The organism is Serratia silvae, assembly GCF_023282985.1.
Classification (GTDB): domain Bacteria; phylum Pseudomonadota; class Gammaproteobacteria; order Enterobacterales; family Enterobacteriaceae; genus Chania; species Chania silvae.
This window is the reverse complement of record NZ_JAGQDC010000004.1, coordinates 230,073-327,628: the sequence shown is the minus strand read 5'-3', so window position 1 is coordinate 327,628 and position 97,556 is coordinate 230,073. Positions and strand designations below refer to the sequence as shown.

At 54.3% G+C, this 97,556-nt stretch carries 83 protein-coding genes and 1 pseudogene (1 of these 84 only partly in view); 42 read left to right on the top strand and 42 right to left on the bottom strand.

Translation table 11 applies throughout. The annotated features are described in order from the left end of the window. Positions 1-795: 795 nt before the first annotated feature. The 6 genes from KAJ71_RS08035 to KAJ71_RS08010 are packed head-to-tail and all read right to left on the bottom strand — an operon-like array spanning position 796 to position 9,930. Positions 796-2,211: an alginate export family protein gene (locus tag KAJ71_RS08035; RefSeq protein ID WP_248945231.1), complete on the bottom strand. Its 1,416-nt coding sequence runs from the start codon at positions 2,209-2,211 to the stop codon at positions 796-798. A gap of 4 nt (positions 2,212-2,215) precedes the next feature. After that, the gene (locus KAJ71_RS08030) at positions 2,216-4,513 is read right to left on the bottom strand and encodes an aminoglycoside phosphotransferase family protein (protein ID WP_248945230.1); all 2,298 of its coding nucleotides are present in this window, start codon (positions 4,511-4,513) and stop codon (positions 2,216-2,218) included. A 27-nt stretch (positions 4,514-4,540) separates the two neighbouring features. Beyond that, entirely contained in the window at positions 4,541-6,343 is a 1,803-nt protein-coding gene (locus KAJ71_RS08025) for an ABC transporter ATP-binding protein (RefSeq protein ID WP_248945229.1), read from the bottom strand. Next, positions 6,340-7,485 (bottom strand): glycosyltransferase family 4 protein, encoded by a 1,146-nt coding sequence (locus KAJ71_RS08020; RefSeq protein ID WP_248945228.1) that lies wholly within the window; start codon positions 7,483-7,485, stop codon positions 6,340-6,342. The genes KAJ71_RS08025 and KAJ71_RS08020 overlap by 4 nt, the downstream gene beginning before the upstream one ends. Then, entirely contained in the window at positions 7,482-8,729 is a 1,248-nt protein-coding gene (locus KAJ71_RS08015; protein ID WP_248945227.1) for a glycosyltransferase family 4 protein, read from the bottom strand. Before KAJ71_RS08015 ends, KAJ71_RS08020 begins: the two co-directional genes overlap by 4 nt. Beyond that, positions 8,719-9,930, bottom strand: coding sequence for a glycosyltransferase family protein (locus KAJ71_RS08010; RefSeq protein WP_248945226.1), 1,212 nt, complete (start codon positions 9,928-9,930; stop codon positions 8,719-8,721). Before KAJ71_RS08010 ends, KAJ71_RS08015 begins: the two co-directional genes overlap by 11 nt. Before the next feature lie 602 nt (positions 9,931-10,532). Here KAJ71_RS08010 and pstS point away from each other — a divergent pair. The 9 genes from pstS (at position 10,533) to KAJ71_RS07965 (ending at position 18,372) form a co-directional block, all read left to right on the top strand. Further along, the gene (gene pstS, locus KAJ71_RS08005) at positions 10,533-11,573 is read left to right on the top strand and encodes a phosphate ABC transporter substrate-binding protein PstS (RefSeq protein ID WP_248945225.1); all 1,041 of its coding nucleotides are present in this window, start codon (positions 10,533-10,535) and stop codon (positions 11,571-11,573) included. 91 nt (positions 11,574-11,664) lie between these two features. Continuing rightward, positions 11,665-12,621 (top strand): phosphate ABC transporter permease PstC, encoded by a 957-nt coding sequence (gene pstC, locus KAJ71_RS08000; protein ID WP_024527373.1) that lies wholly within the window; start codon positions 11,665-11,667, stop codon positions 12,619-12,621. A gap of 1 nt (position 12,622) precedes the next feature. Continuing rightward, positions 12,623-13,513 carry a phosphate ABC transporter permease PstA gene (gene pstA, locus KAJ71_RS07995; protein WP_024484695.1) on the top strand — a complete coding sequence of 297 codons (891 nt, stop codon included), beginning with the start codon at positions 12,623-12,625 and terminating at the stop codon, positions 13,511-13,513. Positions 13,514-13,566: 53 nt separating this feature from the next. After that, complete coding sequence (pstB, locus tag KAJ71_RS07990; protein WP_375540725.1) at positions 13,567-14,337, top strand: phosphate ABC transporter ATP-binding protein PstB; 771 nt, start codon at positions 13,567-13,569, stop codon at positions 14,335-14,337. Between the two features lie 12 nt (positions 14,338-14,349). Beyond that, complete coding sequence (gene phoU, locus KAJ71_RS07985) at positions 14,350-15,081, top strand: phosphate signaling complex protein PhoU (RefSeq protein WP_024484696.1); 732 nt, start codon at positions 14,350-14,352, stop codon at positions 15,079-15,081. A 167-nt stretch (positions 15,082-15,248) separates the two neighbouring features. Continuing rightward, positions 15,249-16,079 (top strand): ABC transporter substrate-binding protein, encoded by an 831-nt coding sequence (locus KAJ71_RS07980; RefSeq protein WP_248945223.1) that lies wholly within the window; start codon positions 15,249-15,251, stop codon positions 16,077-16,079. A gap of 70 nt (positions 16,080-16,149) precedes the next feature. Then, a complete protein-coding gene (locus tag KAJ71_RS07975; protein WP_248945222.1) occupies positions 16,150-16,875 on the top strand; it encodes an amino acid ABC transporter permease in 726 nt (241 codons plus the stop codon). Between the two features lies 1 nt (position 16,876). Next, positions 16,877-17,617 carry an amino acid ABC transporter permease gene (locus tag KAJ71_RS07970; RefSeq protein ID WP_248945221.1) on the top strand — a complete coding sequence of 247 codons (741 nt, stop codon included), beginning with the start codon at positions 16,877-16,879 and terminating at the stop codon, positions 17,615-17,617. 194 nt (positions 17,618-17,811) lie between these two features. Next, entirely contained in the window at positions 17,812-18,372 is a 561-nt protein-coding gene (locus KAJ71_RS07965; RefSeq protein ID WP_248945220.1) for a YagU family protein, read from the top strand. Between the two features lie 46 nt (positions 18,373-18,418). On the opposite strand, the gene yieH is transcribed toward KAJ71_RS07965, so the two are convergent. Then, positions 18,419-19,084 carry a 6-phosphogluconate phosphatase gene (yieH, locus tag KAJ71_RS07960; RefSeq protein ID WP_248945219.1) on the bottom strand — a complete coding sequence of 222 codons (666 nt, stop codon included), beginning with the start codon at positions 19,082-19,084 and terminating at the stop codon, positions 18,419-18,421. Positions 19,085-19,296: 212 nt separating this feature from the next. Between yieH and KAJ71_RS07955 the strand changes: the two genes are divergently transcribed. Further along, positions 19,297-20,634 (top strand): NCS2 family permease, encoded by a 1,338-nt coding sequence (locus KAJ71_RS07955; protein WP_248945218.1) that lies wholly within the window; start codon positions 19,297-19,299, stop codon positions 20,632-20,634. A gap of 38 nt (positions 20,635-20,672) precedes the next feature. On the opposite strand, the gene KAJ71_RS07950 is transcribed toward KAJ71_RS07955, so the two are convergent. The 8 genes from KAJ71_RS07950 to rpmH all read right to left on the bottom strand — a co-directional run bounded on the left by KAJ71_RS07950 (position 20,673) and on the right by rpmH (position 27,378). Further along, entirely contained in the window at positions 20,673-21,725 is a 1,053-nt protein-coding gene (locus KAJ71_RS07950; protein ID WP_248945217.1) for an alpha/beta hydrolase, read from the bottom strand. Between the two features lie 92 nt (positions 21,726-21,817). Further along, positions 21,818-22,384, bottom strand: coding sequence for an NADPH-dependent FMN reductase (locus KAJ71_RS07945; protein ID WP_248945216.1), 567 nt, complete (start codon positions 22,382-22,384; stop codon positions 21,818-21,820). A 188-nt stretch (positions 22,385-22,572) separates the two neighbouring features. Continuing rightward, complete coding sequence (locus tag KAJ71_RS07940) at positions 22,573-23,292, bottom strand: 4'-phosphopantetheinyl transferase family protein (protein ID WP_248945215.1); 720 nt, start codon at positions 23,290-23,292, stop codon at positions 22,573-22,575. Positions 23,293-23,518: 226 nt separating this feature from the next. Continuing rightward, complete coding sequence (mnmE, locus tag KAJ71_RS07935) at positions 23,519-24,883, bottom strand: tRNA uridine-5-carboxymethylaminomethyl(34) synthesis GTPase MnmE (protein ID WP_248945214.1); 1,365 nt, start codon at positions 24,881-24,883, stop codon at positions 23,519-23,521. Positions 24,884-24,995: 112 nt separating this feature from the next. After that, positions 24,996-26,636, bottom strand: coding sequence for a membrane protein insertase YidC (gene yidC, locus KAJ71_RS07930; RefSeq protein WP_248945213.1), 1,641 nt, complete (start codon positions 26,634-26,636; stop codon positions 24,996-24,998). A 2-nt stretch (positions 26,637-26,638) separates the two neighbouring features. Continuing rightward, complete coding sequence (gene yidD, locus KAJ71_RS07925) at positions 26,639-26,896, bottom strand: membrane protein insertion efficiency factor YidD (RefSeq protein ID WP_248945212.1); 258 nt, start codon at positions 26,894-26,896, stop codon at positions 26,639-26,641. After that, a complete protein-coding gene (gene rnpA / locus KAJ71_RS07920) occupies positions 26,860-27,219 on the bottom strand; it encodes a ribonuclease P protein component (protein WP_248945211.1) in 360 nt (119 codons plus the stop codon). Before rnpA ends, yidD begins: the two co-directional genes overlap by 37 nt. An 18-nt stretch (positions 27,220-27,237) precedes the next feature. Then, positions 27,238-27,378: a 50S ribosomal protein L34 gene (rpmH, locus tag KAJ71_RS07915; protein WP_248945210.1), complete on the bottom strand. Its 141-nt coding sequence runs from the start codon at positions 27,376-27,378 to the stop codon at positions 27,238-27,240. Between the two features lie 684 nt (positions 27,379-28,062). Here rpmH and dnaA point away from each other — a divergent pair. The 5 genes from dnaA (at position 28,063) to yidA (ending at position 35,172) form a co-directional block, all read left to right on the top strand. Next, positions 28,063-29,457 (top strand): chromosomal replication initiator protein DnaA, encoded by a 1,395-nt coding sequence (gene dnaA, locus KAJ71_RS07910; RefSeq protein ID WP_021181394.1) that lies wholly within the window; start codon positions 28,063-28,065, stop codon positions 29,455-29,457. A gap of 5 nt (positions 29,458-29,462) precedes the next feature. Further along, positions 29,463-30,563, top strand: a complete 1,101-nt coding sequence (gene dnaN, locus KAJ71_RS07905; protein ID WP_248945209.1) for a DNA polymerase III subunit beta — start codon at positions 29,463-29,465, stop codon at positions 30,561-30,563. A 155-nt stretch (positions 30,564-30,718) separates the two neighbouring features. Continuing rightward, positions 30,719-31,804, top strand: coding sequence for a DNA replication/repair protein RecF (recF, locus tag KAJ71_RS07900; RefSeq protein WP_248945208.1), 1,086 nt, complete (start codon positions 30,719-30,721; stop codon positions 31,802-31,804). A gap of 18 nt (positions 31,805-31,822) precedes the next feature. After that, positions 31,823-34,237: a DNA topoisomerase (ATP-hydrolyzing) subunit B gene (gene gyrB, locus KAJ71_RS07895; RefSeq protein WP_248945207.1), complete on the top strand. Its 2,415-nt coding sequence runs from the start codon at positions 31,823-31,825 to the stop codon at positions 34,235-34,237. Between the two features lie 125 nt (positions 34,238-34,362). Then, on the top strand, positions 34,363-35,172 hold the full coding sequence (gene yidA / locus KAJ71_RS07890) for a sugar-phosphatase (protein ID WP_248945206.1): 810 nt from the start codon (positions 34,363-34,365) through the stop codon (positions 35,170-35,172). A 70-nt stretch (positions 35,173-35,242) separates the two neighbouring features. Here the strand turns inward: yidA and KAJ71_RS07885 are convergent, their stop codons facing one another. Further along, positions 35,243-36,205, bottom strand: coding sequence for a threonine/serine dehydratase (locus KAJ71_RS07885; protein ID WP_248945205.1), 963 nt, complete (start codon positions 36,203-36,205; stop codon positions 35,243-35,245). 186 nt (positions 36,206-36,391) lie between these two features. Between KAJ71_RS07885 and KAJ71_RS07880 the strand changes: the two genes are divergently transcribed. Beyond that, positions 36,392-37,672 (top strand): YidR family protein, encoded by a 1,281-nt coding sequence (locus tag KAJ71_RS07880; RefSeq protein ID WP_248945204.1) that lies wholly within the window; start codon positions 36,392-36,394, stop codon positions 37,670-37,672. Here KAJ71_RS07880 and KAJ71_RS07875 read toward each other — a convergent pair whose 3' ends face one another. Continuing rightward, positions 37,673-38,032, bottom strand: a complete 360-nt coding sequence (locus KAJ71_RS07875; protein ID WP_248945203.1) for a YceK/YidQ family lipoprotein — start codon at positions 38,030-38,032, stop codon at positions 37,673-37,675. A gap of 430 nt (positions 38,033-38,462) precedes the next feature. Between KAJ71_RS07875 and ibpA the strand changes: the two genes are divergently transcribed. The 3 genes from ibpA to KAJ71_RS07860 all read left to right on the top strand — a co-directional run bounded on the left by ibpA (position 38,463) and on the right by KAJ71_RS07860 (position 41,320). Next, positions 38,463-38,876 (top strand): small heat shock chaperone IbpA, encoded by a 414-nt coding sequence (ibpA, locus tag KAJ71_RS07870; RefSeq protein WP_248945202.1) that lies wholly within the window; start codon positions 38,463-38,465, stop codon positions 38,874-38,876. A gap of 189 nt (positions 38,877-39,065) precedes the next feature. Then, entirely contained in the window at positions 39,066-39,494 is a 429-nt protein-coding gene (ibpB, locus tag KAJ71_RS07865) for a small heat shock chaperone IbpB (RefSeq protein ID WP_248945201.1), read from the top strand. Between the two features lie 167 nt (positions 39,495-39,661). Next, entirely contained in the window at positions 39,662-41,320 is a 1,659-nt protein-coding gene (locus tag KAJ71_RS07860) for a putative transporter (protein ID WP_248945200.1), read from the top strand. 60 nt (positions 41,321-41,380) lie between these two features. On the opposite strand, the gene KAJ71_RS07855 is transcribed toward KAJ71_RS07860, so the two are convergent. Together KAJ71_RS07855 and KAJ71_RS07850 are read right to left on the bottom strand one after the other, a co-directional pair. Beyond that, positions 41,381-42,631, bottom strand: a complete 1,251-nt coding sequence (locus KAJ71_RS07855; protein ID WP_248945199.1) for a valine--pyruvate transaminase — start codon at positions 42,629-42,631, stop codon at positions 41,381-41,383. Positions 42,632-42,765: 134 nt separating this feature from the next. Further along, entirely contained in the window at positions 42,766-44,832 is a 2,067-nt protein-coding gene (locus KAJ71_RS07850; protein ID WP_248945198.1) for an alpha-amylase, read from the bottom strand. A gap of 188 nt (positions 44,833-45,020) precedes the next feature. Here KAJ71_RS07850 and KAJ71_RS07845 point away from each other — a divergent pair, with 188 nt between their 5' ends. From KAJ71_RS07845 to KAJ71_RS07835, 3 genes are read left to right on the top strand one after another with little or no spacing between them, the layout of a single operon-like run. Continuing rightward, entirely contained in the window at positions 45,021-45,269 is a 249-nt protein-coding gene (locus tag KAJ71_RS07845; protein ID WP_021181369.1) for a CopG family ribbon-helix-helix protein, read from the top strand. Continuing rightward, on the top strand, positions 45,259-45,546 hold the full coding sequence (locus KAJ71_RS07840; RefSeq protein WP_071784396.1) for a type II toxin-antitoxin system RelE/ParE family toxin: 288 nt from the start codon (positions 45,259-45,261) through the stop codon (positions 45,544-45,546). The genes KAJ71_RS07845 and KAJ71_RS07840 overlap by 11 nt, the downstream gene beginning before the upstream one ends. An 11-nt stretch (positions 45,547-45,557) precedes the next feature. Beyond that, positions 45,558-45,785 carry a hypothetical protein gene (locus KAJ71_RS07835; RefSeq protein WP_186529554.1) on the top strand — a complete coding sequence of 76 codons (228 nt, stop codon included), beginning with the start codon at positions 45,558-45,560 and terminating at the stop codon, positions 45,783-45,785. On the opposite strand, the gene ghrB is transcribed toward KAJ71_RS07835, so the two are convergent. The 4 genes from ghrB to KAJ71_RS07815 all read right to left on the bottom strand — a co-directional run bounded on the left by ghrB (position 45,760) and on the right by KAJ71_RS07815 (position 49,909). Continuing rightward, the gene (gene ghrB, locus KAJ71_RS07830; RefSeq protein WP_248945197.1) at positions 45,760-46,734 is read right to left on the bottom strand and encodes a glyoxylate/hydroxypyruvate reductase GhrB; all 975 of its coding nucleotides are present in this window, start codon (positions 46,732-46,734) and stop codon (positions 45,760-45,762) included. The two genes, KAJ71_RS07835 and ghrB, sit on opposite strands and share 26 nt — an antisense overlap. Before the next feature lie 81 nt (positions 46,735-46,815). After that, on the bottom strand, positions 46,816-48,084 hold the full coding sequence (locus KAJ71_RS07825; RefSeq protein ID WP_248945196.1) for an MFS transporter: 1,269 nt from the start codon (positions 48,082-48,084) through the stop codon (positions 46,816-46,818). Between the two features lie 122 nt (positions 48,085-48,206). After that, on the bottom strand, positions 48,207-49,154 hold the full coding sequence (locus KAJ71_RS07820; protein WP_248945195.1) for a sugar kinase: 948 nt from the start codon (positions 49,152-49,154) through the stop codon (positions 48,207-48,209). After that, positions 49,151-49,909, bottom strand: a complete 759-nt coding sequence (locus KAJ71_RS07815; protein ID WP_248945194.1) for a sugar phosphate isomerase/epimerase family protein — start codon at positions 49,907-49,909, stop codon at positions 49,151-49,153. The genes KAJ71_RS07820 and KAJ71_RS07815 overlap by 4 nt, the downstream gene beginning before the upstream one ends. Positions 49,910-50,166: 257 nt before the next feature. Between KAJ71_RS07815 and KAJ71_RS07810 the strand changes: the two are divergent. Beyond that, positions 50,167-50,292, top strand: a pseudogene (locus tag KAJ71_RS07810) (IS4/Tn5 family transposase DNA-binding protein); the annotation flags it as partial. A gap of 236 nt (positions 50,293-50,528) precedes the next feature. Here the strand turns inward: KAJ71_RS07810 and KAJ71_RS07805 are convergent. The 9 genes from KAJ71_RS07805 to KAJ71_RS07765 form a co-directional block, all read right to left on the bottom strand. Further along, a complete protein-coding gene (locus KAJ71_RS07805; RefSeq protein ID WP_248945193.1) occupies positions 50,529-50,786 on the bottom strand; it encodes a hypothetical protein in 258 nt (85 codons plus the stop codon). 171 nt (positions 50,787-50,957) lie between these two features. Next, positions 50,958-51,515, bottom strand: a complete 558-nt coding sequence (locus KAJ71_RS07800; protein WP_248945192.1) for a recombinase family protein — start codon at positions 51,513-51,515, stop codon at positions 50,958-50,960. Positions 51,516-51,802: 287 nt separating this feature from the next. Then, entirely contained in the window at positions 51,803-52,837 is a 1,035-nt protein-coding gene (locus tag KAJ71_RS07795; RefSeq protein WP_248945191.1) for a LacI family DNA-binding transcriptional regulator, read from the bottom strand. A 128-nt stretch (positions 52,838-52,965) separates the two neighbouring features. Continuing rightward, the gene (locus tag KAJ71_RS07790; protein ID WP_248945190.1) at positions 52,966-53,628 is read right to left on the bottom strand and encodes an OmpA family lipoprotein; all 663 of its coding nucleotides are present in this window, start codon (positions 53,626-53,628) and stop codon (positions 52,966-52,968) included. Positions 53,629-53,914: 286 nt separating this feature from the next. After that, positions 53,915-55,351, bottom strand: a complete 1,437-nt coding sequence (locus tag KAJ71_RS07785) for a 6-phospho-beta-glucosidase (RefSeq protein ID WP_248945189.1) — start codon at positions 55,349-55,351, stop codon at positions 53,915-53,917. A 26-nt stretch (positions 55,352-55,377) separates the two neighbouring features. After that, complete coding sequence (locus KAJ71_RS07780) at positions 55,378-56,886, bottom strand: PTS transporter subunit EIIC (RefSeq protein WP_248945188.1); 1,509 nt, start codon at positions 56,884-56,886, stop codon at positions 55,378-55,380. A gap of 177 nt (positions 56,887-57,063) precedes the next feature. Further along, positions 57,064-57,795, bottom strand: coding sequence for a MurR/RpiR family transcriptional regulator (locus KAJ71_RS07775; protein ID WP_248945187.1), 732 nt, complete (start codon positions 57,793-57,795; stop codon positions 57,064-57,066). A 76-nt stretch (positions 57,796-57,871) separates the two neighbouring features. Further along, entirely contained in the window at positions 57,872-58,318 is a 447-nt protein-coding gene (locus KAJ71_RS07770) for an N-acetyltransferase (RefSeq protein ID WP_248945186.1), read from the bottom strand. Continuing rightward, a complete protein-coding gene (locus tag KAJ71_RS07765) occupies positions 58,315-58,887 on the bottom strand; it encodes a DNA-3-methyladenine glycosylase I (protein WP_202728238.1) in 573 nt (190 codons plus the stop codon). Before KAJ71_RS07765 ends, KAJ71_RS07770 begins: the two co-directional genes overlap by 4 nt. Before the next feature lie 416 nt (positions 58,888-59,303). On the opposite strand from KAJ71_RS07765, the gene KAJ71_RS07760 reads away from it, so the two are divergent. Together KAJ71_RS07760 and KAJ71_RS07755 are read left to right on the top strand one after the other, a co-directional pair. Beyond that, positions 59,304-61,292 (top strand): autotransporter outer membrane beta-barrel domain-containing protein, encoded by a 1,989-nt coding sequence (locus KAJ71_RS07760; RefSeq protein ID WP_248945185.1) that lies wholly within the window; start codon positions 59,304-59,306, stop codon positions 61,290-61,292. 805 nt (positions 61,293-62,097) lie between these two features. Beyond that, the gene (locus KAJ71_RS07755; RefSeq protein ID WP_248945184.1) at positions 62,098-62,841 is read left to right on the top strand and encodes a helix-turn-helix transcriptional regulator; all 744 of its coding nucleotides are present in this window, start codon (positions 62,098-62,100) and stop codon (positions 62,839-62,841) included. On the opposite strand, the gene KAJ71_RS07750 is transcribed toward KAJ71_RS07755, so the two are convergent. Next, a complete protein-coding gene (locus KAJ71_RS07750; RefSeq protein WP_248945183.1) occupies positions 62,758-63,462 on the bottom strand; it encodes an acyl-homoserine-lactone synthase in 705 nt (234 codons plus the stop codon). The two genes, KAJ71_RS07755 and KAJ71_RS07750, sit on opposite strands and share 84 nt — an antisense overlap. A gap of 447 nt (positions 63,463-63,909) precedes the next feature. Here KAJ71_RS07750 and glyQ point away from each other — a divergent pair, with 447 nt between their 5' ends. The 3 genes from glyQ (at position 63,910) to KAJ71_RS07735 (ending at position 67,813) form a co-directional block, all read left to right on the top strand. Then, a complete protein-coding gene (glyQ, locus tag KAJ71_RS07745) occupies positions 63,910-64,818 on the top strand; it encodes a glycine--tRNA ligase subunit alpha (protein ID WP_024483285.1) in 909 nt (302 codons plus the stop codon). Positions 64,819-64,826: 8 nt separating this feature from the next. Continuing rightward, entirely contained in the window at positions 64,827-66,896 is a 2,070-nt protein-coding gene (gene glyS / locus KAJ71_RS07740; protein WP_248945182.1) for a glycine--tRNA ligase subunit beta, read from the top strand. A gap of 197 nt (positions 66,897-67,093) precedes the next feature. Continuing rightward, positions 67,094-67,813, top strand: coding sequence for a DUF3053 domain-containing protein (locus tag KAJ71_RS07735; protein ID WP_248945181.1), 720 nt, complete (start codon positions 67,094-67,096; stop codon positions 67,811-67,813). A gap of 145 nt (positions 67,814-67,958) precedes the next feature. On the opposite strand, the gene KAJ71_RS07730 is transcribed toward KAJ71_RS07735, so the two are convergent. Then, a complete protein-coding gene (locus KAJ71_RS07730; RefSeq protein ID WP_248945180.1) occupies positions 67,959-70,067 on the bottom strand; it encodes a two-partner secretion domain-containing protein in 2,109 nt (702 codons plus the stop codon). 1,112 nt (positions 70,068-71,179) lie between these two features. Between KAJ71_RS07730 and KAJ71_RS07725 the strand changes: the two genes are divergently transcribed. From KAJ71_RS07725 to KAJ71_RS07715, 3 genes are all read left to right on the top strand, one after another. After that, the gene (locus KAJ71_RS07725; RefSeq protein WP_024483280.1) at positions 71,180-73,096 is read left to right on the top strand and encodes a PTS mannitol transporter subunit IICBA; all 1,917 of its coding nucleotides are present in this window, start codon (positions 71,180-71,182) and stop codon (positions 73,094-73,096) included. Between the two features lie 62 nt (positions 73,097-73,158). Further along, entirely contained in the window at positions 73,159-74,307 is a 1,149-nt protein-coding gene (locus tag KAJ71_RS07720; RefSeq protein WP_248945179.1) for a mannitol-1-phosphate 5-dehydrogenase, read from the top strand. 164 nt (positions 74,308-74,471) lie between these two features. Beyond that, complete coding sequence (locus KAJ71_RS07715; RefSeq protein ID WP_248945178.1) at positions 74,472-75,029, top strand: MltR family transcriptional regulator; 558 nt, start codon at positions 74,472-74,474, stop codon at positions 75,027-75,029. Here the strand turns inward: KAJ71_RS07715 and KAJ71_RS07710 are convergent. Next, positions 75,026-75,634: a LysE family translocator gene (locus KAJ71_RS07710; protein ID WP_248945177.1), complete on the bottom strand. Its 609-nt coding sequence runs from the start codon at positions 75,632-75,634 to the stop codon at positions 75,026-75,028. The genes KAJ71_RS07715 and KAJ71_RS07710 overlap by 4 nt on opposite strands. Positions 75,635-75,770: 136 nt before the next feature. Here KAJ71_RS07710 and KAJ71_RS07705 point away from each other — a divergent pair, with 136 nt between their 5' ends. Continuing rightward, positions 75,771-77,240, top strand: a complete 1,470-nt coding sequence (locus KAJ71_RS07705; protein WP_248945176.1) for an aminotransferase-like domain-containing protein — start codon at positions 75,771-75,773, stop codon at positions 77,238-77,240. Positions 77,241-77,307: 67 nt separating this feature from the next. Continuing rightward, entirely contained in the window at positions 77,308-77,670 is a 363-nt protein-coding gene (locus tag KAJ71_RS07700) for a YibL family ribosome-associated protein (RefSeq protein ID WP_248945175.1), read from the top strand. Positions 77,671-77,722: 52 nt separating this feature from the next. On the opposite strand, the gene KAJ71_RS07695 is transcribed toward KAJ71_RS07700, so the two are convergent. The 5 genes from KAJ71_RS07695 to fdhD form a co-directional block, all read right to left on the bottom strand. Next, positions 77,723-78,505, bottom strand: coding sequence for a class I SAM-dependent methyltransferase (locus tag KAJ71_RS07695; RefSeq protein ID WP_248945174.1), 783 nt, complete (start codon positions 78,503-78,505; stop codon positions 77,723-77,725). 49 nt (positions 78,506-78,554) lie between these two features. Next, positions 78,555-79,226 (bottom strand): 6-hydroxyaminopurine reductase, encoded by a 672-nt coding sequence (gene yiiM / locus KAJ71_RS07690; RefSeq protein ID WP_248945173.1) that lies wholly within the window; start codon positions 79,224-79,226, stop codon positions 78,555-78,557. A gap of 100 nt (positions 79,227-79,326) precedes the next feature. Next, positions 79,327-81,249: a methyl-accepting chemotaxis protein gene (locus KAJ71_RS07685; RefSeq protein WP_248945172.1), complete on the bottom strand. Its 1,923-nt coding sequence runs from the start codon at positions 81,247-81,249 to the stop codon at positions 79,327-79,329. Positions 81,250-81,495: 246 nt separating this feature from the next. Further along, the gene (gene sodA, locus KAJ71_RS07680) at positions 81,496-82,119 is read right to left on the bottom strand and encodes a superoxide dismutase [Mn] (RefSeq protein WP_248945171.1); all 624 of its coding nucleotides are present in this window, start codon (positions 82,117-82,119) and stop codon (positions 81,496-81,498) included. A 128-nt stretch (positions 82,120-82,247) separates the two neighbouring features. After that, positions 82,248-83,066, bottom strand: a complete 819-nt coding sequence (fdhD, locus tag KAJ71_RS07675; RefSeq protein WP_311294427.1) for a formate dehydrogenase accessory sulfurtransferase FdhD — start codon at positions 83,064-83,066, stop codon at positions 82,248-82,250. A 181-nt stretch (positions 83,067-83,247) separates the two neighbouring features. Here fdhD and fdnG point away from each other — a divergent pair, with 181 nt between their 5' ends. From fdnG to exaC, 8 genes are all read left to right on the top strand, one after another. Beyond that, complete coding sequence (gene fdnG / locus KAJ71_RS07670; RefSeq protein WP_248945169.1) at positions 83,248-86,295, top strand: formate dehydrogenase-N subunit alpha; 3,048 nt, start codon at positions 83,248-83,250, stop codon at positions 86,293-86,295. A gap of 12 nt (positions 86,296-86,307) precedes the next feature. Next, complete coding sequence (gene fdxH / locus KAJ71_RS07665) at positions 86,308-87,219, top strand: formate dehydrogenase subunit beta (RefSeq protein WP_248945168.1); 912 nt, start codon at positions 86,308-86,310, stop codon at positions 87,217-87,219. Continuing rightward, complete coding sequence (gene fdoI / locus KAJ71_RS07660) at positions 87,216-87,854, top strand: formate dehydrogenase cytochrome b556 subunit (protein ID WP_248945167.1); 639 nt, start codon at positions 87,216-87,218, stop codon at positions 87,852-87,854. The genes fdxH and fdoI overlap by 4 nt, the downstream gene beginning before the upstream one ends. Then, positions 87,851-88,780, top strand: a complete 930-nt coding sequence (fdhE, locus tag KAJ71_RS07655; RefSeq protein ID WP_248945166.1) for a formate dehydrogenase accessory protein FdhE — start codon at positions 87,851-87,853, stop codon at positions 88,778-88,780. Before fdoI ends, fdhE begins: the two co-directional genes overlap by 4 nt. Positions 88,781-88,976: 196 nt before the next feature. Then, a complete protein-coding gene (locus tag KAJ71_RS07650; protein ID WP_248945165.1) occupies positions 88,977-89,627 on the top strand; it encodes a DcrB-related protein in 651 nt (216 codons plus the stop codon). A gap of 69 nt (positions 89,628-89,696) precedes the next feature. Beyond that, on the top strand, positions 89,697-91,088 hold the full coding sequence (gene selA, locus KAJ71_RS07645; RefSeq protein ID WP_248945164.1) for an L-seryl-tRNA(Sec) selenium transferase: 1,392 nt from the start codon (positions 89,697-89,699) through the stop codon (positions 91,086-91,088). Next, complete coding sequence (gene selB / locus KAJ71_RS07640) at positions 91,085-92,926, top strand: selenocysteine-specific translation elongation factor (RefSeq protein ID WP_248945163.1); 1,842 nt, start codon at positions 91,085-91,087, stop codon at positions 92,924-92,926. Before selA ends, selB begins: the two co-directional genes overlap by 4 nt. Before the next feature lie 219 nt (positions 92,927-93,145). Next, positions 93,146-94,684 carry an acetaldehyde dehydrogenase ExaC gene (gene exaC / locus KAJ71_RS07635; RefSeq protein ID WP_248945162.1) on the top strand — a complete coding sequence of 513 codons (1,539 nt, stop codon included), beginning with the start codon at positions 93,146-93,148 and terminating at the stop codon, positions 94,682-94,684. Between the two features lie 51 nt (positions 94,685-94,735). Here exaC and KAJ71_RS07630 read toward each other — a convergent pair whose 3' ends face one another. Then, a complete protein-coding gene (locus KAJ71_RS07630) occupies positions 94,736-95,968 on the bottom strand; it encodes an MFS transporter (RefSeq protein ID WP_248945161.1) in 1,233 nt (410 codons plus the stop codon). 355 nt (positions 95,969-96,323) lie between these two features. On the opposite strand from KAJ71_RS07630, the gene KAJ71_RS07625 reads away from it, so the two are divergent. Continuing rightward, positions 96,324-97,316, top strand: coding sequence for an acyltransferase (locus KAJ71_RS07625; protein ID WP_248945160.1), 993 nt, complete (start codon positions 96,324-96,326; stop codon positions 97,314-97,316). On the opposite strand, the gene KAJ71_RS07620 is transcribed toward KAJ71_RS07625, so the two are convergent. Beyond that, a protein-coding gene (locus KAJ71_RS07620) for a GlxA family transcriptional regulator (protein ID WP_248945159.1) crosses the window boundary here: on the bottom strand, positions 97,313-97,556 show its final stretch. Its footprint extends 674 nt past the window's final position; 244 of the gene's 918 nt are visible here — the last part of the coding sequence; its start codon lies off the right edge, out of view; the stop codon is at positions 97,313-97,315. The genes KAJ71_RS07625 and KAJ71_RS07620 overlap by 4 nt on opposite strands.

Here is a 97,556-nt window from a genome sequence, read left to right as displayed (position 1 = left end):
CTTCATGGGGATGTCCTCATGTGGCTTATGAAGACATTACTAACATCGGGGTGTACTAATCAACGGGGAGCAGGTCACATTGTATTAATAGCTATTAAACTCAAAAATCACAGTGGCGTACAAGGGCATTTTGTTTCTCTGTAACATAGATCGCATAATAAGCTCTCGGCGATTTCACGTTGTTACATCCTACTGTTACCCAAGTGGATATAGCCCAAGTTCAGCCTACTTGCTAACACCTACACATTGCGTTCATGTGGACAAGTGTCTAAAAAAAGACATTTGAGAGATGGCGAGTAATGCGTATCTTCAGCCCATCTAAAAGACCTGCTTGCCGGTTATCAACAGCAGCTGCAAGGTTATCTCGACCAACATGATATTGAGCTGCTGATCCCCACCAGTGAAGAGATCTTCCTCTCCCACGCGTTTGCTGCGTATATCGGGCCTACCAAGTGGCTGCTGCCCGAACGGCGGTTGCTATTTGAACTGCATCATAAGTACCAAAGCCTGATGAGTTGAACGATCAGCAGCCATTGGCAATCCCTGGATACCGACGCATTGCGGCAACAGGCATTACAGCGTTATTCCCAGCATACTTTGATGATCCGTTCGCCAGACCCTCGAGCTGTTGGCGCAGCTCTCCCAGCAAGGTTGGCTGCAACTGTACGGATTGTTCCACCAGCAGCAGATGGTGGGGGTGTTGGGAATGGTTAGTTGGAGCAGACGGTAACGGTGCCCATCGTCGACCTGCATCATTGGCCCTGCATCGTCGCCTGATCGCTTTTAGTCTCTGTTTCAGAATCTGAGTTCGGCTTCTAGCCCAATAGAATAGGCGTTCTCACTGCGAGGGCTGTGGGGGCTACTGGCAGAGGTAAAGCGTTTGGATGGAGAGAACATTCCGACGATAGCCTCAACCTTGGTGTTATCCGTTGGCTTCCACCCTAAAACCATATCGACTCCAGAACCCAGATAGCGGGTATTCTGGCGATCGTATTTGCTGGATAAATCAGTCTGGTTGTTGGCAAAATCGCTTAGTCGGGCCTGATGATAACGGTGGTAGACGACGTCCAGGGTTGCCTGCTGGGAGAGGTCCATTCCCAGGCTGGCGGTGAAGATATGGATATTTGTCAGGTCGGGATTTAATGTTTCACCGTATATCTTGAATTTGCTACCGCCACCTAAGGTGGCCTCATTGGAATGTAAACCCGTTTGCCGGTAGTCTTGGCTACCGAAGGCATAGCCTAGCGTCACTCGTGGTTTTAGCGCCCGATCTTCAAATCGATAGGTTCCCCCTAAATCGACTGCATAACCTCGTTTATCGCTATCTGATTGACGCTTTTCAGACATACCCAGCTCAAACCAGTGCTGCAGTCCCTTTTTGGCAGGGTTATGGGAGCGCAGGCCGATATTGAGCTGCCGATCGTGATTATCGCCATGGTATTGGGCGACCGTATAAGCCCCCACCTGCCACTTACTCGCTATTTTTTTGCGTAATATCAGGCTACCGATATTCACCGGCTCGAAACTGCGGGTTGAGCTATCGAGCAAATCTTTCTGCCAGTAGTTTACCCTGCCCCCCAGAGCCTCCAGATGCCAGTCACCCAGCTTGCTCTGTGCAACTACCCCATCCAGATTTTCATCAAACAGCCACTCGCGTTCATCACGGTATAGCCAACGCCCAAGACGTAGATGGGTATAAGGAATGATATCTTCGGTCAAACCCACGTAAGCCTGATTCAGCTCCAGCTTGGTCTGCCTTTCCGGCTGTGCCGCCGATTTTCGTTTGGTTTTTCGTTGCCATTCGATTTCCGCGCGGCCATAAATCGGGTTATTTTCCATCACCCCCACATTCATCCGCAGCGACGGCTCGTGGGCCAGTTCGTTTTCTCTTTTATCCCCGTGTCTTAATTTCTTGTTGCGCAGATTGAACACCTCCATCTTGGTCCGGAGATTGATGCTGATCACCTTCACGGGTTCGGGGCTTTGGGGTGGTCGTTTGGTGTCGTTATTGGAATCAATAATTTCAATATGATCGTTGCTATCCAGTTGGAGAAGACCCGGGATGTCCTGTTCTATAATGGCCGCCAGCAGAGCACTTTTTTCCTGATCTTTATAGAAAAGGCCAGGCACCTCATCCGCCAAGGAAAAAAGCGGTGTTAACAATAACCCCAGCCCCATCGAGTGGGTAAAACGATTGCAACGTATCAACATATCCCTATTCCTGTTTTAGTTCCTTAGCCAGGGCTTGTTCACACAGAGCGATCAACGTCGCTGTGGTATGGTGCCGCTCGGTAAACTGCGTGCTTAGAAAAATATGGCGGGTTAACGCCAAGGTGGTAAATGTCATAATGGATCGCGGAGCCACCTCCGGTGAATCAGTGAGAAAGGCGGTGGTAAACGCCTGCTCATGACTATCTAACGCGTGAATATCACCATACCGGCGTAACGCCAGTTCTCGCACATGTGCCAGATAGTTGCCTGCATCCAGAGCCGGGGAACTGGTGCAGCACAAATCAAAATCCAGCAGGGTAAGCCGTAGAGGGTGTTGGTTATTTATCAGGACCTGATCGGGGTAAAAATCGCGATGAACGCAGGAGGTTTTTTCCCTGTTTAACGGCAGGCTTGCATGTTCACAAGCACGCAGCAGGCGATCTAGGCGGATTTGCCAATGTGGATATAACGCCGCCACTTTGTGCAAGCCTTGCTGTAATACCGCCAGTTCGTCGGCGATACGCCACGTTTTTGCCGCTACGGCAAGTTGTAGCCCTCGATGCTGGTGTAATGCGGCTAATGCCTTACCTACCTGTGTTCCCAACTCGGCTAGCCGTGGCTCGCTGGGGATGAGCAGTTCGGTTAAAGCAACGGCATCGACCTTACGTTGCAGCCAGATATTCCACTCGGGCAGCAGGGCTAGTGGCTCGGGGACGGTGAAGGGGGCTGCGCCATGCCAACCCTGTCGCCAAAGGCGCTTTTGATAGTCAAAGGCGGCACGGTTTACCCCCTTTTTACTGTATTTCCCCAATACCTCATGCGGTTGGCGATGGTCTGGATCGGCGATCTGATAGTGGATAATGGCACGTCGGCCCGGCTTATGCCGTACTATCCTACAAGCCTGTAATCGGCTTTGTGGGGGCAGGTTCAATGCCGCGATCAGCGGTTGTGCCATGATTGATGGGGTACTGAGTTGCACCAGCAACTTTTCCGCTGGCAAAAAGACTGTCGAGGTGGGCTGGGCTAGCAGTTGTTGTACACGATCGAGTAATGCCTCGATCTGCTCAGGCCAATCCTCAGCCCGTGTACGAAATGGCTCAGTCGCCAGACACATTAGCGCCCAGGCGGCGTACCAGGCCAGAGCCTGCTTATCCACCGGGCTGGTACGGGTGACCGAATAACCGGACAAAAAAGCGTTCATCACGCTGTCAACCGAGGGGTATTGCAGGGTTTTATCAATGGCCTGGAGTTCCAGACGTGCCTGAAACGAGGCTAAATCCATCAGGGGAGCGCCGTAAGTACAACGATCCCAATCGATAATGTGCAGTGCGCCACCGTCGGCGGGTTTCACCACCTGATCGGCGGAAAAATCACCGTGGATCAGTACCGGCTCGATTCGGCAAGCCATCAGGTATTGAGCGATTTTGGTGGCCAATTCATGATAGCGTACGGCACCCGATGGGTGGATAACGGTAAGGATATTCAGCACGCGCCATAATGCCTGGATGTTCTCATTGCTGCCCGATGCCTTGGGAAGCGAAAACGGTGTGCAATGGACTTGAGCCAAGGCGCTACCGGCCGCCTCCATGGCGCTCAGAGAGAGCGTTCCGCTATGTTCTGGCCCCAGGCTCTCGCCTGCGATCCAACGCGTTGCCAGCATCCGCTGATTGCCGAGGCTGCCAAGCAGTGAGATATGACCTAAAGCTGCGCCTACCGCCGTTCCCTGTAGCATTCGCCCATACTCTTTTGCACAGGCGCAGCGCAGTATGGCAATGGGCTTATTCTGGCAGGAAAGTTGGATGATGGTACGGCGCTCTGGTTTATAGCGTAGAAAACGCCAGTCGATATGCTCCACCTCGTTGAAGGAGGGTAAAAGCTGGCGAAATAACGCCTGACGCGTCTCGTCATGTTTGAGTAAATGCAGAAAACGTAGGGTACGATCGTGTAACGGATGTTGCAGCAGGATGGCACTCGCGTGCAGAGCCAGTGGGGCATCTGGATCGCCAGCGGCGATCAGAGCCTGTCGTTTGGGATGTTGCCAGGACTGAATAAACCGCTCGGCGGTCAACGCTTTGGCAAAATAGGTTTTGCGTTGCTGTGAACCCAGCGTCACTGTCAGGCTTGCGGCACAGCTATTGCCGGGTTTATAGCGTAAATAGTCTAGCGTTACGAATTGGGCATCTTGCAAGGGGGGCAGACACCGTAGCGCTTGGAGCAGGGCGTCGTTATCCAGCAGCAACGCCAAACCGGGTAGCTGGGGATCCTGAGCTATGATGCGAAGTTCGGCTGCATGTTTTGTCATAGGGGTTACTTTGCCTCCTGGCTTGATTCAGACTGTCCGTTGTAACTGCCACAATTCCCAATAACGGCCCTGCTGGGCCAGCAGCTCGTCATGTGTGCCTTGCTCAACGACCGTTCCCTGATCCAGAAACAGGATGCGATCGGCTCTGCTGGCGAAAGACAGGTTGTGCGTGATGACCAGGCTGGTGCGGCCATGCATCAACCGTGACAGGGCCTCTATGACGGCATTTTCGTTTTTGCTGTCCAGCCCGACGCCAGGTTCATCCAGTATCAGGATTGAATTTTGTCTGATGGCAGCCCGGGCGATAGCAATGCGCTGGCGTTGCCCGCCAGACAGCGAGCTTCCTCTCTCGCTGATGACGGTGTCGTACCCCTGCGGTAGGGCCATGATAAAATCATGGGCATTGGCCAGGCGTGCGGCCGCGATAGTTTGTTCTTCTGTGACCTCACTATGGGCTGCCAGATTGATATTCTCGCGAACCGTGACGCCAAATAGCAGGTTATCTTGCGGAACATAGCTTATCCGCTGGCGAATGCTGCTGAGGGTATAATCGCGAATATCCCGGCCACCGATCTCGATGCACCCGGAGCCTGGATCGTACAAGCGTAGCAATAGGCTGATCAGGGTGGACTTACCCGCGCCAGAAGGCCCGGTTACCGCAACGCTTTGACCAGGGGGGATATAGAAGCTAGCCCCTTGCAGCGTCTGTGTAAACTCTGTCTCTGCTGTTGTTTGATAGCTGAAATGGATGTTGTCAAAACGGATATCCCCAGGCGCGGCGGCCAATTCGTTCGCATTGGGGCGTTCGATGATCGCTGGCTGGTGGTGCAGCAGATCGACAATACGCTCTCCTGCCGTGATCGCTTTTGATAAGCGCCCGGTGTACTTGGCGTATTCTCTTACCGGACGGAAGGTATTCTTCAGATAGGACAGGAAGATCAGCAGATCGCCCGGTGACATGCGGCCAGCCAGGACTTCCATGGCGCCGTTTAACAACACTAACCCGGTGGTGAACGCGATCAGGATATCTACCCGGCGTTCCAACCCGGCGGACAGGCGCTTGGTTTGCACGTTCTGTTGTAGGCTTTGTGCATCGTCGCCGCGAAAGCTTTTCATCGTCGCCGACTCCAGCGACAGGGCTTGCACCGTCGCGATGCCACCGAGGTATTCCGCTGCCTTGGCGGCCAAAGCCCCTTCCCGTTTACGTTGCCCACGGCTGACGTGGCTGATTTTCTGGCTGGCGCTGCGGGTCATCCATACCAGCAATAGCAACGGCAGCAGGGTGATCAGCGTCAGCTTCCAGTCAAGAAACAGCATAATGCCGAACATGCCTAGCAGGATCACGATGCTCGACAATAGCGGCATGAGTGCGGTAACGGTCACCTCGCGCAGCATGGCGATGTCGTTGATCAGGCGCATCGTCAAATCGCCGGTTCTGGCCTGATGATGAAACTTTAGGGGGAGGCGTAACAGGTGTGCAAACAGATCCAGGCGGATCTCGCTGAGCACTCGGCTACCTGCCAACGCCAGGCCAATGGTGCTGAAATAGCTGATGGCGGCCTTAAGGATGGCAATAACGAAGACGCCGCCTGCGCACAACCACAGCCCGGTCTGGATGCTCCAGTCACCATAAGTGGCCAACTTGCCGGACACGGGTCTGTCTGAGACTTCTGCCAAAATGAGATCGATGGCAAATGCCAACGGCCAAGGCTCCAGTAAACGTATACCGGATGCCAGCAACAGCGCCAGAAAGGCGCTTTGGATCAACCTTCGCTGTTTACGGATGTAGGGCAGGAAGAGGCGTAACATTTTTGCTTTGTGGCTATTCACTTCAACCCCGCCAAGCGCCAGATTAGCGCAGTGATGCTCTGCCAACTCTGGTTTTGTTCTACCTGTTGCCGCCCTGCATCCCCCAGCTGCTGGCAGAGCGGAACATCGTCCAACAGGTGCTCAATCGCAATGCACAGCGCCAGGGCATCATCCGGTGGAACCAGCAGCCCGGTTTTGCCTTCTGATACCACCTCAGGCAGATGTCCGACCCGGGTGGTGATCACCGGTAGTCTGGCGGCCATGTACTCATAGATTTTCAGCGGTGAGAAATAGAACCCGGCCAGCTGCGGATAGGGAGCGACGGCGATATCCATCGCTGCCAGTAACGTTGGCACGTTGAGGTGATCGACGGCACCGGTGAAGTGACAGAAAGAGAGTAACCCATACTGCGTCAATTGGGTGCGCAGTTGCAGATATTCGGGGCCGTCACCGACGATGGAAAGCCGGACAGGGCGGCCACGCTGGTGCAGGAGATGAAAGGCTTCAACCAGAGTCTGAACGCCATGCCAAGGCTTCAGTGAACCTACAAAACCAATCACCGCCGGATTATTCCGTACCGCTTTTCGCGCTGGGTATCTTGCCGGATCGACGCCGTTGGCCACCACATGGATCTTATTCCCTGACTCTGGGAAATTCTCCAGCCAGGTTTTTACCCCAGGGGATACAGCGATGATAGTGTCGGCGTTCGTGAGCACCTGGCGTAATGTTTGCTCGGCCTCCTGCTCCAGGGGGAGTTGCCGATATTTACGCTGTTCTTCGATCAATGGCGCATTCACTTCCAGAATACCGGTGATGCCCGCTTTACGGGCAAAGGTCATACCCGCATGGCTCCACAAAGAATAACGCTCATAGATCACATCGTAAGGCCCGGTAAGCGCCAACTGTTCGGTCACCCAGCTATTCGCTTCCAGTGCCTGGCGTGCACGCTCCTCCCTGTGGGTATTAGCTGACAAGGGCGGCAGTGGCTCAATGTTGATCTCTTGAAACTCAGCGGGTACCGGCCCGCCAAGGCGTTGGGCAAACAGCGTAATCGTCATCCCTTGAGCCAGCAGGGCGCGCAGGACTTCCTGAATATGTATCGATGCGCCCTTGTGGCCAAATACCGGAATGCCGGGATCGGCACAGAGATAAGCGACTTTCACGATTGGCCTCCTTGGGTAGCAGGTATGGGTCGAGCGCTGGCTCGAAAGATGGCGCGTAGCTGGGTGGTGTTTTTGTCGATGTCATAGTGCTGCTCAATACGCTTTCTGGCCCGTAGCGATAAAGCAAGACCGGTGGGGGCTTCATCGAGCAGGCGTAACATTGCTTTGGCGAGGGCATGAGGATCCTGAGGAGCGACGCAAAGCCCGGTTTCACCTTCTGTGACCAATTCTGGGATACCAGCGACCCGCGTTGAGATGACGGGGGTTCCCAGCGCCATGGCCTCCAGCAAGATGGTTGGCAAGCCATCCCGGTCACCCTCTTCACTCACAACACAGGGAGCCACTACCATCGCGGCATTTTGCATGGCGTAAATGATGCCGGGCTGAGGTAATGGACCCGCCAGAGTGACCTTGTGTGCTATCCCTGCTGTTTGAATCTGTGTCGCCAACGCATCTTGTAACGGGCCATAACCTACTATCGTTGCGCGAAATTCAATGCCGCGTGAATGTAGCAGGCTCAGTGCTTCAATCAGGATGTCGAAACCTTTCTTGGCGACTAGGCGGCCAACCGCCAAAATATGGCGGGTTTGGTTGGCGGGTGCCTGATAAGGGAATTTAGCCAGATCGATGCCGTTATAGACTCTGATTGCCTTATCGGCATCTCGGCCATATTGCTGTTTGAGGTAGGCCAGGTTGTAATCGGAAACAGTAATCGCTCGGGCACTATCGCGCAGCTTGCGGGCCATATCCGTGGTTTCCTCATACGGATAATAGATATCTTTGGCATGGGCGGTAAAGGTATAGCTGATCCCGCTTAGCCTGGCCGCCAGCCGTGCTACAGTGGTGGCGCGAGTGGCGAAATGGGCATGCAGACACTGGATACCTTGTGCACGCACCGCCAGGGCCAGCATGATGGCTTGGGCAAACTCGTGAATGTTGTGGTGCTGTGCCAGGAACAGGTTGTTGGCAAAGTCGGGCAGTTGCTGATGAGCCTGCTGCAATAGCGCCCAAAAGCTTTCGCAATTGCGCTGCTTGTCGTTGAGCCGTGTGACCGGCGCCCGTACTTCGGCAATATCGTGCTGGAAGTGTGGCTCGTCCACAGGGCCAAGCGCAAAAATAGCGACTTTTGCTCCAGCACGTTCATGCGCCAGGATCTCGTTCACCACGAAGGTTTCGGAAAACCGGGGGTAACGTTTGACGACGTAACCCACATAAATTGGCGGTGTCTGTGGGTCAGATTTCATGGAGCGTCTCCTGTCTGGTTTTTGCTACGGCGTTGCTGGATTGGAACAGCGCTTTAACTTTGTTGGTAAAGGTCTCCAGCCCATTAAAATTCAAAACATGACGTGGATTTTGTGGCGTACTTTGTTCTGTCAGCCAGTGGTTGAGGATCGGTAGACTTAGGTGGTCAGGATGTAGGCAAGACACCAGTTGCATCTCCGCCAACCGGCTAGCGCGTAGCCATTGTTCCTGGCGAGGGGTAACGCGGGGGACGATCAAGGCACGCTTGTGGAAGGATAAAATTTCTGTGGTGGTGTTATAGCCCCCCATGGCCACCAGGCATTCCGCCTGACGCAATAACTCCAAAGGTTCGGCCACAAACCGTACCACCAGCAGGTCATGACGTTTGGCGGCGATCCTTTGCAGCTCTTCCCGTTGCTCGACGGGCATCATTGAACCGGTAATCAACACTCCCATCATGCCGGTGGGAAAGGTGGCGTTGGCAAAGGTGGTGGCCAGCTCAAAACCATCCTGGCCTCCGCCCACCAGGCAAAGTGCATAGGGCTGCCGGATACCGGGCACGATTGCCTGGGGTTTGGCTTGCTGACGTGGGCGACGGGTGGCATCCAGGTAACCAAGAAATGAAATTTTCTGGCAGGTATCACCATCAAAGTGATAAGCCTGAGCTAAATTATAAAATGATTTATCGCCATATATCCAAATAGAGGAAAAGTAATTGCGAATAGTCTCAATGTTATTTAATTTTTCCCATTGTCGCCTTACGGTCGCAGGATCGTCAACAATATCACGTAAGCCTAGTACCAGATGGGTACCATTTTTTACCAGTGTCGGTAATACGCTGTCTAATTCAGACATTGCGCCCCTGGGAACGTTGTCGACAATAAAAATATCGGGTTTGAATGTTTTCATTGCCGCCTGGATAATGTCAGCTCGCAGAGATGTCAGGCGCTGGACATCCCTACCTAGGGAGCGGGGGTAATACTCGCCTTCAGCGGTTTTAAAATAGGTGGGCAAGGTGATAATGTCCGCTCCCTTGGGTAAGTGAAAGCTGCCGGACTCATGGACGCCGCTGATTAATAGCACCTCGGCTTCCGGCATGACGGACAGTAACTCACTGGCCAGCAACAGGTTCCTTCTGACATGCCCTAGCCCCATAGTGTCATGAGAATAAAAAACGATTTTTGGAACTTGATATTCACGCATTCAGCACTCCCTACTGTAAATCCCTTTATCCCTGAATAGGAATTGTCTCTTTTTAAATGAATGACTAATGACTATGGTTGTTAGTGAAAATTTACGTTGATAATGCATGGTGTGGTTATTTTAATAATCTAACCTACCGCTACGCCCATCTGCAATTATTTTATTTCTGTTGAGCTTTTGTTTATTGACTTTTGTTATTTTTTGAGGCGCTTTTGTTAGGGGCTTTGCTTGGGAATAAACTGATTATTGGTCGGTGTTGAGTTATTTACGGTAATGATTTAATGGGTTTTCTCTTATACTCATCAAGCGTCGTTAAGGTCGAAAAGAATAGCGGTGAGGCTGTTTTTTTATGGGGTTTCTGGGCTTTTTTCTAGGAACGATTGCGGTGTTTTCTGATAAGCGGTGATTATCCTATATGGATAAGCTAATTCTTCTTTATTTCTAGGAGTGATCCTCTTGTTGTTGTGTGAATGACTGTCATAAAAATGTCATATTTAGTACATTTTACTGTCACCAAACTGTCCTATTTTCCCTCCTGCAGCAATACTTACTCTGATGAAAACGACCCAAGGTCGATTTTGAATATCCCATTAGGAGGGATTATGAAACTGATGCGTACCACCGTCGCCAGTATTGTGGCAGCGACTTTCTCTTTGGCCTCTGTGTCCGCCTTCGCTGCTGCTAGCCTGACCGGTGCAGGTGCGACATTCCCCGCTCCGGTGTATGCCAAGTGGGCAGATTCTTATCAGAAAGAAACCGGCAACAAGGTTAACTATCAGGGGATCGGTTCCTCTGGTGGTGTGAAGCAAATCATCGCCAACACCGTTGATTTTGGTGCTTCTGATGCCCCGCTGTCCGATGAAAAACTGGCTGCGGACGGCCTGTTCCAGTTCCCTACCGTGATCGGTGGCGTGGTACTGGCGGTAAATATTCCGGGCATCAAATCCGGTGAGCTGACTCTGGATGGTCAAACCCTGGGGGATATCTACCTGGGCAACATCAAAAAATGGAATGACCCGGCGATCATTAAACTGAACCCAGGCGTTAAGCTGCCGGATCAGGCTATCGCCGTGGTACGTCGTGCTGATGGTTCTGGGACTTCTTTCGTGTTCACCAGCTATCTGGCCAAGGCTAACGCGCAGTGGAAAGAGAAAATTGGTGCGGGTTCAACCGTTAACTGGCCAACCGGCCTGGGTGGCAAAGGCAATGACGGCATCGCCGCGTTCGTTCAGCGTCTGCCTGGCTCCATCGGCTATGTCGAATACGCTTACGCCAAGCAGAACAACCTGGCCTACACTAAATTAGTGTCTGCCGATGGCAAACCGGTTAGCCCAACCGAAGAGAGCTTCAGCGCCGCAGCCAAAGGCGCGGATTGGAGCAAAACCTTCGCGCAGGACCTGACCAACCAGAAAGGCGACAACGTCTGGCCAATCACTTCTACCACCTTCATCCTGGTGCACAAAGAGCAGAAGAAGCCTGAGCAGGGCGCTGAAGTACTGAAGTTCTTTGACTGGGCTTACAAGGCCGGTGCCAAACAGGCCAGCGAACTGGATTACGCCGCCTTGCCTGCCGAAGTGGTTGAGCAAATCCGTGCTGCCTGGAAGACCAACGTCAAAGACAGCTCCGGTAAGGCCTTGTTCTAACAACGCAGGGGGTGCGGAAGACCGCGCCTCAACCTGATTGTCGGGGGCCTGGCGTGCCGGGCCCTCCAAGCTTTAAACAGAAGAGTAATCTATGGCTGAGTACAAGCCGACCATTAAAGCACCGGGTAAAAACGGTGACATCATCTTCAGCGCGCTGGTCAGACTGGCGGCGCTGATTACCCTATTGTTGCTGGGTGGCATCATTGTCTCGCTGATTATCGCCTCCTGGCCAAGCATGCAGAAGTTCGGTTTTGCCTTCCTGTGGACCAAAGAGTGGGATGCGCCAGCCGAACAGTTTGGTGCGCTGGTACCGATCTACGGCACGGTCGTCACCTCGGTGATTGCACTGATTATCGCCGTACCGGTCAGTTTTGGTATTGCCCTGTTCCTGACCGAGTTGGCCCCTAACTGGCTCAAGCGCCCATTGGGGATCGCGATAGAACTGTTAGCGGCGATCCCGAGCATCGTTTACGGCATGTGGGGTCTATTCGTGTTTGCCCCGCTGTTCGCCAAATATTTCCAAACCCCGGTGGGGGAAGTGTTGTCCGGTATCCCGATCGTTGGCGAGCTGTTCTCCGGCCCGGCATTTGGTATCGGTATTCTGGCTGCCGGGGTGATCCTGGCCATTATGATTATCCCTTACATTGCGGCGGTAATGCGTGATGTGTTCGAACAAACCCCGGTGATGATGAAAGAGTCGGCCTATGGCATCGGCTGCACCACTTGGGAAGTGATCTGGCGCATTGTGCTGCCGTTCACCAAAAACGGCGTGATCGGCGGTGTGATGCTCGGCCTGGGGCGTGCCCTGGGGGAAACCATGGCAGTAACCTTTATTATCGGTAACACCTACCAGCTCGACAGCTTCTCGCTGTATATGCCGGGCAACAGCATCACCTCGGCGCTGGCCAACGAATTCGCCGAAGCGGAATCCGGGCTGCATACCTCTGCATTGATGCAACTGGGCCTGATCCTGTTTGTGATCACCTTTATCGTCCTGGCGCTGTCGAAGTTGATGGTGATGCGTCTGGCCAAGCGTGAGGGTCGCTAACATGGCAACGATGGATATGCAAAACCCGGTAGCACTGGCGGAAAGCCGCCGCAAAATGCAGGCCTGGCGTCGGCAGAAAAACCGTCTGGCACTGTTCCTGTCGATGGCGACTATGGTCTTTGGCCTGTTCTGGCTGGTGTGGATCCTGTTCTCGACCATCACCAAGGGCATCGACGGCATGTCGCTGGCGCTGTTTACCGAAATGACGCCGCCGCCGAATACTGCGGGCGGTGGTCTGGCTAACGCCATCGCCGGTAGCGGCTTGCTGATCCTGTGGGCAACCATCTTCGGCACTCCGCTGGGCATCATGGCGGGTATTTATCTGGCGGAATATGGCCGTAAATCCTGGCTGGCGGAAGTGATCCGCTTTATCAACGATATTCTGTTATCCGCGCCATCGATCGTCGTGGGCCTGTTCGTGTACACCGTAGTGGTGGCGAAGATGGAGCACTTCTCCGGTTGGGCCGGAATTATTGCGCTGGCTCTGTTGCAGATCCCAATCGTGATCCGCACCACCGAGAACATGCTCAAGCTGGTACCGGACACGCTGCGTGAAGCGGCCTATGCGCTGGGGACACCGAAATGGCGCATGATTTCCGCCATTACGCTGAAAGCGTCGGTCTCCGGCATTATCACCGGCGTGCTGCTGGCGATTGCGCGTATCGCCGGGGAAACAGCCCCATTGCTGTTTACCTCGCTGTCGAATCAGTTCTGGAGCACCGACCTGATGCAGCCGATCGCCAACCTGCCGGTCACCATTTTCAAGTTTGCTATGAGCCCGTTTGCCGAGTGGCAACAACTGGCCTGGGCCGGGGTGCTGTTGATCACCCTGTGCGTACTGTTACTGAATATCCTGGCGCGTGTGATTTTCGCCAAGAAAAAGCATTCATAAAAATTTAAGTGCCGCTCAGGCGACACCGTGAAAAGAGAGAAGTCTTGATGAGTATGGTTGACTCCAGTTCCAGCAGCAAAATTCAGGTACGCGATCTGAACTTTTACTACGGCAAATTCCATGCGCTGAAAAACATCACGCTGGATATCGCCAAGAATAAGGTGACCGCGTTTATCGGCCCGTCTGGCTGTGGCAAATCGACGCTGCTGCGAACCTTCAACAAGATGTACCAGCTCTACCCGGAACAACGCGCCGAAGGCGATATCCTGCTGGATGGGCAAAACATCTTGACGGATAACCAGGACATCGCGCTGCTGCGTGCCAAGGTGGGCATGGTGTTCCAAAAGCCAACGCCGTTCCCGATGTCGATTTACGACAACATCGCCTTTGGCGTGCGCTTGTTCGAGAAGCTGTCCCGTGCGGATATGGACGAGCGTGTCCAGTGGGCGCTGACCAAGGCGGCACTGTGGAACGAGACCAAGGACAAGCTGCACCAAAGCGGTTACAGCCTGTCCGGCGGCCAGCAGCAACGCCTGTGCATTGCGCGCGGCATTGCCATTCGCCCGGAAGTGCTGTTGCTGGATGAGCCTTGTTCGGCGCTGGATCCGATTTCCACCGGCAAGATTGAAGAGCTGATCAGCGAGCTGAAGTCTGACTACACCGTGGTGATCGTGACCCACAATATGCAGCAGGCGGCGCGTTGTTCCGACTCCACCGCATTTATGTATCTGGGTGAGTTGATCGAGTTCAGCGATACTGACACTCTGTTTACCGCGCCACAGAAAAAGCAGACCGAAGACTACATTACTGGCCGCTATGGTTGATTAGGATGCATCATGGATAACCTGAATTTAAACAAACACATTTCCGGCCAGTTCAACGCTGAACTCGAGCACATCCGCACCCAAGTGCTGACCATGGGCGGGCTGGTGGAGCAACAGCTGACCGACGCCATTACCGCGATGCATAACCAGGATGGTGAACTGGCCAAGCGGGTGATTGAGGGAGATGCCAAGGTCAATATGATGGAAGTGGCGATCGATGAAGCCTGTGTGCGCATCATTGCCAAACGCCAGCCCACCGCCAGCGATCTGCGCCTGGTGATGGCGATCATCAAGACCATTTCCGAGCTGGAACGCATCGGCGACGTAGCGGACAAGATCTGTCGCACCGCACTGGAGAAATTTTCGCACCAGCATCAGCCGTTGCTGGTCAGCCTGGAGTCACTGGGCCGCCACACCGTGCAGATGCTGCACGACGTGCTGGATGCCTTTGCGCGTATGGATCTGGATGAAGCGATCCGGATTTACCGCGAAGACAAGAAGGTCGATCAAGAATATGAAGGCATTGTGCGCCAGTTGATGACCTACATGATGGAAGATACGCGCACCATTCCAAGCGTGCTGACGGCGCTGTTCTGTGCCCGCTCTATCGAGCGTATCGGTGATCGCTGCCAGAATATTTGCGAATTCATCTTCTACTTCGTCAAAGGCCAGGACTTCCGCCATATCGGTGGCGACGCGCTGGACAAGCTGTTGTCAGACGGTAAAGACGAGAAAAAAGCGTAATTCAACCAGTGATTTATCCAAGAAGGCGCTGAAAACGGCGCCTTTATGCCATTTAAAAACCATAAAGTTAAAAAGGTTATAACTATAGCGTTTAATATTATTTCCTGACCTAAGTGAGGCTTGCTAGCTTATCAGCCAGCGGGACATCAATCACTTGGGAGCCTTTCATGAAACAGCGCGTCTTAGCCTTATCTCTGTTAGCCAGCCTTGCCACTGGCGTGGCACATGCCGATAAACTTGATGATATTCAAAAAGCGGGCGTGGTGCGTATTGCGGTATTCGACAGCAACCCACCGTTTGGTTATGTCGATCCGCAAAGCAAAAAGCTGGTGGGTTATGATGTGGATGTGGCCGAAGCCATCGGTAAGGCGCTGGGCGTCAAGGTTGAACTGCGTGCTACCAACCCGGCTAACCGTATTCCTCTGCTGGTGTCCAAAAAGGTCGATCTGATCGCAGCCAACTTCACCTTCACCGACGAGCGTGCCAAAGAGGTGAATTTCAGCGTGCCCTATTTTGCTACCGGCCAGAAATTCATTGCTCATAAGGGCGTGCTGAAAACCCCTGAAGACATCAAGAAGCTGCGCATCGGTGCAGATAAAGGCACCGTGCAGGAAATCACCTTGCGTGAGCACTACCCAACGGCCAAAGTGATCTCTTACGACGATACTCCACTGGCGTTTGTCGCCCTGCGTAATGGCAACGTTCAGGCCATCACCCAGGACGATGCCAAGTTGGTTGGCCTGCTGGGCAACCTGCCGGCGGCGCAAAAAGCCGACTTTGAAATCTCTCCGTTCAGCATCACCAAAGAATATCAGGGCGTTGGCATCCCGAAAGGCGAAGATCGTCTGACGGCTACCGTTAACGATACCTTGATCAAACTGGAAAAAGACGGCGATGCGGTGAAGATTTACGATCGCTGGTTCGGCCCGGAAACCAAATCCGCCCAACCGCGTGGCGATTTCAAGATCGGCCCGTTGGATCAGCAACCTAAAGCCTAATCTCCCTGCTCCCTCTCCCCGGTTTTGTACCGTGGCGGAGAGGGTTGGGGTGAGGGGGGAAGTACCTCGTATGAATCTGCAACAACTCTCAGACTGGCTGTTGGCGCCGCAGTATCTGAGCTGGCTATGGAATGGCTTCTTGATGACCTTATGGCTGTCGGCCTGTGCCGGGCTGGCGGCAACGCTGCTGGGTTTTGGCCTGGCGGCGATGAGAGACAGCAGCCTGCGCCCCTTGAGCTGGCTGGCGGTGGCCTACAGCGCACTATTTCGCAATACTCCTCTGCTGGTGCAACTGTTCTTCTGGTATTTCGCCGCCGGGCAAATCCTGCCCTCCTTCGCCATGCAATGGCTGAATACCCCCCATCAGTTAGGTTTGCTCGAGTGGCCCTCGTTTGAATTCCTGGCAGGGTTCTTCGGCCTGACACTTTATTCCACCGCGTTTATTGCCGAAGAGATCCGTTCCGGCATCCGTGGCGTCGCCAGTGGGCAAAAGCATGCAGCCTACGCGCTAGGGCTGACCGGCTGGCAATCGATGCGCTATGTGGTGTTGCCGCAGGCGTTGAAAATCGCTTTCCCGCCGTTGCTGGGGCAGTACATGAACGTGATTAAAAACTCATCGCTGACCATGGCGATTGGCCTTGCTGAGCTGTCTTACGCTTCACGTCAGGTGGAAACCGAAACTCTGCGAACCTTCCAGGCGTTTGGCGTGGCGACGGTGCTGTATATCGCCATTATTGCCCTGTTGGAAGGTTGGGGCATGTGGCGTCAACAGCGCAAACCGCTGGGGGGACACTAAGATGGACTTTACCGTTATCCAGGAAAACCTGGGTTACCTGCTGTGGGGCACCTTCCCGGATGGGCCTTTGGGCGGTGCTGCGTTGACGTTAGCGATCAGCCTGATGGCCGGGCTGGCGTCGGCGATCCTGGGGACGCTGCTGGGTGTCGCATTGACGATGTCACGCGGTGTGTTGGCTGGGTTATTGGCGATGGTGCTGGGGTTCTTCCGCGCTATTCCGGTGATCATGCTGATTTTCTGGACTTACTTCCTGCTGCCGATAGTGTTTGGCGTTGATATCCCGGAAATTACCACCGTGGTATGTGCGCTGGCGCTGATCGCTTCGGCCTATCTGGCCCATGCGGTAAAAGCGGGCATCGTAGCAATCGGTGCCGGGCAGTGGCAAGCGGGGCTATCGCTCGGTTTAAACCGCTGGCAGGTGTTGCGGATGATCGTCTTGCCGCAGGCGCTGCGCATGATGGTGCCTTCGTTTATCAATCAGTGGATCTCGCTGATTAAAGACACTTCTCTGGCGTACATTGTCGGCGTGGGGGAGTTGACCTTCCTGGCTACGCAGGTTAATAACCGCAGCATGGTTTACCCGATGGAGGTGTTCCTGTTTGTGGCGCTGGTCTATTTTATTTTCTGCCTGACGTTGGACCTGCTGGCGAACGGACTGAACAAACGCCTTAGCCCGCAGACCAAAGCGCTAAAACGCAGCTGGTGCTGGTGGCGTAATCGGCCACCGTTACCGGCTAGTTAATCAGGCTACAGTAGTTATACCCTGGCTAATTAACATGGTCGGGGGTGCTTGACGTATTATAAGGATTAATAATTTTTATCGTTTTACGTTAAATTTATGATTAGGATCAATGCATTGCGCTTTTGTCATGCAGCTCGAATTATTTAGAGTATAAACAAGAGTGATTTATATATTTCCATTGGATGGTTATCATTATGAAAATTAGTGCGTTATTTATAAAAACGGATCCAAGTCGGCGGCGCTATGGCGTTGCCTTGTTTGTTGGCATTATTGGCGGGATCCTCTCTGCTTTTGTCAAGTGGGGGGCTGAGGTTCCGCTACCGCCAAGAACCCTCAGTGATGGTCGGGCTGAATTTAACCCGCCCTATCTTTTTTTAAGAGATTATCTTGGGATAGATCCAACCGGTACGGTATATACCTTTTCTGAGCATATTATTAATCCGGTTATGGTTACGCACGTCATATTTTCGTTGGTCTTTGCTATCGGTTACTGCTTGGTTGCCGAAGTTTTTCCAAAGATCAAACTTTGGCAGGGGGTGTTGGCGGGCATCATTGCCACCGTTGCCGTGCATGGCATTAGTTTCCCTCTGCTTGGTTTGACTCCCCCGCTTTCAATGCTGCCCTTTGATGAGTACCTTTCAGAAATTTTGGGGCATATATTTTGGTTTTGGGTGATTGAGATAGTACGCCGGGACTTGCGTAACAGAATTACCCATGAGCCTGATGCCGAAGTTCCGCTGGGATCCTATCGTTAATGGATATAGTTCAGCGGGGTGTTTTCCCGCTGAATATTAACGTGGTTTAACGGGTAAGCTGCCAACCCCGCTGTTGCCACAGCGCAGGCAGCTGTGCCAGATCGTCAAACGTCGTCACCAACGGGTGATCGATCGGTTTATTATGAGGATCGGCACAGAAGTAGAACACGGGAATGCCTGCCGCGATCCCTGCCTGTGCACCGGCAACAGAATCATCCACCAAAATACAGCGCTCTACGGGCACCTGCATCTGTTGGGCGGCATGGAATACGATGGCCGGATCGGGTTTCCAGCGTTGAATATCGTAGCCGCTGAACAACCGGTCATCAAAATAGGACAACATGTCGGTTAACCCTAAAGAATGTTGCATTTTGCTCACCGGGCCGTTAGAAACGGTGCACATAGGGGCATTTATCTGCGCCAGCAGCTCGCGCGCACCGGTAATCGGCTGGAGCTCGGCATCAAACAGACGGGCCACTTCCTGGCGAAAAATCGGCTCCAGATCGCTGGCGGGTAAATTTACCCCTTGCTCGGCGTTAACCCGCTCAATGATCTCGTAGAGCTTGATCCCTTTGTACTTTTTAAATGCCTCTTCCAGCGCCAGCTCGACGCCGTAGTGGGCAAACATATGTACATAGGCTTTGCTGCACAGCACTTCGCTGTCTACCAGCGTGCCATCGCAATCAAATAAAACACATTCAACCTGATTCATTGGGGTAAGCGCCCTCGGTTAAGTCATGACTGCTGTTACTTTAACCGGATCGCCGCAGATTGTCCCTCTTTGGCGAGCAATCTCAATAAATACAAGTTGTTGGCAGTTTTAGCCGTAAAGATGGCGAAAAAAACCTGTGAGCGAGGTCAAAATCCGGGCTTTTTGTTATAGGATAGCCAGCGACAGTCCTAATCCCTCTTCGGAATTCTATAATGAGCAAACAAGATCTCAGCCTTGATGCCAATCAGGGCTTGCTTGAGCGCGTGTTTAAACTCAAGCAGCATGGCACCACGGTACGTACGGAAACGATTGCTGGCATCACCACCTTTTTAACCATGGTGTATATCGTGTTTGTTAACCCGCAGATCCTGGGCGCGGCGGGCATGGACACTCAGGCGGTGTTTGTCACCACCTGCCTGATCGCCGCTTTTGGCAGTATCCTGATGGGTTTGCTGGCTAACCTGCCGGTGGCGTTGGCTCCGGCGATGGGCCTCAACGCGTTCTTCGCGTTTGTGGTGGTCGGTGCGATGGGTATTTCATGGCAGGTCGGCATGGGCGCTATTTTCTGGGGCGCAATCGGTTTCCTGCTGCTGACTATTTTCCGCATCCGCTACTGGATGATTGCCAATATCCCGCTGAGCCTGCGCGTGGGCATCACCAGCGGTATCGGCTTGTTTATCGCCATGATGGGGTTGAAAAATGCCGGTATCGTGGTCGCTAACCCGGATACGTTGGTAGCGGTAGGCAATCTGACCTCTCACAGCGTGCTGCTGGGAGCCTTGGGCTTCTTTATTATCGCGGTGCTGGCTTCGCGTAATATTCATGCGGCGGTACTGGTTTCTATCGTGGTGACCACGCTGATCGGTTGGGCATTGGGCGACGTGAAATATGGCGGCGTGTTTTCCATGCCGCCGGATGTCACCTCCGTGGTCGGCCAGGTGGATATCGCCGGAGCGCTGAATATCGGCCTGGCAGGCGTGATCTTCTCCTTTATGCTGGTCAACCTGTTTGACTCCTCGGGTACCCTGATCGGCGTGACCGACAAGGCGGGCCTGACGGATGAAAGCGGTAAGTTCCCGCGTATGAAGCAGGCGCTGTACGTGGACAGCATCACCTCGGTCGCCGGTGCTTTTGCAGGCACCTCTTCGGTTACCGCCTATATTGAAAGCTCCTCCGGGGTGGCCGTCGGTGGGCGTACTGGCCTGACCGCCGTGGTGGCGGGCATTCTCTTCCTGCTGGTGATTTTCCTGTCACCGTTAGCGGGAATGGTGCCAACCTATGCAGCTGCGGGCGCGCTGATTTATGTGGGGGTGCTGATGACCTCCAGCCTGGCGCGGGTGAAGTGGGAAGACATGACCGAAGCGGTTCCGGCCTTTGTGACCGCCGCCATGATGCCTTTCAGCTTCTCGATCACCGAAGGGATTGCCCTGGGCTTTATCTCTTACTGCATCATGAAGTTGGGTACCGGCCGCTGGCGTGAGATTAGCCCTTGCGTGATTGTGGTGGCGCTGCTGTTCGTGCTGAAAATCGTGTTCGTTGACGGGCATTAATGCCCGTCAACGAAGGGGGCGCAAGCCCCTTGTTACTCTCAAGCGCCTGGTGAGGCATCCTGTTCTCTACCCATTATCCAGCGTAGCGGCCGGTTATAACGCGTCTGCCAGCCACCTATCCTATCTTCCCCCTCGGCAAAATTGGCAATCTCGACCTGATTTTTGCATCTGAACAAGTCAGCAAAATTAAGGGCCAATGCCCGATCGTTGAAATTCTGCCGATCATAATAGGCAATCATGATGCGTTTATTTTCTGCCAGTGAATGTTTCGCCGGGGGAAGGTGGCCCTTCGGGGCAATCAGCAGTGCTCCGGAATAAAACTGCGGATAATTGGCCATCAGGTTAGCGGCGTGTAGCGCCCCCTGACCACGGGCGGTCAGGTAAACCTGTTGGGGATTAAGCTTCAGCTTGGGGCCCAGGCTTTGTAGGGTGCGTTGAATGGCGTTCTGGGTGCTGGTAGAGCTGTAGTTAGACCAGCGAAAGCTCCCTTCCTCCAGCATCTGGGTGCCGTTTATCTCAATATAGGCGACCCCGGCCTCGGTAAACAGCAACCGATCCTCTGGGATGATAGTGGCGGCTTTCCCGTAGGGATGAAGGTAGACGATGGTTGGCCAGCCTCCGGTTGGGGGCTCGCCACTCGGTACGGCATAGTGAGGTTTACCTTCAAACTTTGCGGCGTGTTGCTGATAGCGCGCTTTGGTGGTTGCCAGAATTGAACGGTAGGTGTCACTTTGCTGAATGCTACTGAACGCGTTATCTTCCAGCAGGTTGTAGTAATACCACAATCCTCGCTTGGCGCTAAGTTGCAGATAACGTTCGGCTAGCTCGGTCTGGCCCTGTTCGGCCGAGGATGCAGCCAGTTGAAAGGGGGCCCAGATATTACGGCCATCTTCACGCATCAGCGTCAGGTATAACGAGGTGGCTCCGGCTTTTTTATCTTCCTGACTGTAGGCTGAGCGGGGCAATGGCTTACTCAGCGGACTATGGATAGGCAGCTCTAGTGGCTCTTCTCCCTCAGGATAAAGCATTGGTGAGGCAAACAATGGACTGGTGGAAAAAGCCAACAATATGGCTAAAATAAAAAAAGGCATAATTTTATAACTTTATTTTTCAATAATATTAATGAGAAAACGATTAAAAGCGGCGCCTTCGATAGTGTTATCTCGGCGCGCCGCCTGGCAGCTTATTTTACACGGCGGATATAGTCACTGAATGCGGACAGTTGACCGGTCAGGAAATCCCGCGTGCCTTGGTCCACCAGTTCACCTGCTTGCTCATCAACCTTATTCTGTATCACTCCCCCCATAAACTCAGGTTTGTTGATCACCATGGCATCCAGGAACACCAGGATCTGCCGCAGGTGATATTGGCAACGTGCACCGCCAATCGGCCCCATTGAACTGGTCTGGATCGCCACCGGTTTGCCGGCCAGCGGTTGGTTAGGCAAACGGGACAGCCAGTCGATGGCATTTTTCAAGCCGCCTGGCACAGAGTAGTTATATTCTGGCGTTACGATGATCACGCCGTCAGCCTGGCGGATTTGTTCGGCAATGGCTTCTACCGTGGCTGGGAAAGCCTCTTCTTGCTGGAGATCTGCGTCGTAAAGTGGGATATCGCGGATGGAGGGAAGGGCTTCGATAGTGACACCCTGAGGAGCTAACTGAGGTAAAGCGCGTGCGACTATGGCGTTATAAGAGCCTTTACGCAGGCTCCCCAGTAGCGTAACGATCTTTAGTGCTTGCTCTGACATTATGATTCTCCCTTTTCTGATGAACAGACTCAGCTTAGAACAACCAGCAGATAATAGGGCAAATAGGGGATGTATCCTAGGTAGAGTCTAAGTCTTTATCTGTTTTTACAATTCAAAGCAGTAAGTCATGCGTTAAGGAAAGTTTTGTTTCGTATATTCCCCCGAAGGCAGACGTTAAATCGGTGCTTTCAACGTGTAACAGAAGCGAGGCTGGTCAGTTTTAAGAAATGTGTGGAGAGGGGCGGGTTGCGCGGTGAAATTTCGTCGCATTTCTGTAAGCCCTGGCTTTCGTCATATTGCCAGCAGATCAGCCGATCCAAGCCAGGCTGATGGGCGCAGGCCCAGCTGAGATACTCACCGGCATCACTCATGACGTGCACGTTGGGCAGGGTGTTGCAGCGTAATTGGCCCGAAAAAGGGTGCAAATTCAGCAAGCCCTGGCCGCTGTTACCCAAGCCAGCCAGTTTCAGCACGCATTGGCGGATGCTCCACAGCTGGGTTTCGGCTTCCAAGCGGTCGTGCTGTGCCGCAATCCACGCGTTTTCCGTGGTGCTGGAGTATTGATGCAGTAGGTTGTGGCTCCGTGCGCGCATCACCTCAATATCCAACCCTACCTTGCCTTCCAGGCTCAGTAGCACGCCTATGGTATTGCCTGCATAGGCGAGGCTGAAGTCAGGCAAATGATGATCGGCAAAACACGGGCGTCCGGTCGGTGCCGTAGCAATCGGGGGAAGTATCGGGATACCATACAAATAAAATATCATTTCGGCCAACAGGATACGGCCTTGCAAAAAACGTCGGCGGCGCTTAACAGAAAAACTGGCAGTTCTTTCAATCAGCTCGTTAGATAGCCGTTGGGTCTGTAAATGCTCTGCAACCGTATCCCATCGGATAAAATGACAAGCCATTGTTCACTCCATGACCGAGGCTTATGAAAAACTGGAACGTTAGAGTAAGCATTACGTTAAGATTTTTCATTAAAAATTCGAATAATCCTTTTCTTAATTATTCTTCTCTTGAATGAAAAAATGGCGGCGCAGCCGGAGTGCCGTGCGGTGGCTCTTGGGGCTGATTTGTCGCGCATAAAAAAGCCAAGTATTAACAGTGAGTTAATGCTTGGCTTTGGACGCTGGGTTACTTACCAATACAGAAGCTGGAGAAGATGCGCCCGAGCAAGTCATCGGAGCTAAATTCCCCGGTGATTTCGCTCAATGCCTGCTGTGCCAGCCGCAGTTCCTCGGCCAGCAGCTCCCCCGCGTAAGCGCTCACTAACTGTTCTTTACCCTGCACCAGATGCTGTGCCGCCAGCTCTAGTGCCTGCAAGTGACGGCGGCGGGCCAGGAAGCCGCCTTCCATATTGCTGGTGAAGCCCATGCTCTGCTTCAAATGGTCGCGCAGCAGGTCGATCCCCTCACCGGTACGCGCCGACAGGCGAATAAGTGAGTGACCATTTACTTCGCTCAGACCTAATGGCTCGCCGGTGATATCGGCCTTGTTGCGCACTACGGTGATCGGTAAGGTACTTGGCAGGCGTGCCATAAATTCTGGCCAGATCTCGGCGGGTTCGGTGGCGGCGGTGGTTGTGCCATCCACCATAAACAGCACGCGATCTGCCTGTTCGATCTCGTTCCAGGCACGTTCGATGCCGATACGTTCAACTTCGTCGCTGGCTTCCCGCAGCCCGGCGGTATCGATAATGTGCAGTGGCATGCCATCGATATGAATATGTTCGCGCAATACATCGCGCGTGGTGCCAGCAATATCGGTAACGATAGCCGCTTCACGCCCAGCCAACTCATTGAGCAGGCTGGATTTCCCGGCGTTTGGCCGCCCGGCGATCACCACTTTCATCCCTTCACGCAGCAGGCTGCCTTGACGCGCCTCGGCCCGCACGCCGTCCAGATCGGTCATCACGCCGTTCAGTTGGGCTTCGATTTTGCCGTCTGAAAGGAAGTCGATCTCCTCATCTGGGAAGTCGATTGCCGCTTCTACATAGATGCGCAGGTGAGTGAGCGCTTCCACAAGCTGATGGATGCGGATGGAAAAAGCGCCTTGCAGCGAGTTCATGGCTGAACGGGCAGCCTGTTCGGAACTGGCATCGATCAGATCGGCAATGGCTTCGGCCTGGGCCAGATCCAGCTTGTCATTGAGGAAAGCGCGCTCCGAGAACTCCCCAGGGCAGGCAATCCGCATGTCTGGCAGCGCCAACACGCGTTTGAGCAGCAGATCGAGGATCACTGGCCCACCGTGGCCCTGCAGTTCCAGCACGTCCTCACCGGTAAAGGAATTGGGGCCGGGGAACCACAGTGCTATCCCCTGATCCAGCGTGCTGCCTTCGGCATCACGGAACGGCAGGTAATCGGCATAACGCGGTTTTGGCAGCTTACCGAGCACCGCCATGGCGACGTCTTTGGCTCCGCGGCCTGAAATGCGCAGAATGCCGACACCGCCGCGTCCGGGCGGAGTAGCAAGAGCAGCGATGGTATCGGTGGTGTTCATAGCGGCTATCTCTCTGACAATATGCAAAAAGGCGGTCTAATGACCGCCTCTACTGGCAACGTGACTTGTGTCGTAGGGGCATAAGCCCCTACGGGTGTTGCCTAACTCAATACTAGACTTTCTTCTTGTCGCGGCTGTGCAGACCACGTTTTTCCAGCCCGCGGTAAATCAGCTGCTGCTGGACGATGGTCACCAGGTTACTGACGATATAGTACAGCACCAGACCAGACGGGAACCACAGGAAGAACACTGTGAAGATCACCGGCATAAAGGTCATGATTTTCTGCTGCATCGGGTCAGTGACGGTGGTTGGTGACATCTTCTGGATGAAGTACATGGTCACACCCATCAGCACTGGCAGGATGTAGTACGGGTCTTGCGCCGACAGGTCATGGATCCACAAAATGAACGGCGCATGACGCAGCTCAACCGAGCCCATCAGCATGTAGTACAAGGCCAGGAAGATTGGCATCTGGATAACCAGCGGCAAGCAACCCCCTAACGGGTTCACCTTCTCAGCTTTGTACAGCGCCATCATTTCCTGGCTCATACGCTGCTTGTCATCACCGATACGTTCACGCATTGCCTGCAGTTTTGGTTGCAGCATACGCATCTTGGCCATCGAGGTGTACTGCGCTTTGGTCAGCGGGTACATGATGCCGCGCACGATGAAGGTGATGATGATGATCGAGAAGCCCCAGTTGCCGATGAAACTGTGAATGAACTTCAGCAGTTTAAACAGCGGTTGGGAGATGAACCACAGCCAGCCGTAATCGACGGTCAGATCCAGATGCGGTGCCAGTTGGGCCATCTGATCTTGCAGCTCCGGGCCAACCCACAGGGTGGCATTCAGCTGCTTCTCAGCGCCTGGCTGTACAATCACTGGTTCAGCTTTAAAGCCGATGGCAGACAGGTTGGTACCTGGCTTGGCTGTATAGAAGGTGTTGTTGCCCTGAGTCTGCGGCACCCACGCGGTGGCGAAGTACTGTTGCAACATGGCAACCCAGCCGCCTTGAGTGGTGACGCTCAGGTTCTCATCCTTGTCGAACGCATACTTTTGGTATTTGTCTTCGCTGGATGAGTAAGCCGCACCACGGAAGGTGTGCAGCGCAAAGTTGTTGCTGCCGGTATCACGATGCTTAGGCAATTCGGTAGTCTGCTTCAACTGGCCAAACAGGGTCAGTTCCAGCGGAGTTGCGCTTTTGTTGACGATGGAGTAGTCCACGCCAACGGCATAATGGTTACGCTTGAGCACGAAGGTCTTGGTGAAGACCGAGCCGTCTTTGCCGGTAAAGGTCAGCGGAATACGCAGTTCATCCTGGCCATCAGCCAGCGTGAAGGTATCCTGCGCCGTCTCAAACAGAGGACGCTCGCCGTTGGCCGGGTTATCCGGGCCGTCTCTGCCGGTCAGGCCGCTTTGTGCCTGGTAAACGAATGACGGAGTGGATTCCAGCAGCGTAAATGGAGTCGATGAACCCAGGGTATCCGGGTAGGCCAACAGTTTAGCCTGCTCGATATCGCCACCACGGGTATTGATGGTCAGCGACAGTACGTCAGTGTTAACGGTAATCAGTTTACCCTGGCCACTGCCTGGTACAGCTGAACTTGCGGCATCACCGGTTGCTGGGTTCGCAGTCTGTTGCGTGGTCTGGGTGGCTGCTGGTTGCGGAGCGTTGTCCACTTGCCAGGCCTGCCAGATCATGAAAGACACGAACAGCAGAGCGATGAGGAGAAGATTGCGTTGCGAATCCATCGTTAGTGTTCTCTGTTATCGTCGATTTTCGGCGGCACGGGATCATCGCCACCTGGGTTCAAAGGATGGCATTTTAATACGCGTTTCAATGTCAACCAACTGCCTTTTAACATGCCAAACCTGCGTAATGCCTCAATTGCGTAATGAGAACATGTTGGCTGGAAGCGACAACGTGGCCCAAGCAGCGGGCTGAGAACGAGCTGATACGCCCGAACCAGCCCGATCAGGATGCGGGAGCCTGGCGACAATGGCGACGCCATAATTTTTCCAAAGCTTCCGTCAGTGCATGGTTATCCAAATCCGCTATCCCTTTTTTGGCCACCACCACAAAATCCATCGCCGGTAGCTCGTGCTGACGTAAACGGAAGCTTTCGCGGGTTAGGCGTTTGATCCGGTTGCGTTCATGCGCGCGTTTGACGTGTTTTTTAGCGACGGTAAGACCGATGCGGGGATGCCCCAGCTGGTTCAGGCGGCCGAGGATGGTGATTTGCGGCGTGCCAGCCCGTTGTGGCTGCTGGAAGACGAAAGTGAAATGAGTGGGAGTTAACAAACGTAACTCCCTAGGAAAAGCGAGCTTAACCACTCAGCAGATTAGCTTTTATTACTTAGAAGCAGTCAGACGAGTACGGCCTTTCGCACGACGGCGGGCCAGAACTTGACGACCATTCTTGGTGGCCATACGAGCACGGAAACCGTGGCTACGGTTACGCTTCAGTACGGACGGTTGGAAAGTGCGTTTCATAGCGATTTCTACCTAAACTTAAATGAAATACTGATAAGTCAAATGCGTTTGGCTACTCGGCGTGAAGATGACCGACGCCTCAATCGCAATACATAAAGAGGCGGGATTGTAATAATTGTACAGTCCTGAGTCAATTCACATCGCGCTAGCCTACCTGGTTGTCTGCCAATTCGGAGTAAAATCCGGTGTTGGCCCGTGGTCACCGCAGAATCCTGTCTTGGCTAAATGACTCACCATTAAGGAACCAGGTATCACACGTGGGCGAAGATTATACGGACTCGGGGGTAAATCACAAGGATCTCCGTACGATCCTGCGTGTTTTCTGCAAGGATCCTCGTGGATAACCGGGTATAACCTGTGAAATGCGCTAAAACACGGCCTGACAGGCTCAGATCTCATCGGTGTCGATCCTGGGTTGGTTAAAAACTAGGCACTCTTCATGGGCTGTGGATAAAATGGATCTAATCTGTGATGAAGGGGAGGATCTCTTGCTCGGATTGCGCTATGATCCGTCATTCCGATCACGATCCGAAATCAGGATCGTTAAGGGCGTAAACCGTGAAAGGCGGTTCGCATACCCTACAGGTTTTTCAGCCGATACCGGGCGTGTGTCAAAAATCATGAGTTATAAAAAAGTAGCCTGATTCTTTTCTTTTTATTGATCTTGTTCGAGTGGAGTCCGCCGTGTCACTTTCGCTTTGGCAGCAGTGTCTTGCCCGATTGCAGGATGAGTTACCTGCCACAGAATTTAGTATGTGGATACGCCCATTGCAGGCGGAACTGAGTGACAATACCCTGGCGCTGTATGCGCCCAATCGCTTTGTGCTGGATTGGGTTCGCGATAAGTACTTAAACAATATCAATGGCCTGTTGAATGATTTCTGCGGTACGGATGCGCCGCTGTTGCGTTTTGAGGTGGGCAGCAAACCACTGACACAAACCCTCAGCCAGCCTGTGATGGCCAGCGTCAACAGCGCTCCGGTAGCCCCGGTGGTGCGCACGGCTGCACCGTCCCGCCCAAGCTGGGACAACGCGGCACCGCCGCCTGAGCTTTCCTATCGTTCCAACGTCAACCCCAAGCACACCTTCGATAACTTCGTTGAGGGTAAGTCTAACCAGCTGGCTCGTGCTGCGGCGCGGCAGGTGGCAGACAATCCAGGGGGCGCTTATAACCCACTGTTCCTGTATGGCGGTACTGGCCTGGGTAAAACGCACCTGTTGCATGCAGTAGGCAATGGCATCATGGCGCGTAAGGCCAATGCCAAAGTGGTCTATATGCATTCGGAACGCTTCGTGCAGGACATGGTCAAGGCGCTGCAAAATAACGCCATTGAAGAATTCAAACGCTACTACCGTTCGGTGGATGCGTTGCTGATCGATGATATTCAATTCTTTGCCAACAAAGAGCGTTCACAGGAAGAGTTCTTCCATACCTTTAACGCCCTGTTGGAAGGTAATCAACAGATCATCCTGACCTCGGATCGCTATCCAAAAGAGATCAACGGGGTGGAGGATCGCTTGAAATCCCGCTTCGGCTGGGGCCTGACGGTGGCGATCGAGCCGCCGGAACTGGAAACCCGCGTGGCGATCCTGATGAAAAAGGCTGATGAGAACGATATCCGTCTGCCAGGCGAAGTGGCGTTCTTTATCGCCAAACGCCTACGTTCCAACGTGCGTGAGCTTGAAGGGGCGCTGAACCGGGTGATCGCCAACGCCAACTTTACTGGCCGTGCCATCACCATCGATTTCGTGCGTGAAGCGCTGCGGGATCTGCTGGCGTTGCAGGAAAAGCTGGTCACCATCGACAATATTCAGAAGACGGTGGCCGAGTACTACAAAATCAAAATCGCGGACCTGCTGTCTAAACGGCGTTCGCGCTCGGTTGCCCGCCCGCGCCAGATGGCGATGGCATTGGCAAAAGAGCTCACCAACCACAGCCTGCCAGAAATCGGCGATGCGTTTGGTGGCCGCGACCATACTACGGTGTTGCACGCCTGCCGGAAGATCGAGCAGCTGCGTGAGGAAAGTCACGACATCAAAGAAGATTTCTCCAATTTAATCAGAACATTGTCGTCATAGCCCATATGAAATTTATCGTTGAACGTGAGCATCTGCTAAAACCGCTGCAACAGGTGAGCAGCCCACTGGGTGGCCGCCCGACGCTGCCAATTCTGGGTAACCTGCTGCTGCAGGTGACGGAAGGTTCCCTGTTGCTGACAGGTACCGATCTGGAGATGGAGATGGTGGCCCGCGTTGCCCTGTCTCAGCCCCATGAAGCGGGCGCGACGACCGTCCCCGCGCGTAAATTCTTTGATATCTGCCGTGGCCTGCCGGAAGGTGCGGAGATTACGGTGATCCTTGAAGGTGGCCGTATGCTGGTGCGTTCTGGCCGCAGCCGTTTCTCGCTGTCCACGCTGCCAGCGATAGACTTCCCGAATCTGGATGATTGGCAGAGCGAGGTGGAGTTCACCTTGCCGCAGGCGACGTTAAAGCGCCTGATTGAGGCCACCCAGTTTTCGATGGCTCATCAGGATGTGCGCTATTACCTGAACGGTATGCTGTTTGAAACCGAAGGGGAAGAGCTGCGTACCGTGGCTACCGATGGCCACCGCCTGGCGGTGTGTTCGATGCCGATTGGCCAGCAGTTGCCTACGCATTCGGTGATCGTGCCGCGTAAAGGGGTGATGGAGCTGGTTCGCTTGCTGGACGGTGGTGATACGCCGCTACGGGTGCAGATTGGCAGCAACAACATCCGCGCTCACGTAGGTGATTTTATCTTCACCTCCAAGCTGGTTGATGGCCGTTTCCCTGATTATCGCCGCGTATTGCCGAAGAACCCGGACAAAACGCTGGAAGCGGGTTGTGACCTGCTCAAGCAGGCGTTTGCCCGTGCGGCTATTCTGTCGAACGAAAAGTTCCGCGGTGTGCGCCTGTACGTCAGCCAAAACCAGCTCAAGATCACCGCCAACAACCCGGAACAGGAAGAGGCGGAAGAAATCCTTGATGTCAGCTATGATGGCACCGAGATGGAAATTGGTTTCAACGTCAGCTATGTGCTGGACGTGCTGAACGCGCTCAAGTGTGAAGATGTGCGCCTGCTGCTGACCGATTCCGTCTCCAGCGTGCAGATCGAGGACGGTGCCAGTAAGTCTGCCGCCTACGTCGTCATGCCAATGCGACTGTAGAAATTATCGGGCTATCTTACTTGCCCCTTTGCGATTGGGCAGTGCTCGCAATCCTCACGTACTTTAAGTACGCTGCGGTTGCTGTGCGCTGGCCGCACGCAAATGACCTGCGACGATAACGCCCTGGATTGTTAGATGATTAAGACAACTACAGTATGGCTCTGACGCGCTTACTGATTAAAGATTTCCGCAATATCGAAGCTGCCGATCTGGCGCCTGCGCCGGGGTTTAACTTCCTGGTGGGGGCAAACGGCAGCGGCAAGACTAGCGTGCTGGAGGCGGTTTATACCCTTGGTCATGGGCGCGCGTTTCGCAGCCTGCAGGCTGGGCGAGTGATCCGCCACGATCAGCCGGAGTTTGTGTTGCATGGCCGGATCGAAGGCAGTGGGCGCGAATTATCGGTAGGACTAAGTAAAAGCCGTCAGGGTGATAGCAAAGTGCGCATCGATGGCAGCGATGGGCATAAGGTGGCAGAGCTGGCACAGCTACTGCCCATGCAGTTGATCACTCCCGAAGGTTTTACCCTGCTTAATGGCGGGCCGAAGTATCGGCGTGCTTTCCTGGACTGGGGTTGTTTTCACAACGAATCCGGTTTTTTCACTGCCTGGAGCAACCTGAAAAGGTTACTGAAGCAGCGCAATGCCGCGCTGCGCCAGGTCAATCGCTATGCGCAGATCCGCGCCTGGGATCAGGAACTGATCCCGTTGGCAGAGCGTATCAGCGAGTGGCGGGCAGCTTACAGCGACGCAATCGCCGCGGATATCACCGCGACCTGCGCGCAGTTTTTGCCCGAATTTGCCCTGAGTTTCTCTTTCCAGCGCGGCTGGGACAAAGAGAGCGACTACGGAGAACTGCTGGAGCGCCAGTTTGAGCGCGACAGGGCGTTAACCTATACCGCAGTGGGGCCGCATAAAGCGGACTTCCGCATTCGTGCCGAAGGCACGCCGGTAGAGGATTTGTTATCGCGCGGTCAGCTTAAACTGCTGATGTGCGCATTGCGCTTGGCGCAGGGTGAGTTTCTCACCCGCCAGAGCGGGCGGCGTTGCCTGTATCTGATTGATGATTTTGCCTCCGAGCTGGACACCGGCCGTCGCCGGTTGCTGGCCGATCGCCTGAAAGCCACCCAGGCTCAGGTATTTGTCAGTGCGGTAAGCGCTGAACAAGTAACCGACATGATGGGTGAAAAGGGCAAGATGTTCCGCGTGGAACAAGGTAAAATAGAGGTTCAACCACAGGACTAAAATGAGCGAGAAACGTTGATGTCGAATTCTTATGACTCCTCAAGTATCAAGGTATTAAAAGGGCTGGATGCGGTACGTAAGCGTCCGGGCATGTATATCGGTGATACTGATGACGGCACCGGTCTGCACCACATGGTATTCGAGGTCGTGGACAACGCTATCGACGAAGCACTCGCTGGCCACTGTAGCGACATTCAGGTGACGATCCACGCCGACAACTCTGTCTCGGTGCAGGATGATGGCCGTGGTATCCCAACCGGTATCCACGAAGAGGAAGGGGTGTCTGCGGCGCAGGTCATCATGACCGTACTGCATGCCGGCGGTAAGTTTGACGACAACTCTTATAAGGTTTCCGGCGGTCTGCACGGCGTAGGCGTTTCGGTTGTTAACGCCCTGTCAGAAAAGCTGGAACTGGTGATCCGCCGCGAAGGCAAGGTCCATGAGCAAACCTACAGGCATGGTGAACCGCAGGCTCCGCTGAAAGTCGTCGGTGAAACCGACCAGACTGGTACCACCCTGCGTTTCTGGCCGAGCTTCCAGACCTTTACCAATAACACCGAGTTTGAGTACGACATTCTGGCCAAGCGCCTGCGTGAACTGTCGTTCCTTAACTCGGGCGTTTCTATTCGCCTGAAAGACAAGCGCAACGACAGAGAAGACCACTTCCATTACGAAGGCGGTATCAAGGCGTTCGTTGAATACCTGAACAAGAACAAAACCCCGATCCACCCAACGGTGTTCTACTTCTCAACCGTGAAAGACGATATCGGTGTGGAAGTGGCACTGCAGTGGAACGATGGTTTCCAGGAAAACATCTACTGCTTCACCAACAACATCCCGCAGCGTGATGGGGGGACTCACCTGGCCGGCTTCCGTGCCGCGATGACCCGTACCCTGAACACCTACATGGATAAAGAAGGCTACAGCAAAAAGTCCAAGATCAGCGCCACCGGTGACGATGCGCGTGAAGGTCTGATTGCCGTGGTTTCGGTGAAAGTGCCCGATCCTAAATTCTCTTCCCAGACCAAAGACAAGCTGGTGTCTTCGGAAGTGAAAACGGCGGTCGAATCACTGATGAACGAGAAACTGGTCGATTACCTGATGGAAAACCCATCGGACGCCAAGATCGTGGTCGGTAAAATCATCGATGCGGCCCGTGCTCGTGAAGCGGCGCGTAAAGCACGTGAAATGACCCGCCGTAAAGGCGCGTTGGATTTGGCTGGTCTGCCAGGTAAATTGGCTGACTGTCAGGAACGTGACCCGGCGTTGTCCGAACTCTACCTGGTGGAAGGGGACTCCGCGGGCGGCTCAGCCAAGCAGGGCCGTAACCGTAAGAATCAGGCGATCTTGCCGCTGAAAGGGAAAATCCTCAACGTTGAGAAAGCCCGCTTCGACAAGATGCTGTCTTCACAGGAAGTTGCCACGCTGATCACCGCGCTGGGCTGTGGCATTGGCCGTGACGAATACAACCCGGACAAACTGCGTTATCACAGCATCATTATCATGACCGATGCCGACGTCGACGGCTCGCACATCCGTACGCTGCTGTTGACCTTCTTCTATCGTCAGATGCCGGAAATCATCGAGCGTGGCCATGTGTATATTGCTCAGCCGCCGCTGTACAAGGTGAAAAAAGGCAAGCAGGAACAGTACATCAAAGACGACGAAGCGATGGATCAGTATCAGATCTCCATCGCCCTCGACGGCGCGACCCTGCACACCAACGGTTCTGCACCAGCCTTGGCGGGTGAACCGTTAGAGAAGCTGGTGGCTGAACATTACAGTGTCCAGAAGCAGATTGGCCGGATGGAACGCCGCTACCCGCGTGCGTTGCTGAACAACCTGATCTACCAGCCAACCTTGAACGAAGACGATCTGGGCGACCGTGCCAAGGTGGAAAGCTGGATCGAATCGCTGGTGAAATTGCTTAACGATAACGAGCAGCACGGTAGCAGCTACAGTTCTGTGTTGGTTGAAAACCGTGAGCGCCAGATGTTCGAACCGGTGTTGCGTATCCGTACACATGGTGTCGATACTGACTACCCGCTGGATTTTGAATTTATCCGCGGTGGTGAATACCGCAGGCTCTGCGCGCTGGGCGAAAAACTGCGCGGCCTGTTGGAAGAAGATGCCTATATCGAACGCGGCGAACGTCGCCAGCCGGTAGACAGCTTCGAACAGGCGTTGGAGTGGCTGGTGAAAGAGTCGCGCCGTGGCCTGTCGATCCAGCGCTATAAAGGGCTGGGCGAAATGAACCCGGACCAGCTGTGGGAAACCACCATGGATCCCGATCAGCGGCGTATGCTACGCGTGGCGGTGAAAGACGCCATTGCGGCAGACCAGCTGTTCACCACCCTGATGGGCGATGCGGTTGAACCACGTCGTGCCTTTATCGAAGAAAACGCCCTGAAAGCGGCGAATATCGATATCTAACGCCTTATCTGGCAATTAAAAGTCCGCGCCGGTTCGCTCGCGCGGATTTTTTTATGCCGTTTTTAGCACTAACATGGCAGGCTGAAACGCGTTAGCATGAGACAAAACCACTGGGAGACGCTCGAATGGCTATTGAACTGATTGCAATTGATATGGACGGCACGCTGCTCAATCCGCAGCACCAGATTACGCCAGCGGTAAAGCAGGCGCTGACCGCTGCGCGCGCTAAAGGCGTGCATGTGGTGCTGGCTACCGGGCGGCCTTATGTTGGCGTGCAGGACTACCTGCGTCAGTTGGATATTCAGGGTGAGGGCGATTTCTGCATCACCTATAACGGTGCCCTGGTGCTGAAGGCGGTGGATGGGGCCTGCGTGTTGCAAGAAACCCTCGGCTTTGACGACTACCTCTATTTTGAGCAGTTGGCACGGGAGTTTGGTGTTCATTACCAAGCGTTTGATTTCGATACCCTCTACACGCCGAATAAGGATATTGGCAAATATACCGTCCATGAGTCGCAAATGACCGGTATCCCGCTGAAATACCGCAGCGTGGAAGAGATGGATCGCACCATGCGTTTCCCGAAGGTGATGATGATTGATGAGCCAGCCTTACTGGACAGCGCGATAGCCCGCTTGCCCGCAGAAGCCTGGGATCGCTACACCATTATGAAAAGTGCCCCTTACTTCCTGGAAATCCTGCATAAGAATGTTGATAAGGGCGCGGGTGTCAGAATGCTGGCCGAACATTTGGGCATCAAGCAGGAAAATGTGATGGCGCTCGGCGATCAGGCTAATGATATTGCGATGATTGAGTATGCTGGGCTGGGTGTGGCGATGGGCAATGCCATTCCAGAATTAAAAGAAATTGCCCAGCATGTGACCGGCGCCAATACTGAAGACGGCGTAGCTCGCGCGGTGGAGAAGTTTGTGCTGTAGGTCGCCAGCTCTCAACGGGCAGGCTTACTTCTTGTGGCAAGCATAGGGGCGCGCATGTGCGCCCTTCTACTCAGTTATTACCGATAGCCTTCAAGTATTTTTCCAGCACGATATTTTTCCCGCATAACACTACCGCCACTTTTTTACCCTGAAACTCGGGAGCCAATTTGCAGGCGGCAGCCAACGCTACACCGGCAGCGCCTTCGATAATCCATCGGTCGCTGGTGGCGATCATACGCATGGCGCGCTTGATTTCCTCTTCGCTGACCAGCACCTTCCGGTCGATCACCTGCTGGCAAAGTGGAAAGGTGATCGCATCAGGTTCGACACCGCCCGCCGTGCCATCAGACAGGGTATCTTGCTCTTCCACCGGGTGGATATGCCCAGCTTCCAAGGCGCTGTACATGCTGGTGGCATTTTCTGGCCAACAGGCCACGATCTGCGTTTTTGGCGACAATTTTTTTAAGACAGTGCCAATACCCGCAATATAGCCACCGCCGCCGACGGCAATGAAGACCGCGTCCAAATCGGGTTGCTGTTCTACCATTTCCATGCCACAGGTGCCTTGCCCGGCAATCACTTCGGCGTCGTTATAAGGAGAGATATAGGTTTTATGCTGCTCGCGAGCGGCTTTTTCACCGACCAATTCGGCATTCAGCGCATCACCAGGCACTAATTCGACCCGACCTCCCAGCGCGCGGATGGTATCGAGCTTGATAGTGGCGGCGCTTTCTGGAGCATAGACTGTGACGTTCCCCCCCATCAGTTTGCCTGCCAGCGCAATGGCCTGACCGTGATTGCCGGTAGAGGCCGCAATCACCCCTTGCTGGCGTTGTTCATTGCTCAACAGGCGCAGCTTGTTGCTCGCCCCGCGGAACTTGAACGAACCGGTATGCTGCAGATGGTCGCATTTTAGATACAGTTCGCAGCCTAATTGCTGCGAAAGCAATACGCTGCGTTCCAAGGGAGTGACGCGCACTTGCGGGCGCAACTGCTGGTGCGCGGAAGCGATCTCATCGAACAGGTTTCTCATAGTGATTCCTAAAGGTTTTCGGCGGAGCACGGTTAATGTCTAGGATCGTTGTAAATGACAACAAGTTAAAAAACAACCTTGGTATGAACAACAAAAAGCCAGGTCCCCCAAACCTGGGTGATGTGAAACGGGTTGGCCGATCGGGTACTATGGCGGTTCTATGCCAGCCGGTATACAGGAGCCGCCATGAGCCATCAGGAACGACAGCTGACTTTTGATCTGCGAGGTCATCAGCTCACCAACATTAACGTCTGGACGCCGTGCAGCCAATGGCTGGCGTATGATGTACGGCCAAGCGGTGCGTCCTTTACCGGGCTGAGCATTGAGCGGGTGAACGTTGCCAGCGGCCAGGTGGAAGTGGTTTATCGGGCGCAGCAGGGTGCCCATGTTGGAGTGGTGACGGTGAGCCCAGATGCGCCAGTGCGCTATGCGTTTATCCATGGGCCGGAACACCCGGACAGCCACTGGCATTATGATTTCCACCATCGCCGTGGCGTGATCGTCAGCGAGCCGGATCGTGAATTGGCGATCACCCTCGACGCATTGGACATTACTGCTCCTTATACCCCTGGCGCGCTGCGTGGAGGTACCCATGTTCACGTCTTCAGCCCGGATGCCAGCCGCCTGAGCTTCACCTATAACGATCATGTGATGCACGAACTCGATCCAGCACTGGATTTACGCAATGTTGGCGTCGCGGTGCCGTTGCAGGGCGTGAATCCCCCTAAGCAGCATCCGCGTGAATATGACGGTAGCCACTACTGCGTAGTGGTCAGCGCAACGACGCCAACCCCGCAGCCGGGCAGCGATCAAATCAATCGGGCTTATGAAGAAGGCTGGATTGGCCTGCAAGGCTATAGCAAACCCGATGGCAGCCGCCAGCGTTGGGCGTTGGCGTTTATCGGCGATACCCTCTCGCAGCAGGGGGAAAAGCTGCCGGAAGTGTTTGTGGTGGATTTGCCGGAAAACAATGCCGACTATGCTAAAGCCGGAGATGCTCCCTTGCAGGGAACGGCAACGACCTTACCTGCGCCACCGTTGGGGGTTCAACAACGGCGGTTAACCTATACCGGCCAACGCAAATATCCAGGGGTTGCCACCACGCCACGCCATTGGTTGCGTAGTTCGCCTGATGGCAGCGCCATCGCCTTCCTGATGCAAGACGATCGGGGCATTGTGCAACTGTGGACCCTCTCTCCCAACGGTGGGGAAGCACACCAGGTCACGCAGGGGGAACACAGTATCCAGTCGGCCTTCAGTTGGCATCCGCAGGGGGGGGCGATTGCGCTGGTGTGTGATAACAGCGTGATGCTGTGCGATATCGCTAACGGCAATATGCAGCGCTTGACCAAACGGACTGCGCAGCCCCCACAGGGGGACGCCGTGGTGTTCTCACCGGACGGCAAACAGGTGGCCTTTATGCGTGAAGTCGCTGGATTCAACCAGATTTTTGTAGTGGCGGCTTAACTACAGCCCGGCAGATGTTGGCGAGGTTGCCATACCCTGGCCTGGATTGCCGCTGGCAGCCAGATTTTGTTCTTCGTCATGCTGGATACGGGCTTTGGGTGAGGCTGCCGCTTTATCGCTGCCTGAGCGCAGGTAGTCGTAAGGCAGCAAAAGGGTGTCCATCGCCGCCGACAGGGGCAGGTCGATTGCCAACAAGGGAATCATGGCCCAACTGGTATCTTCGCTCTTCATCATATCTACATTGGCGCGCGTACCGGAGTAATAGCCCTGGTCGGCCCCGGTGTGGCTGGCTACGCTGGAGCAACCGTTAGTGGTCAGCAGCAGGCAACCGGTGGCTATCATTTTTTTTATTGGTACCATTCGTCCATCCTGAAGGGGCACATCCCCTGAAATTTGCTGATTTATACCCGTCGTCTTTCAAGCTGCAGCGTTGTTACCTGCACTTTACTCACCCCAGTCACTTACGAAAAGTAAGCGCCTGGGGTGAGTAAGCTTGTCGCCTAGCTGCAGCTTGAAATCCATAGGGTGTATAACATCCAGTCAAAGCATTAAAAGATGCAAAACTCCGCACGGTGGCGGCTCTCTCACTTTGAGTGTACGTGATAAACAAATTTTCGCCGTTTCCGTTGGCAATAATTTAATCATCGCCAGTTGAAATGTGGAAAGCAAACCCCATCTTCTTTACAAGGCCAAATTAAGAATTTGCCGTAAGGGAATTCAAGCCTCGTAGCCTGTCCATGATGGAAGGCTGAATTATCAACCTCGCTGAAGTGCCTTAGGAGGCTGTGTTATGCGCAACTTTGATCTTTCCCCGCTGTACCGTTCCGCGATCGGTTTTGATCGCCTGTTCAACGCCCTTGAGGCCGGCCAAAGCCAGGGTAACGGTGGTTATCCGCCGTACAACGTTGAGCTGGTTGATGAAAATCATTACCGCATTGCCATCGCGGTGGCCGGGTTTGCCGAGCAGGAACTGGAAATCACCACGCAAGACAATCTGTTGATTGTGCGCGGGGCTCATACCAACGAACCTGCTGAAAAAACCTATTTATATCAAGGCATTGCCGAGCGTAACTTTGAACGTAAATTCCAGCTGGCCGAGCATATTCAAATTAGAGGCGCCAAACTGGAAAACGGCCTGCTGTATATCGATCTGGAACGTATCGTGCCGGAAACGTTAAAGCCACGTCGGATCGAAATTAAGTAATTGTTGTTGTATCACCGTGCCTGCCGTTAGGGGGCAATGTTTGATTTACCCTATGAATTTCAAGCCGCAGCTAGGCGACCAGCTTGCTCAGCCCCAGGCGCTTACTTTTGGGTGAGCAAGTGCAGATAATAACGCTGTGGTTTGAAAGGCAACGGGTAAAAATCTCGCTTCTTGGAAGGAGTTTATACTATGCGTAACTACGATTTATCCCCACTTTTGCGTCAATGGATCGGTTTTGACAAGCTGGCCAGCTCGATGGGAGGCCAGGAGCCGCAAGGGTTCCCGCCCTACAACATTGAGAAAAGCGACGATAACCACTATCGCATTTCCCTGGCGTTAGCCGGGTTCAAACAAAGCGAACTGGATATTGAAGTGGAAGGCCCGCGCCTGACCGTGCGTGGCAACCCCACACCGCCGGAAAAACAGGTGGAGTATCTGCATCAGGGGCTGGTGTGCAAAGAGTTCACCTTGACCTTTACCTTGGCAGAGCACCTGCAAGTGGCCGAAGCCAAATTTGAAAACGGCCTGCTGCACATCGATCTGGTACGCCACGTACCGGAAGCTTTGCAGCCACAACGCATCAACATCGGTAGCACCCCGGGGCTGGAAGCCAAATAACCGGCTGAAAAAAAACAAAAACTTGCGGGGGAGGTCCATTCGGGCCTCCCCCGTTGCATTCTGTGGCATACCCCACATTACCCCCCCGCGCCTTATGTCAGAATCCCTAATGATTGCAGGTGTTTAATTGCATAGTGATTGTTAAACTTTGGGTAAGGATGTGACGTATGAGTGATATCGCCCTGACCGTCAGCATGTTGGCGTTGGTGGCTATTCTCGGGTTATGGATCGGCAACTGGAAAGTGTATGGCGTGGGTTTAGGGATAGGCGGCGTCTTGTTCGGTGGCATCATCGTCGGGCACTTTGCACAAACTTACCAAATCACTCTTAACGGCGACATGCTGCACTTTATTCAGGAGTTCGGTCTGATCCTGTTTGTTTACACCATCGGTATTCAGGTTGGCCCTGGTTTCTTCTCGTCCCTGCGCGTTTCCGGCCTCAAGCTCAATGGCTTCGCCATTCTGCTGGTGCTGGTGGGCGGCGTGGTGGCGGCGATTGTCCATAAGCTGTTTGCTGTGCCGTTGCCAATCATTCTCGGTGTGTTCTCCGGCGCGGTTACCAATACCCCGGCGCTCGGTGCCGGGCAGCAGATACTCACCGATCTGGGTTCCGATCCGGCGCTGGTTAATCGCATGGGGATGGGCTATGCGATGGCCTACCCGTTCGGTATTTGCGGCATTCTGCTGGTGATGTGGCTGATCCGGCTGTTCTTTCGCATCAATATCGATAAGGAAGCGCAGGAGTTTGAAGATAGCCTGGGGAGTAATCGCGAACTGTTGCAGACCATGAACGTGGCGGTGCGTAACCCCAATCTGCAAGGTATGGCCATCAAGAATGTACCGCTACTCAACAGCGACGATATCATTTGTTCACGCCTGAAGCGGGGCGATTTACTGATGGTGCCCGCTCCGCACGAAACGCTGGAACTGGGGGATTTTCTGCACCTGGTCGGCAAGCGCGAAAAGCTGGAAAACGCCCGGCTGGTGATTGGCGAGGAAGTCGACGTTTCGCTCTCCACCCGGGGGACTTCACTGCAAGTGGTTCGTGCGGTAGTGACCAACGAAAAGGTGCTGGGTAAAAAAATCCGCGATCTGGAGCTGAAACAGAAATATGAAGTGGTGGTCTCGCGCCTCAACCGTGCTGGGGTCGAGCTGGTAGCAGGCGGCAATGTTACGCTGCAGTTCGGGGATATCCTCAACCTGGTGGGGCGGCCAGAATCTATCGAGGCGGTGGCGGCGATTGTCGGTAACGCCCAGCAGAAGCTGCAACAGGTGCAGATGCTGCCGGTATTTATTGGTATTGGCCTTGGGGTGCTGTTGGGATCTATTCCGCTGTTTATCCCCGGTTTCCCGGCGGCCTTGCGGTTGGGGTTGGCCGGTGGTCCGCTGGTGGTGGCCTTGATCTTGGGGCGTATCGGCAGCATCGGCAAGCTGTACTGGTTTATGCCGCCAAGTGCCAACCTGGCGCTGCGTGAACTGGGTATCGTGCTGTTCCTGGCCGTGGTTGGCCTGAAGTCTGGCGGCAACTTTATTGAAACCCTGTTGCATGGCGATGGGCTGGCGTGGGTCGGTTACGGTGCATTAATCACCTCGATCCCGCTGATCAGCGTAGGTATTCTGGCGAGGGTGGTGGGTAAGATGAACTACCTGACGCTCTCCGGCATGCTGGCTGGCTCAATGACCGATCCACCGGCGCTGGCCTTTGCCAACGGCCTGCACCCTACCAGCGGCGCTGCGGCGCTCTCTTATGCCACTGTCTATCCGCTGGCAATGTTCCTGCGCATTATGTCACCTCAGCTGCTGGCGGTGCTGTTCTGGGCGATGTAGCCAGCAAAAAGGGGCTCCGCAAGCGGAGCCCCAAGATACTGCTGACAAAATCTCAACTGGCTATGCTTCTTGATGCGCGCGCTCAACCTCTTCGGCCAGGATCATCACGCCACGCTCAATATCTTCCGGATTAGGGACATAGTTCATGCGCATACATTGATGCGTATGCTGCCATTCATGTTCCAGCCCCGGGAAGAAGTAGTGGCCTGGCACCATCAATACGCCACGCTTTTTCAGCCGTTGATACAGTAGCTCGGTGGTGATGGGCAGATCCTTGAACCACAACCAGAGGAAGATGGCACCTTCCGGCTTATGGATCAGGCAGCGCTCCGGTGACAGGTAGCGGCGAATAATGCCGATGGTCTGCTCGACCCGCTGCTTGTAAAACGGCCGGATCACCTCGTCGGATAAACGCAGCAGATCACCACGCTCAATCATCTCAGTGGCCAGCGCCGGGCCAATGCTGCCAGGGGAGAGGCTGATAATGCCGTTCATATTGGTCAGCGCGGTGATGACCTTCTCGTCGGCGATCACGATGCCACAGCGTGAACCAGGCAGGCCCAGTTTTGACAGGCTCATACACAGGATGATATTCGGGTTCCACAGCGGTGTGGCTTCGCTGAAAATAATGCCGGGGAACGGTACGCCGTAAGCGTTATCGATCACCAGTGGAATATCACGCTGCTGCGCCAAAAGATCGAGCTTCATCAGCTCTTCGTCGGTGATCACGTTGCCGGTCGGGTTGGTGGGGCGCGACACGCAGATCATGCCGATGTCGTCACCGACGTTCAGATGCTCAAAATCGACGTGATACTTGAACTGGCCATCTGGCAGTAGTTCGATATTGGGCTTGGCGGAGACAAACAGCCCTTCATCAAGCCCGGAATCGGCATAGCCAATATATTCTGGTGCCAGCGGGAACAGCACGCGGCGGCGAGTGCCGTCGGCGTAGCGACCAGCGAACAGGTTAAACAAGTAGAAAAACGCGCTCTGGCTGCCATTTGTTAGAGCAATATTCTGTGGTTCGATCTGCCAGCCAAGCTCTTCTTGCAGCATGGTAGCCAGCGCTTTCAGCAGGGCGTCTTTGCCTTGCGGGCCGTCGTAGTTGCACAGAGCCTCGGTCAGCTTGCCTTGATCGAGCATCTCTTGGCACAGCTGTTTGAAGTAGCTGGCCATCTCTGGGATTTGCGCCGGGTTACCGCCGCCAAGCATGATGGCACCTGGCGTGCGCAGGCCTTCATTCAGATCGTCCATCAAGCGGGTGATGCCCGCGTAACGGGTAAATTTGTCGCCGAAAAGTGAAAAATTCATAGCTGCTGCAATATAGTTGTAAGCGGGTAGACGCCCACCATACCGCCAGATAAAAGCGGGTGCAATGCGGCTGATATCTTGCCCTCCGGGTATAGATGTTGCTCGGCGGGCTTTTTACAGCATAACGCGCTGAATTATTGCGACCGATCGCCAGCCCATACCACCATCACCTTATCGCCTTCATGCTGGCGGCTAAAGGCATAGTAATGAGGCGTTTGTTGAGATTGCTGCGTACCGGCACCGACTGCTGGGTGGCGCTCGCGGAACTGGCCTAGCCGCTGCCAATGTGCCAACAACGGCGCTTTGGCTCCTTGCAGTTCACCCCAGTTCATATCCGAGCGCGTGCCTTGTAAAGGATCGGAACCGGTAGGGCCAAACGGCCGGCCGCTTTCATCACCGTAATAAATCTGTACCGCGCCCGGAGCCAATAACAGAAGGTCTGCTGCTCGTTGCTGCAAAGGCAACGAACCTTTGGCATCGCTGGCGAAGAACAGGCGAGTGTCGTGCGAGGAAATATAGCTCAGCACGTTGAAGCCCTGCAGCCTGTCCGCCATTTGCTGATAGGTGGCATCGATATTGGAGAAGCAGCCCAGCGCCTGCGCGGCCTGATCCTGAAAATCGAAGTTGATCATCGCATCGAAGCCGTGCTGGTAATAATCGCTTTTCATCACCCCGTGGCCCCAGGCTTCACCGGTCATCCAGAACGGCGCATTATCCAATGCCTGCTTGGGATTAGCCGCTTTCCACTCTGCCAGCGCCTCGGTGGCACGCTGCTTTAGCAGGTCCAGCGTGGGTTTGTCGACGTGCTTGGCGGTATCAATGCGGAAACCGTCAATGCCGTAGTCGCGCACCCATTGGCTGAGCCAGACCGACAGATAATCGCGGGTGGTGGCTCCTGGGATTTCGCGCGCTGCGGTATCAGGTTTATGGCGGAAGAACAGCGGTAGGCCGCTGGCTCCAGGGGCTTCAGTTTTGATGTCCGGAAGGAAAGCCAGTGACATGGTCAGGTCGTCAAAGCCCGGTGAGTCGTAATCGCCGATATCGGTGCGGATCCAGTTTTTCCCCCACCATTGGCTCCAGCCCGCTTTATCGCTGAAGTTGATGTAGTCGTTAAAGCTGTGCCAGTTCTGGCCTGGCCCCGGTTGCCAATCGCCCCAGTTTTTGCCGAGGGTTTTTGCGGCTTCGTCTGCCTTCAGGTACAGCGAGCCGAACTGAAACTGCTGCATATCGGCCAGCGTGGCATAGCCGACGTGATTGACCACCACGTCAAACAGGATGCGGATCCCACGAAGATGTGCCTGTTCTACCAGATTACGCAGATCCTGCTCGTTGCCCATATTGGCATCGAGCTTGGTCCAGTCCTGATGGTAGTAACCGTGATAGGCATAATGTGGGAAATCCCCTTTGGTACCGCCGCCGACCCAGCTGTGGATCTGCTCCAACGGGGAACTGATCCACAGGGCGTTGACCCCCAGCTGTTGCAGATAATCCAGCTTTCTCGTCAATCCGGCGAGGTCGCCGCCGTGGAAGGTGCCGATCTCCTGCATGCCATCGCCGTGGCGGCCATAGCTGTGATCGTTGGCCGGGTTGCCGTTTTCAAAGCGATCGGTCAGCACAAAATAGACCGTGGCGTTGTGCCAGTTGAAAGCTGCCTGTGGCGGCGTATTGGCTGATTCCAGCAATAGCAGCCCCCCGCTGTTGGCCGCCGGTTGTAGGGTGACCTGGCCCTGAACCACCGTGGCGGTCTGGCCCGAGTAAAAATCGCGCACCGTTTCGCCTTCGGCAAAGGTGTCCTTCACCGCGATCGTGATCGGTTGGCCATCCCAGCGTTGGCAGGTGCGGGCCACGGCGGCGACGGTTTTTTCCGGTTCGGCCTTCTGGCTGAGCTGCAAGGTGGGTGTGCCGCTGCGGGTGTCGATCCGTACCTGATAATCGCCATCGCGAAATAGCCGCCAACTGACCGGATTGCTATCGCTACAGGGTTGCAGCGACAACGTCTGGTTCAGCTTAACCGTGTCGCTGGGCTGCCAGCACTGTTGGTTCTGATATAGCCGCAACGGCAGTTGGCCTTTGGCCAGGGTTGCCTGGCTGGTAAATATACCGCTGGTGGATTCGCTGAAGACCGGGAAGCTTTGCAGCGTCCAGTTAGCCAGCGCTGCGGGTGAAAGCAGCATCAGCAGGGGAAGGGTCAGGCGTTTCATAGGCTCTCCTTACTCGTGGCAGGAAGCGTTTTTATCGTAGGGTAGCCCAGTGTGCGGTATGGGGAAAAAATCGCCTCCTCCCAGGGTAAGAATTTGGGGGCGGAGGGGGAAGGGGGAGAGATTTGACTATGCGCTGTTGGTTTTTTAATCTATATTGTCATGTATACATTGTAGTGTGAGGTAAACTTATGAGCGTGATGTCTGTTCGGCTATCCGACGATCTCAGTGAGCAGCTTGAAGCCTTAGCAGAAGCGACCGGCAGAACGAAATCATTTTTGGCGACTCAGGCGATACAGGATTTTTTAAACCGCGAGGCATGGCAGGTTGCTGAAATTCAACAGGCAATCGTTGAAGCCGATAATGGTGACTTTGCATCTGATGATGAAATGGCGGCCCGTTTTAAGAAAATGGGGGTGACTATTAGCAATGAAAATTAAATGGCTAAGGAAAGCTGCAACAAATTTTGATGATGAATATGAATGGCTTTACCAAGAGGATCCGCAAGTAGCGACAGAATTTGCTAAAGAGGTGGTTCGCTCGGTGAACTTGCTGGTTACGCAACCTGCTTTAGGAAGACCTGGTCGAGTAATGGGTACCCGAGAAATTGTCATGCAAACTTTCCCTTACTTGATCCCTTATCGGATTAAAAATAAGGAAATACATATTCTTAGAGTATTTCATACCCGAAGGCGACCGCCGGAGAAACGCTGGTAACTGAGGTTATTATGGTTTTCAACGACCCGCTAGAACACCAGAAAGTGAGTGATGAGTTTGTCCGTCAGGCTGTGATTAATGGGGTAGTAAGTGACGAAAGTCCATTATCACTGCTGGAAATCGCCGAACATCGTAAGCACCTGCGTAATAGTGAAACGCTTACAGGTTCTTTTGATGAGATGCCAGTTGGTAAACGCTGGCATCTCATCAGGGTTACTTGTTCAGCAACTGCGGGTTAACGCAGTTTTCTGTGACCGTACAGGTCAAGGCGGCAATCAGGTTATCCACAGCACATTCGGCCATGCCATAGCGAGTCTCATGGGTGGCGGAACCGATATGCGGCAAAGCCACCACGTTGGCCATTTTCAGCAGTGGCGAATCGACCGCGACCGGCTCTTGCTCGAACACGTCCAATCCAGCGGCGTGAATGGTGCCGTCTCGTAAGGCTTCAATCAGCGCTTGCTCATCCACCACCGGGCCACGCCCCGCGTTGATCAAAATCCCGCTCTGCTTCATCTTCGCCAGCTGTTCGCGGCCAATCAGATGGAAGGTTTGCTCGGTGAGCGGCAGCGTAATGCACAGGAAGTCCGACTCGGCCAGCAGCGTATCAAGATCGCAACGGCGGGCATTGAAGCGCTGCTCTGCTTCTTCATGGGGGCGGCGTGCGTTGTACAGTACCGGCATACCAAAGCCGAAGTGCGCACGCTGCGCCAGCGCCAGGCCGATGCGGCCCATGCCGAGAATACCGATGGTTTTATGATGAACATCGATGCCGTACCAGTCAGGCCCGATGCTGCCCTGCCATTCCCCTGCTTTGACCCGCTCGGCCACCTCGACCACCCGGCGTGCGGTGGCCAACACCAGGCTCATGATGGTATCGGCCACGGTTTCGGTCAGCACGGTTGGGGTATGCATCAACAGCACCCGGTGGGCGTTGAGCGCTGCAACGTCAAAGTTGTCGTAACCGACGGAAACGGTGGACGCCGCCCGCAGTTTTGGGGCGCGTTGCAAAAAGGCTGCATCAATCTTGCCGCCGGAACCCAGGATGCCTTCGGCCTGTTGTAGCGCCTGATCGAAGGCGGCGTTGTCCAGTTGCAGACCGTCAAAGGCATGAACGGTAAAGTGCTGGTCCAGCTTGGCACGCAGATCGGCAGGAATACTTTTGTACAACACGATTGCAGGCTTCATCAAAAAATCTCCATCTGGCGAACGAGATGTTCAACATAACATATTGCAGGAGAGTGAAGGGCTGACCCCTCACTCGAAAGATTAGGCCACTTGTGGCTGAGCTTCGTTACGTGCAGGCTTGACGATTAGCGTCAACCCCACCGAGGCCAGCAGCGCGATAGCCATAAACATATAGGAGGCTGCCGGACTGCCGGTTGCCCCGTTCAGGTAGCCGACGAACCAGGAACCGAAGAAGGAGCCTAGTGCACCCATGCTGTTAATCAGCGCCATGGCACCTCCGGCGACGTTTCTTGGCAGCATCTCCGGAATGATGGCGAAAAACGGACCGTAAGGCGCATACATTGCCGCACCGGCGACCACCAGCAGGCCATAGGAGATCCAGAAGTGGTTCGGGCCAATGGCGTAGGAGGCGAAGAAGGCCAGTGCGCCGATCAGCAACAGCGGCCAGACAAACAGCTTACGGTTCTGCATTTTGTCCGACGCCCAGGAAACCACGATCATCGCAATGGTGGCGGCCAGATAGGGCACCGACGACAGCCAGCCCGCTTCAACCATCCCCATCTGCATACCGCTGCGCAGGATTGAAGGTAGCCACAGCACGAAGCCATAGACGCCGATGCTCCAGGCAAAGTACTGCATACACAGCAGGATCACGTTACGGGAGCGGAAGGCTTCGCCGTAGTTACGTACCGCCTTGATGCCTTTCTGCTCCTCGGCCAGCTGTTGTTGCAGTGCCAGCTTCTCCTGGTCGCTCAGCCAGCCAACCTGTGAAGGCTTGTCTTTAACCAGCACCCACCAGCAAAATGCCCAGATCACCGCAGGAACCCCCTCGATGATAAACATTTCACGCCAGCCAAAGGCGTGGATCAGGTAGCCGGAAACCACCGACATCCACAACACCGTGACCGGATTGCCGAGGATCAGGAAGGTATTGGCGCGGGAACGTTCAGACTTGGTAAACCAGTTGCTGATATATATCAGCATCGCGGGCATCACCGCCGCCTCTACCACGCCGAGGATAAAGCGGATCGCTGCCAGCATCGGGATATTGCTGACCATGCCGGTCAGCGAGGCACAGCCGCCCCACAGGATCAAACACCAGAAAATCAGCTTCTTGACGCTGCGTCGTTCGGCGTAGATGGCGCCGGGGATTTGGAAGAAGAAATAGCCGAGGAAAAACAGGGCACCCAGCAGAGATGACATGCCTTTGGTGATGCCAAGATCGTCATTAATCCCGGCGGCAGAGGCAAAGCTAAAGTTGGCGCGATCCAGATAGGCCAGGCTGTAGGTGATAAACACGATGGGCATGATGTACCACCAGCGTTTAGCCGCAATAGTTGCTTTACTCATGTTCGTAACCCTTCAGTGGAGTTTTTTCGCCAGCGGTGGCTTACAGCCATCCGTTGGGGTTTGTGCTTTCACGGCGTGCCTCGGTTGTAGGGACAGAGGTGGGCGCTTATTGGAGCAAATTATTATTCCGCCAGTGCGGCACGGGTTGGCAGCCCTTCGCTGTCGCCGATGGCCTGGATGGCTAGAGAGCCGATCTTATTGCCGCGTTGCACCGCCTGTAGCAGTGTTTTGCCTTCCAGCAGGGCGCTCAGTGTCCCCACGGCGAATCCGTCTCCGGCACCGACGGTATCTACCACGTTGGTGACTTTGACCGCTGGGACCGCAGCTTGGTCACCCGCGGCGGTTTTAAACCAGGCACCCTCTGGCCCGGTTTTGATGATCACGGCCTGTACGCCGCGCTCCAGATAGAAATCGGCGATACCTTCTGCGGTGGATTGCCCGGTCAGGATCTGGCCCTCTTTTAACCCTGGCAGCACCCAGTCGGCCGCGCAGGCCAGCTTGTTGAGCTGTTCGATCATCAGCTCCCGGCTAGACCACAGCACCGGGCGCAGGTTGGGGTCGAAGGAGATGGTTTTGCCCAGGGCGCGCATCTCAGCGGCGGCGAAATGGCACAGCTCCAGCGACTCGGCAGAAAGGGCGGCAGCCACCCCGCTCAGGTGTAGGTGGCGCGCCCCGGCGAAATAGTCGCGATCAAAGTCGGCGGTGGACAGATGGCTGGCGGCGGAGCCTTTGCGGAAATACTCCACACTGGGATCGGTTCCATCGGTATTTTTTGATTTCAGCTGAAAACCGGTTGGATAGCGGCCATCGACGGTGACCCGTAGGGCGTTAACCCTTTCTTTCGCCAACTGTTGCAGGGTAAAACGGCCAAAGGAGTCGTTACCTACCCGGCTGACCCAGCCGACGTTCAGACCCAGGCGGGCCAGCCCGATCGCCACGTTCAGTTCGGCACCGGCGATGCGCTTGGTAAAGCTTTCAACCTCGGCCAGATCGCCGGTTTGTGCCGCGACAAACATCGCCATGGCTTCACCCAGCGTTACGACATCTAAAGAATTTTGCGTGCTCATCATGCCTGCTCCTCGCGTAACATATCCACGTAATGGCGGGTTACCGCCTCCAGATCGCTGCCCTGTAGTGGGAACTCGATGCCGCGCGGCACATCCTGCGGCAAGCGGGCCAGGACTGCGCGCCAACTGCCGTCGGTGTCATCCAGGGCGATGGCGCGCCAGCCGCGTGGGCCAAGGGTTGCGGCTTTAACATGAATATAGCCGACGTGTGCGGCCAGTCGTTCGGCAGCGGCCAGGGCGTCTTGCCCCACCCAATGCCAGTTGGCCATATCGAATGTCATACCGATCGGCAACTGGCTCTCTTCCACTGCTTGGAAAAAGGCGTGCATTAGTGACAGGATGCCGCAGTCTGGCGTTTGATCGTTCTCGACTACCAGTTGGGTCGCAGATTGCCCCAGCGCGATTTTTAACTCGGTAAAGTCAAAGCCCGGCTGGTAGTGGCCCAGAGCCAGCTTGAGACGGCTAGCTTGCAGGATCTTCGCCTCAGCCAAAAAGGCGGGCAGGTTCGGGTTCAGGGTATGTTGTGGCGTAAACAGTGACTCAGGAGCGGAATAGACGGTGGCCAGTTGGTGTTGCTGCATGGCCTGTGCCAAGGCGGGTAAATCGTCCAGCTCCTGCGGGGAAAGTAGTTCACGGCGGATTTCCACGCCGTCTGCGCCTGCTTTGGCGATCAGGGGTAATAACGCTGCCTGGCCACCTGACTGCTGCACTATGTCGTTGCCGTAGGCGCTGGTTACTACAATAATCTGTTGTTTCATCTTTTGGCTCCTGAGGTGACGTATCACCACCGCTACTGTTGTCGTAACGTTAAATGGAACCGGTTCCATTGAAAAGCAGCAGCATGCAGAACTATGATCGCAATCACGGAGTTGGTTAAAAAACGGCCCTCACCCCGACCCTCTCCCACAGGGCTGTCTCTTATACACATTTCCCCGATGCGAAAATCGGGGAATTTTTGAACCTTTTCCCCATCTGCTGATCTCTCTTTATATTCTCCTCTTCTTCGGTTTTTAGTATGGTGCTTTCTGATTGTTATTCATGGGCTAACGACACTTTTGGACTCGCTCAACTTGGCGACTATCGGCGAACTCTGCGTCTCGTACACCTCACTGCCTCGTTGGCTAAAAAAACAGGACTTTCTAGGGGGCTGACGCTCAGTGGAACGAAAACTCACGTTAAGCAATTTTCGACACAAATCATCACGGAGGAGATGAACAATACTGGTTTGTTACAATGCGAATGGACGTTAGAATTGCCAGATAAATTTTATCTGGCATCTACTACGCTAACTTAAATTGAGGAGGGCTCATTATTTTAAGTTAACGCAAAGAAAAATGGTTTATTAAATCGTGTATTTTACGCGCCAAAAGATAAAATTCACTCAATCACTAAACGTGAAAAGGCGTTATTAAATGAATTTGCTTCTGCTTTGCGAGCCGCCAGCCCCTCAATAATAGGAGAGTCACCGCGGGGCATAGCCATAACAAAACTACTACCATTATGATTTGTAACCTTGAGAAGGTTACCGCCCAAAGTGGATGAAAAAAAAGGCTTTATTTGACGTGGTTTTTCACTTTTGAGAGTTTTTTCAATTTCCACTAGGCGAGATTGTGAATTATTTGTTGTGCTTATCATGTGTTTATAATACTCCATGGATTAACTGTTATAAAAAATCATTAATATATAAATACCATTATTTTTATGCTGATTTCTTTCAAAAAACGCTCAGGTTTCTTTTAAAATAAAAAGGAATATTGGCAGATTACAAATGCTTTTCCGCAACCATGCCGTATAAGACAGGATTCTCTACACAGCTTTCTCGTCTTCCTGAATTTTATAGACCATGGAGCGGGCAATATTCAGTCGGCGGGCTATTTCTGATGCCCCCAGGTCCTCCTGCCGTAGAGCCAGCAACTGTTCCCGGTTTATTGTTCGCTTGCGGCCGAAGCGTATGCCTTTCAGTTTTGCTTCCTGCCTACCTTCGTTTGTACGTTCCAGTATTCTCTGCCGCTCGGCCTGGGCTACAGCCGACAGAATGGTGACCACCATTTTTCCCATGTCACCATCAGTGCTGATCCCATCATCAATAAACCGGACGGCCACGCCCTGGGCATCGAATGCTTTAATCAGCTGGATCATATCGGCAGTGTCACGGCCAAGACGACCGAGCTTCTTTACCAGAATGACATCACCTTCCTCTACCTTCATCCGCAGCAGATCCAGCTCTTCCCGATCGGTTGAACTACCGGATACCTTGTCGGTAAAGATGCGGTTGGCTTTCACCCCTGCTTCTTTGAGAGCCTTGATTTGAATATCAAGGCTCTGCTGACTGGTTGATACCCGTGCATAACCAAAAAGTCGCATAAAAATGTATCCTAAATCAAATATCGGACAGGCGGTGTCTTTTATAACAAAAAAACGATTTATCAATATGCTCGGCCATTATTCCTTTACGCTGGCAGAACAGGTGACAAAAGGGCATCTGAGGCCATTAAAAGAGGCGTCAGAGGAGGATAATATTGCTTAACGTGAGTTTTCGTTCCATTGAGCGTCAGACCCCTAAAAGAACGGGACGAGCAGGATGGGTAGTGATGTGGGAGGCATGGTTCAAGCTTCAGGATATCATCGAAGGGTATAAACTGGCGAAGGGGTCAACGCAGGGTGGAACCACGAACGATCAGCTCACCGGAGAATAGCCGCTCGCTGACGGGAGCATCGAGACCCTGGATACGCTTTACCAGCAGTTCCAACGCAGTGTGCCCTATCTGGTAGGTGGGCTGTTTCAGGGTGGTGATCCCCACCCCGGCCAGTTCGGCCCAATCCAATTCGTCAAACCCAAGCAGGCCGATATCGTTGCCCCACTGCATACCCAGGTGGCGCATGGCGCGCGCAACTTGCAGCGTTAAGGCACCGTTGGCGGAAATCACCGCTTTGCGCATTCCGCGATGGTGAGTGTTGAAGGTCTGTAATACCGTTGCCAGCTTTTCGCTGTCGTTTAACGGGGTTTCGGCCTGTTCGGCGGATAAATCGGGATGTTTGGCCATGGTCTGGCGAAAGGCGTGTAGACGCTCAAGCCGGGTATTCACGGTGCCAATCGGCTCACTGAGGAACAGGATAGCCTCGAAACCCTGTTGCAACAGGTGCTCCGTCGCTGCGGTGGTTGCCTCGTGGTTATTCAAACCCACAACGTCGCAGGCAAAGTCGGGAATTTTACGGTCGATCAGTACCATCGGCAGCATCGACTGTTGCAGCATGGAGAGCGCATCTTCACGCATCCCGACGGCGTTCACCACAATCCCTTCCACCCGGTAGCTGCTCAGCAACTGTAGGTAGTGCTGTTCCTGATTGATCTCGTTATTGGTGTTACAAACCAGCAGGGTAAAGCCATGCAGGCGGCAGGCGGCTTCGATTCCGCGCATCACGTCGACGGAATAGGGATTGGTGATATCGGCGATGATCAGGCCGATCAGCCGCGTTTGTCCGCCCTTCAGGCTACGTGCCATCTGGCTTGGGCGATAGTCGAGCTGCTGGATCGCGATGTCGATACGCTGTTTGAGGGCGTCGGAGAGCAGGTGTTGTTCACCATTGAGATAGCGCGACACGCTGGTTTTGCCGGTTTGGGCGTGTTTTGCCACATCACTGATGGTGGCGCGCCCTGAGGCGCGCGTTGCTTTATCACTGCTCACAGCCAATCTCCCCTGCGGTTCAATGCCAAGGAGACTAACACACCCGGCATAACGCCGGAAATGACCCGTGTCAGGATGTGGGCTGTGGCAGGATATGTGTACCGGCGGGGTCAGGACCCCGCACGGTATTACTGCAGTGGGCTGAGGGTGATCTCAACGCGGCGGTTTTGCGCCTTGCCTTCGGTGGTGCTGTTGGAGGCAATCGGGTTATCTGGGCCAGCACCGGTTGAGCGGATGCGGTTGGCGGCGACCCCTTGGGTGATCAGCGCGCCAGCCACACCGTCTGCACGTTGCTGGGACAGCGTCATATTATGCGCGCGAGCCCCGGTGCTGTCGGTGTAACCCACCACGTTAACGGCGGTTTTTTCATACTCTTTCAGCACCATTGCCACGCCGGTCAGGGTGTTGGCACCTGCCGGTTTCAGCGTGCTGCTGTCGGTATCGAAGGTCACGTTGTTCGGCATGTTCAGCACGATATTATCGCCCTGACGGGTGACGCTAACGCCGGTGCCTCTCATTTTGTCGCGTAGCTTGGCTTCCTGCACGTCCATGTAGTATCCGGCCCCACCGCCCAATGCGGCACCGGCGGCGGCGCCGATCAGCGCACCTTTACCACGGTCTTTTTTCGATGAAGAGATCATGCCGATACCGGCACCTAGGGCTGCGCCAACGCCAGCGCCAATACCGGCTTTGCTGGCTTCTGACTCCCCGGTGTAAGGGTTGGTGGTACAAGCCGATAGCGTCATGGCAACGGCTACCGCACCAGCAATTATCGCAATGCGTTTTTTCATTGTTAGTTCCTTTAAGAACAGGGATATCTGCGTGCGCTACTCCAAACTGGAGGCGCTAAATCATCGGCATTCAGCCGCGAGCCCCAAACGGGCCGCGTAACTATGACGTACCTTTTGGCCAGCAGTTCCGGTAAAAATCGTGACAAATTATAAACCAGTAAGCCAGGCTGGCCGGAAGATAGCCGCCAAATCGCCGCTTGGGAACCAGAACAAACTGAATTAATGCGGGAGTAATAGATCTTTCGGAAAAATACGGGGCGGAGAGTTCCGCCCCGATGAGATGCGGTTAGGCTAACGTTTCGCCATTGCTGGCGATCACGCGGCGATACCAGTCGAAGCTCTGTTTCTTCGCGCGGGCAAAGGTGCCGCTGCCGTCGTCGTGCTTATCTACGTAGATAAAACCGTAGCGCTTACTGTATTGCCCGGTGGTGAATGACACGCAGTCGATACAGCCCCAGGGGGTAAAGCCCATCAGCTCAACGCCGTCGTCGATCACCGCTTTTTTCATCTGCTCGATGTGCGAACGCAGATAGGCGATGCGGTAATCGTCGTGGATCTGGCCATCAGCCTCGGGCTTATCCAGTGCGCCGAAGCCGTTCTCGACGATAAACAGCGGCTTCTGGTAGCGTTCATAGAGGATATTGAGCGTATAGCGCAGCCCCACCGGATCGATTTGCCAGCCCCAGTCGGACGCTTTCACATAAGGGTTCGGCACGCTGCCTTCAAAACCGGCCAAGGCCGTACCTGCGCCGATGGAGCCAGCTTGCACCGCGTTACTCATGTAGTAGCTCAGGCCGATATAGTCGGCGCAGCCTTCACGCAGGATCTGCTTATCTTCCGGCTGCATCTGGATGTGGTAACCCTTGCGCTCCCATTCGTGCAGAATGTAGGACGGGTAATAGCCACGCATATGCACATCGCCAAACAGGAAACGTTCACGCATCGCCTCTTGCGCATACATCACATCGTCCGGATTGCAGGAGAACGGATACAGCGGCACCATGGCGATCATGCAGCCAATCTGCAGTGCTGGGTTGATGGCATGCCCCAGTTTAACCACCTGTGCGCTGGCGACAAACTGATGGTGCAGCACCTGATACATGCACTCTTCCGGGTTCGGTTCCTGGGTGTAAATCACCCCGGAACAGCAGTAGCCGAACAGTGGAGTCTTCCAGTTGCGTTGGTTGTTGATCTCGTTGAAGGTCATCCAGTACTTCACTTTGTGCTGGTAGCGAGCGATGACCACTTCACTAAAGCGCACAAAGAAATCGACAACCTTACGGTTTTTCCAGCCGCCGTACTCTTTCACCAGATGCCATGGCATCTCGAAGTGGGAAAGGGTGATCACCGGCTCAATGCCATATTTCAGCAGTTCGTCAAACAGGTTGTCGTAGAACTGCAATCCTTCTTCGTTCGGCTCCAGCTCATCTCCCCGCGGGAAGATGCGCGACCAGGCAATTGAGGTGCGGAAGCACTTGAAGCCCATTTCGGCAAACAGTGCGATATCGCCTTTATAACGGTGATAGAAGTCCACCGCGTCGTGGTTGGCGTAGAGGTAACCTGGTTCAATGCCGTCGGTGATCACGCGATCGATGCCGTGGGCACCGCTGGACAGCACATCGACGATGCTTGGGCCTTTACCGCCCTGATCCCAACCGCCTTCAACCTGATGCGCCGCTACCGCGCCGCCCCACAGGAAATCATCCGGTAACTGTTTTTTCATAACGTTGCTTCTCTTGGTAGATGAATTTAGGCCATTTCAGTCTTGTTGAGCGGTGCCGTTGGCGCGGGTTGTTGTTCTTTAAAACCGACGATATAGGTCAGTACCGCACCGAGCACAAACGCCACGCAGATGGATAGCAGGAAGCCAAGGAACTGCGGCATATGACCTTCTTTAAAGAATACCGGCAACACGGCAATCCCCGGTAGGCAATAGCTCCATGACACCGCGTTGAAGGCCCCGGCAATGGAACCTCCGACCGCCCCGGCGACACAGCCGCAAATCATTGGGCGTTTCAGGCGCAACGCTACGCCGTAGATGGCGGGCTCCGTGATGCCGAACAGGGCGGTCATGCCCGCAGACAGCGAAACGCGCTTCATCTCCGGGTCTTTGGATTTCAAATAAACGCCCAGCACGGCACCTGCCATGGCAAATACTGGGGAGGCTTGCAGGCCGGTAAAGGTGTCATAGCCCAGTGTGGCATAGTTCCCCACGGTGACTGGCGTGATCCCCCAGTGTACGCCCAGCGTTACCAGTGGCATCCACAGTGCGCCTACCACCGCTCCGGCGATGGAAGGGCTGAGGTGATACAGCGTGTTATAGACGCCACCGATGGCACCGCCAATCATGTTGCCGATCGGGCCAAAGGCCAGCAGCGTCAGCGGCACCATGATCGCGATACAGAACATTGGCGTGAACAGGTTGCGGATCACCAGCGGCAGGATACGTTCAAAGAAACGCTGCACATAGGACATGATCCAGACCATCAGGATGATGGGGATCACCGAGGCGGTGTAGCTGAGATACTGCACCGGCATACCCAGAAAGGTGAGCGGATCGGCGTTAATCGGGATACCGGCCACTTCGGCCAGTACCTTGGCAATCTGTGGGTTATTGACGGCTTCCTGCATCAAGGCCTGCATGGCCGGGTCGGCAGAGTTTACTAACAGGATTTTATTGGCGGTGAGCATGTTCATATAGTCTGGAGAGACCAGCGCACAGGCCGCGATAACTGCGGTGAACGGATTGACGTTGAATTTTTTCGCGGCGGTGAAGGCCACCATCACCGGCAGGAAGGTGAAGCCGGTCCAGGAAACGAAGTTGAGAATGCGGTAGGTGCCGCTTGCCGGGTCCATCCAGCCTAAGGCAGCAAACAGCGAGATGAGCCCCTGCAACACCCCACAGGCCGCCAGCGGATACAGGAAGGGAGCAAAGATACTGGAGATAATGTCCATCAGGCGGCTGACGATGCCGACGTTCGGCGCGCTGACCGCGACGTTCTCATCCATATTGACCAGCTTGAGCACTTCCCGATAGGCGTCGCCGACGTGGTTGCCGATCACCACCTGCAATTGGCCACTGGATTCGAGAACGGTAATCACGCCTTGGACGCGTTTCAGCGTATCTTTATCGGCCTGGCTGATATCTTTTAAAATAAATCGCAAACGCGTTGCGCAATGTGTGACATTAATCACATTATTATCGCCACCAATCAGGCGCACGATCTCTTTTGCTGAATCAGCATAATTAATTGCCATCAACGTAACTCCATCTATGAGGTACAGATATATCGGGCTTTAATGTCAGTGTTTGGGTTATAGCTGAAGGGATAGTAGCAAATAAGATGAGGAAGTCACGATATAACAAAACGACGAAAAAGTGATTTGTCACATTAAAAAAACAGGGTGTTATTTAATGTGTTTTAACTAAAGAAATTAATGGCCGAGACTTTTGGCCAGCTTTTTCCCTATCGCCTCCAACATATACATCACCGGTACCTGGGTAGTGATATCGTACTCGCTGGCAATGCGGATTTGCGGCATGTGGTAAGAGAGGTTAAAGTCTGCCATACGCGCCAGTGAAGAGGTTTCGCTGTTGGTAATGCTGACGATCTTACAGTTATGCAGGCTAAATTGGCTGGCCAGTTTGAGAATTTCCGGCGTTTCTCCAGAAACCGATAAAATAATGGCTACCGCGTTTTTATACATATCGCTGCTGATAGGATAATAAGGGTCATCGATATAATTACTGAATTTACCAACGTTAGAGAAAAAACGAGCGCCGTACTTACCTAATGTGCCGGATGTTCCCGCCCCGACAAAGATGATCCGTTCTGCGGCGGTAATGTGTGCTGTCGCATCCGTAATTAACTGTTCAAACTCTTCATTGTTAATACTCTTGAAGAAGCTGACAATTTCACTGACGCCGGAGGTTAACAGCAGCTTGTCTTCCTGTTCCAGATAGAGTTTAAAGCGAATACGGAATTCCGAATAGCCGCTGAAATTCATTTTCTTACAAAAGCGCAATACCGTGGTGGTGGAGACCTTGGCACCATCCGCCAGTTCGCGAATGGTCATATACATGACCTTGTCCTTATTTTTGATGACGTAGTTGTACACCATCAACTCGAGACCGTTGAGTTTGGATAAGGCGATATGGGTAAACATGCTGGATCTCGTTGACAAGGTTGGCTGCCAAAGTACCAGAAGCGGGGAGGGATGACAAAGCCCGCCCGCCGCCTCTTCAGGGGTAGCGCAGTTCGGCGACGGCCCAGTTCATGATCAGCGTATGGGCCTGGGTTTCCTGATTGAACTGGCGTTGCACCTCACTGAACCCAAGCTTGCGGTAAAAGGCGCAGGCCCGCAGATTCTGCTCGTACACCTCCAGGCTTAGCCAGCCGTGCTGTTGTTGCACGCGCTCCATCAGCGCGGCACCGACGCCTTGGCCATGGAAGCGCTCATCAACAAACAGCGCGCCCACGAAGCGTTCATCCAGCACGCTGATAAAACCGGCGATCTGCTGGTTGTGCAGATAAACCCAGGTTTTAGCGCGTGGCAGATAGCTTTCACGCACCAACTTTGCGGTTTGCTGCCAATAATCGGCCGCGATAAATGGATGGGCCTGGGTGGTGCTTGCCAGCCACAACGTCATCAGCGGCTCGATATCGGCCGGAACGGCGGTGCGGATCATGCCTGACGCTGCTTTGGGTGGCAGAAGCAACCGGTGAGATGATCGTTCACCAGGCCGCTGGCCTGCATAAAGGCATAGCAGGTAGTTGAGCCGATAAATTTAAAGCCGCGCTTTTTCAATGCCTTGGACAAGGCATCGGACTGTTCGGTTTTGGCGGGGACTTCCCCTAGCGCCTGCCAGTGATTGAGCAGCGGCTTGCCGGTGACGAACTGCCAGATAAAGGTGACAAAATCCTCTCCGGCTGTCTCCATCGCCAGATAGGCTTTGGCGTTGTTGATAATGGCCTCGATTTTGCCGCGATGGCGGATGATGCCGCTGTCTTGCATCAGCGTTGCCACGTCTTGCTCGGTCATGGCGGCGATGCGCTGTGGATCGAAGTTGTGGAAGGCACGGCGATAGTTTTCACGTTTTTTCAGCACGGTGATCCAGGAAAGACCGGCCTGCTGACCTTCCAGGCACAGCATTTCGAACAGCTCGCGTGCGTTGGTGGTGGGGACGCCCCATTCCTGGTCATGATACTCAAGATATAACGGATCGGCGGTAACCCAACCGCAACGTTCGTTGGCCATGCTGAGACTCCTTGTGCTGTATTTATTTACAGGTAATCATCGCCGGAAGCTGCCTGCTTGGCAACCCTTTGAGCGATTTATCGTCTACCGCCTTGACGTTATGTGAAATCCCGCAATATTTACTACATAGCTATACCCGTCGTCTTTCAAGCTGCAGCGTTGTTACCTGCGCTATCTCACCCCAGTCACTTACCAAACGTAAGCTCCTGGGGATGAGATAGCTTGTCGCCTAGCTGCAACTTGAAATCCATAGGGTATAAAGCGAGATTGGCCAACGATAAGAACAGTGATTGAGAATGATGACAAAGTGGCAATAGGTCGCACAGGTTCGACCGTAGGGGCGCTGCATACTGCGCCCGTCATAGTTTGTCAGCAGTCTCAGATTTCCTCTATTTCTGACTCTCAGGAGTCTATTTATGCCTCTGAAAAAACAGGGTAAGCACGCTCCAACGGTGCTTGCCGTGGCTTTAGCTCTTTGCCTCAGTGCTACGGCGCAAGCCTATGATCAACTTTACGTGTTTGGCGATAGCCTGAGTGATACCGGCAATAACGGCCGCTTCACCTATGACAGCCACCAACATCAGCTGTATGACGAAATACTGGGCCAGCGCATTGGCGCCGCGCTGGTGGCGTCCGATAACGGGGGCTACAACTATGCTGCCGGTGGTGGCGTGGCCGTACCGGTGTTAAACCCTGCGGACAACACCGAGGATCAGGTACAAAGCTACCTTGCCCGGGTTAACGGCAGGGCCGACGGCGACGGTCTGTATATCCACTGGATTGGCGGCAACGATCTGGCCGCTGCGGCGATGAATGTGGCAACCGCACCGGAGGTGGCCTATACCAGCGCCTTGGCTGCGGCGACGCAGGTGCACGCTTTATTGAACGCCGGTGCCGGGACGGTGATTGTGCCGACGGTGCCGAATATCGGTTCAACCCCGCTGTTGATGGAGCTGATTATCCAGCAGGCGCTGGGACCGGTGCAGGGCGCGGCCATACTGGCGGCTTACGGCAAGCTTAATGCCATCGCCACGCCGGATAACGCTTCGCGCCAGCAGGCGATCCATCAGGCATTAGGTGCCGCGGCACAGCAGGCCAGTAGTGATCCACTGGTGCAGCAGGCCATTGCAGCCCAACTAAGCGCGGCTTTTGACAGCTTCAGCGCCCAGGCTGCCCAGCTTACCGATTTTTATAACCAGAGCGAAGATCGCCTGTTGGCTCAGGGCGGCGGTAATATCGTGCGCGTTGATGTCAACAAACTGTTCAGCGAGGCGATCGCCAATCCGGGCCAGTTTGGTTTTACCAACACCGCCGGTATGGCTTGTCCTGCCGGCGTTTCTTCGGCGGTATGCAGTTCCGCCATGCCAGGCTTTAACAGCGAGCAGGCTTATCTGTTTGCCGACCATTTCCACCCAAGCCCGCAGGCTCACCAGTTGATCGCCGATTATATTCAGGCGGTATTGGATGGTCCGGCGCAGGCGGTGGCGCTCAACCAGGCAACCGCCGCCTTTGCGCGTGATAGCCGTGCCACCCTGGACAGCCGTTTTCAGCAGTTACGCACCAGCAGTAATCCGCAGGGGTCATTGGGCGTGTTCGGCGGCTATGCCGGGCAACGTTATGATTACTCGGCCAATACGGTTGCCGGAGATGGCGACGCCACTACGCACAACCTGACGCTGGGCGTGGATTACCAACTGACGGATGAGTGGCTGATAGGTGCGCTGATCTCGGGTTCCAACGATAATCAACAGCCTTCCAGCCGTTACGATTATAAGGCGCGCGGTGTGCTGCTATCGGCCTTCAGCTCCGTGACGCTGTTTGAACAGGGATGGCTCAATGCCGATTTGCACTATGCCCGCGTGAATTACGACGATATTAACCGTAGTATGCAGCTTGGTTCGCTAACCCGTACAGAAACCGGCGATACCGATGGTAAGCAGTGGGGTGCACGCGTTACTGCGGGTTATGACTTCCCGATTGCTTCGTATCTGACCACCGGGCCGATGGCGCAGTTTGCCTGGGATTACAGCAACGTCTCCGGTTATAGCGAGAATGGCGACGACAGTACGGCGATGCGTTTCAACGATCAGACCTATCATTCGCAGATCGGTGCTGTAGGATGGCGATTAGATAGCCAGCTCGGGATGGTTAACCCTTATGTGGAGGTGAGCTATCAGCATCAGTTTGGTGATGACGTTTACTGGGCAGGCGGTGGATTGAAGTCGACCCAGACCTCATTCACCCGCGATAGCGCCAGCCAGGATAAAAACTGGATGGATGTGACCTTGGGGGCGAATATGCCACTGAGCGATCGGGTGGCGGCGTTTGCGACGGTTTCGCAGACCAGCGGCTTGAGCAGTGGCGAGCAATTTATGTACAATGTTGGGGTCAGCGCACGCTTTTAAAGGATGGTTTTAATCCTAATTGCCTGGTGCCAGACGGTTTGGTGCCGGGAAGAAAATGGGGGAACGGCACTTACTATTATTACGGGACAGTGCCTGATATACGGGGCTGTCCGCCCTGTTCACTACCGTCTTGCCAAGACATTCACCGAAAAAGTACAGTACCTGACTGTACTTTAGTATAACTATCATTTGCCCATAAAAGACTTTATTGTTGCGGCATAAGAGCAAAGAATTTAAATATAAAAAAAACTGATCCCGTTTAAAGGATCAGGAGCCATTTGGCCAACACCAGGGAAAGTTTGTTGTATTATTATAAATAACAGGTTGTCTGTCAATTGTTCTCTCACGCGTTAACTAGCGTGTGGGAGGCATTTGCGTGCCTGTAATGATATAAAATATTTATTATTCACTGTCTGTCCCATCAATTTTTTATCTTTAATAGCCTGTTAATGATAATAACAGCGGTTTTTAGAGACACTTATCGTGTACTCCATTCAAGCTAGCAACATCTTTAGTCAGAAAATACCCCTTAAACACAACACTTGAGTAACTTAAATTTTACCCCCATCCAGGTATGTCTAACGCATTAATCTTTTATTGATTAAAAATTATCCGCAATATCAAGATTATTCCGAGATAAAATAGGCTCATCGTCTTTGATATGCAAAAGATGATTATTATAACTAAGCTATTTATTATAAATTGATAAGTTATTTCTTACTCTAGATTAGTTTTCTATGATAAACTATGGCTTTATGTTGTGCTCTGAAATTTGTAACGGAGATTTCTACAAGGAGATTATTACGTGTCAAGTTTATTCTTTAATAATGAGTTTATTAACTCAGCTATAAAGACTTATTTAGAAAAAAACTTAAGAGAATATCACAACATAAAGTACGCCTATGCGATTATGAACAAACGCAATCCTGCCGATTTTGCCATAATTTCCAACAGAACAGAATGGTTCGAGTTTTATACCGCCAATAACTATCAATTTATCGATCCGGTACTTATTACCGCCTCCCACCGGGTAACCCCTTTTTCCTGGGATGAGAATATCGTGATCCGATCCGGGTTAAAGTTGCCCAAGATTTTTGATATGGCCAAAAACTATAATGTCATCAATGGTTATACGTTAGTATTGCACGATCATAATAATAACCTGGTGGTACTATCGTTGATCATCGATGACTCCTGTGATGAAAATATCGAAGAGTCGATCAAAGAGAACCAACATAAGCTGCAGATGCTGCTGATCACCGCCCATGATAAATTGACCGCGCTGTATCACGAGCTGAATAACACCAGCGATTTTGACAAGATCAGCCAAAAAGAGCTGTTCTCCAAACGCGAGAATGAGATTATTTACTGGGCAAGCATGGGAAAATCCTATCAGGAAATCGCGCTTATCTTAGGGATCAAGCTCACCACAGTAAAATTTCATATTGGCAACGTGGTCAAAAAGTTAGGCGTTACTAACGCTAAACATGCCATCAGGCTTGGCGTCGAGCTGAAGCTCATCAGACCGGTGCTTCCTGATCGGGAATGACAGTGGCCAGCAGTCTAAGGTTGCATTGCGGCTCGGTGATTTCTGATTGATGCGGTCGATCATGATTTGCTGATTATGGCTATCTACCGGCATAAAAATCAGATAAATATTCTGTTTCTTTTCCGACAGGCCGGTTTCAACAATGGAAATCTGCCAGCCAGAGCGTTGGAAAATGATCATCATCGGATGGCTGACAATCGCATAGATACCTTCATAGCCACGATCTCGCGCGTAGTTAATCATCGACAAGAAAAGTATTGAGCTAATCGGGTATTGCCGCAGCTGCAATTCCTGTATTCGTGATTTATCAATGAATAAACGGCTGGCTTCGGTAAAATTGCCATCGGGCAGGTTTAACTGAGGGAAGTAAGGTTTGAACGTATCGATGATCATCGTCGGGTGTTGGGTCTCGATAAACCGCAGGCTACAGACGATCAGCCCCTGATAAACACCAAATAGATAGGTGGTGTTTTTATTGTCGTAGACATCAAACTCCATGTTTCTTTCGCAGTTTACAATCCAATTCAGGCGATCTTTAAAGGTGGTCTTTCTGAGGGAGAATAATTCATTGGATCTATTATCTGGCAATAAATTATAATCCACATCAAAGAACTCTATCATTTTCATCCTTCCCTAATAAATTTAAAAAATTTACTTTACATGATGCCGTTATCTTTCCACTGCGGATGATCGTATCAGAGCCAATTCAAGAAGCAATGAATAATGCCAGGTTGCCGATGTGGCTTATAATCGCTCGATGCTAAATAGCTGCGGTTAGTTAATAGTGCAATAGGTGGAAGCCTTGCAGAACGCCGACATGCCGCGAACCCGTTCCTGGGACTCGTATCCCGCGTCCATGCACTCAACGGTCGTAACCGCCAAGACTCCCATCTGTCTCAAGCTAAGGGGTATCGCGGTATTAAACTCCGATCCCGCCTTAAGTGGCCGCGAAGCGCGCTTTTTTCTCGAAGATTGACACTTGTTGCGGGATTCTGGCTGTATATCTTACGGTCAACGGGTATACTGGCCCATTCTATTAAATCCACTTGTATCGCGTGCGAAATCAACATGCAAAAGTTTGATACCAAGACCTTTCAGGGTCTGATCCTGACACTACAGGACTATTGGGCGCGCCAGGGCTGCACCATCGTGCAACCGCTGGACATGGAAGTTGGCGCGGGGACATCCCACCCGATGACCTGCCTGCGTGCACTGGGCCCGGAGCCAATGGCCACCGCCTATGTGCAACCTTCACGTCGCCCAACCGACGGCCGTTACGGGGAAAACCCGAACCGCCTGCAGCATTACTACCAATTCCAGGTGGTGATTAAGCCATCGCCAGAAAACATTCAGGAACTCTACCTGGGTTCCTTGAAGGAACTGGGTCTGGATCCGACCATCCACGATATCCGCTTTGTGGAAGACAACTGGGAAAACCCGACGCTCGGCGCCTGGGGTCTGGGTTGGGAAGTATGGTTAAACGGCATGGAAGTCACGCAGTTTACCTATTTCCAACAGGTTGGCGGTATGGAGTGCAAACCGGTCACTGGCGAGATCACCTACGGCCTGGAACGCCTGGCGATGTACATCCAGGGCGTAGACAGCGTTTACGATCTGGTGTGGAGCAACGGCCCGTTGGGCGTTACCACCTACGGCGACGTGTTCCATCAGAACGAAGTGGAGCAGTCCACCTATAACTTCGAATACGCCGATGTCGATTTCCTGTTCTCCTGCTTCGAGCAGTATGAGAAGGAAGCACAAACGCTGCTGGCACTGGAGAAACCGCTGCCGCTGCCGGCTTATGAACGTATCCTCAAGGCTGCTCATACCTTCAACCTGTTGGATGCACGCAAGGCGATCTCGGTTACCGAGCGTCAGCGCTATATTCTGCGTATTCGCACGCTGACCAAAGCCGTTGCCGAGGCCTACTACGCTTCCCGCGAAGCGCTGGGCTTCCCAATGTGTAACAAGAAGTAGAGGCAGCTATGACACAACAGACTTTCCTGGTGGAAATCGGCACGGAAGAGCTGCCGCCGAAGGCTCTTCGCTCACTGGCAGAAGCCTTTGCTGCCAACTTTACCGCTGAACTGGACAACGCTGGCCTGGAACATGGCGAAGTGAAGTGGTTTGCCGCTCCGCGCCGCCTGGCGTTGAAAGTGGCGGATCTGAGTGCTGCGCAGGCCGATCGTGAAGTTGAAAAACGCGGTCCAGCCATTGCCCAGGCGTTCGATGCCGAAGGCAAACCGAGCAAAGCGGCCGAAGGTTGGGCGCGAGGCTGCGGTATCACCGTCGATCAGGCCGAGCGCCTGGTGACCGATAAAGGCGAATGGCTGCTGTATCGCGCCCATGTGCCAGGCCAATCTGCCCAGCAACTGCTGGCCGGTATGGTGAGCACTGCGCTGTCCAAGCTGCCAATCCCGAAACTGATGCGCTGGGGCGATAAAGAGACCCAGTTCGTCCGTCCGGTGCATACCGTGACTATGCTGCTGGGTGCAGAACTTATCCCTGGCACCGTGCTGGGTATTGACTCTGCCCGCACTATTCGCGGCCACCGCTTTATGGGTGAAGCTGAGTTCACTATCGATAACGCCGATCAATACCCGCAGATCCTGTTGGAGCGCGGCAAAGTGGTGGCGGATTATCAAACTCGTAAAACCTTGATCAAGCGCGATGCCGAGCTGGCTGCACAACAGATTGGCGGCAAAGCCGATCTGAGTGAGAGCCTGCTGGAAGAGGTCACCTCCTTGGTTGAATGGCCAGTGGTGTTGACCGCCAAGTTCGAAGAGAAATTCCTGGCGGTGCCGGCGGAAGCGCTGGTGTACACCATGAAGGGCGATCAGAAGTATTTCCCGGTGTATGACGCCGCGGGCAAACTGCTGCCGAACTTTATCTTCGTCGCCAATATCGAGTCGAAGGATCCACAGCAAATCATCTCCGGTAACGAGAAGGTGGTACGCCCACGTCTGGCGGATGCCGAATTCTTCTTCAATACCGACCGCAAGCAACGCCTGGAAGACAACCTGCCGCGTCTGGAAACCGTGCTGTTCCAACAGCAACTGGGCACCCTGCGCGCCAAGACCGACCGTATCCAGGCCATGGCGGGCTGGATTGCCGGCCAGATCGGGGCTGACGTCAACCACGCTACGCGTGCGGGGCTGCTGTCGAAGTGCGATCTGATGACCAACATGGTGTTCGAATTCACCGACACCCAGGGCGTCATGGGCATGCACTATGCGCGCCATGACGGTGAAGCCGAAGACGTTGCAGTGGCGTTGAACGAACAGTACCAGCCACGCTTTGCCGGTGATGAACTGCCGCAATCGTTGGTGGCCTGTTCGTTGGCGATTGCCGACAAGATGGACACTCTGGCCGGGATTTTCGGCATCGGGCAGCATCCAAAAGGCGATAAAGACCCGTTCGCACTGCGCCGTGCTGCGCTGGGTGTGCTGCGTATTATCGTTGAGAAAAACCTGCCGCTGGATCTGCAAACCCTGACCGAAGAGGCTGTCCGCCTGTATGGTGACAAGCTGACCAACGCCAAGGTGGTGGACGAGGTTGTCGACTTTATGCTGGGCCGTTTCCGTGCCTGGTATCAGGAAGAAGGCCACGCGGTGGATACCATCCAGGCTGTATTGGCACGTCGTCCAACCAGGCCTGCCGATTTTGACGCACGGGTAAAAGCGGTGACGCATTTCCGTACGCTGGAAGCCGCTGCGGCACTGGCGGCTGCCAACAAGCGCGTTTCCAATATCCTGGCCAAATCCAGCGATACGCTGCTGGATCACGTCCATGCTTCGGTATTGAAAGAGCCGGCCGAGCTGAAGTTGGCAACCCACTTGGTGGTGCTGCGCGATAAACTGGAGCCGTTCTTCGCTGAAGGCCGCTACCAGGAAGCGCTAGTGGAGCTGGCCGCATTGCGTGAAACCGTGGATGCGTTCTTCGACAGCGTTATGGTGATGGCAGAAGATGAAGCGGTGCGCGTGAACCGCCTGACGTTGCTGAGTAAGTTGCGTGAGCTGTTCCTGCAAGTTGCGGATATCTCCGTGCTGCAATAATGGTGTAAAGCCCAAGAAAAAGCGCCTGCGGGCGCTTTTTCATCTGTGATGGCGGCCGCGAAGCGATAGGTTATTCTGAGTACTTCGCACAATCGCATTTCGTATCGCTGGTAGTTGATCTATTCTTTAGACGCACGGAGGGCGGCAGACGGCATGGAATCTGATAAAAGACACGTTTATAACAGGAGTTATGTCACATGGCGGTAGGGATCCAGAGCAGAAGTTTCGCGCGTTGGCTGGCACCAGTGTTGGCATTGTTGGTGGTTATGCAACTGACCGCCTGCGGCGATAAAGAGCCGGAGCAGCGCAAGGCATTCGTTGATTACTTACAGAATACGGTCATGCGCAGTGGCGTACATATTCCGACGTTGAGCGAAGATCAGAAACAGAAATTCGGTGCTTATACCGGCGATTACGCCATTCTGGTGGGTTTTTCCCAACAGTTGGCGAAGTCGGTAGACGCCAGCCTGACCCCGGCGCTGGAGCAGGTTAATCAGATCCGCACCGCGCAGGACTACATGAGCAAGCGCGATAGCCTGCAACAGTCGATCGGCGCGTTAAACTTGCTGGGCCAGCAGATCCAGACTGCCAAGGCGCAGGCGGATACCGCTCGTGCGGTACTGAAGCAGCCGGACGATCTGAAAGCGGTGTACAACCAGGTGTATGACAAGATTGTCACCGCACCGGCCAATGCGCTGATGCCGGCGATCCCAACTACTGCCGGTTTTGTCCAAGAGCTGGTGCAGGTAGGGGATTTCCTGCAGGCCCAGGGCAATCAGGTCAGCTTCAACAACGGCGGCGTGCAGTTCCGCACCCAGCAGCAGGCGACGCAGTACAACACCATGATGTCTAATCTGGTGGCCAAGCAGCAGGACTTGTTGAACGCGCAGAAAACCGTATTTGCGGTCATGCAGTAACCCAAGACGTATCATCGTTGGCTGTTGACTACCCTTGGTTATTCGGCTCATCCATGAGCCTCACCCCAGCCACTTACTTAAGTAAGTGGCTGGGGACTCACCTTGATGTTGCTTTCGTGCAACTTTGGGTATAGTGAGTAATTATTTATTGTATTGAGATAGGGCCATCAATTTTACCCAGGTTGATGAAACTATTTGGGTTTTTAAGCACGAGATTTAAGCCATCAGGACTGTCAACAACACCGGTCTTAAAGTTGGTGAACCCCAGACTGTTAATCGTTGTCAGGCCATTATCGGAAGATAGGGTACCGTAATTATATACAATGCCTTGTGTTGCATTGATATCGATCCCTTTTTTACCACTCAGTTTGCCATGATGTACATAGCTACTTGATAAGTTTAACGTTGCGTGACCTTCTGCGCTAATATTGCTATTGTTACTTAGGGCCATGTCTGCGGTGATCTCGGTATCGTTGGCCGATTTGATCAGGCCATTCCCGTTCTGGAAACGTTGGGTGTTAATCACGATATTCTTATCGCTTTCGATAAAGCCATTGTCATTTATCATTGTAGCGGAACTATTGGCTACAATATTACCCTCTGATGCAATTCGCCCATTATTATTAACGATAGAACCTCCTTTGACACTCAGCTTCATGCCGCCTTTGCCACTGAACAGTCCTTTATCATAGGGGCCTGGGCCCATGCCGCTATTGCCGATACCTTCAGCAGAATTGATCTCCAGGTAATTAGCTGCCTTTATAAGGCCGTCAGTGTTAGTGACGCTCGCACTATTAATTAGCATATCATTCTTGCTAAGAATAGTCCCTTTGTTATTAATGAGGTTATACTGAGTATTAATGGTGACATCGTCTAAAGATTGGATTAATCCTGATTGATTATACAGGATGCCAACATCAAGATTAATTTCGCAACAGGCTTCAATGGTGCCATTGATATTGCGTAGTGTATTGTTGACAGTGTTGATGTCAATACCTCCCGCATTTGCCTGGATCAAACCATTTGTATTGTCTAAATCATTAGATGAGAGTACCACCCCATTATAACCGCTAATAACACCGTTGTTGTTGTTTATTACTCTTTTATTCTCGGTGGCGTACGGATCATGGCGCATATTTACTACGCCTTGACTTTTAATATTGCCCGAATTGTTGTATACGTCACCGCTGATGATGTTGATATTGCCATCGGCCATAAGGGTACCATTAATATTGTGCAGCCTACTTTTTCCAATATCGATATTGATGTCGTTGACGGCTTTAATAGTGCCTTTAGCCGAGTTGTCCAGCATATAACCGGAGGTTGTTTTACTGTTAACTATTTTAGCTCGCAGGGTGTCGATATTGACGTCATGTTGAGCACTGATGACCCCTTTATTCACTAACTGACCGTTGGTGGTTATGCTGACATCACCGACGGAGGCTCCAATGGTTCCTCCATTGCGAACACCGACGCCATTGTCGGTGCTCACCAGTGTAATCTTGTTGGCGTACATGCCGCCCAAATTAGCAACATCAATACCTACATGATAACCAGCGCTGGCAGGTGCCAGTTCAGTGATCTGGGTATTGTCGGCATTAACGTGGTTTTTACCGACGGTTACTTTCAGGTCTTTTGCATTAATATTCCCATTAATCTGCACGGTACGTGCGATTATGTCGGTATAGTTAGTCTCCGAGGTTTGCAGGCCGTTACCATTAACGATGATGGTTCCTTTATCCACGGTATAACCAAGCAGTTGACCATTGACAACTTGTGCTTTACCGGTCGTCAAGGTAGCGCGGTCGGCATTGATAAAGCCACAACCATTACAGGAAATCCCTGACGGGTTAGCCACGATAACCTGAGCCTTTTGGCCAGCCACATCTATCATACCGTTCAGTTGGCTTGCTTTGGTTGAGTTGACTTCATTAAGGATAATTGAAGCAGAACCTCCGGCCAGATTCGCATTTCCTGCAATATTTCCAGCTAGTTGTGACGTGGAGCCAGCTGCACTGTTGTTAAGAACAACACCCCCTCTATCTACGTCAAATTGTGAGTAGATATTGTGGGAAACGCCGCCTTGGCCTGCCGCATTGATATTAACAATGGTGCTCCCATTGGCACCAGCACTTACAGAAGGGCCACCGGCTGACGGGTTGACCGCTGCATGGGAGACTGCCCCCCAAGCAACCAGGCTAAAAAAGCAAATGGGAGATAATTTAGCGATGAGCTGTTTTTTTTCTGTATTCATTAGAAATATTCCTTTTTATTTTTGACGTATTGGCAACTCGTAACCCCACTCATATTAAATGTAGGGCTATTATTCTAAATAATGATGTGGGCAGGAAGTTTTTATTAACTTCTTTTACATGTTAATTTATTATATCATCCTGTTTTTAACTTAGTAAATATAATGAAATTAAAATGGATTATTCTTGTTTTTTATAAGATAATAATGATTATATAATTCAGTATTATTCTTATGCCTAATAAGTAGCGTTGTATTGAGGTTGCAATAGAGCATTTCTTGTTCAGAGGGAAATAACTACGGCCAGCCAACGACAATGCAACTTGAAGTATGACGGGTACAAATAGCCACACTTATAGAAAATGCGCTAAGCAATAGGCGTTAATATAAAATATTGATGCCGCAACCTGGGCTGTCAAACAAGATTTATTAATTGAGTGTTTAATACAGTGAAATTTACTGGATAATAAAATTTCATTAAAAGACTCAATCGCTACCGTAGATTCGCTAGCGATTTAATTGTTTGGTAGACTTAACGCTAAATTTCCAGTTATCGACCATCAAATAAGTAGGTGACAGTTTTAAGACTGGTTTTCAGGCTAGTGGTACGAGGGGGCTGAGCTGCTGCGTTGATCTGCGAGCGGTTCCCCCATTTCTTAATACTTCTGTACTACACTTCAACTATTCATGACTTTCTGTAATGTAGTTTTCTTTCATCCACGCCATGGTTATTTCCCGACGGTGTGGATGCTCACAGGGAAGATGTCATTTCAGGCCACGGCCCGGTGGTCGGATGTAAAATAAATTGTGATTCTTGTCACATTTCAAAAACAAACAGCAAGGTTTAAAGTGTGATTGTGGTCACGTTTTTGGTGCATTTGGCCGGTATATCTTCTCGTTGTATTTTTTTTACACCGCATAAGTGTGATGTATATCACTAAATACACCAGGGTATAGGGGCAATGTTAGTGATGGTGATCACAAAAATTCCGTGAAGTTCGCGTAGTAAAAAGAGCGTGGTAGAGTCCGTTTCGCAAACAGCATCAACAGGGCTAGAACGTTACAACAATTATCGCGCGCTCTTATTGTCAGCGCGTAACAATAGGGGTGTGTTTATGTTTTCACCAGACATCAAGGTTAAAGTGCAAAACTTTGGCCGTTTCCTGAGTAATATGGTGATGCCCAACATTGGCGCATTCATCGCCTGGGGTATCATCACTGCGCTATTCATTCCTACCGGCTGGCTGCCAAACGAGACGTTAGCCAAGCTGGTTGGGCCAATGATCACCTACCTGCTGCCACTGCTGATCGGTTATACCGGCGGTAAACTGGTGGGCGGCGAGCGTGGCGGCGTGGTCGGTGCCATCACCACCATGGGCGTGATCGTCGGTGCAGACATGCCGATGTTCCTCGGTTCCATGATTGCAGGCCCGTTGGGCGGCTGGGCGATCAAGCACTTTGACCGTTGGGTTGACGGCAAGATCAAAAGCGGCTTCGAGATGTTGGTCAACAACTTCTCCGCAGGCATCATCGGTATGCTGTTGGCAATCCTGGCCTTTATGGGTATCGGGCCATTGGTCGAAGCGATATCTAAAGTGCTGGCGGCTGGCGTGCATATCATGGTGGTCAACAACCTGCTGCCATTGACCTCGATCTTCGTTGAACCGGCGAAAATCCTGTTCCTGAACAACGCCATCAACCACGGTATCTTCTCACCGCTGGGCATCCAGCAGGCGACGGAAACCGGTAAATCGATCTTCTTCCTGATCGAAGCCAACCCAGGCCCAGGTTTGGGCGTGCTGATGGCCTATATGTTCTTCGGCCGTGGTAGTGCCAAGCAGTCTGCTGGCGGTGCGGCGATCATCCACTTCCTGGGTGGTATCCACGAAATCTACTTCCCATACGTGCTGATGAATCCACGCCTGATCCTGGCGGTTATTCTGGGCGGTATGACCGGCGTATTCACCCTGACCCTGCTGAACGGCGGCCTGGTATCTCCTGCTTCCCCTGGCTCTATCCTGGCGGTGCTGGCGATGACGCCAAAAGGCGCCTACTTCGCTAACCTGGCGGCGGTATTTGCGGCGTTCGTGGTCTCCTTCGTGGTTTCAGCCTTCCTGTTGAAAACCTCAAAAGTGAAAGAGGAAGACGACCTGGAAGAAGCGACCCGCCGTATCCAGGACATGAAAGCCCAGTCTAAAGGCGGTGCCGCGGTAAACGCAGCCGTAGACGGCGATCTGAGCACCGTGCGTAAAATCATCGTGGCTTGCGATGCGGGTATGGGTTCCAGCGCCATGGGTGCTGGCGTGCTACGCAAGAAAGTGGCGGACGCGGGGCTGAAGAATATCTCCGTAACTAACAGCGCGATCAACAGTCTGCCGGAAGATGTGGATCTGGTGATCACTCACCGCGATCTGACCGAGCGTGCGATGCGCCATGCGCCGCAGGCCCAGCACATCTCGCTGACCAACTTCCTGGACAGCCATCTGTACAGCGATCTGACCGCTCGCCTGGTGGCCGCTAACAAGACCAGCGAAACCCAGCAGAAGGTTATCTCCACCCTGGATGACAGCTTTGACGCCAGCGAACAGAACCTGTTTAAACTGGGTGAAAGCAACGTGTTCCTCGGCTTGCAGGCCATTGATAAAGAGCAGGCCATTCGCTTTGCCGGTGAGCAACTGGTGAAGGGCGGCTATGTCGAGCCAGAGTATGTTCCGGCCATGTTGGAACGTGAAAAGCTGACTTCTACCTACCTGGGCGAATCCATTGCCGTGCCGCATGGCACCATTGAAGCCAAAGACCGCGTGCTGCGTACCGGCGTGGTGTTCTGCCAGTATCCGCAGGGCGTACGTTTCGGTGACGAAGAGGATGAGGTGGCACGCCTGGTTATCGGTATCGCGGCGCGTAACAACGAGCATATCCAGGTGATCACCAGCCTGACCAATGCGTTGGATGATGAAACCGTCATCGAGCGGCTGGCGAATACCACCAGCGTCCAGGAAGTGTTGGATTTGCTGGGCGGCAAGAAGGCCTGATAACAGAATTATTTTAAAGGGTGCAGCTTGCTGCACCTTTCTACATTAAGAAAGGGTGGAATATGAAAGCATTACACTTCGGAGCCGGCAATATTGGCCGTGGCTTTATTGGCAAACTGCTTGCCGACGCGCACGCCGAACTGACTTTTGCTGACGTTAACCAGACGGTGCTGGACGCGTTGAACCAACGCAAAAGCTACCAGGTACATGTGGTGGGTGAGCAGGCGCGCGTTGAAGAGGTGAATAACGTCAGTGCCGTTAACAGCGGTAGCGAAGAGGCGGTGGCCCTGATTGCCCAGGCCGATATCGTCACGACCGCCGTTGGTCCGCAGATCCTCGCCAGAATTGCCGGGACTATCGCCAAAGGCCTGATCCTGCGCCATCAGCAAGGCAATGCTCAACCGCTGAATATCATCGCCTGTGAAAACATGGTGCGTGGTACCAGCCAGCTCAAACAGCACGTGTTCGACGCGCTGCCACAGGATGAACAGGCCTGGGTTGAGCAGCATATCGGCTTTGTCGATTCCGCCGTAGACCGTATCGTGCCGCCAGCCGAGGCGGGCAGCAACGATCCGCTTGAAGTGACGGTAGAAACCTTCAGCGAGTGGATCGTCGATCAGACCCAATTCAAGGGGCAACCGCCAGCCATCGCCGGCATGGAACTGACCGACAACCTGATGGCATTTGTTGAACGTAAGCTGTTTACCCTCAATACCGGCCATGCGATCACCGCCTACCTGGGCCAGCGCGCCAAGCTGTTGACCATTCGTGATGCTATCCTCGATCCGGTCATCCGCCAAGTGGTCAAAGGGGCGATGGAAGAGAGTGGTGCGGTGCTGATCAAGCGCTACGGTTTTGACGCCGACAAGCATGCTGCCTATATCAACAAAATCCTGTCCCGCTTCGAAAACCCGTATCTGCATGATGACGTAGAGCGTGTGGGCCGTCAGCCGCTGCGCAAACTGAGCGCGGGCGATCGCCTGATCAAGCCGCTGTTGGGCACGTTGGAATATGGCTTGCCGCACGCCAACCTGATTAAGGGGATTGCCGCCGCCATGAGCTACCGCAGCGAACAGGACCCACAGGCACAAGAGCTGGTAGACTTGCTGGCAAAACTGGGTCCAAAAGCCGCGCTGGCGCAAATTTCCGGTTTACCGGCCGACAGCAAGGTTGTGGAAGAGGCGGTTGCTGTGTATAACGCCATGCAGTAAACGCTGTGATATCAAACCAGTGTAAGCAAACTCATTCCCTTTCCCCACGGATAAGGGGTAGGGTGAGGGGGCAAGGCGTCTTTGCCCCCCATTCGGGGCCACTCCCAGTAGTTAACGGGGAGCGCCTGAGTGAACACACCACCCACGCGATTCGAAAAGCGAAGATGATCGAGACACAGGCATTCGAAAACAAGGTTCTGGAAAAGCTGAACGCTGGCAAGACGGTGCGCAGTTTTCTGATCGCAGCGGTTGAACTGTTGGCAGAAGCGCTTAATGTCCTGGTGGTGCAGGTTTTCCGTAAAGATGACTATGCGGTGAAATATGCCGTCGAACCTCTGTTGTCCGGTGCCGGGCCGCTTGGTGAACTTTCGGTACGCCTGAAGCTGATGTACGGGTTGGGGGTGATTTCCCGCCACGAATATGAAGATGCTGAACTGCTGATGGCGATGCGTGAAGAGCTTAACCATGACGGTTCGGAATATCGCTTTATTGATGATGAGATACTCGGCCCCTTCGGTGAGTTCCACTGCGTCAGCGCCTTGCCGCCGGTTCCCACTTTTCTACAGCCCGGCGAGGCGGATGAATCACTGATCGCCATGCAACACCAGCGTTACCAGCAGATGGTGCGTTCCACCATGGTGCTGTCGATCACCGAGCTGCTGGCGGAGATCGGTGCCAAACAGCCTTCCCGGCTCTCTCCGCTCGGTGCTCAAAAGCCTTAAGCCATCAGCGCACGCCACTCGTCAAACAGCAACCATAATGCGGTGGTTGCCATCAAGCCTGCCATCACGCCGTTAAATAACCGTAGTTTCCAGGTCACACGCAGAGCGTGGCGTAGCCGATCGCCCATCAATGCCCAGATCAAGATGCAGGGGATATTCACCGCGGTGAAGCTTGCTATGGTTAACAGCGTCTGATGTAGCGTCGCTCCCTCGTGCGGAGTGAACAAGATCGCCACGTTGATGGCCATCAGCCAGGCTTTCGGGTTCACCGCCTGGAACAAGGCTCCGCCGATAAAGCGCATTGGCCGTGCCTGCTGTTTAGCATCCGGTGAGGCCGCTTTAAACAGCTTCCACGATAGCCACAGCAGGTACGCACAGCCCATCACCGCCAGCGGAAAGCGGATGGTATCGGCCCAGTTAAGGATCAGCGCCAGCAATAGCGTGGTGAGAGCTAGCTGTGTCGCACAGCCCAGACTGATGCCAAACATCATCGGCAAGGTACGCCGCAGGCCGAAATTGACGCCGGACGAGGCCAGCAGCAGGTTATTGGGGCCAGGAGTAATCGACATCACGGTTACGTAACTGATAAATGCGGAGTCCAGCATGAGGTTTTCCATACATGATTGGGGGTGATCACCAGCATAAGGGCAGTTGGCAGATGGTGACAGAACCAGAAACCAGCTATTGTCAGGGTTACAGTTTCGGTAATTTCGAACTGTACCCATTACCTGGAGAGAAACTGTGACCCTGCTCGACGAGATCCCGGAAACCCGCTATCTGCAACTGGCGGAGACATTGGCGGCCGCTATCCACCGTGGCACTTTACCGCCCGGTAGCCGCCTGCCTTCGGTACGCCGCTGCGCACAGAGCCACAGCGTTAGCATCAATACCGTGGTGGCGGCCTATCGCCAGCTGGAAGACCGGGGGCTGATCGAAGCGCGGCCACAGTCTGGTTTTTACGTGCGGGCGACCTTGCCTGCGCTGAAAACGGCATCAGCACCCAGCAACCGGGTAGAGCAACCGGCTGATGATGTGCTGGCCCTGATCGATACGGTGTTTGCTGCTCAGCAGAACCCGGTCTTCACCAATTTGTCGCTTGCCTGCCCGCAAACCGTGGATTTTTATCCCGGTGGCAAGTTGGGGCGGATGTTGTCATCACAGTTACGCCGCCAGCCTAATCTGATTGGCCAATACGCCTTGCCGCCGGGCAGCCTGCGGTTGCGCCAGCAGATCGCCCGGCGCTCGATGACGTTGGGCATGTTGCTGGAGCCGAGTGACATCACGCTGACGCACGGTTGCATGGAAGCCTTGCAGCTGGCGCTCAGGGTGACCACCAAGCCGGGCGATTGCGTGGGGTTGGAGTCGCCGACCTATTTTTATCTGTTGCCGTTGCTCGCCAGCCTGGGGCTGAAAGCGCTGGAAATTCCCACCGACCCGCAGCATGGCCTGTCGCTGGATGCGCTGGAGTTGCTGTTGCAGGAGAAACGGCTGAATGCGGTCATCGCCATGCCGACGATACAGAATCCGTTGGGCTGCACCATGCCGCTGGCATCGAAAAAACGGCTGGCACGCCTGATGAACGATCATCAAGTGCCGCTGATCGAAGATGGGTTATATGCCGAGCTGCAATTTGGCAGTGCGCTTAGCCCGGCGGTGAAGGCGTTCGATAGCGACGGCTGGGTGCTGTTTTGCTCCAGTTTCACCAAAACGCTGGCACCGGATTTTCGCATCGGCTGGGTGGTCGGTGGGCGCTTCAGTGAGGCGCTGCGCAAGCTGAAGGCAGTGTCTTCGATGTCGGAGTCGCACTTGCTGTCGGAGACGCTGGCCATGTTCCTGGAGGCGGGGGGATACGATCATCATCTGCGCAATTTACGCAAACGCTATGCGGCGCAGGTGGAAGAAGCCAGGGCGCTGATTGCCCGCCATTTCCCGCGCGGGACAAGAGCTACCCAACCTGCCGGTGGGTTTGTGTTTTGGGTGGAGTTCCCGCCAGGGGTGGACACGGTGGCGCTGTTCCATCAGTTACTGGATGAGCAGATCTGCCTGACGCCGGGTACGCTATATTCTCCAAGTGGGCGTTATCATAATGGGCTGCGGCTCTCCTGCTGCTATCCATTTAACGCCCGTTATACCCAGGCGCTGGCGCGGGTGGGGGCAAAAGCCTGCGAGATGAGCGGCCTGCCTGCGGGAATTGCGCAAGGTGGGGAGTAACCTGTCGTGCATTTTGCTACACTAGCGAAATATTTTTTACGCCATAGAACAAAACAGGCCAGAGACGATGAAAGAGAAAGAAAAAGCCGAGATTAAGCGCCTGAGCGATTTGCTGGACGCACTGAACCACAAAGACACTGTGGTGATCCAGCAGGGTAACACCGACCTGATTACGCAACATCTCAAAGAAAAAGAGAAGTTGAAGACCGAGATTGAGCGCCTGAAAAACGTGCGCGTGGAAAAACTGAGTGCGGAAGCGCAGAAGTTGAGCCAGTTGCCGTTCAGCCGTGAGATCACCAAGAAAGAGCAGGCGGATATGGGCACGCTGAAGAAAAGCGCCCGTGGCCTGATCGTGGTGCATCCAATGACCGCACTTGGCCGTGAGATGGGCCTGAAAGTGGTTACCGGCTACGCGAAAAAAGCGTTCTGATAACCAGCCCCAGAGAACATCGTCTTAGCCAGACGATGTTCTCTGGGTTGTTTTATCCGGCCTTGGTCGTAAAGAACGCGCAGGTCTGGTAAGGCACCGTGAGCGTTTCCTTCCCCCGCAGCTCCTCTTCCTCTGCCACCAACTGGCGGATCTGTTCGATCACCTGTTCCTGCTGCTGTTGCGGCAACGCGGCGATAAAGCTGGTGGATCGCACACGGTTATAAATCACATCCTCCGGCGCTCCGCTATGCCCCAGCATAAACACTTGCTCCTGTAGCTGGGTAAAACCCGGGTAAGGGAACAGCCTGCGCCATTCACCGGTATAAAAACGCGGCGCATCCCCTTCGTGGCGATCGACTATCTGATTGAGTTTGCGTACCCAGCCAACCCGCGCATCGCGCATATTCCACACCAGGCCAAGCTTGCCGCCGGGTTTCAGCACGCGCTGAATTTCCGCCAACGCCTGACGCGTAGCAAACCAGTGAAAGGATTGTGCGCACACCACGGCATCCACCGATTCATCCGGCAACGGGAGTGATTCGGCGGTACCTGCTAGCGTTTTCACCTGAGGGAATGCCGCCGCCAGCTTTTCCAGCATCTGCGCCACCGGTTCAACGGCGATAACGTTGGCACCGGTCTCCAGCTGGCGCGGAGTGAACTGGCCGGTGCCTGCGCCCAGATCGATGACGGTCTTACCGGGCTGTAGATCGAGTACCTCACGCAGCCAATCGGCGATCTCCGCCGGATAATCCGGGCGGCCTAAAACGTAGCGATCCGCATTGGCCTGATAGCCAGTCGCAGCCGCGTGATGAATGGAATGAGGTGATGTAGCCATAGCGCAACTCCCTAATCCAGGTCGATGGATGTCTTCTGCCTAGCGCCGGTTAACGGCCAAGCAGACGGCGGTTGAGGTCTTCGATTTTGCCGCTGGTGATGCGCGTCAGCATGGTTTTGCTCCAGCTGGCCGACAGCCCGGCTACCGACAGTAAACGACGGTATTGCTCTTCATCGAACGGCATGTGCCAGGCGATGCTGATGGCTTCTGCGACGGAAACCTCGCTATTGCGGGTCACCAGCGCCAGCGGTTGGTCACCACTTACCGATCCGGTCGATACTACGCGATACAGCCAACCGCAGCGGCCGGTTTGCTGCATCAGCACCGAAATATCGTCGATAGCGAAATGGTAATTGAGCTTGAAACACGGGGAGCGCGGTTGGGTCACCTGGATCAGCGCTTCGCCCCAGCGGTAAATATCCCCCATAAATACGTTATGTTCGGTCAGGCCGAGGGTCGAAATATTTTCACCAAAGGCTGGCGCGCAGAACTGTTCGGCTTGAGCGGGGAACTGTTCACGCCAGTGGTCGTAATGCTCGCGTGGGTAGTGGCAAAGGGCGCGATCTGGCCCGCCGTGATAGCTTTTTTCTGCCTGCTCATCACCTGCCAGACCCAGTGGGGTAAGCTTCAGTGTGCCCTCCACCAGGCGCTTGGCGATAGCGCTGGGGCGGCCGCCTTCATAGGGTTGAATCGAACCGAGATAAACGTCAGGGTGGTGCATGCAAGCCTCCATTCACGCTCGTTAATGCTGCCTAGCATAGCCTGAGTCGAGGGGGAGGAACAGAATAACCCGCCCGGAAATCACCGGGCGGAGGAAGATATTAGAAGGTCGTCCAGTTGTCTTCGGCGCTGGTGCTCGGTTTGACCATCGACGGTGTTTTGAGCTGGGGGGTTTTCGTTTCCACTGGTGCAGCTTTATCCGCCAGACGGAATACCGCGACGCTTTGCAGCAGCATCTCGGCCTGCTCTTCCAGCGAGTCAGCTGCAGCGGCAGACTCTTCTACCAGCGCGGCGTTTTGCTGAGTAGTGTGATCCATTTCCACGATGGCCTGACCAATCTGCGCGATGCCCCTGGTCTGTTCGTCGGAGGCTGCGGCTATTTCAGCCATGATATCGCGCACGTGGGTGACCGAGCGGACGATTTGCTCCATGGTGTTGCCGGTGTCTTCCACTAGTGCGGTACCGCTCTGCACTCGGTTTACCGATTCGGTGATCAGCCCTTCGATTTCTTTCGCTGCCTGGGCACTACGCTGAGCCAGATTACGCACCTCGCTGGCGACAACCGAGAAACCACGCCCTTGCTCGCCTGCTCGGGCGGCCTCTACGGCGGCGTTCAAGGCCAGTATGTTGGTCTGGAAGGCAATGCCGTTGATCAGGGTGGTAATTTCGGCGATCCGCTGCGAACTGTTGGAAATATCCCGCATGGTGCTGACGACGTTGTTGACCAGTTTGCCGCCCTGCTGTGCGGTTTGCGAGGCATCGGTCGCCAGCTGGTTGGCGTGATGGGCGTTGTCGGCATTCTGCTTCACCGTAGCGGTGAGCTGTTCCATGCTGGCGGCGGTTTCTTCCACCGCGGCGGCCTGCTGTTCGGTGCGTGACGAAAGATCGGTATTGCCCGCAGCGATTTCTCCGGCGGCGGTGGAGACCTGGCTGACCCCCATCTGGATTTTCTCAATCATATCGCGCAGGTTTTGGCTCATCGCCGCGACGGCATTGAGCAACTGGCCCAGTTCATCGCGGCGTGTGCTGGTTTGTGCCTGGCGTAGATCACCCTTGGCAATCCGTTCTGCCAGCTCCAAGGTGCTGTTGAGTGGGCGAGTGATCTGCAATGTGATACGCCATGACACCAGCAGGCCGGCAAGAATAGCGATCGCCGTGGTGATCCCCATCTGCCACTGTGCGGTATTGATATTGTTATGCGTCTGCGTCAGCTCATCCTTCATGAAATTGTTAACCAGCGTACCGATCTCGTCAGCGTAGCCGCCGAGCTGTTTGCTGATCTTTATCTCATTCTCAAAGGCAGGTAAGTAGGCAGTGATATGGCCTTTATACTCATCCAGCGTGGTCAACAGAGGTTGCAGCAACGGGCGCTGTGACTCGTTCAGGTGTTGGCTGAGCGTGTTGGCGGCGCTACGGGCGTCGTCGATAGCGCTGAGCAACGGAGTTTCGGAGCTGGCATTGGGTTGTAACACCAGGCCACGGGCATAGTAGCGGATCTGTGTTAACTTCTGGTTCAATTGGGTAAACGCCAGTTGCAGATCGGCAGTACCCAGTTGACGTTCAACCTGGCTCAGGCTGTCTTGCACTTCAGACATGTTCCAGCTTGCTCGCACCGCGTCTTTATCCGCCACGGCTTTGGCAAACATTTTCTGTTGTTGCTCATAGTTACCCAGCAACACCACCAATAGCTCCAAATCCTTGCGGCTTTGCGTATCCCAATTCAGATTCTGTGCATGGCTGGCCAGCTGTAAGGCGTTCTCGATATGTTTACGGTTACGCTCAAGGAATTCGGGATTGTATTTTTGGCTAAACATGGCGCGGTAGTATTTCGCCTGACTGATTTCACCCGTCAGCTGATAGCTGAAATCGATGCGGTTACTGCGTGATTCGATAATATTGAGGTAGGTTATCCCGGTGCCAGCGATCACAATCGCCAGTATTAACATCAGTGAAAATCCGAGTCCGAGTTTTTTACCTACAGTGAGATGAACGATTTTTCCTGCCAAAGCTTTCAATGCCGCCATGATTTTTCCCTCTTTAGGCGTTAGTCAATTGAACAAAGCATCGGCAAGGAGCGGTTAAACTTTAGCGGCAAATAGGCAAAAAGATACCCGCATCAGCGGGCATCATCAGAGATATCCCCGTCGTCTTTCAAGCTGCAGCGTTGTTACCTGCACTTACTCACCCCAGTCACTTACTAAAAGTAAGCTCCTGGGGATGAGTAAGCTTGTCGCCTAGCTGCAACTCGAAATCCATAGGGGAACGCCAAATTATTTCTTGGCTTCGGCGAAGCGTTTGGCCGCTTCGTCCCAGTTCACCACGTTCCAGAATGCCTTGATGTAATCCGGGCGACGGTTCTGGAATTTCAGGTAGTAAGCATGCTCCCACACGTCCAGGCCAACGATTGGCAAGCCTGAAGCACCGGAAACGGCTTCGCCCATCAGCGGGCTGTCTTGGTTAGCGGTAGACACCACGGCCAGCTTGTCGCCTTTCAGCACCAGCCAGGCCCAGCCAGAACCGAAACGGGTGGCGGCGGCTTTCTCGAACTCTTCCTGGAATTTCTCTACGCTGCCGAAATCGCGCTCGATAGCGGCTTTCAAATCGCCACCCAGCGTGGTGCCGGTTTTCAGACCTTTCCAGAACAGGCTGTGGTTAGCGTGGCCGCCTGCGTTGTTGCGCATGAAGGTGCGCTTGTCAGCAGGGACTTTATCCAGATCCTGGATCAGTGCTTCTACGCTCAGCGAAGCCAGCTCAGGGTAAGCTTCCAGCACGGTGTTGGCGTTGTTAACGTAGGTCTGGTGGTGTTTGGTGTGATGGATTTCCATCGTCTGCTTGTCGAAGTGCGGTTCTAGTGCGTCGTAAGCATAAGGTAGGGATGGCAGTGAATAACTCATAATCATCATCTCCAGTAGTGTAGGGCGGCGCAAAATGTGAGCACCGCGTAAGCAGTATGATGCATTATAATTAATTAAATGATATTGAAAATGATTATCAATGCCCTACAGAAATTGTGGCTTATCCCTTAATCGACAATACGCTGCGGATGAGTAAACACCGTTGCCCGGCCTGGCTTGCTAAAGCCAACCAATGTCAGGTTGCTGCGCTCGGCGATTTCCACCGCCAGTGAGGTGGCGGCAGAGACCACGAACAGGATCTCGGCGCCGCACATGGCGGATTTTTGCACCATCTCGTAGCTGGCCCGGCTGGAAACCAGGATAGCCCCTTGCTGCCATCCCTGTTTGGCGCGCACACCGATCATCTTGTCTAGCGCCACATGGCGGCCAACGTCCTCGCAGCCGCCCAGCAGTTCACCTTGTGGTGAGATCCACCCTGCAGCGTGGGTGCACCCCGTCAACTGGCCGACGTTCTGCACTTGGCGCAACTGGCCGAGGGCGCGATCGAGATTGGCCAGCGAGAAGGTTTGGGTAAAGGGCAGTGGAGTGACTGGCCGGAAGATATCCGCCAACTGCTCGATGCCACAAACGCCGCAGCCTGTACGGCCCGCCATTGCCCGGCGGCGCTCCTTCAGCCCGGCAAAACGGCGGCTGGAAAGCTCAATTTGTACTTCCATGCCGTTGCAGGTGGGATTAACCTCTATACTGAAGATATCCCGTGGCGAGTCGATAATCCCTTCCGAGAGGGAAAAACCGAGGGCGAACGCCTCCAGATCCTTTGGCGTACACATCATCACCACGTGAGAAATGCCGTTATACACCAGCGCGACCGGCACCTCTTCGGCGAGCCAATCTTGCTCTGTGGTGGCCAGTTGCCCGCGTTGGTACACCGGAGCCTGGATCAGGCCCGTGAGCGCGTTCACATTTGTGGGCTGTTCTTGGTTAATTTTGTTCACTTTCTTGGCACCTGTTTGTAACAACCCTACGCCTGCTATGGTATTATTGCGGCGCCGTTGCGGCCCATTTGGCCAATACCCACATAAGAATAGTAATTTTAGCGCTTCCCGCTTTGAGGGGGAAAGCGTCATTTGAAACAATGTGACAACACGAGAGAGAAAGGAGACCCCCATGCAGGTCAGCAGAAGGCAGTTCTTTAAGATCTGCGCTGGCGGTATGGCAGGCACCACGGTGGCCGCACTGGGCTTTAGCCCTGCGGTGGCGCTAGCGGAAACCCGGCAGTACAAGCTGCTGCGCGCCCGTGAAACCCGTAATACCTGCACGTATTGTTCCGTCGGCTGTGGGCTGTTGATGTACAGCCTTGGTGATGGCGCCAAAAACGCCAAAGAGAGCATCTTCCATATCGAAGGGGATCCAGACCATCCGGTAAACCGTGGTGCACTGTGCCCGAAAGGTGCAGGTCTGGTGGATTTCATCCACAGCGAAAGCCGTCTCCAATACCCTGAATATCGCGCTCCAGGTTCAGACAAGTGGCAACGCATCAGCTGGGACGACGCCTTTACCCGCATCGCCAAACTGATGAAAGAAGACCGCGATGCCAACTTCGTCAAAACCAACGATCAGGGCGTTACCGTCAACCGTTGGTTGACCACCGGTATGCTGTGCGCTTCGGCCTCCAGCAACGAAACCGGTATGCTGACCCAAAAATTTAGTCGCGCTCTCGGCATGCTTGCCGTAGATAACCAGGCGCGTGTCTGACACGGACCAACGGTAGCAAGTCTTGCTCCAACATTTGGTCGCGGTGCGATGACCAACCACTGGGTTGATATCAAGAACGCCGACTTAATTATCGTCATGGGTGGGAATGCGGCAGAAGCGCATCCAGTGGGATTCCGCTGGGCGATGGAAGCCAAAATTCATAATAAAGCCAAGCTGATCGTCATCGATCCGCGCTTTACCCGTACTGCATCCGTGGCGGATTTCTACACGCCTATCCGTTCAGGTACCGACATTGCTTTCCTGTCGGGCGTCTTGCTGTACCTGATCACTAATAACAAGATTAACCGCGAGTACGTGGACGCCTACACCAACGCCAGCCTGCTGGTGCGGGAAGACTTCACCTTTGACGACGGCCTGTTCAGCGGCTACGACGCAGATAATCGCAAATACGATAAAACCACCTGGAACTACCAGCTCGACGAGAACGGCTTCGCCAAGCGTGATACCACGCTACAGGACCCGAACTGCGTGTGGAATCTGCTGAAAAAGCACATCAGCCGTTATACGCCAGAGGTGGTGACCAACATCTGCGGCACGCCAACCGAAGACTTCCTCAAGGTTTGCGAATATATCGCCGAAACCAGTGCCAACGACAAGACGGCCTCGTTCCTCTACGCCCTGGGCTGGACACAGCACTCGGTGGGGGCGCAGAACATCCGCACCATGGCGATGATCCAGCTGCTGCTTGGCAATATGGGCATGGCGGGTGGTGGTGTGAATGCCTTGCGCGGCCACTCCAATATCCAGGGTCTGACCGATCTGGGTCTGCTGTCACAAAGCCTGCCGGGCTATATGACGCTGCCTTCCGAGAAACAGACCGATCTGGAGACCTACCTGAAAGCCAACACGCCGAAGGCGCTGCTGCCGGGTCAGGTAAACTACTGGAGCAACTACCCGAAATTCTTCGTCAGCATGATGAAGAGCTTCTACGGCGACAAAGCGCAGAAAGATAACAGCTGGGGCTTTGACTGGTTGCCGAAGTGGGACAAAGGCTACGATGTCCTACAGTATTTCGAGATGATGTCGCAGGGGAAAGTGAATGGTTATCTCTGCCAGGGCTTTAACCCGGTTGCCTCATTCCCGAACAAGAACAAAGTGGTGGCCTCGCTGGCCAAGCTGAAGTTCCTGGTAACTATCGACCCGCTGAACACTGAAACCTCCAACTTCTGGCAGAACCACGATGAGTTCAACGACGTTGACCCATCGAAGATCCAGACCGAAGTGTTCCGCCTGCCGTCCACCTGCTTTGCCGAAGAGAACGGTTCAATCGTTAACTCCGGCCGCTGGCTGCAATGGCACTGGAAAGGGGCCGATGCCCCAGGGGAAGCGCTGAACGACGGTGAAATTCTGGCGGGGCTGCTAATGCGCCTGCGCGAAATGTACACCCGTGACGGCGGCGCGGTCCCTGAGCAGTTGCTGAACATGTCCTGGGATTACCTGACCCCGGAAAATCCGAAGCCAGAAGAAGTGGCAATGGAGAGCAATGGCCGGGCGCTGGCAGATGTCCTCGATCCAGACGGCAAAGTGTTGGCGAAGAAAGGCGAACTGCTCAGTACCTTCGCGCACCTGCGTGATGACGGCACCACGGCGAGTGCCTGCTGGATCTTCGCAGGTAGCTGGACGCCAGCGGGCAACCAGATGGCGCGCCGTGATAACGCCGACCCTTCTGGCCTTGGCAACACGCTGGGCTGGGCCTGGGCATGGCCGCTGAACCGCCGCATCCTGTATAACCGTGCGTCTGCCGATCCGGCGGGTAAACCGTGGGATGCCAAACGCCAGTTGCTGGAGTGGGACGGTGCCAAGTGGGGTGGGGTCGATATCCCGGACTACAGCGCTGCCGCACCGGGCAGCGATGTCGGGCCGTTTATCATGCAGCCGGAAGGCATGGGCCGCCTGTTTGCCCTCGACAAAATGGCCGAAGGGCCGTTCCCGGAACACTACGAGCCGTTTGAAACGCCGCTCGGTACCAACCCGCTGCACCCGAACGTGGTGTCCAACCCGGCGGCGCGCGTGTTCAAAGACGATCTGGCCGCGATGGGCAAATCCGACAAGTTCCCGTATGTCGGTACCACCTATCGCCTGACCGAACATTTCCACTACTGGACCAAGCATGCGTTGATCAACGCTATCGCTCAGCCAGAGCAGTTTGTGGAGATTGGCGAGAAGCTGGCCGAGAAGAAAGGCATCAAGCAGGGCGATACGGTCAAAGTCAGCTCCAACCGTGGCTATATCAAGGCCAAGGCGGTGGTGACCAAACGTATTCGTACCTTGCAGGTGAATGGCCAGGACGTGGACACCATCGGCATCCCGATCCACTGGGGTTACGAAGGGGTGGCGAAGAAAGGCTTTATTGCTAACACGCTGACGCCGTTTGTCGGCGACGCCAATACGCAAACGCCAGAGTTCAAGGCGTTCCTGGTTAACGTGGAAAAGGTGTAACGGAGACGAATTATGGCAATGCAATCTCAAGACATCATTCGTAAATCCGCCACCAATGGCTTCACCCCGGCACCGCGCGCGCGCGATCACCAGGAAGAAGTGGCCAAGCTGATTGATGTCACTACCTGTATCGGCTGTAAAGCCTGTCAGGTGGCCTGTTCTGAATGGAACGATATCCGCGATGAAGTGGGGCACAACGTCGGGGTTTACGATAACCCCGCCGATCTGACCGCCAAATCGTGGACGGTGATGCGCTTCTCTGAAGTTGAGGAGCACGGCAAGCTGGAGTGGCTGATCCGCAAGGATGGCTGTATGCACTGCGCCGATCCGGGCTGCCTGAAGGCGTGCCCATCGGAAGGGGCAATCATCCAATACGCCAACGGCATCGTCGATTTCCAGTCCGAACACTGTATCGGCTGTGGCTACTGCATCGCCGGTTGCCCGTTCGACGTGCCACGCATGAACCAGGAAGACAACCGGGTGTACAAATGTACCCTGTGCGTTGACCGCGTTGGCGTTGGCCAGGAACCGGCCTGTGTGAAAACCTGTCCGACCGGGGCGATCCACTTCGGCACCAAAGAAGCGATGAAAAATGTCGCGGCGGAACGTGTCGATGAACTGAAAACCCGTGGTTACCAGAATGCCGGTCTGTACGATCCGGCTGGCGTGGGCGGCACTCACGTGATGTACGTTCTGCATCACGCCGATAAACCGCAGCTGTATCACGGTTTACCGGATAACCCGACCATCAGCCCGGCGGTGACTTTCTGGAAAGGGGTATGGAAGCCGTTGGCCGCCATCGGGTTTGCTGCCACCTTCGCGGCCAGTATTTTCCACTACGTTGGCGTGGGGCCAAACCGCGTTGAAGAAGAGGAAGAGCAGGATCCGAAGGACGAGCATCATGATGAGGAGACGCGCAAATGAGGAAGGAAAAGCCAATTCAGCGCTACAGCGCGCCGGAGCGGATTAATCACTGGATTGTGGCGTTCTGCTTTATTTTTGCCGCCATCAGCGGGCTGGGATTCCTGTTCCCGTCCTTCAACTGGCTGATGAATATCTTTGGTACGCCACAGCTGGCACGCATCCTTCACCCCTTCACCGGGGTGTTAATGTTCGTCGCGTTCTTGCTGATGTTCCTGCGCTACTGGAAGCACAACCTGATCAACCGGGAAGATATCGTCTGGGCGAAAAACATCCACAAAATTGCTATGAATGAGGAAGTGGGTGACACTGGGCGTTATAATTTCGGTCAGAAGTGCGTATTCTGGGCGGCGATCATCAGTCTGGTGCTGTTGCTGGCCAGTGGTATCGTTATCTGGCGGCCATACTTTGCCCCAGCCTTCTCCATTCCGCTGATCCGCATCGCGCTGGTGGTGCATTCGTTGGCAGCGGTGGGGTTGATCATCGTGATTATGGTGCACATTTACGCCGCGCTGTGGGTAAAAGGCACCATTACCGCGATGGTGGAAGGTTGGGTGCCGGCTGCCTGGGCCAAGAAGCATCACCCGCGCTGGTACCGTGAGGTCCGCGAGAAACAACAGGAAGACAAACCCAGATGAGTATCCGCATCGTTCCTAAAGAGCAGTTAGGGGCACAGCGTGAAAAGTCTTCAACGGCGGAAACTATTCCGCCGTTACTTTTCGCCAATTTGAAGAGCCTTTATACCCGCCGAGCCGAACGTCTGCAGCAACTGGCCGCAGACCATCCGCTGGGTGATTACCTCAATTTTGCCGCCAGCATTGCGCAAGCGCAGCACAACGCCTGCCACGATAATCCGCTGGAGCTGGATCTCGGCGAAACGCTGACCCAGAGCGCGGCCAGCGGCAAGCCGCCGTTGGACATAAACATCTATCCGCGCAGTGAACACTGGCACAAGCTGCTGGCATCGCTGATCGCAGAACTGCGCCCGCAGGCACCGGAACACGTGCTGGCGGTGTTGGATAACCTGGAGAAATCCTCGTCCCATGAGCTGGAGCTGCTGGCCAGCGCCCTGCTGAAAGGCGAGTTTGCCAAAGTCGGCAGCGACAAAGCCCCGTTCCTTTGGGCTGCGCTGTCGTTGTACTGGACGCAGATGGCCAGCCAGATCCCTGGCAAGGCACGGGCCGAGTACGGCGAGCATCGCCAGTTTTGCCCGGTTTGCGGCAGTATCCCGGTTTCCAGCATGGTGCACCTTGGTACCGTGAACGGTCTGCGCTATCTGCACTGCAACCTGTGCGAGAGCGAATGGCACGTGGTGCGGATAAAATGCAGCAACTGCGAGCAAACCGGCGATCTCAACTACTGGTCACTGGAAAGTGAGCAGGCCGCGGTGAAAGCGGAAAGCTGTGGCGATTGTGGCACCTACCTGAAGATCCTCTATCAGGAGAAGGACCCGAAGGTTGAGGCGGTGGCCGACGATCTGGCTTCGCTGATCCTCGATGCCAAGATGGAAGAGGAAGGCTTTGCGCGCAGCAGTATCAACCCGTTCCTGTTCCCTGGGGAATAATGACAGTTGGTTTTTTCGTTCGACCCTTGCCACTGTAATTGCCCAACTCAACTCCATCACTTTTGCAGCTCCCTCTCCCTGTGGGAGAGGGTTGGGGTGAGGGGGGTAGGCCGCGACTTTCGGATTAGACATCTGGCAAACCGGGAAGCGAGTTGCTACCGTTACGCCAAGACGCGTAACGCGAAAGGAAGAGATGATGTTGAAGACCCTTGCCAAAGGCGCGGCGCTGGCCGTGCTGCTTACCGGGCTGGTAGCCTGCGATAACCAGGACAGCAAAAAACCGGAAGTCCCCGCACCCGCGCCAAAGCCGGTCGTGACACAACCCGTAACGCCAGCCCCAGCGCCACCGGTGGAGGAACCCAAGCCTGCCCCCGGCCTGAACGTCTCGTTGCAAAAGGGCAAGATCACCTTTGAACTGCCGCCGGGCTTCAGCGATCAGACCAAGCTGAGCGGGATTATCAACGACAATAAATCGACTATTCAGCTGTTCCTCGACAGCAAATCACGCCAGCGCACCGTCGCTTCGGAAGTGATCCCGCCGGAAGACATGAAGATCAATACCAGTGATGCGATGCTCAAAGAGCTGACGCAAAGCATCATTACCGAGCTGTCCGACCGTTATCAGAACATCAAGAAAACCAAAGAAGAGAATTTCACCGTCGGTAAGCAGAAGTTCCATCGTCTGGATACCGAACAGACGGTCAACGGGCAAAAACTGGTTTCCACCATTGTGTTGACGGTGTTCAATAAACGGGTTGTCACATTGCAGCTGTTAACGCCGGCTAAAACACTGGATCTACATCATGCACTGGTACAGCGAATTATTGATACCATGCAGGTTAAATAACCTGACTGGTTTGACTCAGCACGCCAATAAGCCAGTTTGCCGAAACCGGACATTGAAAACCGAGTGACCATGAGCACTGAATCCCAGCATCTTTACAGCCAGTTACCTGCCATTGACCGCCTGTTGCGCGATCCTGCCGTTGAACCTGCCGTCGCCAAACACGGCCAGACGCTCATCAGCGAACTGCTGCGCCAGATGCAGACGCAGGCGCGTGAAGCCATCAAGACGCAGCAACAGCTGCCCGCCTGGTGTCAGGACTGGCCGCAGGCGCTACATGCCCGCCTGGAGCAGCAGCAGCGCCCGGCATTGCAACCGGTGTTCAATCTCAGCGGTACCGTGCTACACACCAATCTGGGGCGAGCGCTGTTGGCGCAACCGGCAGTGGATGCGGTGGTCAGTGCCATGAGCAGCGCCGTGACGTTGGAATACGATTTGGATGGCGCAGGCCGTGGGCATCGCGATCGGGCCATCGCGGGTTTACTCTGCCAACTCACCGGGGCGGAAGATGCCTGCATCGTCAACAATAATGCGGCGGCGGTGCTGCTGATGCTGGCGGCGGTGGCTCCGGGCAAGCAGGTAGTGGTATCGCGCGGCGAACTGGTGGAGATTGGCGGCGCGTTCCGTATCCCGGACGTCATGCGCCAGGCGGGCTGCCAACTGGTGGAGGTCGGTACTACCAACCGTACACATCTGAAAGATTATCGTGCCGCCATCAACGAGCAAACCGGCCTGTTGATGAAGGTGCACACCAGTAATTACAGCATTCAAGGGTTTACCGCTGCGGTCGATGAAAGCGAACTGGCGGTGTTGGGCCACGAACAGGGTATTCCTGTGGCGACCGATTTGGGCAGTGGCTCGCTGATCGACATGGCGCAATACGGTTTGCCAGCCGAACCAATGCCGCAACACCTGATTGCCGCCGGTGTCGATCTGGTGACCTTCTCCGGTGATAAATTGCTGGGCGGGCCGCAGGCCGGGATTATTGTCGGTAAAAAGGATCTCATTGCCCGTCTGCAACAGCACCCACTCAAGCGCGCTCTGCGCGTCGGCAAAATCACCTTGGCGGCGCTGGAAGCCACGCTGCGCTTGTATCAACAGCCTGAATTGCTGGCAGAACATTTACCGACCTTGCGCTTACTGACCCGTCCACAGCAACAGATGCAGGAAGCAGCCGAACGTTTACAGAGCCAGTTGGCTCCGCGGTTTGCTGGCCGCTTCGAGCTGTGCAGCGAGCCGTGTTGGTCACAGATTGGCAGCGGTTCGTTGCCGGTAGATCGCCTGCCGAGCTACGCTCTGACCTTTGCTCCACTTGATGGGAGAGGCGCAACGTTAGAAGGTTTGGCCCAGCAATGGCGCGGTTTGCCGCAGCCAGTCATTGGCCGCATTAACGACGGCAAACTGTGGCTCGATCTGCGTTGCCTGGAACAGGAGGGCGCACTGGTTGAGGCGCTGAGCGCATGATTATTGCCACCGCAGGCCATGTCGACCACGGCAAAACGACCCTGCTACAGGCGATCACCGGCATCAATGCCGATCGTCTGCCGGAGGAACAACGCCGTGGCATGACCATCGATCTTGGTTATGCCTATTGGCCACAGCCAGATGGTCGCGTGCTGGGGTTTATCGACGTTCCCGGCCATGAAAAATTCCTCGCGAATATGCTGGCGGGCATTGGCGGCATCGATCATGCACTGCTGGTGGTGGCCTGCGACGATGGCGTCATGGCACAAACCCGCGAGCACCTGGCGATCCTGCGCCTGAGTGGCAGAGCGCAGTTGACGGTGGCGCTAACCAAAGCCGACCGAGTGGATCCTGCACGAGTTGCCGAAGTGCAAACCCAGGTGTTGGCCGCATTGGCGCAGCAGGGCTGGCATGATGTGCCGGTATTTATCACAGCGGCGGCACTGGGGGAAGGTATTGATGAGCTGCGCCAGCATTTGTTGGCGTTGCAACCCGGTGAGCACTTACTATCGCGCCGTTTTCGTCTGGCTGTGGATCGCGCCTTCAGCGTCAAAGGTGCCGGGCTGGTGGTAACAGGGACGGCGCTGGGCGGCAGCGTGGCGGTAGGCGATACGCTGTGGCTGACCGGTGCAGATGTGCCGGTGCGGGTGCGCGGCTTGCATGCGCAGAATCAGGCGGCAGAACAGGCGATTGCCGGGCAACGCATTGCGCTGAATATCAGCGGTGACGTCAGCAAAGACCAGCTAACGCGCGGCGACTGGCTGTTGGCGCAACAACCGCCAGCGGCGGCAGAGCGTATTCTGGTAGCGATAGAGGCCGATGTGCCGATCCAGCACTGGCAGTCGCTACATATTCATCATGCTGCCAGCCATATCACCGGGCGTATTGCGCTACTGGCCGACAACCTGGCGGAACTGATCCTCGATCGTCCGCTGTGGCTGGTGGAAAACGATCGGCTGGTGTTGCGTGATATCAGCGCTCGCCAAACACTGGGCGCTGCACGCGTGCTGGGGCTTTCTTCGCCGAAACGGGGTAAGCGTCAGCCGGAGTATCTGGCCTGGCTGGCAGCGTTAGCTCAGGCATCCAGCGATGGGCAGGTGCTGGATTTGCGTTTGCCGGGGAGCGCACTGGATTTGGCTGCGTTTGCCTGGGCACGACAGCTGACGGATGACGGCCTACAGGAACTGCTGGCCGGTTATGCCCTGATGATCTCCGGCGAGATGGCGTTGGCCCCGGCCAACGTGCAAGCGCATGAGCAGCGTCTGTTGCAGGTATTGGCCGAATATCATCAGCAACATGCCGATCAACTCGGCCTGGGGCGCGCTCGCCTGCGCCGTATGGCATTACCGGCGCTGCATGAGCCGTTGGTATTTATGATGATCGATCGGCTGCTGGCGGCGGGTTTGCTGCGCAATACGCGTGGCTGGCTGCATCTTCCCGAGCACGGTTTGGCGTTCAGCGGCGAACAACAGGCCCTGTGGAGCCGCATTGAGCCGCTGTTTGGTGAAGAGCCATGGTGGGTGCGCGATCTGGCCGCCTCGCTGGGCGAAGAGGAAAACGGCGTTCGTGCCACGTTGCGCAAGGCGGCACAGCTTGGCTACGTCACCGCCGTGGTGGTCGATCGCTACTACCTCAGCCAGCGTATCGAACAGTTTGCCGCGATGATCCGAGAGCTGGACGCCACGCAAGGTAGCACCAATGCCGGTGACTTCCGCGATCGGCTGGGGGTTGGCCGCAAGCTGGCGATCCAGGTATTGGAATTCTTCGATCGCAGCGGCTTTACCCGGCGCAAGGGGAATCAGCACCTGCTGCGGGATCGCGGGCTGTTTGGCGGTTGAAAGTTTGGGGGCGCACTGTTGCTCCCAGTTTAAAAAATTGTGACATCCTTCATGCGTTTGAGCATTGTTTCGCCATTTCTCCTCATAAACCCCTATTATCCTGGCTAGGGATAGTTTACCGCTTCTTAAGTTTGATCACTGGATCTGCGGCCATGGTGCCGTGAACCTGCTTACCGTCTACGGGCGGTAAGGTTGCAGCCACGTTAAAAGGAGATACAAATGGCGAATACCACTACGGCAAGTCACCTCACGCCGGAAAACACCGGGTTTCCTCTCAAGCTAAAAAAACGTTACGACAACTTTATCGGTGGTGCCTGGGTGGCGCCGGTACAGGGCGAGTATTACACCAACCTGACGCCGATCACCGGCCAGACGCTGTGCGAAGTGGCCAGCTCCTCCACCCAGGATATCGAGTTGGCGCTGGATGCGGCCCACGATGCCAAAGGGGCCTGGGGGAAAATGTCGGTACAGGCGCGTGCCAACTTGCTCAACCGGGTCGCCGATCGCATGGAGCAGAATATCGATCTGCTGGCGGCGGCAGAAACCTGGGATAACGGTAAACCGATCCGCGAAACTACTAATGCTGACGTTCCGTTGGCTATCGACCATTTCCGCTACTTTGCCGCCTGTGTGCGAGCGCAAGAGGGCGGTATCAGTGAGATCGACTCAGAGACGGTGGCCTATCACTTCCATGAACCGCTGGGCGTGGTGGCACAAATTATCCCGTGGAACTTCCCGCTGCTGATGGCCTGCTGGAAGATGGCTCCGGCGCTGGCTGCGGGTAACTGCATTGTGCTGAAACCGGCCAAGCTGACGCCGCTGTCGGTGCTGACGCTGATGGAACTGATCCAGGATATCCTGCCGCCAGGGGTGATCAACGTGGTCAACGGCGCAGGCGGCGAGATCGGGGAATATCTGGCCACCTCCAAACGTATCGCCAAAGTGGCCTTTACCGGTTCGACCGAAGTGGGCCGCCAAATCATGGGCTACGCCACCCAGAACATCATTCCGGTGACGCTGGAACTGGGCGGCAAGTCACCCAACATCTTCTTTGCCGACGTGATGGATAAAGAGGACTCGTTCTTCGACAAGGCGCTGGAAGGTTTTGCGCTGTTTGCCTTCAACCAGGGGGAAGTCTGTACCTGCCCGAGCCGGGCGTTGGTGCAGGAATCGATCTACGAGCGCTTTATGGAGCGGGCGATCAAACGGGTGGAGAGCATCCGCAGCGGCAACCCGCTGGACGCCAGCACCCAAATGGGGGCGCAGGTTTCCGAAGGGCAGATAAAGACCATCCTCGATTACATTGAGATCGGCAAGCAGGAAGGGGCGAAGGTGCTGACCGGTGGCCGACGCAAGGCGCTGGAAGGCGGGTTGGCACAGGGCTACTACATGGAACCGACCGTTCTGTTCGGCAAGAACAATATGCGGGTCTTCCAGGAAGAGATTTTCGGCCCGGTGCTGGCGGTGACCACCTTCAAGGACATGGATGAAGCGCTGGCGCTGGCCAATGATACCGATTTCGGCCTGGGGGCCGGGGTGTGGAGCCGCAACGGCAACATTGCCTACCAGATGGGGCGTAACATTCAGGCGGGCCGCGTCTGGACCAACTGCTACCATGCCTACCCGGCACATGCGGCGTTCGGTGGCTACAAACAGTCAGGGATCGGGCGGGAAACTCATAAGATGATGTTGGAGCACTATCAGCAGACCAAGTGCCTGCTGGTGAGCTACTCCGAGAAACCGATGGGGTTGTTCTGACCCGGCGGACCAACTTAAACCGGCTTGAAACGTAGGGGGGGCGGCGCTCCCCTACATAGCGGGAGTGGCGCCACCACTGTGTTTGCTGAGGAACAGCACCGCCAGCGTCAGCCAGCACAGACCGCTGATCAGATTGAACAGGCTAAATAACCCGTTACCGCCCCAAACATAGGCCACCTTGGCCAGCTCGATCCCCACGGTGAACACCGACATGCTCAACACCCCCATTACGGCCGAGACGGTACCTTTACTGACGTTGCTGGAAAACAGCGTCAGGCGGTATAAACCAGCGTTCGCCAAGCCAATGCCGTAAGCATAAAGGCTCAGCCCGACGGTCATCCACAGGTAGGCGTGGGCGGAAAACACCGTCGCCAGCGCGGCGATAAGCAGGCCCAGCAACATAGGCCATGCGCCGAGCTTAATCGGGCGTTCAATGCTGAACTTGCTGGTGACGCGTGCCAGCGTCAGGTTGCCGAGGATCAGCGCGCCAAACACCGGGATCTGCAACAGGCCATAGTCCAGCGCCGAGAGTGACTCCCCCTTAATCAGGATCACCGGAGACTGGGCAATCCATGCCAATAGCGGCAGGCTGGCAAAGCCGATAGCCAATGAACCACAGATAAAGCGGCGATTGACCAGCACCTGGCGATAGTCGCGCCACAGGTTGGCCGCCGAGAAGGCTTCCCCTTGCAGCGTGGCGGTTTCAGGCATGGCTTTCCACAGGCCAACAAAGGCAATCGCGGCCAGGGCGGCAAACAGCACAAACATGCTCTGCCAGGGGGCAATGTGAACCCAGGCTGCCCCGGCCAACGGCCCTAGCAGCGGGGCGATCAATGCCACGTTAGCCATCAGTGCGGTGATCTTGATACATGTCGCCTCTTCAAAGGACTCCTGAATGGTGGCATAGCCCACCGCGCCGATAAAGCACAGGCCGATCCCCTGAAGGAAACGCATCACCATAAACAGTTCGATATTGGTGACCAGCAGAATGGCCAGGCAAGTGACGATAAAGAACAGCACCCCGGCCAGCATCACCGGGCGGCGGCCACGGCGATCCGACAGCGGGCCAAGTAACCACTGTAAGAAAATGCCGCCAGCCAGATAGGCGGTCATTGAGGTAGGAACCCACTCCACACCGGCGTTGAAATCGGCCACGACCGCCAGCATACCGGGCTGGATCATATCGTTGGCGATATAGGTCGCGAATTCGAACAGTACCAGACAAAGTGGGAATAAAAGCGCCTGTCGGCCCAAAAGTGCCGCAGGGGGTAATGCTGTTTTCATTTTTATTTTACTGATAGTAAAGAAGAAATAAGGAACTGCCAGGGCGGGGATGCGCAAACTGAGCGAGTTATGGCGGCTATTTTGCCGCCAATTGTTCACCTTGGCAATCATAAGGTGATGTTTACGCACATTCTTAATATTGCGTTTAAGCGTTGTGCTGCGCCCCCCTGAGCTATAACCTCTGATTAACATTTCTCTATACCCGTCGTCTTTCAAGCTGCAGCGTTGTTACCTGCACTATCTCACCCCAGTCACTTACTAAAGTAAGCTCCTGGGGATGAGATAGCTGGGCGCCTAGCTGCAGCTCGAAATCCATAGGGTATATGACAGAATTATAGGCAACTGACGGGCAGCAATGAGCAATAAAATTGGTTGGATAGATAATTTGCGTGCGCTGGCGTGCATGATGGTGGTGATGATCCACGCTACCACCTACTACGTCACCAACGGTATGGCAGTGGGTGAACATAACTGGGATATGGCTAATGTCTTGAACTCGCTTTCACGGGTTTCGGTACCGCTGTTCTTTATGATTTCCGGCTTTCTGTTTTTTGGTGAGCGCAGCGCCAACCAAAAACACTTTATCCGCATTATCTGCTGTATTTTGTTCTACAGCGCCATAGCCTTGATTTATATTGCCTGCTTTACCCGCATCGGCTTTTGGCCCTCGTTGCATGCCATCCTGCAAAAGCCGGTGTTTTATCACCTATGGTTCTTTTACGCCATTGCGGTGGTCTATCTGCTCTCACCGCTGATCAGCGTCAAACCGGTTTCTAGCCGCTATCTGGCCGGGGTGATTGTCATTCTGGCGATTATCGCCAACCCCAATACCAGCAAGATGACCCTGGATAATGTGCACCTGCTGCCGGTGAACCTGTATATCTATGGTGATACCTTCTATTACCTGCTGTATGCCCTGGCTGGACGGGCGCTTGGCATGATGGCCACCCAACGGCGCAGCGTGAGCCTGCTGGCGGTACTGGGTTTTGTCGCGAGCGTGGTACTGATTATCCGCGGCACCAAAAGCCAGATGTTTATCAACGGCAGCTTCGCCGATACCTTTTATATGTACACCGGCCCCTTGGTGTTTGTGGCGGCGGTCTCGTTGCTGGTGTGGTGCAAGAACTGCCTGCCGAACCCGATAGGCTGGTTAGGCGTGATCTCCCGTCATTCGCTGACGATCTACGGTTTTCACGCCCTGATCATCAACCTGATGCGTAACCGCCACTGGGAGTTTCCGGCCTATCCGCTGCTGGATATCTTCTGGGTGTTTGGCGTGGCACTTGGCGTGAGCCTGCTGTTGTCGATGGGGTTACAGCAAGTGGATACCCGGCGGCTGGTGTCTTAAGCCTGCCAGCGCTGCTGCGCCCGCCGCAGTTGGCGACCAGAGGAGAAACCTGCGGTCAGCGCGGCTTTTTCCAGACCGTAGCCCTGTTGCAGCCGTTGCTGTGCGACCGCCAGCCGCAGTTGTTCATGATATTCCCGTACGCTGAGGCCAATATGCAGACGGAACAGCCGGGCCAGATGGCGGCTGCTGACGTGGGCTTTCTCTGCCACCAGGGGGACCGACCACTCGGCCTCAGGCTCG

Excerpts from the sequence above, each read along its gene's own strand:
- fdhE (WP_248945166.1), top strand. The coding sequence starts at position 87,851 with ATGAGTATCCGCATCGTTCCTAAAGAGCAGTTAGGGGCACAGCGTGAA.
- rpmH (WP_248945210.1), bottom strand. The coding sequence starts at position 27,378 with ATGAAACGCACTTTCCAACCGTCCGTACTGAAGCGTAACCGTAGCCAC.
- exaC (WP_248945162.1), top strand. The coding sequence starts at position 93,146 with ATGGCGAATACCACTACGGCAAGTCACCTCACGCCGGAAAACACCGGG.
- KAJ71_RS07685 (WP_248945172.1), bottom strand. The coding sequence starts at position 81,249 with ATGGCGGCATTGAAAGCTTTGGCAGGAAAAATCGTTCATCTCACTGTA.
- yieH (WP_248945219.1), bottom strand. The coding sequence starts at position 19,084 with ATGAATCAGGTTGAATGTGTTTTATTTGATTGCGATGGCACGCTGGTA.
- pstS (WP_248945225.1), top strand. The coding sequence starts at position 10,533 with ATGAAACTGATGCGTACCACCGTCGCCAGTATTGTGGCAGCGACTTTC.
- KAJ71_RS07695 (WP_248945174.1), bottom strand. The coding sequence starts at position 78,505 with ATGGCTACATCACCTCATTCCATTCATCACGCGGCTGCGACTGGCTAT.
- recF (WP_248945208.1), top strand. The coding sequence starts at position 30,719 with ATGGCTCTGACGCGCTTACTGATTAAAGATTTCCGCAATATCGAAGCT.
- KAJ71_RS07885 (WP_248945205.1), bottom strand. The coding sequence starts at position 36,205 with ATGAGAAACCTGTTCGATGAGATCGCTTCCGCGCACCAGCAGTTGCGC.
- KAJ71_RS07825 (WP_248945196.1), bottom strand. The coding sequence starts at position 48,084 with ATGAGTAAAGCAACTATTGCGGCTAAACGCTGGTGGTACATCATGCCC.
- KAJ71_RS07940 (WP_248945215.1), bottom strand. The coding sequence starts at position 23,292 with ATGGCTTGTCATTTTATCCGATGGGATACGGTTGCAGAGCATTTACAG.
- KAJ71_RS07860 (WP_248945200.1), top strand. The coding sequence starts at position 39,662 with ATGAGTGATATCGCCCTGACCGTCAGCATGTTGGCGTTGGTGGCTATT.
- KAJ71_RS07625 (WP_248945160.1), top strand. The coding sequence starts at position 96,324 with ATGAGCAATAAAATTGGTTGGATAGATAATTTGCGTGCGCTGGCGTGC.
- KAJ71_RS07965 (WP_248945220.1), top strand. The coding sequence starts at position 17,812 with ATGAAAATTAGTGCGTTATTTATAAAAACGGATCCAAGTCGGCGGCGC.
- KAJ71_RS07630 (WP_248945161.1), bottom strand. The coding sequence starts at position 95,968 with ATGAAAACAGCATTACCCCCTGCGGCACTTTTGGGCCGACAGGCGCTT.
- gyrB (WP_248945207.1), top strand. The coding sequence starts at position 31,823 with ATGTCGAATTCTTATGACTCCTCAAGTATCAAGGTATTAAAAGGGCTG.
- pstB (WP_375540725.1), top strand. The coding sequence starts at position 13,567 with ATGGTTGACTCCAGTTCCAGCAGCAAAATTCAGGTACGCGATCTGAAC.
- ibpB (WP_248945201.1), top strand. The coding sequence starts at position 39,066 with ATGCGTAACTACGATTTATCCCCACTTTTGCGTCAATGGATCGGTTTT.
- KAJ71_RS07760 (WP_248945185.1), top strand. The coding sequence starts at position 59,304 with ATGCCTCTGAAAAAACAGGGTAAGCACGCTCCAACGGTGCTTGCCGTG.
- fdoI (WP_248945167.1), top strand. The coding sequence starts at position 87,216 with ATGAGGAAGGAAAAGCCAATTCAGCGCTACAGCGCGCCGGAGCGGATT.
- KAJ71_RS07975 (WP_248945222.1), top strand. The coding sequence starts at position 16,150 with ATGAATCTGCAACAACTCTCAGACTGGCTGTTGGCGCCGCAGTATCTG.
- KAJ71_RS07700 (WP_248945175.1), top strand. The coding sequence starts at position 77,308 with ATGAAAGAGAAAGAAAAAGCCGAGATTAAGCGCCTGAGCGATTTGCTG.
- pstC (WP_024527373.1), top strand. The coding sequence starts at position 11,665 with ATGGCTGAGTACAAGCCGACCATTAAAGCACCGGGTAAAAACGGTGAC.
- KAJ71_RS07875 (WP_248945203.1), bottom strand. The coding sequence starts at position 38,032 with ATGGTACCAATAAAAAAAATGATAGCCACCGGTTGCCTGCTGCTGACC.
- KAJ71_RS07880 (WP_248945204.1), top strand. The coding sequence starts at position 36,392 with ATGAGCCATCAGGAACGACAGCTGACTTTTGATCTGCGAGGTCATCAG.
- KAJ71_RS07950 (WP_248945217.1), bottom strand. The coding sequence starts at position 21,725 with ATGCCTTTTTTTATTTTAGCCATATTGTTGGCTTTTTCCACCAGTCCA.
- KAJ71_RS08035 (WP_248945231.1), bottom strand. The coding sequence starts at position 2,211 with ATGTTGATACGTTGCAATCGTTTTACCCACTCGATGGGGCTGGGGTTA.
- phoU (WP_024484696.1), top strand. The coding sequence starts at position 14,350 with ATGGATAACCTGAATTTAAACAAACACATTTCCGGCCAGTTCAACGCT.
- KAJ71_RS07945 (WP_248945216.1), bottom strand. The coding sequence starts at position 22,384 with ATGTCAGAGCAAGCACTAAAGATCGTTACGCTACTGGGGAGCCTGCGT.
- ibpA (WP_248945202.1), top strand. The coding sequence starts at position 38,463 with ATGCGCAACTTTGATCTTTCCCCGCTGTACCGTTCCGCGATCGGTTTT.
- KAJ71_RS08030 (WP_248945230.1), bottom strand. The coding sequence starts at position 4,513 with ATGACAAAACATGCAGCCGAACTTCGCATCATAGCTCAGGATCCCCAG.
- selB (WP_248945163.1), top strand. The coding sequence starts at position 91,085 with ATGATTATTGCCACCGCAGGCCATGTCGACCACGGCAAAACGACCCTG.
- KAJ71_RS07850 (WP_248945198.1), bottom strand. The coding sequence starts at position 44,832 with ATGAAACGCCTGACCCTTCCCCTGCTGATGCTGCTTTCACCCGCAGCG.
- KAJ71_RS07955 (WP_248945218.1), top strand. The coding sequence starts at position 19,297 with ATGAGCAAACAAGATCTCAGCCTTGATGCCAATCAGGGCTTGCTTGAG.
- KAJ71_RS07835 (WP_186529554.1), top strand. The coding sequence starts at position 45,558 with ATGGTTTTCAACGACCCGCTAGAACACCAGAAAGTGAGTGATGAGTTT.
- KAJ71_RS07815 (WP_248945194.1), bottom strand. The coding sequence starts at position 49,909 with ATGAAACAACAGATTATTGTAGTAACCAGCGCCTACGGCAACGACATA.
- KAJ71_RS07650 (WP_248945165.1), top strand. The coding sequence starts at position 88,977 with ATGTTGAAGACCCTTGCCAAAGGCGCGGCGCTGGCCGTGCTGCTTACC.
- KAJ71_RS07710 (WP_248945177.1), bottom strand. The coding sequence starts at position 75,634 with ATGCTGGACTCCGCATTTATCAGTTACGTAACCGTGATGTCGATTACT.
- KAJ71_RS07970 (WP_248945221.1), top strand. The coding sequence starts at position 16,877 with ATGGACTTTACCGTTATCCAGGAAAACCTGGGTTACCTGCTGTGGGGC.
- KAJ71_RS07805 (WP_248945193.1), bottom strand. The coding sequence starts at position 50,786 with ATGATAAGCACAACAAATAATTCACAATCTCGCCTAGTGGAAATTGAA.
- KAJ71_RS07820 (WP_248945195.1), bottom strand. The coding sequence starts at position 49,154 with ATGATGAGCACGCAAAATTCTTTAGATGTCGTAACGCTGGGTGAAGCC.
- glyS (WP_248945182.1), top strand. The coding sequence starts at position 64,827 with ATGACACAACAGACTTTCCTGGTGGAAATCGGCACGGAAGAGCTGCCG.
- KAJ71_RS07845 (WP_021181369.1), top strand. The coding sequence starts at position 45,021 with ATGAGCGTGATGTCTGTTCGGCTATCCGACGATCTCAGTGAGCAGCTT.
- yidA (WP_248945206.1), top strand. The coding sequence starts at position 34,363 with ATGGCTATTGAACTGATTGCAATTGATATGGACGGCACGCTGCTCAAT.
- pstA (WP_024484695.1), top strand. The coding sequence starts at position 12,623 with ATGGCAACGATGGATATGCAAAACCCGGTAGCACTGGCGGAAAGCCGC.
- mnmE (WP_248945214.1), bottom strand. The coding sequence starts at position 24,883 with ATGAACACCACCGATACCATCGCTGCTCTTGCTACTCCGCCCGGACGC.
- KAJ71_RS07720 (WP_248945179.1), top strand. The coding sequence starts at position 73,159 with ATGAAAGCATTACACTTCGGAGCCGGCAATATTGGCCGTGGCTTTATT.
- yidD (WP_248945212.1), bottom strand. The coding sequence starts at position 26,896 with ATGGCGTCGCCATTGTCGCCAGGCTCCCGCATCCTGATCGGGCTGGTT.
- KAJ71_RS07790 (WP_248945190.1), bottom strand. The coding sequence starts at position 53,628 with ATGAAAAAACGCATTGCGATAATTGCTGGTGCGGTAGCCGTTGCCATG.
- KAJ71_RS07785 (WP_248945189.1), bottom strand. The coding sequence starts at position 55,351 with ATGAAAAAACAGTTACCGGATGATTTCCTGTGGGGCGGCGCGGTAGCG.
- KAJ71_RS08015 (WP_248945227.1), bottom strand. The coding sequence starts at position 8,729 with ATGAAATCTGACCCACAGACACCGCCAATTTATGTGGGTTACGTCGTC.
- KAJ71_RS07735 (WP_248945181.1), top strand. The coding sequence starts at position 67,094 with ATGGCGGTAGGGATCCAGAGCAGAAGTTTCGCGCGTTGGCTGGCACCA.
- dnaN (WP_248945209.1), top strand. The coding sequence starts at position 29,463 with ATGAAATTTATCGTTGAACGTGAGCATCTGCTAAAACCGCTGCAACAG.
- KAJ71_RS07775 (WP_248945187.1), bottom strand. The coding sequence starts at position 57,795 with ATGTTTACCCATATCGCCTTATCCAAACTCAACGGTCTCGAGTTGATG.
- selA (WP_248945164.1), top strand. The coding sequence starts at position 89,697 with ATGAGCACTGAATCCCAGCATCTTTACAGCCAGTTACCTGCCATTGAC.
- fdxH (WP_248945168.1), top strand. The coding sequence starts at position 86,308 with ATGGCAATGCAATCTCAAGACATCATTCGTAAATCCGCCACCAATGGC.
- KAJ71_RS08010 (WP_248945226.1), bottom strand. The coding sequence starts at position 9,930 with ATGCGTGAATATCAAGTTCCAAAAATCGTTTTTTATTCTCATGACACT.
- KAJ71_RS07800 (WP_248945192.1), bottom strand. The coding sequence starts at position 51,515 with ATGCGACTTTTTGGTTATGCACGGGTATCAACCAGTCAGCAGAGCCTT.
- KAJ71_RS07770 (WP_248945186.1), bottom strand. The coding sequence starts at position 58,318 with ATGATCCGCACCGCCGTTCCGGCCGATATCGAGCCGCTGATGACGTTG.
- sodA (WP_248945171.1), bottom strand. The coding sequence starts at position 82,119 with ATGAGTTATTCACTGCCATCCCTACCTTATGCTTACGACGCACTAGAA.
- KAJ71_RS07725 (WP_024483280.1), top strand. The coding sequence starts at position 71,180 with ATGTTTTCACCAGACATCAAGGTTAAAGTGCAAAACTTTGGCCGTTTC.
- KAJ71_RS07715 (WP_248945178.1), top strand. The coding sequence starts at position 74,472 with ATGATCGAGACACAGGCATTCGAAAACAAGGTTCTGGAAAAGCTGAAC.
- ghrB (WP_248945197.1), bottom strand. The coding sequence starts at position 46,734 with ATGAAGCCTGCAATCGTGTTGTACAAAAGTATTCCTGCCGATCTGCGT.
- KAJ71_RS07855 (WP_248945199.1), bottom strand. The coding sequence starts at position 42,631 with ATGAATTTTTCACTTTTCGGCGACAAATTTACCCGTTACGCGGGCATC.
- KAJ71_RS07765 (WP_202728238.1), bottom strand. The coding sequence starts at position 58,887 with ATGGCCAACGAACGTTGCGGTTGGGTTACCGCCGATCCGTTATATCTT.
- yiiM (WP_248945173.1), bottom strand. The coding sequence starts at position 79,226 with ATGCACCACCCTGACGTTTATCTCGGTTCGATTCAACCCTATGAAGGC.
- glyQ (WP_024483285.1), top strand. The coding sequence starts at position 63,910 with ATGCAAAAGTTTGATACCAAGACCTTTCAGGGTCTGATCCTGACACTA.
- KAJ71_RS07750 (WP_248945183.1), bottom strand. The coding sequence starts at position 63,462 with ATGATAGAGTTCTTTGATGTGGATTATAATTTATTGCCAGATAATAGA.
- yidC (WP_248945213.1), bottom strand. The coding sequence starts at position 26,636 with ATGGATTCGCAACGCAATCTTCTCCTCATCGCTCTGCTGTTCGTGTCT.
- KAJ71_RS07730 (WP_248945180.1), bottom strand. The coding sequence starts at position 70,067 with ATGAATACAGAAAAAAAACAGCTCATCGCTAAATTATCTCCCATTTGC.
- KAJ71_RS07780 (WP_248945188.1), bottom strand. The coding sequence starts at position 56,886 with ATGGCAATTAATTATGCTGATTCAGCAAAAGAGATCGTGCGCCTGATT.
- KAJ71_RS07840 (WP_071784396.1), top strand. The coding sequence starts at position 45,259 with ATGAAAATTAAATGGCTAAGGAAAGCTGCAACAAATTTTGATGATGAA.
- KAJ71_RS07980 (WP_248945223.1), top strand. The coding sequence starts at position 15,249 with ATGAAACAGCGCGTCTTAGCCTTATCTCTGTTAGCCAGCCTTGCCACT.